Genomic DNA, 115343 nt, shown 5'->3' with positions numbered 1-115343 from the left:
AGACGAGCTGCGTTGGCGTAGCCCGCCGCAGGCATCGCTCATACCGCAACTCAACGCAGATTTCACTGGCATTTGCATACTTAAATGCATTGGTTAACGCTTCTTGTCCAATGCGAAACAGATTCGTTTCCACCTCTTTCGCTAAAGGATACGGTTCACCGATCGCTTGGCAGATAACCTGCACTGAGGTATGAGAAAACATCTGAGCTGCGAGGCGATTGAGTGCGCTATACAAATCGCCTTCTTCTAATATTTGCGGGCGGAGTGCTTCCACCGAGCGACGGGCATCTGCCAGCCCGGAACGCGCCAAGATACGCCCCGTTTTTAGGTGTGACTGGGCAGCATCTGGATCGAGCGTGATTCGCTGAGAGGCGGCATCTAAGTGAACGATGATACTAGTAAAAGCTTGCGCTAGTGTATCATGTATTTCTCGTGCCATACGGTTGCGTTCTTCTAAAATTGATGCTTCTTCAGCGCGTTTGCGTTCAAGCAGTGCAGCGTTTCGCTGTTCGCTAATATCTGTAATCAGACCATAATATCCTCTCACCTGAGCATTGAGATCGAAATCGGGGATGGAGGTGACAGCAATATACTTTTTGCCCAACGGAAAAGAGACTTCTGCCTCATAGGTTATAATCTCCCCTGCTAGCGCTCGATTCATGTACGGTTCAATAATTTGATAACTTGCCTCGCTCATGACTTCACGAACCTGCTTACCCACAATTTCATCTCGACTACGCCTAAACCATTCCTCATAAGTTCGGTTGGCAAATCGATAGCGCCGATCTGTATCTATATAACAGATACAAGCGGGGAGAGCGTCGGTAATCAATCTTAATTCCTGTTCTCGCTCGCGCAGTTCTGCTTCGCTTTTCTGTAAAGCTGCTGTTCGTTCTGCTACTTGTTGCTCTAAGGTACGATTATAATTTGCTAGCAATTGCTCTGCTTGTTTGCGTTCGGTGATGTCTTGAAAAGCTGCGATCGCATAAATCACATTGCCCTGTTCGTCAAATACTGGAGTTCCCCACCCTTCAACTGGAACGATCGCATTGTTTTGGCGAATTTCTAAATCGTCAATTCTGGTGCGATCGCCTTTCAACGCCCGCATCACTGGCAAGTTCTCAATGGGATATGGTTGCTCTGTTCCCGCTAGATAAAGTTGATAAATTTCTGCAAGTTGTTCTGGTGTCGCACCAGGAGTAATCCCTTTGCCTAATAGTTGAATTGCCTGTTGATTGGCGTAGCAAGGGCGACCCAGTGTATCTACGACTCCAATTCCTATCGGCACCGCTTCCAGGAATTGATCCATCTGACTTTCGCTCTTCCGTAATTTAGAGTAGAGTTTGGCATTTTCAATGGCGATCGCTGCTTGGGTAGATAACAAGTTCAATACTTGCGATCGCGCCGAGTCAAATCCGTACCACCCAAGTTCAAATTCCCAAACCCAATGCAGATTAGTCCCGTCGTACTTCTCGAAGGCAATACAGCGCCCGGATGGGTAGTTTTTACTACCAGGAATTTTGGGATACGCTAGCTGAATACGAGGCATAATGTTGATCTTGAATATGGATGAAGAACTATTTTCTCTGGCTGGCTTGGGCTAAACGACAACCAAGATAGTGATTAATATCTGCGATCGCATCTTCAATCCGCCACCGCCATTCGGTTTGAGTTCGTAGTTCCCGCAGTATTACTGGTTTAACTAAGTGCTTTTTTAGCTTACCTTGGGTACGCGCCACGTAGGCAAGCCCCAAACAAGCCTTAGCACAAATGCGATCGTCAGCACGATCGGATAACAATTATTTAGAAATAGTTTTAGCGTTAGTATAAACTAATATATCAGAAATTGAATTTAAATCTTTAGCGAAAATCTCACTTTTTTCTAGATAAACATACTTTTAGGACTTACGCACTTTACACATTGACCATTATGTGAATAGTCAGCTTGTTAAACTAAAAGTCTTACCCTGCCTCGTTCCCAGGCACAGCCGGGGAATGCGATCGAGGTGGGCTGCTGCCTACTTGTTTGGCGGGAGGCAGAGCCTCCCATAAGAGCATTACAAAGCAGAGCCTTGTAACGAGAGGTAATCCACAGTTGGCTGTCTTTGTCAATGCGTAAGTTCTAACTTTTATAAACTCTAATCTTAAGTTGTTTCAGTATCAATAAATAATCATTCAGTCTCAGATAACCCAATTCATGTTTTTCGGAAAAACTCTATTTATATGATTTATCATTCCATCAATTTTTACAATTATCTATGTCATTTTTAAATCTCTCTTAGTTTTTATTAGTAAAGAAGACGTGTTTTCCCTGTATTTACCCCCAGCTATCCCGTCTCCCCTACTTGAATGAAGCGGAGCATCATATATTTATTAGTTGCATCGACCTGCACCTTTGTTGCATTGACCTTTTCCCGGATGAATGATAGCTTGTTTGCTAAAGGTCGCATTTATACAAGAATGTCGCTCGATTTTGTGCCATTTCTAGACTTTACCTTCTTGTTTTTAACCCTGATTTGTGGTAGGTCTTTTTTGTCTTTGTAAAAGTAACAGATTTCGACTAGAGTTGGCCATATTTCTAGAGAACCGTGAAATTGGCTAATGACATCATCGATAATTCTGGAAACGTTTTGCTGAAAAAAGTCTGGTTCAAATCCATAAAATACTCTCGATAAATTTTCAGCAAATAATTGAAGAGACACTTTACGTTCTTCATTCTGGGCAGATATTGAGGCTTTGATTACCTGTCTGTGGATAGCAGCGATTTTTTCCAGGATTTCCTCAGAGTCTTGTAAAGTGACTTCGCCAGAGTAATCAAATTTGATTCCCAAATCATCAAGATGATAAACACTACTTTTAATCTTCTTTTTCAGCAAGCTACATATTTCTTCATTAAATAGTTCGCTAGCTAAAGGATTACGCATATAGTTATTTCTAATATGGTTCTGGACAGCATCAACGTGTGCAGCCACAATTCCTTCTTGCTGTATCCAAATTCTATAGATATAATCCTCAAACCTGAGTCGAGTGGGAAAAAAGGGTGGTAAACCTAGCTGATTATCATATCCAGCGACTCCACAATCCATTCTCCAATTTTTGTTAGTAATAACAGGTCGAAAATTGGTAAGAATATAAAAATCATTTAAGTCATTGGGACTAATTTGGTTTTCATCATTGAGATACATATGAATAAAATCAAGTGTATCGATATCATTAGTTCCTGTGCGGAAAGTTTGGGCAATCTTGACGATCGCATTATTCAAGACTCTCCCCTGTTGTAATAAGAGGCTGTTCTCTCGAAAGTAACCTTTGGTTGTGTTGGTTTCTAAATCCATTGCTGTATCAACAATCAATTCTCCAGCCTCGAAGTTTTCTGGTACATGGCTGGCTTTTTGACCTAGAACATCACCAAAAGCTGTGAGTAAGTCAAAAGATTTATGGATGTAGCCACCTTGTTGGCTAGACTTGATTAATTTTCCTCGACATATTTCATCACCTGATAAAGATTCTGGGCTAGTTTCAATTAATGCATCTGGTCGCATATCGTCATCTGCACTAACCATTAAATGTCCAAGAGTATACATGAGTGTGAAGTTGCGATTTCCTCCATAACTAGGTCGGAATAAGTTTTTGACTAGTGATTCTAGCTTGCGATCGCGCAGTCTTTCGTTTAAAAATGTAATAAATTGGTCTTTCTGTTGTGGCCCAACATAAAACACATCATTGACTGTCTTAGTTTGCTCTAAAAGCGGGTAATATTTTTCATGGTTGGGAATGCTAGAATCATCAAAAACGATAATTTTTAAAGCATGACCATTTGCCCAGAAATTCTCATCATATTTTTCGATTGTCTGTGCTACATCTCTAAGTCGATGAGTCGGAATAACAAATACTGTTTCTTTGGGTTTCATAAAATTTGTTCAGGTTTATCAAATGAAATTTCCAAGCTTTAAACTTTTTTTAAACTTTCTCTGCATCACTCTTGTTACAGTTGTATCAGGATTATTCAAATAAATTAAACTGATAGATCGCTACCAATTCCCAGTTTATTTTTACTATCCTCTAACTGTTGCCATAGTGCTTCTATTTGACCAAAAGCGATTTATGGAGATAGTTTACCAGCAGTTTCTAAATTAGTAATGCAACTAATTTTTTGAGCAAATTATTGGAGGTTAGCATTAAATAGTAGGTTGCTTGGCTGAAATTTACCGTGGTAGCGATCGCGAGGATAGAGAAAGCGATTTTTATCTTCATAATTAGGCTGCATCATTAATTTAATCCTGATAAAAAATCTGATTGGCTATTAGTTGGTTTATTGCAGCAATCTGAAATAATCCCATTTTGTAATACTGTTTTACAGATAATGATAGAATTACTGGGATATAGTGATAAACTCACCTATTTCGGGCTGTAGTCAGAACAATTAAGTGCTTGTTTCGTTAGAGCAGTAGTAGGATGTACTGCACACTTTAGGAAATAGTTATTGTTAAAAAATTGGCATTTTTTACAGGTATGTTGCTCTAAATATTTGATGCTTACTATTTCGTCTTTATCTTGTGCCGCATTTTCTGGGGGATCTTCTAGTGCCTTGCAGACAGATGAAACGAGAAAAACAACAATTGCCCAAACAAACATGAAGTAAATGTGAGCTAAAAACACTGCTAAAAAGGGAATGTCTCCGTCATGTGGTTTGGTGTCATTATGTGTTGCCCTAGACAGGTTAGCTTCAATCAGGGTAGACTGATGAACACTTTTTTGGGCGGATACATAAAGTCGGAAAAACTCCGAAGTATGCATATTAAAAACCTTTAGTTAGTCGAACTAAGATTCAGTAAAGTTAGGGAGGCAGGAGGTAGTGTTTCGACTACGCTCAACAACCAGGTAGGAGGTAAGAGGCAGAAGGTAAAAACATATTTTCTTTTTACTGCCGCAAGCTCAAATTTTCCTCTACTTTTCTTCGGTAAATGTTCATCTTTCTAATAAGATGTGGAATTGAAAGTACTTGATAGGTCTGAGTAATCTGAATTAGCAGATTGACTATCTGCTAACCGTGCTTCTAATAAGCAACTGTTGAGCGAATAGTAAACAGAATGGATTTTTTTAAGAGTAACTTTGAGAGCGGGAATCATCATAGGATGGGTTGCTATTGCTAAAATGTAATCTCCGGCGAAAATACTAGGATTATCTGTTGCGGAAATGACTTGAGTTTCTCTTAAAACCCCTAGAAAAAGGCATTTATCCGGTAACTTAATATCACTTAAATGAATGCCACAGTAAACGCTATTATCTGCGATAAAAACACCAAACAGGCTTGGCTCTAAAGCTTTTTTGTTTCTCAACACAAAATGTTTTTTTAACTCTAATAGTATTGTGCAACACTTTGCATAAAAAATATGCTTTTCTTAGTATATATTTTGAAGATATATAGGATGTATTAATTAAATAAAGTATGTATTTATTAATTAGATGTATAGGTATATATTTAGAGGTATAGATTTTATTTGTCTCTAGAAAAAAGATTCTCGTTTTATTAAATAAATCGAGAATCTAAGGTTTTAAATTCTAAGTAATCATTAAATATTACTATAGATAACTATTCCGAAGAGGAGGCATATTCACTATTTCCCAAGTCCTTATCCCTTAATCTTATCCAAAGCTAAATTCAGCTTCAACACATTAACTCCAGGTTCGCCAAAAATGCCAAGAAAGCGACCATCGGTATTTTGGGAAATTAAAGTTTCGAGTTGGTTCGGTTGAACTCCTCGCGCCTTGGCTACTCGTGCAACTTGCGCGATCGCAGCTTCCGGGGTAATATGCGGGTCAAGGCTGGAACCAGAACTGTAGACTAAATCGCCAGTCGGCTGCACACCTGCTTTTTTCAGACGATTGAAGTCACCTTCAACTTTTTTACTGGGGTCTGGGTCATCTTTACCTTTAATCCGTTCCAGCAATGCGGGATTACTAGGAGCCAAGTTACTAGCACCGGAAACTCCGGTTTTCAAAACTCCCGCATCGTCCTTTTTGGGATCGGCTGTGCTGTAACTAGTGGTACTCGGACGACTGTTAAAATAGCGATCGCTACTAAAAGGTTGACCAATCAAAGCAGAACCGACAACTTGACCTGTGCTATTTTTCAAAAGACTACCGTTAGCTTGAAACGGAAACACAATCTGCCCAATGGCAATCATCGCAAAAGGATAAATAATCGCTCCAATAACCCAGAGTACTAAGGTAGAACGAACGGCTCTACCAGCTTCGCGTGCAAAACTCATTAGAATTTCTCCGGTACAAACATTACAAAAAATAAATAGATGGAAAGCCCTAGTGTCACCAGTCCTAACAGTCCCAATCCCCAAGATTGACTGCGAGAAAGTTCTTCACCAGTAGCTGCATAGACCACAGGTGCAACCACTAGGTTGAAACACATCGCTAAGAATAAATACAGTGGTAGCTTTTGTCTACGCCATTGACACCAGATTTCAGTTATTTCTTCTAATACTTGGGATGCAGCGAGCGCGCGGCGGATCTGAATAGGTTTCATAGTAAATTAAGACAAAGGTAGGATAATATCTATCAGTTTGATGGCAATGAAGGGAGCAACGATACCGCCAAGACCAAAGATGAAAATGTTGCGACGTAGCAGTTGATCTGCGGTTAAAGGTAAAAACTTCACCCCTTTGAGTGCTAGCGGAATTAATGCCGGAATAATTAAGGCATTATAAATCAGCGCCGAGACGATCGCAGATTGGGCACTCTTTAACCCCATAATATTCAGTGCGCCGATTCCAGCAGCAGCAAAGATAGTAGGAATGATCGCAAAATACTTGGCAATATCGTTAGCGATGGAGAATGTTGTCAAGGCTCCACGAGTAATTAGCAACTGTTTACCTATGGTTACTAAGTCAATTAGCTTCGTGGGGTCTGAGTCTAAGTCCACCATGTTAGCAGCTTCTTTAGCAGCTTGCGTCCCCGAATTCATCGCCACACCCACGTTTGCTTGAGCGAGAGCAGGTGCATCGTTCGTACCATCTCCGGTCATTGCCACCAGTTTACCCTGAGATTGTTCCGAGCGAATCACCTCAATTTTGTCTTCTGGAGTCGCTTCAGCAATGAAATCATCCACCCCAGCTTCTTCAGCAATCACCGAAGCGGTAATGCGATTGTCACCTGTGAGCATGATGGTGCGAACACCCATGCGCCGGAGTTGGTCAAATCGCTCCCGCAAACCGGGTTTGACAATATCTTTGAGGTAGATGACACCATAAATTTTGTCATCTTGGCAAACAGCTAAGGGTGTACCGCCTAACCGGGAAACTCGCTCATAAGCTGCATCTATATCATCAGGAACATTACCGCCACGGGAACGGACAAATCCTTTAATCGCATCCACTGCACCTTTGCGAATTTGTTTGCCATCGGGTAGATTTGTACCACTCATCCGGGTTTTCGCGGAAAATTCTACACCTTCGGCTTTATCAATGTTAAAGTCTACCCCAGCCTGGGACTTTTCTGCTAAAATCACAATCGATTTGCCCTCTGGCGTTTCGTCAAACAAGCTAGCAGCTAAGGAAACTCGCGCCACATCTATTAGTGAGTGATTATCCAGGGGAATAAACTCGTCAGCCATCCGGTTCCCCAAGGTGATTGTGCCTGTCTTATCCAGCACCAAGGTGTTGATGTCGCCGCAAGCTTCTACTGCTCGACCAGAGGTCGCAATGACGTTAAACTGGGCAACCCGATCCATCCCGGCAATACCGATCGCACTGAGTAAACCACCGATAGTTGTGGGAATTAAAGCTACTAGTAGCGAGATGAGAATAGCAACGCTAGCACCCGCCCGCAAACTGTTCCCCGCCTCAACTCCAAAGGCTGTGCTGATAAAGCTGGCGATGTAGCCGACGAATGGGGGCATTGTCGCCACCACAATCAAGAACACTTGCGTTAATACTGCCAACAATACCGTCAAAGCAATCTCGTTGGGAGTTTTGCTGCGTTCTGCTCCTTCTACCAGGGCAATCATGCGATCGATAAAGCCTTGACCAGGATCGGCACTAATGCGAATTGTCAACTCATCGGAGAGTAAGCGTGTACCGCCTGTCACCGAACTAGCAATATCTGTACCTGGTTGCTTCAGTACCGGGGCAGATTCTCCAGTGATTGCCGACTCATCCACCGAGCCGATGCCTTTAATTACATCCCCATCGGCGGGAATCATATTATTTGCAACCACTTTTACCAAATCGCCCCGTCGCAGTTCCGTAGAATTGACTTGTTGTACAGAACCATCTGGGAAGATTTTATTAGCGATCGTATCAGATCGCGTCGATCGCAGTGAATCAGCTTGTGCTTTACCGCGTCCTTCAGCCACGGCTTCGGCAAAGTTGGCAAAAACGAGGGTGAAAAAGAGAATAAAGGTAATCAACCCGTTTAAGAGGCGTTGTTGATTGACATCTGCCTGGATTGTGCCGAATAGATTTGGGTTAAGGGTAACAAGCAAGGTGATAATTGTCCCTACCCAAACAACAAACATCACTGGGTTTCTAACAGTAATTCGCGGATCGAGCTTGACAAATGACTCACGAATTGCTCTTTGATAAAGTCCCCGCATATCTGTTTTGGGGGTATGTTTGCGCGAGTCACGAGTTCCAGATGGAATACGGGGGGAGGGAGAATCAGTAGTCATTGGCATACATTAAATTTTGAGCATGAGTCTTTGAGGTGGATTCATCCAGTTCCAAGGTGGATGAACGAAGTTCTGAGGTGGATTCATCCAGTTCCAAGGTGGATGAACGGAGTTCTAAGGTGGATTCATCCAGTTCCGAGGTGGATGAACGGAGTTCTGAGGTGGATTCATCCAGTTCCGAGGTGGATGAACGGAGTTCTGAGGTGGATTCATCCAGTTCCGAGGTGGATGAACGGAGTTCTGAGGTGGATTCATCCAGTTCCAAGGTGGATGAACGGAGTTCTGAGGTGGATTCATCCAGTTCCAAGGTGGATGAATCAGTTTTTAATTCTCCTTGTCCCCCTTGTCCCCAATCCCTACCCGATACCTTTAGCGATAAAGAAAGCTTCACCGATGGGGCCTAATGCTAAAACTGGGAAGAATGTAAGTGCGCCCAGGATTAAAATCACCCCTGCGGTAACCCCTGTAAATAGTCCGGTATCGGTTCGCAATGTACCAGTGGTGTAGGGAACAGCTTGCTTACGAGACATACTATCTGCTAAAAACAGCAAACCGATGATGGGAATATAGCGTCCAGCAATTAAACTAAAGCATGTACTCAAGTTCCACCACAAAGCAGTTGCAGTGGTTTTTGTACCTGTAGCGATCGCAAAAGGTGAAGGTTGTGAATCTCCCAAGCCTTCAAAGCCAGAACCGTTGTTAGCAGCAGCGGAGGCATATTCATAAATAACTTGAGCAAAACCGTGGAATCCGGGATTACTAATTCCTGATAGTTGATCGGGAAACGCCAAGGCGATACCTGCGGGAATCATAATTGCGATCGGGTGAACTAGCAAAATCAGGAAACTAGCAAGTACAACCTCGCGCTTTTCAATCTTGCGTCCGAGAAATTCTGGTGTACGTCCCACCATCAACCCTGTAGCGAACACAGCCAGAATTAGGTAAGCAAACAAATAAGCGGTTCCCGTACCCTGTCCACCCCAAATAATTTGCAGGAACATATTAGAAAGGGTAATAAAACCACCGTTAGGCATAAATGAGTCGTGTAAACTGTTGACTGCGCCGCACATAGTACCAGTTGTACTAGTTGCAAATAGTGCAGATTGTGCCCAACTAAACCGGACTTCTTTTCCCTCTAAGTTCGGTTGCTGACTACCCAGCAGTGCATTCACAGCCGGATTACCGTTATATTCACCAATGGCAGTGACGATGATAAATACTAGATAAAGAATGCCTACCATACCGTAGACTAACCAAGCTTGCTTAGTGTTATTCGCAAACAACCCATAAGTGTAGATTAGGGAAGTAGGAATCGAAAGCATGGCAACAATCTGAATCAAGTTAGAAAATCCGTTGGGATTTTCAAAGGGGTGTGCCGAGTTGATGGCAAAAAAACCGCCGCCGTTTTCTCCTAATTGTTTGATAATTTCAAAATGGGCAACAGGGCCACGAGCGATCGCTTGACTAATAGTCGCATCTTCCAAGGTAGGGAATACAACCGCACCCCCCAGTGTTTCGGGAACGCCAGATGCCATTAAGACAATGCCACCGACAAGACAAATAGGCAGCAAAATTCGGGTAATCGAGCGAATTAAATCTACATAAAAGTTGCCCAACGATCTACCCGTCAATCCGCGAATAAAGGCAATCCCTACCGCTAAACCAGTGGCAGCAGAAGTAAACATATGATAACCAAGTCCCCACACTTGGCTGCCATAGCTCATGTAGGTTTCACCAGAATAGTGCTGCTGGTTAGTATTAGTAATAAAAGAAATAGTCGTATGCAGCACTGTATCCCAGGTTGGGGCATCTATCTTAGTTGGGTTTAATGGCAGCCATCCTTGATTCATAATAATCAAGAAAATCAGCAACCCCATTGCGACATTGCTGTATAGGATTGCCCGCCCATACTGCCAGCCAGTCATATTTTCTTTGCTTTTAACGCCAACCAAAGCATAAAGCACTCGCTCAACCGGATTCAAAATCGGATCGAGAAAAGTACTTTGCTCTAGGTAGACACGCGCCATATAGCGCCCAAAAACAGGAGTAATTACTACTACAATTAGTAGCGTTAATATAATTTGAATCCATCCTTCTAGCATGAGTTAATCAAACTCCAACCTAAGTAAACTTGAGATAAATATCAGATATTTTCTTGTTAGAAATCGGAAATATTTATGAATTATATTGGCATACTTATTAACTAACCAACCTATAGCTATGGGCTTTCTAAATCAATCATGGAGCTTTTTTTGAAAGAACACAAGGTATAAATTGATATTTAAACTAGGCTATATAAGAAATATATGTTTATATGTAGAACAGTGTTTATCTCGATATATATCTGCAAATATAGAAGCACGGCTAGATACTAAACAAATAGCTATTTGAGTCTAAAAATAACTGATTATTTGATGATTACAACAATTTTCAAGTTTAGTAACTACGTAGATAATGAGTAATAAACTTAAAAGAGTGGTTCTAAACCAATACAGTTCAGTTAAGAAAAATTGTAGGTTGGGTGAAGCAAAGCGCAACCCAACAAAGCTATGAAAATGTTAGGTTACTCTTCTCCTGCCGGAGAAGCTACGCCAACGAGAGAGCATCTGAACTCAACTCGCTCCCAAATTAGAAAAATAAGATTACCTAGTGCTACTCAGATGTATTAGATTTAGCCGATCTTTTTACCCACCAAACTCATTAACTGCTCATCCAGTTCGATGAGGTAATCTCTACCGTAAGCTCCATTCTCTAACCCTGTGACAAGATGATTGGGAATGTCTTGAGTAATTTCTTCGCTACAAGAACCAGCAGCCAGTGCGTAGGCGTAGCCCGTCGTAGACATCGCAGCGACTGTATCTACATCCCCAGTAAAAGCGATACAATCTTGTAAAAGTTCGCTCATGCTGTCATTTCGCATCACCGCAGTAATCGCTGCTCTGACACTCATCCAGCCTTTGGACTTGACTTTACCTTCCCACGGTTTACTCCATCCAGATACATAACCTTCCAGAAACTGTCCTAATTTGCGTTTTGCTCCCAGTCGATAGATAAAATAATGCGACATTAAGGCAGCCGCAACAGCAGCATTGATCCCATCGGTTGTATTGTGGGTAATTGCCGCTTGAATTGTTGCCGCCTCAATGACTTTTTCTGGTGTGGGATAGATGCCAATGGGTGCTGCACGCATTGCTCCCCCGCTTTTGTCACTATCAGGGTTAATTTTCGTTAAAAACTCTTCCCCATCCTGAATTTCTAGTAGAAAATGGTAGAAGTTTCGAGCATAACCTTCTCTTCAATCGCGTTTAAAAGCTCTAACAAAACTATCGGCTAAAACTTCTGGCGTCCATGCTGATTGAGCGACAATCACTTCCGCAATGCCAATACTCATCTGGGTGTCGTCGGTGTAGCTGCCAGGATTGAGTCGAAAACGCGGATGTTCAACGTATCGACTCAAATCGTTGTTAGCGATCGTTTCGTCTGCATATTCAAAACCTGCACCGTAGGCATCTGCAATCGCTAACTCTAGCAGCATAAGGGTATTAAACTAAAAACGGACGCGCCAGAAAAAAGCTAGAAACTGATTTAGCATCTACCGGCTCTCCCCCCAGAATAGCTTTTTCTAACTCTTCAGGAGTCATAAACACAGTTTCGATATCTTCGTCTCCATCTTGTGGTGGTGGTGTCTCCAGCTTTTCTAAATCTCGCGCCAGAAAAGCATAGATAATTTCATCAGAATAGCCAGGAGCTAAGAAAAATTCGCCTAATTTGTCCCATTTTTGGGCACTATAGCCAGTTTCTTCAGCAATTTCACGTTGTATTGTTTCTAAAGGCTGTTCATTTACTTCTAATGTCCCCGCCGGAAATTCTAATATCCGTCCCTGAATTGCAAAACGATACTGGCGCACCAGTATAAGTTTACCTTCCGCTGTCACTGGCACAGCTAGCGCACCGCCAGGGTGACGAATACATTCCCATTCTCCTTCCGATTTATTCGGCAAACGCAAGCGATTCACTTCAAAATCAAACTTGCGTCCTTTATGAAACAGGCGTTGTCTCAGCAGTTGTGGTAATTCTCTACCTAATGGCATAGTAAAATCTGATTATCTGTGAATACAGAGGCAAAATCAGTGTTCTTCTGCTTTTAAGGATGGTAATTTTAATTGTCCATCCATAAATGTACATCAGAACAGTCTACCTCTTTCAGCAGCTCTTTAATAACACACCCGGAAACTGGTTCTATCCAATCTGGGGCAATTTCTGCCAAGGGGACTAATACAAAGGCCCGATCCCGCATTCGTGGATGGGGAATCTGGAGATTTGGTGTATCCAAAGTAATGTCATCATATAATAACAAATCCAAATCTAGGGTTCGTGGCCCCCAGCGCTCCTGACGCACGCGCCCAAATTGTTGTTCAATTCCTAACAAAATTTCTAATAACTGCTGGGGAAATATTTCTACTTGCAATGTGACGCAGCCGTTGAGGTAATCTGGCTGTGGTGGCCCGACAGCTTTGGTTTGATACCAATGGGATCTGGCTTGTAAAACAATACCTGGCGTTTGGGCTAAAGTCTCTAGAGCTGTTTCTAAAATTGTCTGGGAATCGCCAATATTACTACCAAGAGCAACGGCGCTTCGTCTTAGCTCTGCTTTGTCGTAGCCCGGTGTAGACATTATACTTTCCTGAAATAAGCCGTTTTCGGGCTATTTTTGCGGATGCTTGTCAATAGCTTTTATATTCGCAGTAGTGATTCAAATTACCGCATTTTTTACAAAACTAAATTAACCAAATTTAAAAAACATTATTTTATAGTGAATTCAGTTAATTATTTATAGGATATTATACTAACACAATGGTAGTGCTATAACCCCAAAGTTGATTGATGGTGGTTATATAATTGCTTACTACTTTGAGCGAGGAACTGACGTGGGGAAGCTTACCTCCTGGTTCAAGCGAAGACCAACTAATTTGAGTGACTCTGGACAAGGAGGAACGAATGAGAGCTTACCACCAGCATATCTGGCGCAAACGAGGCAGTTACTAAGCAAAATGAAAATTTTACCTAAGATGAGGGTCAATCGGGCAACTGGCGCTAGACCACTCTATCGCCGCTTCTGGTTTTGGGCAGGTTTAGGTGTTGGTGGTGGGATAGTTGCCTCGATCTACGGCATCAGTTTAATAGATCGGACTTTGCCAGATCAGTCCGAGTTGAATGCTGTGTTGCGAGAGCAAACACTGACCATTAAAGCTGCTGATGGCAGCATATTACAACAACAAGGTGAAGCGACCAGAGAACAGCTACAGCTAGAACAAATACCAGATAATTTAAAAAAAGCTTTCATCGCCTCAGAAGATAGAAGATTTAGGCAACACAATGGAGTCGATCCGCAAGGGATTGTCAGAGCGGGTTTGAATAATTTGCGATCGCAAGGTGTGGTAGAAGGTGGTAGCACCATCACCCAACAGCTAACGCGGATTCTCTTTTTGAAACAAGAGCAGACAATCTGGCGCAAACTCAAGGAAGTCCGCCTTGCCCAAAAAATGGAGCAAGAATTAACCAAAGATCAGATTTTAGAGCGTTACCTAAATCTGGTTTATTTGGGATCTGGAGCTTATGGTGTGGCAGATGCCGCCTGGGTATACTTTAGTAAAACGCCAGACCAACTTTCCCTCGCGGAAATGGCAACGATTGCTGGATTAGCTCCTGCTCCTAGCTTATACGCCCCAGACAAAAATCCCGAAGCGGCAAAACGGCGGCGTGACTTAGTATTGCTACGGATGCAGGAAGATAAAGTAATTACACCAGAGCAAAGGCAGGCAGCAGTTCAAGAGCCATTAACCCTCAAAAGCAGTTTACCCAAGCGAGTCCAAGTAGAATCACCCTACTTTACCAGCTACATCCAAAAAGAATTGCCCAAGTATGTTTCTCCTAATGTGCTCAAAAGTGGAGGTTTAGTAGTAGAAACCACGCTGAATCCAAGTTGGCAGAAGGTGGCAGAAGAGGCAGTTGCAAAAACATTGCGAAATCAAGGACGCTGGGAAAACTTTAAGCAAGCTGCAATGGTGGCCATAGACCCCCGCAACGGTGAAATTAAGGCAATGGTTGGGGGAAAAGACTTTGGTAAAAATCAGTTTAATCGAGTTACCCAGGCACAACGGCAGCCAGGATCGACATTTAAAGGGTTTGTATATGCGACTGCGATCGCTACTGGCAAAAGCCCCTACGATAGCTACGAGGATGCGCCCTTTGTCGTAGACGGCTATGAACCGAAAAACTATAGTGAAAACTTCCACGGTTCAATGAACATCCGAGATGCTCTCACCCGCTCTGTTAATATTGTTGCGGTGAAGACGTTGATTGATGTGGGATTTACACCCACGATTAAACTTGCCCATGATATGGGGATAAAATCTGAACTCAAGCCCACCTACTCCTTGGCTCTTGGTTCAAATGAAGTCAATCTGTTAGAGTTGACCAGCGCTTATGGCAGTTTTGCCACTCAGGGATTGCACGCAGAACCTCATGGTATTACCCGCATCCTCAACCGCCAAGGCAAAGTCATCTGGTCAGCTAATTTCAAGTCAAAGCGCGCCCTTGACGCTGACAGTGCCGCCATCATGACTTGGATGCTACGCAACGTCGTCGAAGCGGGAACTGGCGGTGCTGCCCAATTAGATAATAGAGCAGTTGCAGGCAAAACCGGCACCTCCGATGAAGCCCGCGATTTATGGTTTATTGGCTACATTCCTCAAATGGTGACAGGGGTATGGCTAGGTAACGATGACAACCGCCCCACTTATGGCAGTAGTAGCAGTGCCGCTTACACTTGGCACGAATTTATGGAAAAAGCGGTAGAGGGGATGCCTGTAGAAAAGTTTCCTAAACGACCCAAGTTAGACGGTCGCAAAGGCACTATCAAAGCCCAGTCCATCAAGCCCAAACAAGTGCTGAATCGTTCTATTGCCTCTAAAGATGATGACTCAGAAGGGGAAAGTGCGAGAAATTCTAATTCTGAGGAGAGTGGTTCATCTAGGAGACGTAGAAGCAGAAGAAGATATTCTCAAGAAGAACAGCAATCGAGCGATTATACCCCAAGACGGAGAAGACGCGGGAGCAGCGAATCAAGTTCTAGTAACTCCTCCTCAGAATCATCTACTCCACGGCGACGCTCTAGAAGAGTAGAATCTGATTCACCCCCACCTCAAAGAAGTCGGCGAGAGTCGTCTCCCGAAAATAGTTCTGGTTCTTCAGGTTCTTCATCGTCACAACCATCTTGGCGGGATAGACTTAGACCTTCTAACCAGTAATCAGAAGTGGGCATTGTTGATACTATGCACGACCACTATTTGAGGTACTCATTTTTCAGCATTCGAGTTACCTATCCCACTTACTTCTATGCTTTATTTTCCAATCGCTGTGCAACAAACCTACACGTTAGGGCAGTGGAGACAAGGGGACGGGACAAGGAAACATGAGTGATATCATGTCCGCATAATTAGTTATGATTCCCACAGTCATTGCACCCCACCCCTTAATCCCCTCCCCGCAAGCGGGGAGGGGAGACAAAGCGTAGCTTTGGCGGGGTGGGGTTCTTCGGGTTTGATAAGTAATCAAGCGGACATGATATAAGAACTTGCAATAAGTCTTTCCCCTTGTTCTCTTCCCCTTGCCCTTCTACCTTTTTAGTCAATCAGACTCAATCTCAGAAGTCAAAAGATAAAAACGCCCAGTTAAAAGCACTGCACCCATAAGTAGCCCTAGTACTAAACCCAACCATAAACCTATAGCACCCCAGCCGAAAGTGAATGCCATCACATAGCCCCCACCTAGACCGACTCCCCAGTAAGCGAACATAGTAATTAAGACTGGCACTTTGGTGTCTTTCAACCCGATTAAAGCACCAGCAGCAATAGTCTGAATAGAATAAAATATTTGGACTATTGCCCCCGCAGCCAGGAAAGAAGTTGCCGTTTTAACTATCTCGATATTATCTAGATTACTGGTGTTCAAATACATTGCCACAATATAGTTGGGAAACAGCCAAAAAATTAGTGCCACAATACTTACAAAAGGAGTAACAAGCGCAATGCAAACTAATCCTGCTCTGCTTGCACCCTTGAGATCGTTTTGTCCCCTCAACTGTCCTACTCTCATCGTGACAGCATAGGAAATACCTATAGACACTGTTTCGACAAAACTTTCTGTCTCGACGGTAATTTCATGTGCTGCTAACGTCTCTGTTCCAAACCACCCCATCAGTAAAGCAGTGGCAGTGAATACTCCAATTTCTGCTCCATACTGCAACCCCAAAAACCACCCAGTTTGGAAGATATCTATAAACATATCTTTATCGAACTGATGCAAAGCACAATCAAGCTGATAGTCTTTAAAGTAGTTATCAAAGCAAATCCAACTGGCGGCAGCGATAAAATTTAGCCAAAAAATGAGTGTGCTTCCCCAACCAATACCAGCTAAACCAAGGGCTGGTAAACCAAATTTGCCGAACATTAACACGTAATTAGCAACCGCATTTAATAATAGTCCAGCTACCGTAATTACTGTTAAGAATTGGGGGCGATTGAGGGCAGAGCTAACTTCTTTTAAGATACAAAAACCGAGGGCAGCCGGAAAAGCCCAAACAATAGCTCGCAAATATGTTTGAGCTAATAATACATTGCTTTCTTCTTGACCAGTTAACAGCAGGATATAGTCAAAGTGCCAAATGATAAACATCACAGGTAAGCACATCGTCACGGCTAACCAAATTCCTTGACCGGTAGCACGGCTCACTTGGTCTATCTTTCCTGCACCAAAAGCATTGGCGACACTCACACCCGCGGCTGAAAGAACAGAACGACAAACGGAAGCTAGGGTAGAAAAGGTAACAGCACCTAAAGCACCCGCAGCTAAAGCTTGGCTGTTAAGTAAGCCCATCATCACCCCATCCAATAAAGGAATGCCCGCTTCTAATATTTGAGTAATTACCAAAGGAACTGCTAATTGCAGGCAGGCTTGAACTTCTAATATCAGTTCTGACTTAAATTCTTTTGAAGTTAACTCCATTGGGGCGCTAAAAAAGCAATACCGAATACATTAAGATATATTAACTCAAACTATTAGCGATCGCCTCTCCAAAAATTGTGTTTAATAACACTCTTACCAGCACATGACAAAACAGATATAACTATGATACGAGTTGTGAACTTTGAATTAAAAAATTGCTTGAACTCAACACTCACAACTCATAACTTTCTCAGATTATCGCGCTGGTAGCTGTGGGTGTGTGGTAGAGTACTTTGTCACTATGCCAGAAATCTCAGGGTTGTAAAGCCTTAGATAATTCCAGTAGTTGCCAAATACTTGCCGCACATAGTTTTTAGTTTCATCAAAAGGAATTTGTTCAACAAACTCATCTGGATCTTTTGTAGTTAAAGTTTGCAACCATTTGGAGACATTGCCGGGGCCAGCATTGTAACTAGCGATCGCCAGCAAGGAGTTATTGTTATATTGATCGTGGGTATGACCCAAATACCATGTACCCAGCATGATGTTATCATTGGGATTTTCTAAGTTTATTGTTTTGAAATCCACCTTGATTTGTGGCGCGATCCATTTAGCAGTACTCGGCAACAGCTGCATTAAACCAGTAGCATCAGCGGTAGATTTGATTTTTGGTTCAAACCGTGACTCTTGACGCATTAGAGCAGTTACTAGCAGAGGATTAAGTTTACGGTCAATAGACCACTTTTCAATCTCCCGGACATAGGGAAATGGATAACGGGCTTGCCAGTAGGTAATCTGTTTACTCAAAGTCTGATATTGGGCAAGTTCGGCTGGGATTTCTCGGTCTTCCAATTTAGAAATTTCATCAATTCCGATGAGATTTTCTCCTTTAGCCTGCCGCATCAACCCTTCAGTAAATTGCTCTGCTACTGTTGGCTGAATTTTGTTCTGAAATTCTGTTTGCCATTGTAACCAGGCATCGCGGTCTTGACCCAACAGATACAATTCTTTGAAAGTTTCAGAACCAGCAGGCGGTAATGAACGCTGGGGTGCGATGACTTCCGGGTTCATGACGCGCACGTTGTCAAAGTTGCCGACATTTAGCCCCAACATTGTCGCGGCTCGCCATGCATAGTAAGAGTAAGGAAACTGGCTAATCACATATTCATAAGCAGTTTTAGATTCTTGTTGTTTCCCCAAAGAAGCTGCCCATTTACCTACCCAAAAGCCTGCTCTTGGAGCCAAAATACTATTGGGGTTATTAGTGACAATTGGTTCTGCCCATTGCCAAGCACCGACGTAATCTTTGGCATTGGCTTTATCTTGGGCAATTTTCCAACGGTACTCTGCGGCTTCGTCAGAGTTACCGTATTTAGCTATGAGTAATTGCCACGCTGCGCTAGCTGACTTTTGATCCTTGAGAGTTTGGATTTTGGCTTTTTGTGCCAGTGCAGTACCAGCTTGTTTGGGAAATTTACTAATTACCTGGTCAAGATAGGGTAAGCCGTCTTTAGGTGTTTTTGCGGTTTCTGCTAACCGCAGTAGTGCCGTCCCAGCTTCCTCACTATTGGGAAATTGCTGCACTAATTGTTTATAGGTAGCGATCGCTTTTTCTTTATCTTTGCCTCCCACCTGTAACCCTCGTGCAGTACGGTAGAGGTTGCGCGATGTTTTGGGCGCTTTGGCATAAGCATTCGCCGCTTTCGGAAATTGACTATTTTCCCAATAGCTAGTACCAATGAGTTCCCAATCTTCGGGTTTGAGGGTAGTCTGTTTTACTAGCTGATCCAAAACGCCCACTATACCTGGTTGATCGTAGGCATACTTAGCCAAAATTAACTGTAATTCTGGCTGATTGGGATTTTCTTGCAAGCGTTTGCGGATAATTTCCCAAGTTAGAGGATTGGAAGGAAATTGAGCGATCGCAGTTTCTTGTTGCTTTGGTTGAGCAATCAGATATAACGCTTTCACACTGGCCGCTTCTTTGGGATACTGTTTCAGCACCCTTTGCCTGAGATCCGAGGCTTTGCCATCCTCGCCCAGCATATCCTCTGCCTGGGCTTGTTTGAGCAAAATGTAAGGCGCGAGGATGGGATAGTCTTTCTCTAGTCCTTGGAGTAAAACCAGAGCTTTTTGCCCTTGGGTTCTTTCAATGTAATCACTCGCCAAAAGATAACGAGCGCGATTTCGGTCTGGCGATCGCGATTCTTGAGCGATCGTTGCTAGTTTTGCCGCCCGTTCTGGCAGTGATTGCGATATCAGCCCAAAGACGGCTGATTGGGCAACACTACCGTCCGATCTTTGCTCTGCTTGGTTCTGACTCAGTTTGAGCCATTTCCCCAGAGACTTGCCAATCTCAGGTGCTGATACCATTGCCCCAGTCAAAAAGGCAAAGAGTGCTGCACCCGCAATTATCGAAATTTGCTTTTTCTGTAGTTTCTTCAGCATGAATACCCGCTGAAAAGTTTCGGTGAATTTCTTGAAACTTTAACACTCCTAACCATCAGTGTTACCAATTTTTAATTTTAGATTTTTAATTTTATGTAGAAAAATACTAATTTTCAATCTTTCAGTTGGTATTATTGAGTTATTAGCACATATTAGATACTATTACATGTATCTTGGGTATATCTTAAAATACGGCAGGAGGTATCTCTTCTGTTGGAAATTCGACTTCTACTGATTGGATACCACTCGAACTCCCGTACCCTGTGTAAGCTCACACAACATTGCAAATCTTAAACTTTTCTCTCGATAGATTAAATTCTTCGCCACCACTTGGGCGTTTTTTCCAGATCATTTAGTTTTGTAGGGTGCGTTACGCTCACGCGATAACACACCGTCAGAGATTTTCGGTACGTTAGGACTAAAGCCTATAACGCACCCTACAAAATTAAAGCAAAGCTAATGTAGAGCAGATTTTTCAATTTGTGTGTACACCGTAGCCCAAACAGGGAGAGTAATGGAAGCGGGGTTTATTAGTATACTTTAAGAATTGACAAACATCCTCTAAATCCCGCATTGATTGTATTCTGACTTTTGACTTCTCATTTAAGTTTTTCGTGAGCAGCCAAAATAATTTTTTCAGTTTCTTCCCAGCTAATACATTTGTCGGTTACAGAAACACCATATTTTAATTCTTCTTGTTTACCAGTAATTGGTTGACTACCTTCATACAAATGCGATTCCAGCATCATGCCAACAATTGATGTATTACCATCCACTATTTGCTGAATAACATTTTCTAAAACAGCACCTTGTAATTTGTAATCTTTATTGGTATTGCCGTGGCTACAGTCGATCACAATTCTTGGTGGTAAATTTGCCTGTTTTAATTTCTCTTCTACCAGTTTGACATTTGCTGGATCGAAGTTGGGTTGACTACCACCCCTTAAAATTACGTGACCGTAGCCATTACCTTTAGTTTGAAAGACGCTGACCTGTCCGTTTTGATTAATTCCCAGAAAATTATGCGGGTTCCTAGCAGATTGTAGGGCATTCAAAGCTACTTGAATATTGCCGTCAGTACCGTTTTTAAAACCTACAGGCATCGAAAGCCCACTTGCCATTTCGCGGTGAGTTTGTGATTCGGTTGTGCGTGCGCCGATGGCAGACCATGTAATCAGTTCACTGATGTATTGAGGGATGATTGGGTCTAGTGCTTCTGTGCCAGCAGGTAATCCCAACTCTGTAATTTTTAATAGTAGCTCTCGCGCAATTAATAGACCTTTCTCTACATGGAAAGAATCATCCATATCTGGATCGTTAATTAACCCTTTCCAGCCTACGGTTGTTCTGGGTTTTTCAAAATACACTCGCATAATTACTAGCAAGTTATCCTCGACTCGCTCGGACAATATTTTCAATCTCTCAGAATATTCGAGGGCTGCTTTTGGGTCGTGGATTGAGCATGGGCCAACTACTATAAATTTTCTGCGATCCTTAAAATCAAGTATATCTTCTATTTCCTGTCTATATGCTAAAACTCTTTGTTCGGCTAATTGTGTTAAAGGTAACTTTGACTTTACTTCATTGGGGGTTAATAAAATGCGATCGTTCTCAATGTTAGCGTTGTCGATATTACTATTAAATAATTTGTTGTGCATGGGGATGCTTTGGCAATTCTATAGACGCACTTCAACTCAAAAGTGTAACACAAACCTATGAAATTTTAAAATAGCTTATTTTCTGCTTGACAAATTTCTAATTAAACTGTACCTAAACTAAGATAATAACTGAAAAGGGGAAAAGATGTTTCCCCTTTTCTTTGCTATTAGACTACTGATTGAGTGGTAGTGTATATAATTACTGCCATACAAACACTTTCGCTTCATATGGTCCCAAGTCTGTGATGATCCCATCATCACCAGATTCGACATCATAATTACCTGTCCACTCGTGCCATGTACCAGCGCTAGGAAAGTTAGGAACATGATAGCCAGCTAGAAAATCTCCTGAGAAATTTGCTATTACAACTACACGAGAACCTTCATCATTCCAACGAGTATAAGCTAATACTTTTGCTTCAGGATTTTCGTGGATAAAATCGATATTTTCTGTGTAGAGAGCATGATTGCTTTTACGCAGGTTGGTTAAGCCTTTGTATGAATCAAATAAACTACGATTTAGATCGTTACCTAAGAGCATCCAATCGATTTTGGATGATTCAGGTTGTTTAGGTTTATACTCGCCAAATTCTTCTCCCATCCAAATCAAAGGCACACCTACAGCAGTCATTAGGATGGCTACTCCTAATTTGACCCGCCGAAATGCTTCTTCGTCAAAAATCTCACGGTTCCCCAGTTCAACCATCACATGATTATGGTCGTGGTTGGTGAGATAATTTACTACATTGGTAGCACCCAAAAAGCCTTGGCGCTTGCAGTCAATCACATCTTTAAGACGCTCCAAATCAAATGTATCACCGCAAATATGTTCGAGAATGCAGTGATAAAAACTATCATGCCAGCAACCATCCATTGGCCCATCTACATTGGTAATGCTGGTAGTTTCAGGAATGTGTTCGGCAACGTTGTAAAAAGGCTTCATGCTAGCAGTTTTTTTGGCTTCCTGAACAATCCAGTGCATGAAATCGTAGTTAGCAATTTGCCGCGCCGCATCATAGCGAATACCATCAAGATGATATTCTGATATCCAAAAACGGATTGCCTCACCAGTAAATTTCCAGGCTGGCTTAATATCTAATTTTTCGTCATAATGTTCGTAATTAAACTCAGGCCCCCAGTTATTATCAGGGTCACGAGGATCGTGATGATACCAGTAATCGTGGTCAATTTGTGTTAATGGAGCAGATGCTTCTGAGTGGTTATAAATACCGTCAAGAATTACACGAATACCTTTAGCGTGACACTCATCAATCAAATTTTTTAACTCAGCAGTCGAACCATAACTTGATTCTGTTGCAAAGAAGTGGCGCGGATTATAGCCCCAACTATAATCACCAGGATATTCTTTAAGTGGCATCAACTCAATAGCGTTGATTCCCAGTTCACACAAATAGTCTAACTTTTCAATGACGTGTTTGTACTTACCTCGTGCATAAGGATCGTCCTCGCCACCAGAAAAGTCACCGACGTGCAATTCATAAATTACTAATTCGTGGTCAGCAGGTAAAGGTTTATCATCATGTTGCCAAACATAAGTATCGGTAATCTTTTGACCATCTTTGACTCGGATAACACCATCGTCTTTTCCACTTTGTTCATCTATGTCAGTTGCACAAGGATCTGTAACATCAACCCATTGTTCTGGCTCAAAAAACCATGAATTTGATTGAACGCGGAATTTATATTTATAAACGCCGTCTTCTAGTTCAACACTTGTACGAAAATAACCATCATCACCTTTTTCCATTGGAATCTCTTGCCAATCAGAAAAAGAACCAATTAATGCGGCTCCTTTGTTGTAAGGTGCAAATAAATTAAATTCAATTGGCTTTGCCATAGAAGTATTTGTAATATCAAGGTTCGATAGAAATATTCTCTTATGCTGAATTGAATTTGCAAATAGCTCTAGAGAAATAATTAGAACGTGAGTGCTTCTATCTTCAGGAATAATTTATATATTGTTGATAAAACTTAACTGAATTTTTTTGATTTTTGGCTGTTTATAGTATTTATTTGTTGACTAACATACGGATTTACTATCTTGTAAACATTGTCTAGAAAACTAATGTTTTTTAACCTATTGCATACAAATGCATAAAAATATTAAACAAAGTAAAAATTTTAATCATGTTCAAATACAGTATTTATCTGGTAAAAATAGGATGCTTTTTACCAAATATATGCTACAAAGTTAATCTTTTTTGCTATTAGCTTGTTGTAGATAACTTAATAACCAATTCGCCGCTGTCGCTCTGCGAGTTTGTCGAGGCCCAAACTCCCCAATTTTGTAACCTTTGAAACCCAGTTTTTCTTTTAGCATTTGTTTATTTTCAGCCGGAATGGAACGAGTCAGCTTGACAGTTGCGGGACGAGATTCAATGAAATCTGGTGGTTGTGGGTAATCATTATGCCATTCTGATGCAACTTGGCTAACGTCCCATTGCGCAATTGAGGAGTCATAGCGATAGCCTAAATAATGCCATAGCAACTGGTTGACTGTGGCATCATCAAGTTTATCGTCAAGAATCGCCCAAATTGTTTCTGTATTAAGTGGTGGCAGGTTAGACATAAACAATTCAAAATTCCAAGTGGAAAAACTGACTACTGATTAAATTACAGCAGTTTTCAGGTATTTAGACTAGGACTTCAATGAAGAGTAGGGTAGTTCAATTACTTGAAAAGTTCGGGAAATATACAAAAACTAGTAGGTATTAAGAAAGGCTGGGATTAATTTGGCGAGTTGCAGTTAAAAACAGATTGTGTATACACAAACTAGGTAGACTGGAATCGTAAAGATTAGACCAGTCTATGCAGAATTCTACAGCACTGCCAAAGATTATCCGCGCCCATGTATTCATTTCTGGCCGAGTCCAAGGAGTGGGCTATCGCTATTCCACTGTCGATACAGCTAGGCAATTGGGATTAACCGGTTGGGTGCGGAATCTCCCCGATAATCGAGTAGAGGCAGTTTTTGAAGGGGCACGAGAGGTTGTAGATAACATGGTTCGTTGGTGTCACTCTGGGCCACCTGCTGCTGTAGTTAAAAATGTTGTGGTTGAGTATGAAGTACCAGAAGGGTTGCGGGGATTTGAAGTTAAGCGGGTTGAGTAGGGAGTTAACAAAGGCATAGGAAAGAGAAACTATCCCTTGTACCCTATAAACTATGCTGAAGTGACTTGTATACTCGTGGGTTTTTCCTGTTCATCTTTTGAAGCAGTTTACCGCCTGTGAAAAATTTTGATTACAATGCAGATGTCAACTAGGCGGCGTGCTGTCTATCCACGTAAATCCAGAAGATACTCAATGAGTAATCAATTAAAAGACTACAATCCCAGCGGCGTAGGTGAAATAAATGGCAACCTCTTAGGTTTGCCCTGCGATTATCAGTCTGCAAACTTGATTGTCTTTGGTGTACCGTGGGAAGTCACTGTTTCCTATGGTGCTGGCACTGCTAATGGCCCACAGCGAATTCTAGATGCTTCGACTCAATTAGATTTGTTCGATTTTGATAACCCTGATGGTTGGAAGCAGGGAATTTTTATGGAAGAAATTCCCCAAGATATTTTAGAGAAGAACACATACTACCGCGCCTTGGCAGCAAAAATTATCGAACGATTAGCCCAAGGTAAACAACTCTCCGATACACCAGATTTAACATCTGTGCTGACAGAAATTAATCAGGCTGGTCAGCAGGTTAATCAATGGCTGTTTGAAAATTGTCAGGCAGCAATTAATAATGGTAAGCGAGTTGCAGTCATTGGTGGAGATCACAGTTCGCCTTTAGGTTATTTCCAAGCATTAGCAGCTAAATACCCAAACTATGGCATTTTGCACATTGATGCCCACGCAGATTTACGCGATGCTTATGAGGGATTTGAGTTTTCCCATGCGTCGATTATGTTTAATGCGATGAAAATACCGCAAATTTCTAAATTAGTGCAGGTAGGTTTGCGTGATATTAGTCATGATGAAGTGCAAATGATTGACCAATCTGATAGTCGCATTATTGCTTATTACGATCCGGCTATTAAGCAAAAGCTTTACTCTGGGATAACTTGGATTGATTTATGCCGAGAAATGATCGGTCATTTACCTGAGTATGTTTATATTAGCTTTGATGTCGATGGTTTAGATCCAAAACTCTGTCCGAGTACGGGTACTCCTGTTCCAGGTGGGTTGGAATTAGAGCAAACTTTTTGTCTGTTCCGAGAATTGGTCAATAGTGGAAGAAAAATTATTGGCTTTGATATCTGCGAAGTCGGTGATGCAGAGTGGGATGGTAATGTTGGAGCGCGGGTAGTTTACAAGTTGGCAAATTTGATGGATTTATCAAACAGAATTCAGGAGTCAGGAGTCATATCATGTCCGCATAATTAGTTATGCTAACCACAGTCATTACACCCCACCCCCAACCCCTCCCCGCAAGCGGGGAGGGGAGACAAAGCGTAGCTTTGGCGGGGTGGGGTTCTTTCTTCTTTTTGATTTATGCAAGAGGTCTATTCACGTAACGTCTATGAAAGACAAGATTTAGTGGTTTTCAACCAGTGGCGGGTCTGTAGCAAGATCCCCCAGGGTATCCACCACTGATTGTTCTGACCCCTGAATTCTTCTTCAACCAGAATTTCTATAAGGAACAAACAATCAGTACATCAGCGTCTGTCTCTATATCTGTTTCAGAATATAGAGACTCAACTAATTCCAGATAGTGAAGTTCTGGAATTATATACTTTACTGTCTATTAGTAGCTGAATACTATTTATTTGTTCTATTTTACTATGAAAATCATGCGAAAGAACTACTTTAACACCAATCAAGGGCGAATTTTCACTGCTTTGATTTTGACTGGAATTTTATCTGTTGCTAGCGGCTTAACACTTGTCAAAGGTGCGACGGGTGCTTCTGCGAACTTCTCTCTAGAAGCAAGCAATGAAGTTCTCAAGGACAATATTAAACCAAATCGCTTGCCACGTCCAGTAGTTAATGCGGTACTGCGAGATTTAGCCCGCAGGCAGGGAATTTTTACTAAACAACTGCAAATTATTGACTACAATCAGCAGACTTGGCGCAATGGTTGCTTGGAACTACCTCAAGCTGATGAAATCTGCACCCAAGCGTTAATTCCTGGTTGGCGGGTTGTGGTATCTAATGGCAAAGAAAACTGGGTTTATCATACCAATAACAATGGGCGATCGCTACGTTTAGCTTTGACAAATACTCCCTCAGAAAATCTGCCAGATAAATTACCTGGATCTGTAAAAAATGCTGTTCTACAAGCCGCATCCAGACGTTTGCAACAGCCAATTTATCAGTTAACCATTATTGAGGCTCAATGGCAAACTTGGAGTAATGGCTGTTTGAATTTACCACGTCCTGATGAAAACTGTACCGAGGCTATGGAAGGCGGCTGGCGGGTGCGGGTGGTTGTCGGTGGAGTTGGCCAAACCTTGGTTTATCATACTAATCAAACAGGTTCTGCACTCAGGCTGAATGAAAAGGCTAACGAAACTACGCTGGGCCCTGTACAAATTCCAGCTAGCGAGTTACCACCACCGTTAGATCGAGATATAGTATTTCGCCAAATCTCCAGCGGGGGTTTTGCTGGCAGAACCTATGAGACTGTTTTACTCAAAGATGGGCGACTGATTCGCGTGCGGATTGGTGATGCTAATGATTCTGAACGTAGTGTTCGCCGTGTTTCTGTACAACAGGTGCAAGAATTTGTGCGATCGCTAAAACGTTCTCAGTTTAGTCAATTTCGGAATTTGAGTTACCCAGCCCCCAGTGGTGCTGCTGATTATATCACCTACACTCTCACCAGCCAAGAAGGTACGGTTCAGTACAACGATATTTCTCAAAATAATCTGCCAAAGAATTTACAGACAGCAGTCAAAGCCTGGAATCAAATTGTAGCCAGCGCGCAATCATAAACTTCATTGATGGAATAGAAGAATAAGAGAGTGGTGGGAACCTAGCTACAGACTCGCTACTCTCTTATAAAGTGATGGGTTTTAAATTTCCCAGAAGCTGGCGATCGCGAAACTAATGAAAGGTGTTTACGGCAATATTTGGTTGAAATACCTATCTAATTCGCCGTTTTGTAAATACCACATAGGATTAAAATTAAACATGAAGGCAACTGCTAAGTAGAAGCTGCTCAAACAGCAATATTATATTAAATTGTCAATCATCCAAAAGAAGTACATTAAAAATATTAATCAAGCTTATTTAGTTTAAATTGATGAGTAAGCAAGTTTGTAGTAAAAACTAAAGTGCTTATTACAAAACCTCTTGTACTAGCTTAGACATTGTACTAGTACAGCACGACGTAAATCTAGCTACTATCTCAATTAACTAGATAAGTTGGTCTGAACAACTTGTTAAAGGTAGGCAAACTTCCGCCACAGCGAACTAATTGTTTTTGCTCAACTATACTCGATTGATGTGAAAAAATAGCACACTTAATCAAGTAATATAGATTTGGTAAAAAATTGAGTAGTAATAACTTCTATAAACTTTTAAAAAATAGGACTGTATATTAATCAAAAATTTGAAAAAATTGTTAAAAAATTACTATTTATGCTGAATTATAATTATGATTACTGAGTTATTAGCTATCAGTATAATTATAGCGTCATCTAGCAAAAACTAGAGGTTTTATCTTCCTATAGCTTGAAATATTCTCTTTTCTCAATCTCATACATAAATTACATGGAAAAAGTCATTACTTCAATGGCAGATGCTTTGTTAGTAACCAGTAATTCAGGAAAAATAAAAAAAGTAAATCGTGCTGCTCAAAAATTATTTGGTTTTGAGGAAAAAGAATTAATAAATCAACCAATCTCACTAATCATTGACGAGGATCAAATCGTACTTAAAGCAATTTATCAACATTCTTCTTTAAAGCGTAATTCCCAGAGTCTAGAAGTAGTTTGTCGAACAAAAACTAGAGAAAAACTGTTGATTGCTTTTTCTTGTTCAGTGATTCCCAAAAGAACAGAAGGACTAGAAGATATTGTCTATATTGGTCGGGATATTACTGCTTGGCAACGCCGGGAGCAGCGTACAAGTGCCCAGTATTCTATTACTCGCATATTATCAGAATCACAGAGTATAAAGCAGGGTATTCCCCAAATTTTGCAGTCGATTTGTCAAAACTTGGGATGGGATTTAGGCGAACTTTGGACAGCAAGTCAATATATTGGCACTTCTGTACAAGGAGATAGTCTCAATGTAATACTAAGGTGTGTAGAAATTTGGTCAAGTCGATTAGTTTCTGTTCGAGAGTTTAAAGCAATCACCTGGCAAACTACTTATACACCTAGTGTTGGTTTACCTGGTCAAATTTGGATCAGACGTTTGCCTTTGTGGATTAAAGATATCACAGTAGATGGAGATAAAAGGCGATCGCAACCTGCTGCTGAGGCTGGATTATATGCAGCTTTTGGCTTCCCCATTTTAGACGATAGTGAAATCTTAGGAGTGATGGTTTTCTTTAGTCGGGACGTACAACCAAAAGATAAAGACCTATTACAAATGATGGGTTCTATTGGTAGCCAAATATCTCAGTTTATCAAACGTAAACAAGCAGAAAATGCTCTTGTAGAAAGTGAAGAACGATATCGAGATTTATTTGAAAATGCTAATGACTTGATTCAATCCGTCAATCCATTTGGTCGTTTTTTATATGTCAATCGTGCATGGCGAGAAACTTTGGGATATAGCGAAGCCGAAATCGCAAATATGAGTGTTTTCGATATTATACATCCAGAGTTTAAGCAACACTGTTTGCAAAGGTTTTATCGTGTTTTATCAGGAGAAAATCTTGGTCAAGTAACAGCCATATTCGTTACTAAAGATGGTCAAACAATTTTTTTAGAAGGTAATATTAATTGTAAATTTGTCGAAGGTCATCCAGTTGCGATTCGCGGCATTTTTCGCAATGTAAGCCAGCGAGTAGCAGCAGAAGAAGCACTTCGTTATCAGCAGAAAGAAACCGAACGTTTATTGCTGAATATTTTGCCAGTCGCAATTTCTAGAGAAGTGAAAGAACAACCAGCTAGTATTGCCGAAGACTTTGCTGATGTCACAGTTTTATTTGCAGATATCGTTGGCTTGAGCGAAATTGCTACTTCTATGAGTGCAATTCAACTGCTGAACCTACTCAACCCAATTTTCTCAGTTTTCGATCGCCTCACCGAACGATATAGTTTAGAAAGAATCAGAACCATTAACGATGCTTATATGGTGCTTGGTAGCTTACATATACGCTGCCAAGATCGTGCTCAAGCGATCGCTCTGATGGCACTGGATATGCAAACTGCGATCGCTCTATTTAATACTGAGAATAACCAAAATTTCAGCATCCGTATCGGCATCCATAGTGGTTCGGTAGTGGGGGGAGTAATTGATCCGAATAAGTTTAATTATGAACTCTGTAAAGACACAGTAAACATCGCTAGCTATATAGAATCCCAAGGTATTGCTGGTAAAATCCAGGTTACAGAAAATACTTATAAGTGCTTGTGTGATGAATTTGTATTTGAAAAACGAGGCGAAATCGAAGTTAAAGGCAAAGGGAAGATGACAACTTATTTGTTGATTGGACGGAAGGGATGAAAGGGGAGTGGGAATGGGGAGCAGTGTATATTAAAACTCCCTATTCCCTATTCCCTATTCCCTATTCCCTATTCCCTATTCCCTATTCCCTTAGTGAGTATTCGGAATCAACCGCCCACAGGGATAAGTCGCTGTTGGCTGTGAAGGACTTTCAGCAACTGCTGCCGGAACCCGATCCGATGGTTGGGTTTTGGCTGCTAGATAGTCTTTTTGCAGTTTGTCGAAAATAGCTTCTCGCCTGTCGTATATACGCTTCAGGGGACGAGGCTGGCATTTGTTTAACACATACGCTGTTACTAGTGGTAGAGCGATCGTGCTATCGGTATAACAAACGATTGTATTAGGTAACTCATCCGGGTCAATCTTACCCCAACTGACAGCTTCCGATGGGGTTGCTCCAGATAAACCGCCTGTATCTGGACGCGCATCGGTAAATTGCACAAAGTAATCGTGTCCTCGTTCTTCTAACCCTAAAACCTCGTGGAGTTGCGGTTGGGTTTGTAGCAAAAAGTTTTTAGGACTACCGCCACCAAGAATTACAGCCGCACTTTTACCTCCTGATTCACGGGCATTATATGCGATCGCTGCTGTCTCATTCACGTCAATTGATGGATCTATTACCAGCTGCGAACCTTCCAATGCTAAAGCCGCCACGTTCATCCCAATTGAGCTATCTCCTGGAGAAGACGTATAAATCGGTACGCCATATTCATAAGCTGTAGCGAGTAAACAGGAATGTTGCACACCCAATTGCTTTTCTACTTCTCGGACATATTTACCTAGTAAATGGTGAAACTCAGCCGTTCCCATCCGCTTTTGAAACGCTTCTCCTTGGAGAATCTTGCGGATGAACGCATCAGTTTCTAGCAGCACATCGTAACCAAAAATAATGTCATAAATGCGGATCGTGCCTTCTTGGCGAAGTTTCACATCATCCAAAAATGGATTACCAGCAAAGAGTTCAAAACCTAAACCGTAGTGCATATCGTGGTAAAGATTTGCACCAGTACTAATCATCCAGTCAATAAAGCCGTTGCGAATTAAGGGTGCAAGCGCTGAAACCCCAAATCCTGCTGGCGTCATCGCACCGGAAAGGCTAACTCCCACCGTGACACCTTCCGTTAGGACATCGCGACTCAGTAGTTGGCAGATTTCCCGCAACCGCGCTGAGTTGTAAGCGGTGAAGTATTGATCGATCAAATCCACCACATTGATATCATTTGATATAGGTGTAGGTGCAATTTTTTGACCCAGCTGTTTAGACATTTTGGCACTCCCGAACAGTAAACACGCCGAATCTAATGGTATCTAGCTTTCAGCCAAACTGACAGCAATACTTTTTTACTACTAACTTGAATCCCCAGTAAATTTGTCTCTCTTGCGTGGTGCTTCTGTATCTGGAAGTACCCCCTACCTAATTAAGTATGATTTAATCTCTAAAATCTCCTTAATTAAATTTGCAATCATCTCCTCAATTTCATCACATCCATGAGCGATGCCAGATGAGATTTGCTTTTGATTCTCCTTTAAGTGATTAAAGTCACGCTCCTCATTCATTCAAAGCTTTTTCTGCTAGCCTAACTGCCTCTTGAGTAGCCTGTTGCCTCTCAAAACAAAAGCTTCAAGAACTGCTGCGCCAATCTCCTGAACTGTTGCAGGAGTAAAGCCTTTGCGGCATCGCTGACAAAACCACCTTTGCACTACTGTGTCATCAGACAATTTATAACTACTGTTTTTGAAAATTAGTGTTCTGTGGTGGCATCTTGGGCATGGTGGGCGATTTGTCGTCATTCTTCCAGCCTCGGATCAAGTCCTTTATCTCAAATGGTAATTTACCATTTGCGATCGCCATAAAGGGCGGGTACGCCATCGCGCCATAAACGGTAAGCCAGTGATTGAGTATGAAGTGCGGGAGGTAAAGAAAACTCAGCGCGAACGTTTTGATGGAAAAACCACAGTCTGGCGATTAGCTGGTGATACCAATACAAAGAAAGAAAAAACTTTGTGCAGTTGATTGGAGAGGGCGCGTTGTGCTTGAGGAATAGTTCGGAAACGAAGTTGGGGAATGATTAAGATTTTCTTCACTTTAGGTTTGCACCTTCTTTTTCAAGCTCAAAAGGTAAGCATTGCTCACCCAAATAACCGTCTTCAGAGCAACTCAATACGCCGCTACAATAGTACCACTACAAGGATTATGCCCAAATTATTGATATTATGACCACTGCTACAACTGTAAAAACTGAGTATGAAGCGATTATTGGTCTAGAAACCCATTGTCAGCTGAGTACGAATACCAAGATTTTCTCTAATAGCTCTACAGCATTCGGTGCTGACCCAAATACTAACATTGACCCGGTTTGTATGGGTTTACCTGGGGTCTTACCTGTACTCAATGAAAAAGTATTAGAATACGCCGTCAAGGCTGGTTTAGCACTAAATTGTCAAATTGCTAAATATAGTAAATTTGACCGTAAACAGTATTTTTATCCAGATTTACCCAAAAATTACCAAATTTCTCAATACGATCTACCGATCGCAGAACATGGTTGGTTAGAAATTGAGTTGGTAGATGCTGAGGGTAATCCGATTCGCAAACGTATTGGGATTACGCGTCTGCACATGGAAGAAGATGCTGGAAAATTGGTACACGCAGGTAGCGATCGCCTTTCTGGTTCTTCCTATTCTCTGGTAGACTACAATCGCGCAGGTATCCCGTTAGTAGAAATTGTCTCGGAACCCGATTTGCGTTCTGGACTAGAAGCAGCTGAATATGCCGAAGAATTGCGTCGGATTGTCCGGTATCTCGGCGTGAGTGACGGCAACATGGAACAAGGATCTCTGCGCTGCGATGTCAACATTTCTGTGCGTCCAGTAGGGCGAAAGGAATTTGGCACCAAGGTAGAAATCAAAAACATGAACTCCTTCAGCGCCATCCAACGGGCGATTGACTACGAAATTGAACGCCAAATCGCCGCCATCGAAGCAGGCGATCGCATTATCCAAGAAACTCGGCTGTGGCAAGAAGGCGCTCAATGCACAAGTAGTATGCGGGTGAAGGAAGGTTCCAGCGATTACCGCTACTTCCCCGAACCAGATTTAGCACCAATTGAGGTGTCAAATGAACAATTAGAGCAATGGCGTAGCGAACTACCAGAACTACCAGCCCAAAAACGCCATCATTATGAAAGCGAATTGGGGCTTTCTCCTTACGATGCGCGAGTGTTGACAGAAGATCGTTCAATCGCCGAATATTTTGAAACTGCGATCGCATCTGGAGCAAATCCCAAAGCTGCTGCCAACTGGATTACTCAAGATATTGCAGCACACCTCAATAAGCAAAAACTCACTATTACTCAAATCGGACTGACTCCGACCAATTTAGCAGATATCATCACTCGCATTGAAACGGGCAAAATTAGCAATGCTCAAGCTAAACAAAAGTTGCCAGATTTGCTTAGTGGTATTTCTCCTGAAAAAGCCTTTGCCGGACAAGAGTTAATCACCGATCCTAGTGTACTGGAACCCATCGTTGATGAAGTCATAGCTGCCAATCCCAAAGAACTAGAAAAGTATCGCAACGGTAACACCAACCTTAAAGGCTTCTTTGTTGGACAAGTTTTGAAAAAGACAGGCAAACGTGCCGATCCTAAGCTGACTAACGAATTGGTGGAGAAAAAGCTGAACGCCTAGCGAGTCGTTCAAGTCAACTTTGCTGGGTGAGGAAGTAGGGGAGCAGAGGAGCAGAGGAGACAACGAGACAAGGTGACAAGAGGTGAGAACTTGCAACAAGTCTTTCCCCTTGTCCCCAATCCTTCTTGTCCCCAAGTCCTCTTCCCAATTCCCAATGCCCCAACTAAGTATTTTCCCGGTCTTGCTTCACACAATCTTCATATAAAAGCTGGTGACAACCCTCATACGTAAAATGATATGCTGTGGTAAGTAGATGCACCCTGATGATCTGGAGAGCTGCCTAAGTAGCTCTCTTTTTTATTTTATTTTCGTGGTATATACAGATAAACCTCAAAAATTTTTAGAAATAATCTCAATAAATAAGTATTAACCCTTAAAAAGTAAATCAGAGAGATTAGTAAGTAGATGTATCCTGACGATCTAGAGAGTGACCCAAGTGGTTATCCTTTTTTGTTTTTGTTTTTCGTTATAAGAAAGGTAAAAACAATTATGCCAATCGCCAACTGGTGCATTATTATTGCCATCAGCAAATAAAAGGAACTGGGGAATGGGGAAGTAAAAAAAAACGAATAACTCTTAACTCTTGTACAGACGCGATTAATCGCGTCTCTCCTAACTCAGCGCTTTTGTAAAGTACATATTGACCTATCTAACCTGATAGTTGTAAGGAAGAATAATGGCAGATTGGCAAGAAATAACAGGTGGTATCACAGCACCAAGGGGGTATCAGGCGGCGGGAATTACCGCAGGATTGAAACCTTCGGGGTTGCCAGATTTAGCTTTGATATTCTCAGAAGTAGAAGCGATCGCAGCTGGTGTGTTCACCACTAGTCAAGTTAAAGCTGCCTGCGTAGAATATTGTCGCCAACGATTGCAAGCTAAACAGAGCGCTCGTGCCATCCTCTGCAACGCCGGACAAGCAAACGCCGCTACAGGGACTCAAGGCTACCTTGATACCTTAGAATCTGCTCTGGCAGTAGGTCAAGCACTAAACATTCCATCTGAATCTGTGTTAGTGGCTTCCACTGGTGTGATTGGTCAAAGAATTAAGATGGATGCTTTGCGAAGCGGGATTCCCAAGGTAGTAGCAGCACTATCAGAAACAGGCTCAGATGCCGCTGCTGGGGCGATTATCACTACAGACTTGGTAACAAAATCTATTGCCCTAGAGACAACTATAAGCGACCGCCCGGTACGAATTGGCGGCATTGCCAAGGGTTCCGGTATGATTCACCCCAACATGGCAACCATGCTGGCATTTGTGACTTGTGATGCTGTGGTTTCGCCTCACCTTTGGCAACAAATGTTAGCAAGGGCCGCTGATAGAAGCTTTAATTCCATCACTGTGGATGGTGACACCAGCACCAACGACAGCTTAATTGCCTTGGCAAACGGTCAATCTCGCACCCCAGCAATTATAGAATGGGGCGCAGAAGCAGAGAAATTAGAGGCGATGTTAACAGCAGTTTGCCAGCATTTAGCCAAAGCGATCGCTCGTGATGGTGAAGGTGCAACCTGTTTAATTGAAGTGGAAGTGACTGGCGCTCATGATGAACTCTCAGCCCGTCAAATAGCCAGAACCATAGCTGGTTCATCCTTAGTTAAATCTGCAATCTTTGGACGCGATCCAAATTGGGGACGCATCGCCGCCGCCGCCGGACGTGCAGGTGTGCCATTTGAGCAAGAAAACCTGCAAATTAAGCTAGGGGATTTCTTAATGTTAGAAAATGGGCAACCTCTACAATTTGACCGTGCAGCGGCGAGTGCTTATTTGAAAAAAGCAGCTGCGGGTGCTTATCTGCAACAGGATACGGTGTTAATCTCCGTTAATGTTGGCAATGGTTATGGTGTGGGTAAAGCCTGGGGTTGTGATTTGAGTTATGACTACGTGAAGATTAACGCCGAATACACTACGTAAACTACTCCCATTGTTTGCCTTGTAGAGACGCGATTCATCGCGTCTTTAGCCAAAGATGTGTTGCAATCATTAATTAAATTGGTATCAGAATAGTCTTACAGTTTCTCATGCTGTGGCTGGACGGGGGAAAATGCCTAAGAAGCATATAGAACTTAGAAGGAAGAGGTACTTCAAGCTCAGTTCACAAATCGCTCAGTTGGATAATGCACAATTGCGTTCTCTGTTTGGCAATAGTGAGTCGAATGACTCTAGTACGGGTTGGGGAATGAATCACACCATCGTCCTTGGGGAATCCAAGGTCTTTGTGAAACGTGTTCCGGTTACAAACATCGAATATGACAACCTGTTCTCCACTAGAAACCTCTATAACCTGCCGACTTACTGTAATTACGGCTTCGGTTCCACTGGTTTTGGGGTCTTTCGGGAACTTGTTACCCATATCAAGACAACCAATTGGGTATTGTCGGGTGTAATTGCGACTTTCCCACTGATGTACCATTATCGGATTATTCCTTTCTCTGGGCGGCGGACAGATGTCGATAAGTCGCGTCTCAAAAGTTATGTGGAGTACTGGGGCAATAGTACCAACGCCGGCAATTATATGTTAGATAGAGCGATCGCCAACTATGAGTTGGTTCTGTTTCTAGAGTATGTACCGTATGTTCTGGAAACATGGCTGCGGGAAAACCCCAACAAACTTCAAAAACCCCTAAATGACTTACGCACGACGATTACCTTTTTGAGGAAGAAGGGAATCATCCACTTTGACGCACATTTTCGCAATATCCTCACCGACGGGAAGCAGACATATTTGACCGATTTTGGTTTGGTACTTGATAAGAGTTTTACGTTGACGAAAGATGAAAAGTTTTTCTTTAAGCAGAACGAATTTTATGACTACGGAGAAGTCTTGCGGAATCTTGGTCATCTGATTCAATCGCCGTATGATTTATGTTCGGAGAAAGATAAACGCCGGATTATGGAAAAATATGGCATAAAAGAAGGCTTAAAACCTTATGAACTGCGCTCCATATTACTCGACAACATCGAGCAGATACATACTGATGGAATCATGAAGTTAGATAAGTTTTATGTTGCCAGCATCGTCAAGTACCGCAGCATAATTGCGCTGATGCAAGACTTCTTTTCTGATATGTGGGAAAATAACAACAAGGACACTAAACTTAGTCACAAAGAACTACGGCAGCTACTTAAAGAGACGGGGTTTCTTCATGGTATTGGAAACGGCAGATAGTTGCGATCGCTGGATAAAAAATACTCCAAATAGGTGTATTAGCCTTAAATCTCACTCTCATCGCAGTGCGCTCTAAATTATAGAGATAACATAATGGTTGTGATAAATAAAAACTTATATATGACAAATAATTACTAAAATTAAGTTACAAAAGAAGTGAAGATAGTCAATCATAAAGTAAACATAATAGTCTTCATAAATAAGAGTTGATATATTAAAAATTATTCCTATAGTTGAGGATAATAGATAAATTTTTACTTATACATCCAATCTAATATTTGTTTAATAATCCCGACTCCAAATTAACAATTTCGGCTTCAAACGCTGTAAACTGATTTCAACAAGGTGAATGACACCTCTGCATCACACTAGAAAAGCAGAGCCAATAAATTAGCCGAGTTTTTGTATAGGTAGCTATTTCATTGATGAAATGGCTGCGATCGCTTGGTCAAATATAGCTTGATTAATCATTAATAATGCAAGAAACACAGGTTTTTTTGCCTAAATTGTCATAGCTATAAAAAATAACATTCACGTTTTCAGGAGATATTTATGAAAGAATTTTTTAATCAAATTTCTCGCCGCAAATTCATCTTCACAGCCGGAGTATCTGCGAGTGCTATATTCCTCAAAGGCTGTTTGGGTAATCCTCCTGAAAACCTTACTGGGGGAAGCACTCAAGCACAGCCAACTGCTCAATCAGTTGTTAATATTAGTCCCGAACAAACACCAGAAACTACTACAGTTAAGCTGGGATACATTCCCATTGTCGAAGCGGCTCCATTAATTATTGCTAAGGAAAAAGGCTTTTTTGCAAAGTATGGGATGACTGATGTTGGTCTTTCCAAACAAGCTTCTTGGGGTGCAGCCAGAGACAACGTAGAAATTGGTTCTGCCGGTGGTGGTATAGATGGCGGTCAATGGCAGATGCCAATGCCACATTTGATTACAGAAGGTTTAATTACCAAGGGCAATCAAAAAATTCCCATGTATGTATTATGTCAATTAATTACGCATGGAAATGGAATTGCGATCGCAAACAAGCACCAAGGCAAAGGTATTAGTTTACAACTCGCTGGCGCTAAGTCCCTATTCAAGGAATTAAAATCTTCAACCCCCTTCACAGCTGCATTCACCTTTCCCCACGTCAACCAAGATTTATGGATTCGCTACTGGTTAGCAGCAGGCGGTTTAGACCCGGATGCAGATGTCAAATTGCTCACAGTACCGGCAGCGCAAACTGTAGCCAACATGAAAACCGGAACAATGGATGCCTTTAGTACAGGCGACCCCTGGCCTTATCGCCTGGTGCAAGACAAAATCGGCTACGTAGCAGCATTAACCGCAGAAATTTGGAAAAATCATCCTGAAGAATACCTTGCCATGAGAGGCGATTGGGTTGATAAAAATCCCAAGGCTACAAAAGCAATTTTAAAAGGAATTATGGAAGCCCAACAGTGGTTAGATAATTTTGATAATCGCAAAGAAGCGGCTGAAATTTTGGCTGGACGAAATTATTTCAACCTTTCTTCACCGGAAATATTAGCAGATCCATACCAAGGTAAATATGACATGGGTGATGGTCGCAAAATTGATGATAAATCAATGGCTGCTTACTACTGGAAAGATGAAAAAGGTAGTGTTTCTTATCCATATAAGAGTCATGATTTATGGTTCATCACTGAAAATATTCGTTGGGGATTCTTGCCAAAAGATTACCTAGATAATAATGCTGCTAAAGCTAAGGAACTTATCAACAAAGTCAACCGCGAAGATATTTGGAAAGAAGCTGCTAAAGAAGCTGGAATTGCTGCTGCTGATATTCCTACAAATACATCCCGTGGTGTAGAAGAGTTTTTTGATGGCATCAAATTTGACCCTGAAAAACCAGAAGAATATCTTAAGAATCTCAAAATCAAGAAGGTCAGTATTTAGAGACGCGATGAATCGCGTCTAGGACAAATAACAAATAAAATTTGAGGAGAATACAGCATCATGACAGTCGCCCAAAAACGCCCTGCAAGCCCTCGATTGAATAATAGCTTTATATCCGGTTTGCAAAAGCAATTTCCTGACCTGATACCACCAACGATCGCGATCGCAATTTTCCTGACTATTTGGCAACTCTTCGCTTGGACTCCAGGCGCTACATTACCAGGGCCAATACAGGTTGTTCAAGACACTTGGATTCTCATTTTCTGGCCCTTTTATGACCGGGGTGGCCTTGATAAAGGTTTATTTTGGCAGATTCTCGCTAGTCTGCAACGGGTTGCTATCAGTTATACCCTAGCTGCGATCGTTGGTATTGGTTTGGGCGTTTTGATTGGGGTGAATAAAACCATGTCCAAAGCATTAGACCCCATCTTTCAACTACTGCGGACAGTACCACCCCTAGCTTGGGTACCCATTTCTTTAGCAGCTTTACGACAAAACGAACCCGCAGCCTTATTCGTAATTTTCATTACTGCAATTTGGCCCATCTTAATTAACACTGCTGTCGGCGTTACCCAAATTCCCCAAGATTACAACAACGTCGCCAAAGTTCTGCAACTTAGCCGCAAAGAATATTTCATTAATATTTTGATTCCTGCGGCATTACCCTACATTTTCACCGGGTTAAGAATTGCGATCGGTTTAGCTTGGTTAGCGATTATCGCCGCCGAAATCGTCATGTCCGGTATTGTCGGTATTGGCTTCTTTATCTGGGACGCTTATCAAAATAACAACGTCAGCGAAGTCATTTTGGCTCTAGTTTATATCGGCATTGTTGGGTTGGTGCTAGATAAAGCAATGGGTTGGCTGCAAAACAAGATTTTACCAGCAGAACAAAAATAGTCATTGGTCATTGGTCATTGGTCATTGGTCATTTGTAAAAAGCTAAGGACTAGGGACTGTTTTCAAACTTGAAGATCCCCCCTAACCCCCGTTAAAAAGGGGGGAGAAGAAACTCTAAAAGCCCCCCTTTTCAAGGGGGGTTGGGGGGATCTTCAAAGACTAGGGTGCTTAAACAGAGGTTTGAAAACACGACCTAATGACCACATACCAAGGAAAAGTGATGAAAGACAAATGACAAAGGACAAATAACAAAGGACAAATGAGATGTTCGTAGCTGTCGATCAAATTGAAAAAGTTTTTGAATTAACTGGTGGTGGCAAATATATTGCCCTTAAAGGAATCGACCTCCAAATTAAAAAAGGAGAATTTGTCTCTCTCATTGGTCACTCCGGTTGCGGCAAATCCACACTATTAAATATGATTGCGGGTTTGGATTTGCCAACTGAAGGTATTGTCACTCTCGAAGGACAAAGAATCACCAAACCCGGCCCAGACAGGATGGTGGTGTTCCAAAATTATTCGTTATTACCTTGGCGGACGGTAAGAGAAAATATTGCCCTCGCCGTAGACTCGGTAATGAAAGGTTTACCCGCAGATGAACGCAATGCCATTATCGAAAAGCATATAAATATGGTGGGTTTGCGTCCCCATGCTGACAAACAACCAGGAATGTTATCAGGTGGACAAAAGCAGCGAGTTGCGATCGCCCGCGCTTTAGCAATTCGTCCCAAATTACTCTTGCTAGATGAACCTTTTGGTGCATTGGATGCACTCACACGCGGCAATTTGCAAGAACAACTAATGCAAATCTGCGAAGAAAATCAAGTTACCGCCGTGATGGTGACACATGATGTCGATGAAGCAGTGCTGTTATCTGACAGAATCGTGATGCTAACCAACGGCCCCGAATCTAAAATCGGTGACATTCTAGAAGTGGATATTCCCAGACCCCGCAAGCGGATGGAAGTAGTTGAACATCCCAGCTACTACAGCTTGCGAAGTGAGATGATTTACTTCCTCAATCAGCAAAAACGGATTAAGAAAATTCGGGCGCGGAAAACTGCTGACGTTGCCCGTCATGGATTAGAAAAAGTTAACCTAGAAATTGGCTTTTTACCTCTGACAGCTTGCGCTCCCTTAGCAGTTGCCAAAGAAAAAGGCTTTTTTGTCAAGCATGGTTTAGATGAAGTTAACCTGGTGCGGGAAAGTAGCTGGCGGGGTATAGAAGATGGCATAAGTGGCGGTTATTTAGATGCGGCGCAAATGCCTTCAGGGATGCCCATGTGGCTAACTTTGGGAGGACATAATAACCAGCCTTTGCCCGTTGTCACTGCCCTCACCATGACTCGCAACGGTAACGCCATTACCTTGGCAAAACACTTTTATGACCAAGGTGTGCAAACCTTATCAGATTTCAAAAGATACCTGCTTCGCACCCGCGAACAACGGCACACAATGGGGGTAGTACATGCCGCATCAATGCACAACTTGCTACTGCGTTACTGGCTAGCTGCTGGTGGAATTGACCCCGATAGCGATGTGGACATGAAGACCATTCCCCCAGCGCAGATGGTAGCCGACTTAAAAGCCGGAAGCATTGATGGTTACTGCGTCGGCGAACCTTGGAACTACCGCGCTGCTGTGGAAAATGTCGGTTTTACTATTGCTACCGATTTAGAAGTTTGGCTGGGACACCCAGGTAAAGTTCTTGGTGTGCGGGAAGATTGGGCAGAAAATTATCCAAATACGCATATTGCTTTGACTAAAGCTTTATTAGAAGCTTGTCAGTATTGTGCAAATCCCGAAAATACCCAAGAAATTCGTCAAATTTTAGCAGGGCGAGAGTATGTCAGCACTGATTTAGAATACATTCAACTCGAAGATCCAGATAATCTCACCTGTGACTTAGACCATCCGTTGCAAGACTATGCCCATCACCAGTTTTATTCTGAGTCTGCCATTAACCGCCCCAGCCGCACCGAACAAATTTGGATTATGAGTCAATTGGCGCGTTGGGGTGACACTCCCTTCCCCAGAAATTGGGTAGAAGTTGTGGAACGGGTGTGTCGAGTGCGAGTTTTCAGCACCGCCGCACGAGAATTAGGTTTGGATATTAGCTATATTCGCCAACCGATCCAACTGTTCGATGGTACTCCCTTTAACGCCGACGATCCGATCGCTTATCTCAACAGCTTGAAAATTAAACGTGATTTTTCAGTCGCGGAAGTTGTTCTTGATGCACCAAGAAGGAGACTCGCGTCATAAAAAAATCGTGAGAGAAAGAGGGAGTGGAAGGAGTAAGACATTTTACTTATTGTGGGGTGGGCGACACGAGTGCCCGTAATTAAAGGCGGGTAAGATACCCACCCCACAAGATTGAATAATTTTAGTTGTTGAAAATTTCTTGAACTCCGTCAACGAGTGTTTGAACTGGATGAATCCACCTTTTATCTCCGTTAACGAGTATTTGAACTTCATTAAGAAACCTCTAGGTTGCAGCAAGTAGTCCCCAGTCCCCAATACCCAAATACCAAATACCAAATACCATGCAAAACCGCAACTCAACAACTACAAACACACTAGAAAAATCATTCGCCACTGCAACCACCAGCCGCAGACCTTTCCTAGAAATTAAAGACGTTACCAAAGTCTATCCTACAAAGAAAGGCCCCTTCACCGTACTCGATGGCGTTAATCTCAACGTCGAACAAGGCGAGTTTATTTGCGTCATCGGCCACTCTGGCTGTGGCAAATCGACGCTGTTAAATATGGTATCCGGTTTTAACTTTCCCACCTCCGGGCAAGTGTTACTGGAAGGAGAACCCATTACCCAACCAGGCCCAGACAGGATGGTTGTCTTCCAAAACTATGCCCTGTTACCTTGGCGGACTGCTTTTGAAAATATTTACTTAGCTGTTAACGCCGTTTATCCCAACAAACCACAAGCTGAAAAAAGAGCGATCGTCCGCGATCATCTAGCAATGGTGGGACTGGCGGACGCGATGGAAAAGAAACCAATGCAAATGTCCGGCGGGATGAGACAACGGGTTTCTATCGCCCGTGCTTTGGCGATTCGTCCCAAAGTTTTAATTTTAGATGAACCTTTTGGGGCGCTGGATGCCATCACCAAAGAAGAATTACAGGAAGAATTGCTGAAAATTTGGGGCGATAACCGTTGTACAGTGCTGATGATTACCCACGACATCGACGAAGCACTATTTTTAGCAGATAAATTGGTAATGATGACCAATGGCCCTCATGCGAAAATTGGCGAAGTTATGGAAATTCCCTTTTCTCGTCCGCGCGATCGCAGCCGCATTATGGAAGATCCCCAATACTACCAACTGCGTAACTATGCCCTAGACTTCCTCTTTAACCGCTTTGCTCATGATGATGTAGGTTAAGTGCGATCGTCATTGATTTTTCCAGAATAATTCTTTGTTCCTCCCGCTACCATACCAGATGGTGGCGGGAGCAATTAGTAGGGGGAATTCATGATATTGCCCCTACAACTGCGTCCACAAGTTATAAAGTATGTGTAGAACGAGTATGTTGAGAAAAAATCTGTATGACAAGCTACCCAGAAACCCTAACTAGTAATGAATCCGTTAATGATTTGATCTCCCAGACGACAAGCATTAACCATGTTGAGGTAATTGAAAATGTCATCGATTCTTTGGAACAAGATAATAGTGCGATGGTTAGCCACACTCCAGAGGGTGGTTATCTCTGGAAGTTTAAGTATGGAAGTGTGGAAGTATTTGTCCAACTCAACGGCATAACAGATGAAGACACCATAACAGTTTGGTCTGCGGTGCTAAATTTACCTGCCAAAGATGAACCTAAGTTGATGCGGTATCTTTTGGAGTTAAACTGCTCCAGCACTTTTGAGGCGCGTTTCGGTATTATCGAAAACCGGGTGGTTGTAATATCGACACGCACCTTAGCAGAGTTATCTCCTGGCGAAGTGTCTCGGCTAATTACCGTTGTGGCAACGATCGCTGATAATAACGATGAAGCCTTACAAACTGAATTTGGTGCAACTTAAGGAATTTTAGATTTTAGATTGGACTATTGCTACATCCGATGCATAGCAATCCGGTTTGGGCGAATCTGCAAAGACTTTTTTCTGTGTACCAATTAAAAAACGCCTGGGAGTGTTGCCGTGTTTCCACCCCAGGCGTTTTTTATTTTTAACTTGCTCCTCACACAATTAGATAGTATCACTGCTTCAATCAAAAGGCGAGTCTAATAAGTGACACTTTTAAAACTGCACTGTCAAGTGAGTTTAAATTTATACTCCCTTGACTTGGCCGATCTGTATTTTGGGTGCGATCGCTCCAGAAAGGCGGTTTGGTTGGCATTGATAGCATCTAGCATACGTGTTAGGCTGCTGATTTCATTACACAGCCACTTTATTTATCATCACAAGTCTTAAAAAGGATCTAGCCTTTACAAGCCGTAACGTAACTAATTAAATAATTATTAAAGATATATACATCTTTGAATTAATGCCTGAAACTTTTTAGTAATTAATCAAACTCTCAAATAAATATTAGCACTCAATGCTTATCAGTGCTAATTCATAGCTGAGATTTAACGCCTATGATATAGACCAAAACTGCACTTTTTGCAGATGCTTTAGTTCCTTTCCAGATATTATTTTGGAAATAGAAAAAACTAAATATTTCCTGTAAGTAATATAAAATTGAGAGTACTGGCATGAAATACACTTTTGATATTGTAGGAATATCTCCACTTTTGCAGTTTTTTAATCAGCAACAGCAAAATGGGCAAAAACCACCCCACCAAGGTGTGGAATACTTGGGAATGCATACGTGTACGCTAGATACGTTTTTAGAATCGGTGGAATCAGTTCCAGCAAAGTGGGATTGGAATCTGGATCAAGTAGTAGATACGGTGATTAAGTTTTGGTTGAATAACTCAGACAGTATTCGTTATTGGAAAGTACGTTTAAATGATGCTGGTAAGGATAATTTACTAGTCACAAGATTGGCAGATATAAACGCCTTGCAAGCTGAATTTGAATCCCTACTAGATAAGGATTGGTGAAGAGATAGGTAAAATTTAAAAATAGTTCAGGAGGGGAGCAATCCCTGCTTCGCCTCCAGTCAAAATCAATAATTTACTCTGTTATTCTCATTTTCAAGTACTTTGAGAACTTGGAGATATAAATTTTCTACTCTTTTCGTCTGAACTTCACCAAATGATGCATAGTGAGTTAAGCTAGGAGCGCCATTTACTTCAATAATTGTATAATCTCCTATTGGTGACGTTATATCACTAGCAAGAATATCTACACCTGCTAATCTCAATTCCATATCTTTTGTAATATTTACTGCTAATTTTTTAAAATCAGCATGGATATTGTCAGTGAAGTCTATTGCCTCGCCTCCAGTTGATAAATTTGCATTATCTAAAAGATAGACTATATTATTATTAGGTATAACATTACCAAAATTTAGCTTCCCTCTTCGCAAGTTTTTTTTGATTCTGTAATCTTCAAAATCTATAATTTCTTTTCTACCATTTTTAATAAAAGTTTCTTGCTTCTGTTGCATAAGTTGCAAAACAGTAGATTTACCATCTCCGATGATAAATAAGGGAATTCTTTGATATGCCGAAATTACTTCATCATCAAGTACTACGATTCTATAATCATTGCCACTATAAAATCTCTCAACAATAAATCCTGAGATTTTTTGCAAGATTTTCTTAGCTACTTGATAATATTCTTGTTTATTGTGAACCTTAGTAACAAACATTCCTTGACTAAGATTAATCGGCTTGACAATTACAGGAAATCCCAACTCATTAGCATAATAAAATCCTGCATCTATATTTCTATGATTAGCTATTTCTTCGCATAATTCGTCACTAAAAAATGTTTTTCCTTCAGTAACTTTATAGCCAAATTTGTTTAAAAAAAAGTTTGAAACTCCTTTGTCTTTAGCGATTGCTACTGAACCAGAAGAATTAATACTAAACCTGGCACTACGAAAAAAGGTTTTATTGCCGTTTTTAAATGTAATCAATCCCATAAAGCTGCATTCTGGGTCTACTAAAACTACTGCTCCTATTTCCTTTGCTACTTTTTGAATTATTGATGTTACAAATGGTGTTTTCATTATCGATAACTATAATTTTATCGAGAAGATTTTAACTATTTTGTGACAATTAGTCAAGAATTTTTAATTTCAACAATTGCATCATGTTTTGTCTCTAAAACTCTAGTCCAAGGCTAAAAAAAATTCATCTTTGAATATTTCAATCAACTATGAAAATTTAATTATTCTCAACTATATTTAAAAAATGTAAATGCCTGCAATGTAGCTTTACTAATCACACTATAGAAAAATTAAGACTGTGTACGTGCTGATTAATTCTAGGTACCTTATTATTCATTTTCTCTTCCGTTTCTAAATAGTATGTTTTCAGACATTAATGTTTGTTTTACCACTGATGCGGACTTTACTTATGTGTATGCATATAAATCATGCAAACCCAATAATTGCCAAACTTTCTGCTTGAACATTGTTGTGTCCTGGAAACAATTGCAAGTTAAGGCTTTGAGATTCATTGTCACCTGAAAATTCCAACTTAATTGGTCTAAAATATAGCGCTCAGTGTTGACAATTTATTAATAATCGAATAACAAGGTGGCAGCAGCATTAAAAAAAGCGTTAGTGCATTCCTACCTAGAAACTAATTAACGCCCTTCATTAAACTTCATACGGTTAACATAATTATGCCAGAAAATACGGATAACAAAGCTTCTCAATTAGACAATCAGACTATTGCGTATAAAGAACGCCTCAATTCTTGGGCGATCGCTCGTCTACTTCCGAATACGCAACGGGAGATTGTTGCTCGCTTCCGCAGCCGTTCTGATGCCGATGGCTATATGCGGCACCTTCCTCAAGAAATACCAAATGCTTCCTACATGGTTGTTTTTGATTGTCAACGCCAAGAAGCTGTAATTTAAAGTACAAGCGAATGACATTAACCCTTGTTTTTCATCCAATACGCTTGGGTTAAAGGTTATTGGTGTAGATAATTGGTCTTCAAGACGCGATAAATCAAGACGCGATAAATCGCCTCTCTACAATCTGGTTTTGGGTTTATCTGGACTGTATTGGTTTTTAATCTCCATTACCCTTTTGTTGCGATCGCGGGCGTAGTCTACTTAAAATTTGCGTGAACCACTATATTTAATTTGCTCTCAAACGAGAGGCTTAGATCCCCAACTTACTTCAAACAGTTGGGGATCTTTTGATTTGTAGTAAGCTGTTCCATCTCAATGAACCAGATAAGTTGCTCAAAACAACTTGTTAGGCGATTAGTAAGGGGCTTAGTAAGATGATAGGCGGCACTCTTTGCAGATGTCGTCAGCAATGGGTTAGAAGCAGCTCGGAAAATCTCTCAAGAATGGGAGGTGGGTTTTCGTCCCCATATCATCGCCTAACTGCCAATGCCGGGGCTGTTATCTTACAGAGACAGCTAGACTAGTGTAACCAGCACAGCGATCGCAACTCAGGATATCCAGACTATATGGCAGATAGCACACAAACTCAAGTCGAGCAGTGCTTCTATTGGAGCGATCGCCTTGGCGCAGCTTTGCAAGGTGTTAGAAGCACAGGCACGCAGCAGTAACTTAGAAAACAATCTAGAATTACTTTCACTACTGTATCAATAATAAATATGAACAAGTTAAAACTGCCTTAGAAAAAGAACTTGCCAAGGAAGTACCATGAAAGCCACTGCTCAAGAAAGCCAATGTTTAGTTTTAATTGTTGATGATGAACCTTTTATTCGCCTGATATTGCGGCATTTCTTAGAGCGGGAAGGCTATCAAATAGCGGAAGCTCAAAATGGCATAGAGGCAATAAGTGTTTTTAAGCAACTGCACCCTCATATAGTACTCCTTGATGCCATAATGCCGGATATGGATGGATTCGAGTGTTGCACTCAGTTGGAGCTTCTGGATTGTAATAAGCACACTCCAATTTTAATGATTACAGGACTTGAAGATCAAGAGTCAGTTGACCGTGCATTTGCAGTGGGAGCAATGGATTTTGTTACCAAACCAATTCACTGGCCAGTTTTGCGACAACGGGTAAAACGCTTGATTCAGCAATCTCAGTTACAGCAAAAACTGGAAGCCATGAATCTGGAATTGCAGCGATTAGTTACTATCGATGGATTAACTCAAGTAGCTAATCGCCGACGGTTTGAAGAGTATTTTTACCAAGAGTGGCAGCGTTTAAAACGCGAGCAAAGTCCGCTTTCTCTAATTCTTTGCGATGTTGATTTCTTCAAATTATATAATGATACCTATGGTCATCGGGTAGGCGATCGCTGTCTTCAGAAAATTGCTCAAGCTATCAAAGATATGATTAAACGTCCCGGAGATTTAGTTGCCCGTTATGGTGGGGAAGAATTTGCTGTAATTTTACCTAACACAGACACCGAGGGGGCGATTCATGTTGCCGAAAAAATTTGTCATGCTATCCGAGCATTAGCAATTCCTCATCAAAATTCCCAAGTTAGTTCTCATGTAACTATTAGTGTTGGGTTTACAACAGAAATTCCTCAGCCAGATTCTGACTTAGAAGAAATGATTGCCGCAGCGGATCGGGCGTTGTATAAAGCAAAGGCAGCAGGACGCGATCGCTTTGTGCAAAATATTTTACTACCCGAAAGTACAAATTTACGCTAGTATGCCAAACTTCACATATTTCTATCCTATTTTCAATATATGGACTTTCGTTTGCTTATTCTATGCTTTGAAAATGCAAGCTCACTTTTAAACCATTCATCCAAGACCGATCAATTAGATGATCGTGTTGCAGCCGATCTACAACAATAGCAGGATGAATACTGATACATTCCGCAAGATCAATCACATCAGTTTCAGATTTAAGCTTGGCTAATTCCCCCTCATACTCAGGTGGGATCAAAAATTCGCGCGACCATTTATCTGCTTGGCGTTCCTGCTCAGATTTCAAACTTTCCCCACTATTCCATTCATCAAGAAAAATATTTTCTTTATCATGTAGCAAAATATGTGCTGCTTCATGGAAAAAATTAAACCAGAAGCGGTCATTGGTTTTACCATAAAGCGAAAGTTGAATCAGTGCCTTATGGGGGTTTAACCACCGTGCAACACCACTGACGTGCGCTTTCTTGATTGATGGTACTAAAACAAGCACAACCCCTGCTTCCCAGCACAACTTTTGCATCTGTGGTTCAAACTCTTCTGGCGGTAACACCGTCAAAGTACGAATTTCCCGCACTGCCTTTTCAAATTTTGGTTTACTGTACTTGGGAGAGTCTAGTTGTTCTGCTTTTATTTCCCCCAAACGTAACCAAGTGGAAATAGCACCAACATCACTTTGATTTTCGCGTGTACGACGAAAAGCAACTTGCATACCTGCATAATAATTCTGCCAATCTTCCGGCGAGGCAACACCGAAAAATTGCAGTAACTTTTTTACTAAACTAGGCTTATTCTTATCAATTAAACGGCACTTAGGAATTACACCTTGATTCATCAATTCTTTGACTGGTAACTGATCTAACCAAGATGTCCACCCCTTTAAACGGTTTTCTTCTTCTATTCTTGCTAAACCAGCGCGATATTGGGCTTCACGATTGAGCCAAAATGCTGTTGTACTCCCTAAAACTCGTTCTAGCTTCAGGGCTGTTTCTTCATTGATGGGTGCTTTGCCGTTGATCAGTAGGCTGATATGTTTGGTAGTGTAGCCTAATCGGTCTGCTAACTGTACTTGCGTCCAATCACGCTCTTCTAAGATATCAGCGATGGTATCACCGGGAGGAGATACCCAATCTGGTGTAAAGGCACGGGTTGTCTCAATCATGGTAATCTCCTATGAAAACAATACAAACAGCACTAACTTTTGACCAATCAATGCTTCCATCCTCGGTAAGGGGGATGGGGTCGTTATCTGGCTTAAATACAAGTCGTTTACCACCTTCTAGGTCTACTGCAAATTCACTTGCAGATCTCCTTTTAAGGAATGGGGATGACCTGCAAATAATTCCTTGACACAGCTAACAGCTGCAAGGTCAGCCAATCGGGCTGTCAATTTCTTGGCACAATTTGCACCCAATTTTCTTTGCGCTAAGTATTGTTGTTCGCATAGCTTTTGCAGTTTGCCGTCAGCGAAGGTGATTTCCATGCGTTACTAGACTAATATAAGTTTACCATTTTGGTAAACAAATTTGTTATATTTCTAGAAAATCTAACATATAAACTAACTCAGCAATTCCTAAAAATCTACACCTCGTTTAAGTTCTACACCTTGATTAGCATAGTGTTTGTGGCAATAAACCTCTGAGTGGACGCTAGCCAAGTCGAAGTATGCAGGTGGATTTTGGCAACGGCCAGTGATAATAATTTCGGTGTCGCGGGGTTTGCGGAGTAAAGCTTGAACAATGGGTTCAACGGGGAGTAGTTCTAAGTCAACAGTGGGATTGAGTTCATCGAGAATAATAGTTTTATACAATCCAGAGGCGATCGCAACTTTTGCAATTTCCCAACCTCGTTCGGCTTCTACATAATCTAATTCTTGCCGGGAATTTCGCCAGACGATCGCATCTCCACCGCAACGCTGATGATCCACTACTTCTGGATATGACTGCTGCAAAGCGGCGATCGCTGCGTCTTCTGTGTAGCCACTACCGCCTTTAAGCCACTGCATAATCAACACACGGGTTGATCCTGGATGATTAATTCCTCTACCGATTGCCTGTAAGGCTTTGCCCAAAGCACTAGTAGATTTACCTTTACCAGCACCAGTATAAATTTCAATCCCTTCCAGGAAGAGAGCTTTGGCTGTTGGGTGGTGATGAGGTTTCATTTCTGAGTGCAAATCTGCAATATCGAGCAACTTTTGCGGTGCGGCGCGTCCGGTAGCAATGATTTCCAACTCTTGGGGTTTGGATTTTAATGTCTTTACCACTTCATCCACTGGTAACAAACCTAAATCCAGAACTGGGTTAATTTCATCCAAGACGACAACTGAATATAAACCACTAGCGATCGCACCTTTGGCGACATCCCAACCCCGCATTGCTTCATCTCGGTCAAAAGTGGTAATTTCCTCCGGGCCAAAAAATTCGGCTCTCCCGGTGCGAACCTGGTCAATTAAATGGGGAAACCCGCGCTGTAAAGCTGCGATCGCGCCATCTTCGTCATAATCACGTTCTGGCCCTTTTAAAAATCGCAGCAGTAAAACACGATTAGAATTGCTAGGCGTATTTATTCCCAAGCCAATGGAGCGCAAAACCACCCCCAAAGCCGCTTGAGATTTACCTTTACCCAGACCATCGTAGACGTGAATTTGACCAATAAGCCGTTCTTGACGCACTTGCGCCGTCCGAATCCCAATACCGTTCCTTGTCATCTCTCGAAAAGCTATAACTATGGCAGTCTTTAATCTTACCTAACCTCTTGTACTCTCAGGTAGAGAAACTACGCCTCTAATGCGTCTGTACAAGGGTCAATTCGATCTATTAACAATATCAATAGAGGAATACTGGCACACTCGCATAGTAAAGGACAAGAACGATGGGATAATTTCCCCCATCACCCTTACTATCCCAGTTATACTCACTACAGTTAACCCTTACCCGTAACCATTTATGCCTGACAATTGGATGCTTCCCAGGATTTTTCCCATTGGTGGATTTCTGTTTGACTTTTTATTTGTATTGATTGCCATCCCCATCGAAGCTTATGTTTTGCATTCTCGACTAAAATTTGACAAAAAAACCAGTACTTTTTATGCAATTTCTATTAATCTGTTTTCCAGTGTAATTGGTTGGTTCATATTTTTTGTCTCAGAACCAATGTTGCCAATACAGGTTAAATCAGAATTAATTAACTATATGTTTTTTAATAATTTTCAATCGCCAAATACACAACCTTTAATTATTTTAACTGCGTGTATAATTTTTTTTGCTACGTTTTTGATGAAATTTTTCATTTTAAGGGTTTTGCTATTCTCCTTAAATGAATCATTTGCGAAAAAGGAAGAGGAACCTAAAACATCCCAGCGGCTGCAACGGCGTCGTTTTAGCACCCTTAATTTCCAAAATACTAATTTAGTTACTACTATACTAATAGCAAATTCTCTGAGCTATACTGCAATAACCATTATTTTATTATTTCGTTCAAAATAGCAAGAAATTACTTGTTTCTTTAATTTAGAGGAAAAATATTGATTAATCGGGTGTACGGAGGAATATGAATACGCTATTAAAAGATGTTTTTGGGGTTTTTAAATTTGCGGAAGGGCTTTATGCAGGAATTAGAAAAATATTAGTTCCACCCAAAGCTTATTCTTGGCAGACATTTATTTATATGAGTGTTTTTTCTTGGGTAGTCTCATATTTTGCCACAGGTTATATCAAAGATATAATTGCCTTTTTCGGTTGGTTATTTTTAATTGCTGGTACAGCTTGGTATACAACTGAAGATCCTTTGAGGGTTCCTGGGACTTTTATGCCAGTCGGGGCAGTAATCACTGGATTCTTAGTGAGTGTTTTTGCATTTGGAGATCAACGAGATGTAATTACACCAAGAACAATCGTTTTTTGGCCAACAATTTCAGCACTAATTACGGCAATACCAGAGTTTATTGAAGGAAATGACACCGACGCAAAAGCTCGCATTCCTAAGCCACAAGACCGCCAAAGAATCATAATTTTAGTTGCTAGTAGTATGCTGCTAAGTTGCTGGATTCAGTTTCACTTTGTGACGGATAATTGGTTACGACAATATCCGAGTTTGCAAGCAGATACTTTTAAACATAGTACCTTTATTGTCAGAACAGAAGCAGCAGTAAAAATTCCCCAAAACGGCGTTGTAATTCTTCAGAGACTTCAACCAATAGTAGTAGAGCAAATAGCTGAAAGACCTTGGTCAGAAGTAGAGAAATGGTTGCTAGATGCAAAACAGCGGGTAGGAAATCTGGGTAGGGAAATCATTAAAAAGAACCTGAGTAAATATGAAGAGAAGGAATTATGGCGCGTTGAACCACGTGTAACTAATACGAAGTCTGGATATATATTAGATTTATTAAGTATTTGGATAGGTCCGAGTTCTAACCCACGGGGCTATTACTTAAAAAAATCTTGTCGCATTGAACCAGTTGCAACAGCTACTAATCCAGAGAATAAGATTACAGTTGCAGAAATTGAATGCGATCGCGCCAGTAAATTAATTCCTGGTTCACCGCCTCCACAGCAGTGAGGAGTGGGGCAGCATTCTCTACGAGAGGCTGCGCCAACGGCTACGCTCAGTGACCGAGGAGCAGGGGGAAGAATAATAAAATTACCTTTTTACCCTCTGCCTCTTCCCAATGACAAATGACCAATGACAAATGACAAATGACCAATGACTATTAACAGAATTTTTGTATTAGCAAAGAATGTGTTTCAGGAAGTGATACGCGATCGCATCCTATATATTATTGGTTTTTATGCGCTAGTACTCGCTACTGCGTTCCGCGTCCTTCCTGAGTTTGCAGCTACGGCTGAAGATAAAATGTTTTTAGACTTTGGGATGGCAGCGATGAATGCCATCGGGTTAATTATTACGATATTTATTGGTACGGGACTAATTAATAAAGAAATTGAAAAACGCACTATTTTAGTATTAATTGCTAAACCTGTTAGTCGCAGCGAAATTATCGTCGGCAAATACTTGGGTTTATCCGCAGTTCTAGCTGTGCTTGTCGCTACAATGACAGCAATTTATCTCGTATTTTTGCAAATTGGCAATATTCCTCATCCTATAGCAAGCATTCTAATTGCTGCAATTTTCTTATTTTTACAGTTGTCATTAATTACTGCTGTGGCTATTACCTTCGGTGTTTTTACTGCTTCTCTGCTAGCGACTGTTTTAACCTTTGCGGTATATTTAATCGGAAATATTACTCAAGATTTAGTACAACTTGGTCGTCTTAGCCGTAACCCTGGTATGGAACGTCTAACTCAAGATTTGTTTCTTTTCTTGCCAGATTTATCTCGATTAGATTTGAAAAATGATGCCGTTTATGGTCTGCAAGCACTACCTGACACTACTGCACTGATTATGAATGCTAGTTATGGCTTAGTTTATAGTGCCATGTTATTAGCGATCGCTATTTTTATCTTTTCACAACGCGAATTTTAGACATTGGGTATGGGGGAGAATACAAGGGGAAGTTCAGAGCGATCGCATAGTAAGATAATCACAAGTGCGATCGCATTCTCTTGACGAACAGCAAGCGATTCATCAGAAACTTACCCCCCTTAATCCCCCCGATGTATTAGGGGAAACCGGAAATCCAGTTCCCTCCCCTTTATAAGGGGAGGGTTAGAGCGGGGTAAAACCCTGGTTAATCAACTATTTCAGACTTATGTATACACGGTAGTTATCTCTTTACAAGGCTAACTCTAGCTAATAAATAACTATCTGAGGTTGCTCAATTGTGCCATCAGGCATAATAGTATCTCGCAACTTTGCATAAATCAAATTTGTCTTCCAAAGGTTTGCCTTACTCAAGTTTGCTTTGGTTAAATTTGCCCATGTCAAGTCTGCACTAGTTAAGTTAGCCTCAGTCAAATTAGCTTCTAGTAATTTTGCTCCACATAGCTTGGCTCGTGTGAGATTTGCAAAACTTAAGTTAGCTTCAATCAGCGATGCCTCAATTAATTTGGCTTCACTTAAGTCTGCTTCTCTCAAATCCACATCACACAAAGAAGCACCCCAAAGATTACTACCTGTGAATTTCACCCGCCATAAGAAAGTTCCACACAAATTTGCTCTTGTTAAATCAGCATTAGTCAAATTGGCTTCACACAAAGATGCTTCATACAAATTAGCTTCACGTAAGCTAGCTTGCATCAAATTTGCGCCACTTAAATTAGCACGAGTTAGAACACAGCCAGACAAATTTGCACCACGCAAATCCGCTCCAATTAAATTAATACCACTTAAATCAATTCCTTTCAGATCGATTCCACTCAAGTCGCATCCACTGAAATCTCGGCGCTGAAAATATTTATTTGTGATTTGACTTAAAATAAATTCCTGTTGTTGAGCATAATTGTTCATGGTATTCACCTCTGGGTGTAATTGATCTCAAAGGTTGAGTGTGTTAGTTACCACAATACTTCTCGGTTAGGCATTTTTTATTCGGAATCGGGTTTTGGCAAAAGATTACTGGGTTTGGGTTAAAGGTTTTTTCTTTCCCCTTTCTTTTTTCCCCTTAAGCGAGAAGTATTAGTAGTTACCGTATATTGAGATTACACCGCAAACGGAGATTAGCTCAGTAAATAATCAAAAATAAATTAAAAGAAAATCGGCAATCACTTGAAAATGCGTTTTTTCAGTGGTTTTTAAAACAAAAAATGCTGACATAAGTCAGGAAATATTGATACGATCGAAGTCATTTGTCTTTGCTTATTGGTACTAATGACACATGACTTCGATTTTCTCACGGCTTTTCATGAAAAGCCTTGGGATAAGTTAAGATTCAAAATTTTTATTAGTACTGAGTACTTATCCTCACTCAAGATTGATAGCTACCACCACAATACGGTTCAGTTAAGCATTTCTTTCTTCTCTTTGCGTCCAACTCCTACTAGACGCTGCGCGTAGCTTGCTTCCCCGAAGGGGTATGCGGTTCGTTTTTCTTTCTTTTACTTACGGTTTAGCGCATCTTCATACAGAATTGGTATTAGGCATAACCCAACTTAGTCATGGCGTATCTTTTTGTTGTTTTCACTACTGCGCTTTTTGATTGACTTGTAACCAAATTTCTAAACTAGCAAGCAACCATAGCTTTACTCCATAACGACTCCAAGTATCGCCTTGATATTTCCGAAATCCTAACTGCACCGGTACCATCATGCCACTTTTGGGACGATGAATAATTGTGTCTGGTAAAATATCTGCAATTGCTTGCTTTAAAACTGCTTTTTCTTCCACTCCAGAAAGCTTATACTTTGGAGGTATTTCCATGCTTAACTCTACTATTCGTTGATCAAACAGAGGAGAACGACCTTGCAAAAGAGCAGCTTGAGTCAAGTTACTAACTTTGGTCAAAATTTGGTCAGCGCCTTTAAATTTGATGTTCATCGCCATCAAACGATTCAGATAGCTAGCTTGGGAATATAAATCTTCAGCAAAAACCCAAGGTGCTGTTTGCACTGCTGTCCAAACTTCTGGTTTTAAAAGTTGCGGTAAGTCAACAGCACACTTTTGAAAGGAAATTAAATAAGCTTGCAATGCATCCTGATTGGTGACAGAGCCATATAAACTATTAATTAGCATCGGCTGATTTTTTGGCCCACCAAAACAGGGGTCGCCACCTTCACCATTTAAAACTACTTCTACGCTTTCTCTTGCCAGTCGTCCCAGCAAAAGGTTGGGAACAGTCAGTGGGTCGCCAATGGGGTCATCTAAATATGCCATTGTTTCCGGCAGGCGTGACCACATATCCTTAAAAGTAATTTCTAAAATGTGGTGCTGCGTTTGACAATGGCATGCAACGAGACTGGAAAATTCTAACTCATTGGGACATTCCGAACCAAAATGAATCGAGAAGGTGTGGACTGGTGCTTTGTGGAATTTTGCTACTAAAGCGGTGATACTGCTAGAGTCCAAACCACCAGAAAGAAAAACGCCAACGGGTTCATCTGCTGGTGGTAAATATTCTTGAACAACTTGCTCTAGGAGTTCTCGCAAGCGATCGCCATGCCATGCTAAAGGTTGATCTATTGCTACAATCTGTTCTTGAAGCTGCCAATAAGCTGTAACTTTGTGGTCAGGAAATTCTAAAACGGTTCCAGGTCGCAGTTCCCGCACCTGTTCCCAAAGGGTTCGTTCTCCGGGAACAAAGGCACAACAAAGATAATCTCGCAACGCCAGCAAATCTAAATCGGATGAACGATGGGGTGCTAAAGTTCTCAGTTGAGGCGCAATCCAACGAACCGAACTAGTGGTAGTGTAATAGAGAGTACGAACACCGATGCGATCGCGAACCAACCTTAAGACCTGTTTCTCTCTATCCCAAACCACTAGCGCAAACATCCCCACAAGTTGGCTAAGACTTTCATTACCCCATCGTTCCCAAAGATTGGCTACCAGTTGCAGAGAACTTCCTTGAAAGCTATCTGGTTCAATTCCCAACTTTTGCAACAACTGCAATCGGTTAGTTAACCAAATATCACCAACAACAACAAATCGTCCTCCAAAACTGATTGCTAATTTCTCCGTCGGAAATTCCGAAGTTGTGCGTGGTAAAATTACAGAAATTTTTTCATCTCGCCAAGCTATATCTTCATAGTTTGCATCAACTGTTCCCCACGCTACGCGCCAGCTTGGGTTAGTTTTGATGAATTCGATTTTAGGAGATTTACGATTTTTAAACGCATCAAATAGCATGGGAAATTTTTATGGGAAATTTTTAACGCATAAACCGTAATAACCTTACCTCCAAGCCCCTCCCCGCAAGCAAAGCTATGGTGTACACACAAGTCCTAAAAACCTAGCTTGATGAGGCTTTCCTCATTCTCATACATAGGATGGGAACGAGAGAAATAGCATTGTCAGCCGATGCAATGCCATTGTTAGCCGATGCAATGCCATTGTTAGCCGATGCAATGCCATTGTCAGTCGATGCAATGCTATTGTTAGCCGATGCAATGCCATTGTAGGTCAAAAGACTTGTGTGTACACCGTAGGCAAGCAAAAAGAGGACGATGATATCACTTATACGATTAGGAAACGCGTATCATTTGTACTTCTTATAAAGATCCAGCAATCATCCCACAAAGTAAAATAAAACCAATCCACACATTTTGCCGGAACATTTTACCATAAGCAGAATTAGGTAAGTATTGGTCTCTTAATCGCAGAGACTGCCAAACCCATCCGATAGTAGCAACTGCAAGGCTAATCCAGAAGGCTAAGTGCAGATGTATAACTACGCCTAACCAAGACAATAACAAGATTGTGCCAGCAAAGAAAATTCCAATGGCTAGAGGGGCATAATTACCAAAAAATAGGGCGCTAGAATTAACACCAATGCGGCGATCGTCTTCCTTGTCGCTCATGGCGTAAACTGTATCAAATCCCAATGTCCACAATACAGTCGCGCCCCAAAGCAACCAGGTTGGTTGAGAAATGCTTTGCGTTACTGCACTCCAGCTAATCAATACCCCAAAACCCCAAGCTATGGAAAGCACCAGTTGCGGTACAGGAAACACCCGCTTTGCACCTGGATAAAGCAAAATTACAGGCACTGCTGCCACGCATAACCAGAAACTCAGGGGGTTAAGATAAAAGGCCAAGACTGCTGCACATGCTAAAGAGACGATCGCGACTACAATCCCAACTTTCACAGATAAGGCGCGAGAAGCGAGGGGGCGATCGCGCGTTCTCTCCACTTCTGGATCGATATCCCGATCCCACAAATCGTTGACAACACACCCAGCCGCACTCGTGGCCAGAGTACCCAATATAATCACACCAACTAGAGGCAAAGGCGGTTTCCCGGAAGCTGCCAAAAACACAGCCCAAAGCGCAGGAATCATTAAAATTAACCGCCCTTCTGGTTTATGCCAGCGTAAAAGCCGGATAATTACAAGCCAAATTGGCGACTGGGGGCGTTCTGGCGTCGTTAACATAGAAATCAACAAATAACTTTAGAGAGATGAATTCACACTTCTTTACATCTATAGAATAACGTTATTTGTTATTTGTAAAAACATAACCCAAAGTGGCAACCTTAAATACCTTTAAATAGCCACTAAGGTTATAAATAGTAGGGTGAATATACATAGCTCAGTTACCCTCGACCAAGCTGAGTTGCGAATGTTGAGTATTTTTTAATTTACTCAATATTCAACGCTGGCTCAAGGCCCTGCTACCGCTAACAGCACTCAGTTTGAGCAAGTGTGTTGTCATAAATATCAGTGCTAGCTACCCCGACGTATCACCGTTTGCCATCATTTCTTAATAAAGAGAGAAAACTAGATGCTGAATTTAGTTTCTAGCTGGGAGAGTATTCCTGCTCAACCATCTAAGCAACATCGGATTATTGCTGCCATTGACCTGGGAACAAATTCTCTACACATGGTAGTAGTCAAGATTGACCCCACACTACCAGCTTTCAGCATTATTGCTAGAGAAAAGGAAACCGTGAGGCTTGGCGATCGCAATCTTACCACTGGAGAACTCAAACCAGAGATAATTGAAAAGGCGATCGCTGCTTTAGGACGCTTCCAAGAAGTTGCCAAAACTATCAACGCTGAAACAATTATCGCTGTGGCAACTAGTGCTGTGCGAGAAGCGCCCAATGGTAAAGATTTTTTGCACACAATAGAAACGGAGTTGGGTTTAAGCGTTAACTTGATTTCTGGTCAAGAAGAAGCGCGGCGAATCTATCTTGGCGTGCTGTCGGGCATGGAATTTAATAACCAGCCCCACATGATTATTGATATTGGCGGTGGTTCCACAGAATTGATTTTAGGCGATAGTCAGCAAGCCCGCACTCTCACCAGTACCAAAGTTGGTGCAGTGCGACTCACTAGCGAGTTAATCACCACTGATCCCATCAGCAACAATGAGTTCCAGTATCTGCAAGCTTATGCACACGGGATGTTGGAACGTTCTGTAGAAGAAATCTTAGCCAACCTAGAGTTTGGGGAATCTCCCCGTTTGGTGGGTACATCTGGCACAATTGAAACCCTGGCAATGATTCATGCACGAGAAAAGTCGGGTGTTATTCCTTCCACTCTTAACGGCTACCAGTTTAGTTTTAAAGACTTGCAAGAGTTGGTAAATCGCTTGCGGAAACTAAGTAATTCCGAAAGGGCTGATATTCCCGGTATGCCAGAGAAGCGCTCTGAAGTTATCTTCGCTGGCGCAGTCATATTACAGGAAGCAATGACCCTTTTGGGTAGTGAATCGGTAACAGTTTGTGAGCGTTCTCTGAGAGAAGGCGTAATCGTAGACTGGATGCTAACCCACGGTTTAATTGAAGATAAGCTGCGCTATCAAAGTTCAGTTCGGGAACGGAATGTTCTCAAACTGGCGGATAAATACCACATCAATTTAGAATACAGCGATCGCGTGGCAAAATTTGCCGAGAGTTTATTTGACCAAACTCAAGGTACTCTACATCATTGGGGAAGTGACGAGCGACAAATGCTGTGGGCAGCGGCAATATTACACAATTGCGGTCATTATATTAGCCATTCGTCTCATCACAAGCACTCTTACTATCTAATTCGCAATGGTGAATTACTCGGTTATACAGAAACCGAGATTGAAATTATTGCCAATTTAGCGCGTTATCATCGCAAATCGCCGCCTAAGAAAAAACATGAAAACTACCAGAGTTTGCTGACTAAGGAACAGCGACAAATTGTTAGTCAATTAAGTGCGATTTTAAGATTGGCAGTGGCATTAGATAGACGACAAATTGGTGCGATCGTTCAAGTGCAATGTGAGTATTATCCACAACTTAATCAGGTCAATCTGCTAATTTTCCCAACTCAATTGGATGATGATTGTGATTTAGAACTTTGGAGCTTAAATTATAAAAAAGGAGTGTTTGAGGAAGAGTTTGGAGTGAAATTAGTAGCGAGTTTAGAAAGGTCTAGTATTCCTAACTTGTCTTAGAAATTAGGGTGCGTTACACTGCGTTAACGCACCTGCACATAGCTTATGTTTATGCTTGCGATCGCTAATCAGCTTGAGAAGTTAGTCTGAGTATAAAAGTTTAAGGTAAAACTCAGAAAATTTATTTAATAAATAACTTTTTAGGAAGGTATAATTAACCAGTAACATTCTATTGTATAACAAAAATCTTAATTAAATTTGTAACCTGCATTAGGTTAAAATATCCATCTAATTTTGACATCCAACTTAAGGATGAATTTATAACTGTCCCAAGAACCATTTAAAAACAAAAAATAGTAATTAGAATAGAGTTAACAATCTATTAAATGTAGGTTATGTTGCTAGTGGATATCTAAGCCGGGAAACTTAGATATCCTTATATAAAATTTCACTAGTTTAATAAGTAATCATGCAGACATAATATTGAGGGCTGCAAAAGAAACTTGCTCAGAAGCTTAGAAACAAGTAGGGGCTTTTGGCCTTGCGCCCCTACGACAGGTGTGGTTCAAATAGATGAAAACTGCTGTAGCTGTTGTTTGCGCTCTGAAGTTATTCAGGCACCTGATATCTTGCACTCTTGCACTGGAAGTCGCGGCTACACAGGCAAAACCTTGATTTTGCATTAGTCCGCGTAGGCGGATTTTGTTTGTATAGCCGCGATTTCTAATCGCCAGGGCTAGGTGCAAGATATGAGGCACTGCGATCGCCTAATACAGTTTTTTGAGGGTCAATAGCCTGATTTAGTATAAGTTTTAACTGTATCCATATCGAAAGCTAAAGGAACTGAAGCCGATCCAGGCTTATTATTTATGTGATTGCACTGAATAACTTTGCTAATTAGTGCTTTTTAGCTTGATTAGATAGATAATAAAACTAAGTATGAGCAAAAATAGAGAACTCACATTAAGGAGCTTTAATGACTAGACCTATTAGCAGTGCTGTAAATTCATTAGTAGCAAACTTCTCGCGACGAAATGCACTTTTGTGGCTTGGAGGTAGTGGAATAACTACCGCCTTGATGGTGGCAACACAAAAGGAAGTGAACGCTAAAGACAACAAAGAGTTGAAATTGGTGAACCCACCAACATTATATAATGCACCCCAAAATGGCTATAGCCATATAGCTGTGACACCATCAAGGGCGAGAACCGTCTATATTTCTGGTCAATTTGGTTCCGATTTACAAGGAAATCTTGTCTCCAATGAATTTGAAAAGCAGTTAATACAGGCTTTTAAAAACCTCCGTTATGCCTTAGCAGCGGTTGGGGCACAACCACAAGATGTTGCAAAAACTACTGTTCTTATAGTGGATCACAACGAAAATAAATTGATCCCGTTAGGACGTGAAATTATAAATTTATGGGGGAATAAACCACCAGCAAATACTCTTATTCCCGTTCCTAGACTTGCACTTGACGGTATGTTGTTTGAAATTGATGCTTATGCGGTAATTCCAGAAAACCGTAGTTGAGGGCTGGTTTCAATATAACCCTATCAATCACAGCCGGCGGAATAACAAACTTCCGCTACTGTCAATCAATAATAGTCTCTACTATTTGAATAGGTAATTGCCTTTAGTCAGACTACGAAACCTAACTAAAAATCCCAGCAGATAAGCTGTTGCGTATTTAATTTGTATATGCGACGCGGGCAAGATGCCCGCACTACAATAATTTTACGTTTTCGTATTATACAATTTAGCTGCACATCAGCTTACTAGTAGTTTGCTCTTGTTAACTTGGTTGTTTAAAGGGAAAAGGTGAAAGTTTTTAACCTCTTCCCTTTTCATCCTTCCCCAGCCCCTACAAGCATATTTTTGAGTTAAAAAATTCCTACTTTACGCTTTGTGTGAAATATTCTATCTCTGCATTGGATACCTTAAAGCTAAAGCAGCGTGTAATGTACTCTACAATTTAAAGCTTATCTTCATAAATGCTCTCGAAAGTAAAGCCATAGTAATCTTTACTAATTAACATTAAACTGCCGTTATGAATTTGGGAATAATCAAGTTATAAATTGCTTGGATTTAACAGTATGTTTAGCACTCATGTTAATATTTCTGGATACCAAATCATTGAAGAAATATACAATGGTTCGAGAACTATAGTTTATCGAGGGTATCGAGAAAGTGACTCATTACCTGTAGCGATCAAACTGCTGAAAAATGCATATCCCTCCTTTAATGAACTGGTGCAGTTTCGCAATCAGTACACCATTGCCAAAAATTTCAACTCATCTTTAATTGTCCAAACCTACAGCCTGGAGGTGTATCAAAATACCTATGCGTTGGTGATGGAAGATTTTGGGGGCATTTCTCTAAAAGATTATTTTGCTCGCGATCAAACGCGAGATAGTAGGTTTTTGGAAGAGTTTTTTCAAATAGCGATCGCACTGTGTAATACCTTAGAAATACTCTATAGTCAGCGCATCATTCATAAAGATATCAAACCGAGCAATATTTTAATTAATCCAGAAATCAAACAAGTTAAATTAATCGACTTTAGTATTGCCTCTCTATTACCAAGGGAAACGCAAACGCTAATCAGCCCCAATGTATTAGAAGGAACACTAGCTTATATTTCTCCAGAACAAACAGGGAGAATGAATCGGGGAATTGACTACCGGACTGATTTTTATTCCCTGGGTGTAACTTTCTACGAATTACTCACAGGTGAGTTACCTTTTCAATCAAGCGATCCAATGGAGTTGGTGCATTCCCATATTGCTAAGGTAGCCTCATCAATAGATGTAATTAACTTACAAATTCCGGCGGTAATTTCGGATATCGTCAGCAAATTAATGTCAAAAAATGCTGAAGACCGCTATCAGAGTGTATTAGGATTGAAGTATGATTTAGAAAATTGTTTAGATCAACTGAAAACAAGTGGCAAAATTGAGAGTTTCCCAATTGCCCAAAGGGATCTGTGCGACAGATTTATTATCCCTGATAAACTCTATGGACGAGAAGCAGAAGTAGAAACTCTGCTAGAAGCATTTCAAAATGTCAGCCTGGGAGCAACAGAAATAATCCTGGTAGCTGGGTTTTCGGGGATTGGTAAAACTGCCGTTGTTAACGAAGTCCATAAACCTATTGTTCGTCAACACGGTTATTTTATCAAAGGCAAATTTGACCAATTTAATCGGAATATTCCTTTTTCTGCATTTGTCCAAGCTTTCCGTAACTTCATGGAGCAATTACTGGCAGAAAGTGATGTCCAAATACAAAAATGGCAAAATCAAATTATTCAAGCATTAGGTGAAGACGGACAAGTAATTATTGAAGTCATTCCCGAATTAGAAAAAATTATTGGCAGACAACCAGCTGCGCCAGAATTATCAGGTAACGCGGCACAAAACCGATTTAATTTATTATTTCAGAAATTTCTCCAAGTATTTACAACTAAAGAACATCCTTTAGTTATATTCTTAGATGACTTGCAGTGGGTAGATTCGGCTTCATTGAAACTCATGCAATTATTAATGAATGAAGCTAATCAGGGATATTTATTGTTAATTGGTGCCTATAGAGACAATGAAGTATTCCCAGCACATCCATTGATGGTAATGTTGGATGAAATTTGCAAAACAGGTGTAAAGGTGAATAATCTTACCCTAAAGCCACTCAACCCATTACAATTGAATCAACTTGTAGCCGATACATTAAATTGTGCAGAGAATGTAGCATTATCTCTTTCACAATTGATTTACCGTAAAGCTCAAGGAAATCCATTTTTTGCAACTCAAATACTGAAATCATTACATCAAGACCAACTGATTCAATTCAATTTTGCCGAGGGATGTTGGCAATGTGATATTTCTCAAATAAATCAGCAAACTCTAGCAGACAATGTTGTTGATTTTATGGTTTTCCAACTACGAAGACTACCAGAATCAACTCAACAACAATTGAAGCTAGCCGCTTGTATTGGTAATCAGTTCGATTTAAAAACATTAGCGATTGTTTCTAAACAATCAGAGATAGAAACCGCAGATTGTTTGTGGAAGGCTTTGCAAGAAGGGTTGATTTTGCCGCAAAGTGAGGTTTATAAGTTTTTTGTTGGTTCCGAAAATCAAGCAGCTACTCAAGAACAGTCTGAGATGGTTGTATATAAATTTTTACACGATCGCGTCCAGCAAGCTGCCTATTCACTCATTCCAGAAGCACAAAAACAGTCAACACACTTGCAAATTGGGCAATTGTTGTTGCAGAATACACCTAAAGAGCAGCAAGAGTCAGGAATTTTTGCGATCGTTAATCAATTCAATTACGGACTAGAATTATTAGAGGAAGCTGACGAACGAGAACATTTATCCCGGTTAAATCTGATCGCTGGTTGTAAAGCCAAAAACTCGACTGCTTATGCAACAGCAGTTGAGTATTTAAAAGTGGCAATTCTTTTATTACCGATAAATGCTTGGCAAAGCAGCTACGATTTAGCCCTTGCTGTTTACGAATCTGCGGCTGAGGCAGAATATCTAAATACAAACTTTGATTCATCAAAATCATTAGTAGAGATTATCCTTAAAAACGCTAAATCTCCATTAGAAAAAGTTCGTACCTACGAGATTCAAATCCAATCTTATACGGCGCAAAATAAATTTATTGAAGCAATAGCCACAGGTAGAGAAGCACTGCAATTACTAGATTTGACATTACCTGAAGACAGTAATACTCAAATTATTTTTGAGGAACACGATCAATTACAACAAATGTTTGTTCATCAATCGATTGCAGCATTGGCAAATATGCCAGAAATAATTGATCCCCAAAAATTAGTTGCGCTCCGCATATTATCGGGTTTGTTTGCTCCAGTTTATATAGCCAAACCGATGTTATTGCCGCTCAAAATTTTTACAATGATCGAGATTTGTATCAAGTCCGGCAACTCACCACAGGCAGCTGTTGCTTACAGTCTCTATGGATTATTTTTGTGTAGTATTGGTGCAATTGAAGATGGGTATCAGTTTGGTAAACTGGCAGTACAACTTTTAGAAAAGTTTCAAATAAAAGAACTTAAAAGTAGGGTTTATTTAACATTTAGTCTGTTTATTAAACATTGGAAAGATTCAATTAAATCTACATTGAATCTATTTTTGGAGGGATTGCAAAGTGGATTAGAAACCGGAAATTTAGAATATGTCGGCTATTGTGCCAATTGCTATTGTCAATTTCTCTTTTGGACTGGAGAAAACCTAGAAAATGCTGTGCTGGAAGCAGATAAATATTGCGATCTAATGCAGCAAATTAAACAAGAGGTATCTCTGATTTGGGGAAATATCTGGCGGCAGACAGTGCTAAATTTACAAGGAGAAGCCGCTAATCCCTGTTGTTTAATTGGTAAGCATTTTCACGAAGTCGAAATGTTACCGACTTTAATTGAAACTAACAATATTAATGGTATTTGTTATGTCTATCTAGCAAAAACGCTACTGGCTTATCTTTTTGGTGAATACGAATCTGCTTGGGAATCTTCCCAAACATTTGAGCAGTATGAGCAGGGAGCAGCAGGTTTATTAATTGTTCCTTTGCGGAATTTCTATCAATCTTTGAGTTTGTTAGCTCTTTGTTCTCAGGTAAATGAAGCACAGCAACAGGTTTATCTCCAGAAAGTAGCCGAAAATCAGTCAAAAATGCAAGAATGGGCGGCTCATGCACCCGTAAATTATCAGCATAAGTACAATTTAATTTTAGCTGAACAAGCTCGTGTAACTGGCGATCGCTTACAAGCCGCAGATTATTATGAAATAGCTATCCAAGAAGCGATCGCCAATGACTATATTCAAGAAGCCGCGATCGCTAACGAACTTGCTGCCAAATTTTACCTAGAATGGGGTAAAGAAAAAGCCGCAGAAGGATATCTGCAACAAGCATATTACAGTTATGCCCGTTGGGGAGCAAAAGCCAAAACTGATGACTTGGAAAAATGCTATCCCAAATTACTCAAACCAATTTTGCAACAGCAAGAATTCAACTTAAATCCCTTAGAAACCATAGCTAGCATTGCTCGTACATCTAGTTACACTACCAGCAGCACTAATATTTCTGATGCTCTAGATTTAACCTGCATTCTCAAAGCAGCTCAAACTATCTCCAGTTGTATCGAATTAGACGTACTTATCAGCAGTCTCACTCGCATTATCTTAGAAAATTCTGGTGCGAAAACATCTGTATTAATTCTTCCTCAAAAAGATACTTGGCAAGTGCGGGCAATTACTTTTATAGATCAACAGTCAAATTCCCAGACTGATGTCAAAACCACTCTTGATTCACAACTAATAGATGCTTGTCAATATATTCCGAGAAAACTGATAAATTACGTTAAGAATACTCAAGAAACTGTCATCATAGACAATTGTGAAACGAGTATTCCTGGTGTAATTGGAGAATATATGCTCCTACATCAACCCCAAAGTGTATTATGTACGCCCATTATTAATCAAGGTCATTTGGTGGGGATTCTCTACCTAGAAAATCAATTGAATCAAGGAGTATTTACTACTAACCGATTACAGGTGATTAATCTACTATCTTCCCAAGCCGCAATTGCCTTAGAAAATGCTCGGCTTTATCAGCAAGCTGGGCAAGCTTTACAAGATTTGCAACAAGCTCAATTACAAATCGTCCAAAGTGAAAAGATGTCTGCGTTGGGTAACTTAGTTGCTGGCGTCGCTCATGAAATGAACAATCCTCTTGGTTTTATTGCTGCCAGTCTCAAACAAGCTAAACCAACATTTATTGATGTTATCGAACACTTGAAATTATATGAACAAAAGTTTCCTACTCCCGGAGATGAAATTTTTACCCATGCCGAAGAAATCGATTTGGAATATAGCTTAGAAGATTTGCTCAAGATGATTGATTCGATGACAATAGCGTGTGACAGGCTCAAAAACATTAGCACCAGTCTCCGTACTTTTTCCCGTGCTGATAGAGATTACAAAGTACCGTTTCACATTCATGAAGGCATTGATAGTACGATTTTAATCCTCAAACATCGCCTGAAAGCTAACGAAGAACGTCCAGCTATTGAAATAATCAATGAGTACGGAAATTTACCCCAAATTGAATGCTTCCCTGGTCAATTAAATCAAGTATTTATGAATATCCTAGCAAATGCCATTGATGCCTTAGATGAATCAAATACAGGTCGGAGTTTTGAAGAAATTCAAGCCAATCCCAATTGGATTAAAATTACCACCTCTTTAAAAAATAAACAAGTTGAAGTGAGCATTGCTGATAATGGTCAAGGCATGAGTGAATCAGTGAAACAAAAAGTATTTGACCACTTGTTTACTACAAAAGGTGTTGGTAAAGGAACGGGATTAGGATTAGCGATCGCTCAGTCTATTGTTGTAGAAAAACATGGCGGTTCACTGGTTGTGAATTCTACCCAAGGTGAAGGAACAGAATTTGTAATTACCTTACCGATTCTGGCTCATACTCAAAATTAATACCAATTTCAAAAAAGAAGGCGACAAATCGACCATTTGTAGAGACGCGATGAATCGCGTCTTGAAAAACAAATTATCTACACTAATAGCTGTTAACTGAACCTATCGAGACTTGAACTAAATTTTGAAATGGCAAATGTTTTTTAACTTCTCCATTTTTTTTAAAATTGGGATGCTCATTAGGAATCTGGATTAATACATTTAAGATGCTCACAGCCAAAACCTTGAGTCATCATTGCAGATAGCTGTTGAAAAACTTGTTCGTCAAAGTTAAGCTCTCGGATGATTTGGTCATGGGCTTGCCCCTGCGCTATCCGCTTTGCCATTGCCTGAAACTCTACCCAAGTTAAATTACTCTCAACAAATGCTTTAGCGAGGGTAATTACCAGTTCTTCATAATCATTGTCTTCCAATTTTGTCATCATTCGGTGTTCAATGTGAAGCGAATCATCGAAACAGTAATACCAGGATTTCGGTTGCTGCTTAAGTATTCTTCGGAAAAAATCTTGCTGTTTCGAGCGACTAACAGCACCATCTGCCTCACTACATACCATTAAGATTGGAGCAGAAACACAGCCTTGAGCCTTGTCTAAAACCTGATATCCCAATTCTAGAAATATCCGTAAGGCCTTGAGACGAAAACCTTTATAACCAAAATTCCCAGGTGCATCTTTGTTGAACCATTCAAAGTAAATTGGCAGAATTTTGATGAGTTGATCGAATAGTAAATAACGGCTACCTAAATAAGGGGTAAACAATAAAGTGCGGTCAATCTCTTGAGGATACTCTAAAGCTAACCAAGCAGCTAAAGTTCCACCTGTTGATAATCCACCAATCACAACTTGTTGACCTAGCGTTTTGGCAATCTGCAACCATTTGATGACAAATTGTTGATAAATATCAATATCTGTTGGCAGCGGTGGAGGATTTTGAGACTTCCAGTCACCTGAGCGTCCATGACCGGGTTGTAAAGGAATCAAAACGTTATATCCCTTGTTAAAGAAGGCTTTACCAAGCGGCTCGAATTGGTAAGGGCCTGCTGTAAAACCATGCAAAAACAAAAAAACTTTTGACGTGAAGTCAGGATGAATCAAAAATTTAGAACGGCAAGCTTCATTTTTAAGACCTATTGTGGACTCTAATTGGTCAACTTGTTCTAAAATTTCTACTGTATTTTGAATGCCAACTTTCATTTATGTAATTATTATGTTCCTATACATTTAGTAATCCTACTTGAATCCCGCTCAGGATACTGAAAAGGAAATCTTTGTCTGGCAAGCTTTTAAGCAGCTTAGTTATTCAAAAATTAAATAGGAATCCTAGATATATGTTACTTTATTAATTAAGTAGTTACTTCGAGTCTAGCAGAGGACATATTGTTGAGTTGCCCTGTCAGAAGTGAGAAACCTTTTTTAAGTCGGATGTGTATTCACTCCAAACTAATTTTCCACAACCCCTCTAGCGGATTAGACAGTTGGAATTGACTATCATTGCTACCGAGCCAATTATTGTCATACACCAACCCCACACTGAATGTTCTACTTAGAGGATATTGTCCTAGTTTTCCAAAACCTTCAATATTCTTTGAGTCAGCGATCGCTTGCTGGTTCAACTGTATAGTTGTTTGGTTGCCGTCGTCAAAGTAAATTGTGGCTCGTTTGTTGTGAAAGCGCACCTGAACTTTGTAGACCCCACCAGTTGCATAGTAATAAGCTCTAGCTGGCAGCTTTTGACCATCAATATTTTGTCCTTTAAGCTCAACTGCCATAGCAGGACTGCATAGCAGCAACAGGACTGGCAGAAATAACCCTAAAACTTTCATTGGTAGTAACAAACACTTTCAATCAACTATTTTCTACTTTAAAACATAAGTAGAGCGACTTACAGCAGATTTCAAGTTGGTGAAGTACACAAGTTAAGTCTGTTACCCAGATGTAAAACGTGTTTACTTCTGAATTCTGCTGTAAGTTTCACAGCCAACGCCAGAAAATCGTGTTTCCATACTCTTGTAGAGAGACGCGAGATGTCGCGTCTCCAACCTTACTCCCTACTCATTAAATAAATCCAAGTCTGTGACAGCACCAACACTACTAGAGGAAACTAACTTCGCATATTTTGCTAAGATGCCTTTTGTATAACGGGGTGGACGGGGTTGCCATTTGGCGCGGCGACTGGCTAATTCTGCATCAGAAATGTTGATTTGTAACAAGCGAGAATTAGCATCGATAGTGATGCTATCACCTTCTTCAACCAGAGCGATCGCACCACCAACGGCGGCTTCGGGAGCAACGTGTCCGACTACCATCCCGTAAGTACCGCCTGAAAAGCGTCCATCAGTAATTAACGCCACTGCATCGCCTAAACCCGCACCAATAATTGCTGAGGTGGGTGCTAACATTTCCCGCATCCCAGGGCCACCTTTCGGCCCTTCGTAGCGGATGATAATTACATCACCGGCTTTAATCTTACCTGCAAGGATGGCATCTAAGCATTCTTCCTCGGAATCAAATACCCGTGCAGAACCAGTAATGCCGGGATTTTTTATCCCGGTAATTTTTGCTACTGCTCCCTCTGTAGCAAGATTCCCTTTCAAGATGGCTAAGTGACCTTGGGCATACATCGGGTTATTCCAAGGACGAATCACATCTTGATTGCTTGGTGGTTCATTGGGGACATCTGCTAAAATTTCGGCGATGGTTTTACCTGTGATGGTGATACAGTCACCGTGAAGTAATCCATGTATTAATAGCATTTTCATCACTTGGGGAATACCACCAGCTTGATGTAAATCTGTGGCGACATATCTACCACTAGGTTTTAAATCGCATAAAACCGGGACACGATCGCGGATAGTTTCAAAATCATCTAGATTAAGTTCTACACCAGCCGCACGAGCGATCGCCAGAAAATGTAATACGGCGTTAGTTGAACCACCTACAGCCATAATTACAGAAATAGCATTTTCTATAGATTTGCGCGTGATAATGTGCCGAGGTAACAGTTGATTACGAATTGCTTCTACTAATACCTTGGCTGATTCTTCGGTGCTATCAGCTTTTTCGCCATCTTCCGCCGCCATTGTGGAAGAATAGGGTAAACTCATGCCCATCGCTTCAAAAGCCGAGGACATAGTATTGGCTGTGAACATCCCACCGCAAGCACCAGCACCAGGACAAGCGTGGCGTTCTACTTCCATCAGTTCGGTGTCGTCAATTTTTCCAGCACTATATTCACCCACAGCCTCAAAGGAACTCACAACAGTCAAGTCACGGCTGTTGTAGTGTCCGGGTTTAATTGTCCCACCGTAAACAAAGATAGCCGGGATATTCATCCGTGCCATTGCAATCATCGCCCCTGGCATATTTTTATCACAGCCACCGATGGCAATGACACCATCCATACTCTGACCATTACAGACGGTTTCAATGGAATCAGCAATTACTTCTCGTGACACTAGGGAATATTTCATTCCCTCAGTTCCCATCGAAATCCCATCACTAATAGTAATTGTGCCGAAGATTTGCGGCATTGCCCCGGCTAGTTTAATTCCAGCTTCAGCTATGAGTGCTAGTTGATTAATCCCCATGTTACAGGGAGTGATGGTGCTGTAGGCATTAGCCACACCGACAATTGCTTTTTTAAAGTCTTCATCCTGAAAACCTACTGCACGCAGCATAGCCCGATTTGGCGATCGCTGTACCCCTTGTGTAACAACTTTACTTCTGAAATTCTCTGACGTTGTTTTTTCACTCATTGCTCTGGCCTCAATCAAATCTCTGTATGAGTATGATATGTAGCCTTTTTTGAGATGTCCAATATATATTTTTTTAAGATTGAGACTTATAAAGTATCAAAAAGATGGGACTACCAAACCTGAGCTACTTTATTGCTGTAGCTGAGGAATTACATTTCAGCAGGAATTAGACAAACGAATAATTTTATTCAGCCATAAATCGAATGGCTCTCTGCGTTCATATTACTCACCCACAGAAATTATCAACCCTCAACTCGCGCCACACATCAGACGGTTGCCAGCCAGAGTTACCAACGGAGCGCAAAGGGCGATAGTGTTCACAGATGTAGTCCGATTCGGATGCTTCCATGTACACAGGTATATTTGGTTCAACCACCGATTCAGGAATATCTTGACTCTCAGGCATCTCAATCGGTTCAGTCGATGGTGGAGTTACTTCTGTTATCTTGCGAATTGGGTTAGAAGTTTTTTTGATGAGTCGTTGCATATTCATAGTCATTATTTGGCTTTCCACAAGGTAAGATATCCCAGAATACAGTAAGTTATCAGAAAATCCGAAATATTTTGCTGGAAAGTTTTTTCGGGTGTGGATTGCTTTTCGCTTTTCAAAGATGGGAGGGTAGCACGATTGCATGATTGCACTAATAGGCGTTGCATAAATGCGGGAGAATTAGCTAAATACGGGTATTTCTCTATACTCAAACCAGGAAGTAACAATCAAATTGAATATTTAAGCATATCTACTGATTTGGAATGGCACAATGTTTTTCGATAGCGACGTTAGGAGCGTCTGTAGGCGTGCAAGATAATCACGTAAATGTGTATTTTCACGTTCTAATCTGGTCATATATGTTTTACTGACGATATGATCTTCTGGGTTAATAAAACTGGGGTCAACTTTCCATCCATCACATAAAAATAGCACTGCCAAGAGCAAACAATGTCCTATAAAGCTTTAAATGTTTCAGCACTATGGTCTCCGAAGACCCAAGCTAAGATTCCAAAACTTTTCCCTCATCAAGAGGGATTTAACAACAAAATTAACTGACTATTTTATCAAGGAAATCATGAATAACACTAAATCATCTAACCAAGTCAAACGCAGATTTATCGGTAATCTTGCTGTTAAAGCACTGTTATTTACAATCACACTATTATTTACAATAGTTTTATTAAATCCTAGCACTACTGGAGTAAGTGTTGTACCTCAATCCCTGCGTCCTGATATCAAGGTTCGGAATATTATTAATACACTCTCAGTCTCTCCTTCTGTGCGGATTGTAAAAGATCCACGAAACAATACTCTCTATTACCTCAAACGAAATGGTGAGATTTATCAAGTCAATTTAGCCTCCTCTACTAGAACCCTTGTATACAACTCTAGTAATCATAATATAAGTGAAACTCAAGGTATGGCCATTGGCCCTAACGGCACAATTTATTTAGTTGGCAATGCAGACCTTGTGAATAACCAAACTCAAGCAATTATTGTTAAAGGTGTAATTAATGCGAGTACAAAACAGCGTATCTGGTCTATCTTAGCTAAAAGTGAAGACTATCCCAAAAGCAAAACAGCTTATGACCATCGCTTCAACGGCGTAGTTGTTAGCCTGGATGGTAAATTTATCTATGTAAATAGCGGTTCTCGTACCGATCATGGTGAGGTTCAGTCTGTTGATGGTCTATATCCCAATACTCGCGAAGTCGGATTAACCGCCTGTATACTGCGTCTTCCAAGTAATGGCAACAATCTCTTTCTCGCAAATAATCGAGCAACTTTAAAGACAGCTGGCTATATTTTTGCAGAAGGAACACGTAATACTTTCGATATGGCTTTTGCACCCAATGGCGATTTATTTGGCACAGAAAATGGCCCAGATCGCGATATGTCAGAAGAATTAAATTGGCTACGTTTAGGTGGTAATTACGGCTTTCCTTGGCGTATTGGTGGGACAGACAATCCACAACAATTTCCCAATTATAATCCTGCCACTGACCGATTGTTAAGCCCTCAATTTAACGCCATCCAAAAGGGCTACTATCGTAACGATCCAACCTTTCCTATTCGGCCTACTGGAAATTTGATTGAACCAATTCCTAATCTTGGCCCGGACGCAGATAATTACCGCGATCCTGTAGATGGAAAAATCAAAGATGCCAGTGTTCTTGGGCAAAGTTTTAGCACTTTTACAACACACCGTTCTCCTTTAGGCTTAGTTTTTGATACGCAAGGAGTAATGAGTCCAGAATTCAACAGAGATGGATTTATGCTAAGTTGGACAGCAGGCGATCCCACTGGCGAAACACTAGTAGGCCCTTTTAAAGATGCCAGCCAAGACCTACTGCATTTAAATTTAACTAAAGTAGGAAATACCAACTATAAACTTAACGCTACACGCCTTGTCAGAGGTTTTAGTAATCCCATTGATGCTGAGATTATTAGCAATAAGATTTATGTTCTAGAATACGGCGTAAATCAAGGAATCTGGGAAGTCTCTATGCCTACCAAGTAAAATAAATTCGACATTCGCCCAACAGGTGACAGCATCGACAACGCCAAACCAAAATAGATTGCGAGAATCTAACGAGTACTGTTATTTTTAAGCCATGCTAATGTAAGTAGCATGAATCTTGTGATGTCTTTTTCGATGTCTACAGACCTTAATTTGCCGTTGGTGTTCTTAGAGGATTGCATTACGCAAAAAAAGCGATAATGCTATAGTAGTATAGGGAATGCAGCAAAATTTCCCTAAATTTACAGCATTTGAATGTACAATAGATACTCAAATGTCTGAATAAATAGTTGGAGAGGTGTCCGAGCGGTTCATGGTGACGCACTCGAAATGCGTTTTGGGGAAACCCAACGGGGGTTCGAATCCCCCCCTCTCCGTTCAAAGATTACTGAAAATTTACTACAATGTGGCTGCAATTTGCCTACCCTTAGCAAGGCTCTTGAACAACTTGTCTGTTTATTTGCAAGTTAGATAGGATTATCGCTTAATATTTACGTAGTCAAATCTTTGCCAAAAAAACTAAAATATACACCGATAAAACAGATTTTACAGGTTTTTGGGATAAACTAATGCCATCGTGTGAGGAGTGAACGATGGTAGATCGCAGCTTGGGGCGAGTATTCTCATTTAGTCTGATCAGCATTTCTTTATATCTGGGTATTAGTATAGGAGTCATTATCCGGCTTGGTCAATCACAGCGATTAAACGCTGCTACTATGCCTACTAAGCCTGTGCAATTTCCATTAGTTATTCCTGAACTTACACCATCAAAAACACAACAACAAACCTTTCCAGATACTATTACCATCAAAGCTGTTGGAGATATTATTCCCGGCACTAATTTCCCTAACTATAGATTACCCCGTTTTCGAGATCAATTATTACCAAAGTCAGTGAGAACTCACTTGCAAGGATCTGATATCTTGTTTGGGAATTTTGAAAGTAGTCTAACTAATTATCCCTACACTGCCAAAGATATTAGTCGAGGGCAAGTCTTTGCCTTTCGCTCTCCACCTGGATACGCCCAGCTTTTTGCTGAGGCTGGTTTTAATGTGTTCAATATGGCAAATAACCATGCAATGGACTTTGGCCCGGTAGGGTTCAAAGATACAATGAAAAATCTTCAGGCTGTGGGCATTGCAACATTAGGTCATAAAAATCAAATTCTTTATTTGGAAGCTAACAATATCCCCGTGGCAATGATCGGATTTTCTCCTTATGAAATGTATAATTCTATTCATAATTTAGGAGCAGCTAAAGCACTCGTAGCAGAAGCCAAAAATAAAGCCAATATTGTAGTAGTATCGATGCACGCTGGAGCAGAAGGAACGGGGGCACTACACGTTAAGAATCAAACAGAGTTTTTTTATGGAGAAAACCGAGGTAATGCGATCGCGTTTGCTCGAAACATGATTGATGCAGGAGCAGACTTAGTACTAGGACATGGCCCTCACGTTCCCAGAGCGATGGAAATTTATCAGGGAAAAATCATTGCCTATTCTTTAGGAAACTTTTTGGGCTATCGGACTTTATCTACAAATGCCCAAACAGGTGACTCAATGATTTTAGAAGTCAAACTCAACTCAACAGGAGATTTGGTATCAAGTAAAATTATTCCCGTTCGGATGGATCGGCAGGGAATTCCTCATATCGATCGGAGTTTTCAAACTGTAAAACTTATGCGTTATTTGAATAATCAAGCTTTTCCCAAGAATCCAGTGAAGATTAATAAGAAGGGGGAAGTTGTTGTACAGAATAAACTTAATCCTTCCTAAAATAATTCGTAATTCATAATTAGCTAATAGGACTCGGCGCTGTGCTGGACTCACCGCGCTGCTTCACCAAAATCCCAAATTTAAAACCTAAAATTGACTAGTACAACATGGCGGAAATAAACCAATCATTCCAAATCAACGAAACCTTATGCTGTATTCACTTTTAATTTTTAATTTTTAATTCCGCCTTGCGGTACTAGTTATTGTCATCTTGTGGCTTTTCCTCGAACTTCTGAATATTCTGGGGTTGGCTATTAGTCGGTGAATTTTGTTTTTCCAATGTTGGTACTACCACAGCAGAAGGATCTGATTGTTTGGATTCTGTTGGTGGTGCTGGTGGTATAAGTAGAGGTTTTGATGGGCTTACGGGTTGAGGGGAAGCAGGATTTTGACTAGAAGCTGGTAAGTTCTTTTGTGGAAATGGCAATGGTGCGGGGGAAGCATTTCGAGATGAGCGGATTGCTCGTAATTTCTCCACTAACGAGGGTGTGGGGGAAACGCTAGGTGAAGGTGTGGATTGTTCGGAATCACCGCGTTGTGATTCTCTTGTAGGGCTGCTGGTAGATTCTTCTTGAGAAGAACGACGATTGCGGCGACGCTGCTTGGAATTAGAGACGGGTGCTGTTTCGCTTCTTGAAGTAGTGTTAGTCTCTTGACCTCCAGGTGAAGATCTACTATCAAAATTAGGTGCTTTCGCGCCTGATTCTTGAGTTGGCTTTTCAACAAGTGGCTTGGTAGTCGGCTGCTGAAATTTGTGTAATATACTGGCGATCCCAAAACCTGCTGTCGCAGCAACTAGGGCTACACCCATACCAATAAATACTTTAGATGATCCCAGATTTTTAGCCAGTACAGTTTCCTTAGCCATGCCTGGGTTGGGTTGCGCCAGCACAGATGGTCTATAAATAGAATTTTGGGCAGTTTTCCCAATTACAGTTGCTGCTTGCTGCGCAGATAAATTGACAGTTGGCACTGCGTAAGTGGGTAAAACTTGCGGTGTTCCATTCACCCCATTTCCAGGTAGCAATTGCAGCCACTCAGCAACTGTCGCTGGCCGAAAACGAGACTCTACTGCCATACCGCGCATTACCGCTTGGTTGACAGCAGCACTCAAATGTGGTTGCAGTTCGCGGGGGGAAGGCATTTGTTCGCGATCGCGCAATAATGCTGGCATGGGAACTTGGGCTGTCAACAGTGCATACAAGGTTGCCGCTAAACCATAAACATCCGTGGCGGGTGTGCGCGCCGCTTGCGTCATATACTGCTCAATCGGAGAATAACCCTCAGAAACCAAACCTGTGTGAGTCTGTCTGACACCGCCATTAAATTCCCTGGCAATGCCAAAATCAATTAGTATTACTTCCTGTGTTCCTTGACGAAGAATAATATTATCTGGTTTGACATCGCGATGTAACAAGCCGTTGTTGTGTACTACCTGCAACGCTGCCCCAATTTGCCGGATGTAATGAATTGCTGTGGCTTCAGGCAAAGTTATCCCTGATAATACAAATGCGTCTCCCAAGGTTTCACCAGGAATGTATTCCATCACCATATAAGGCAGTCCAGCTTCCACAAAAAAGTCACTAACTCGGACTATATTTGGGTGAATACACGTAGCTAATCGTCTGGCTTCATCTTGGAATTGGCGCTCGAATTTGGCAAAATCAGGATGTTGTCGCAGCCGTTCATTGATGGTTTTCATCACCACCTCCTGACCCAAGTAGTGATGCGTAGCTTTAAAGGTAATGCCAAAGCCACCCCGCCCTATTTCTTGAATTAGGGTATATTTTCCATCCTGCAAAATTGTGCCTGCTAACATAAAGAGTCCTGAGTCCTGAGTGAGCAGATAAGTAGCGAGTCCTGAGTTTTGAGGGATTTCCCAAAAATTTTCCCATATTTTTATCGGGCAGGATTCTTGCCTGTCTATTTTACGGGATGATTTAGTTGTTGGAATTCCTGAAGTGAGAAAGACCTCCTCATGAGCACAACAGTTTTATCTTTCTCAGATGATAACGCGGGAGTGCGGCAAGCCTAAACCGGAAGATCGGCTAAAGTGATTTTTGGGATTTTATAAAAGTCATTTTCCGAAAAGCTATTAAAACCCAAATTCATCAATTGAATATCTGGCAGGATCTCAACAAAAGTTGAGAAACCGCGTTTAGAGGCGAAAAATCTAGGTTTTTAGGATAACCAGCATAAAAACTGATGTTTGATACATCTGCTAGATGTGAATTGGGGAACCCAGTAAAATTACATACTTTTATTGCTTTACAAAAGCGGCAACTTACTAGATGATGGCAACGAAAGGGAAAATAATTACTAAAAATCTAGTTTTTTACTCTCAGTAGTTGTGTGAAAACCCTGTAATTACAAGGCTTAAGTCGGTTTGAGTTTCCCTCATTACCTTAGCTGGAAGTAACAAAATGGCAACGCTACATACCTCACACTTCTCAGAACATTCCGCAGTTTCCATCTCCTATACCCATAGTCTAGTCTTCATTGATATGGCGGTTGAAGACTATAGCGATTTAGTCAATGGCGTGCTTCCCAATAGCCAAGTGTTCGTGCTTGACTCGACACAGAACGGTGTTGAACAAATTACGAAAATTCTGACGAGTTGGGTAGACACGCAGCGGCTTGTCGTTAGACATCGCTCGAATTTGGCTAACATTCATATTGTGTGTCACGGTGTCCCAGGTTGCTTACAATTGGGCAATACCCATTTAGGAATTGATACCCTCGACGAATACAGTCAGCAACTCCAACAATGGCAGAAGATATTTTCTACCTCTGGCAAAGCCAATAACCCTAGTAACTTACTCATCTATGGTTGCAATGTAGCTTTAGGTGATGCGGGGGCAGAATTTGTAGGAAAACTGCACCAACTCACAGGGGCAAATGTTGCTGCTTCGCGTCAGCGAATTGGTAATGCAGCATTAGGCGGTAACTGGGAGTTAGAAGTTCGCACTGCTGATATGGAAATAAATCTTGCGTTTGCAGAAACGACGCGAGAAGCTTACGCAGGAATACTAGCAACGTTTACGGTGAATAATACCCAAGACGTAGATGATGGCGATGCGAATAACGGCATTACCACCCTGCGGGAGGCAATTAACTTAGCGAATGCTTCTACTGAGGATGATGCGATCGCTTTTGAAGGCGTGTTCACCGATGCCACCCCAGATGTAATCACTCTCACCTCTGGGCAACTAACTATTAGCGATGATGTCACCATCTTGGGGACTGGAGCATCTAAGCTTACTGTGAGTGGGAATAATGCTTCCAGGGTATTCGAGATATCGGGTATAGGAACAGATGTCAGTATTGATGGTTTGACCGTTGCTAATGGTAATAATACTAATGGTGGCGGTATTTTGGTCAATACAAATACCATTCTCAGCCTCACTAACAGCACTGTATCGGGCAATACAGGAAACGGCATTAATAACTCTGGCATCCTCAGCCTAACGGGAAGCAGTATCTCTGGCAATACAGAAAACGGCATCAATATTAGCTATAGCAGCTTTGGCTTCCTCAACCTAACTAATAGCAGTGTCTCTGGCAACACAGGAAGCGGCATCTCTAACGCAGGCGGTAGAGTTAGTCTAACTAATAGCAGTGTCTCTAGCAATACGCGAAGCGGCATTGTGAATAGCGCTGGTATTATCAAATACTCCTCTTTTTCTTTAAAGTCTGGTTTCCTGAGCCTTACCAATAGCAGTGTCTTTGGCAATACGGAAGGGGGCATCTCTAACGTAGGCAGCTTTCTTAGGCTTACCAATAGCAGTGTCTATGCTAATACGGGAAGTGGCATTTCTAACTCATACATCTCTGATATATACTCTAATGCCTCAAGTTCAGCGATCTTAATTAACAGTACTATATCTGGTAATAGGGAAACTTCTGACGGCGGCGGCATCTTTAACAACGATACTCTGAGCCTGATTAACACCACGGTTACCAATAACACAGCTGACTCAAACGGCGATGGGACTGGCGACGGTGGCGGCGTTTTCAATGATGGTGGAACTATCACTGTTGGGAACACTATCATTGCAGCCAACTTCGACAACTCCACTTCCGGCAACATCTACCCCGACGTGGCTGGAAACTTCAGCGATGGCAATAATCTGATTGCTAATAACACTGGTAGCACTGGATTCACCACCAGCACCTTCGTTGGCACCAGTACTAGCCCCATTGACCCCAAAATCGGGCCTCTACAAAATAATGGCGGTGCAACCTTTACTCATGCTTTACTTGTGGGTAGTCCCACCATTGACGCAGGCAATAATTCTCTAATTCCTGCTAGTGTCACCACAGACCAGCGAGGCACTGGATTTAACCGAATATCCGACGACAGAGTGGATATTGGTGCTTATGAAGTCCAGTCCACTAGTCTACCACCTGTTAATACTGACACAGTAGTAACTAATACCAACGATTCTGGGGCAGGGTCGTTGCGACAAGCTATTCTCAATGCTAATGCTACTGCCGGGGCGGATACGATTACTTTTGCGGGCATGTTCACCGATGCCACCCCAGATATCATCACCCTCACATCTGGGAAATTGACGATTACCGATGATGTAACCATCTTAGGGACTGGGGCATTAAACCTCACCATCAGTGGTAATAAATTATTAGGTGTCTTTGAAATATCAGGAACAGGGACAGATACCAGCATTGATAGCTTAAAAATTGCTAATGCTAATGATGGCTTTGGCAGTATTTTTCTTAATAACAATGCCAGCCTCAGCTTAACCAACAGCATTGTCTCTGATAATACTGGGTCAGTAGGCGGTATCTTTAACAGAGGTAGCCTTAGCCTAACTAACACCACTGTCTCTGGTAATAGTGGGTTGTCACTAGGAGGCGGCGTATTTAACACAGGCAATTTCAGCCTAATTAACAGCACTATCTCCGGTAATAGGGCAGATAGCTACGGTGGCGGCATCTTAAACACAGGCAGCCTTAGCCTAACGGGAAGCACAGTCTCTAGTAATTACCTGCCCAGCGAATTCAGTCCCGATCGGGGCGGGCCTAGCAGTTCTTTTATAGTAGATACTTATGGCGGCGGTATCTTTAACACAGGTGACCTGAGCATAACTAACAGTACAGTCTCTCACAGTAGGGCGACCTACGGCGGCGGCATCTTTAACAAAGGCACATTCATCCTTAACAACAGTACTGTCTCTAGCAATAGTGCATACAAAGAGGGCAACGGCATCTCTAACGAAGGCACTCTTACCCTGACAAACAGCACTATTACCAAGAATTACATCCAGTCATATAGTGGTTTTGGTAGTGATGGCTTTTTTGATGCTTATGCTGGCCAGGGTAGAAGCGTTTTCAATGACCCTGATGGCACTGTTATTGTTGGGAATACGATCATTGCAGGCAACTTCGGGTTCCAGGGTGACGTTTTCGGTACCTTCACTGACCTTGGCAATAACCTAATTGGCGATCGCACTGGTGGTACTGGCTTTACTATCAGCACACTCCTCGGCACTAGCGCCAACCCCATTGATCCCAAACTCAGTCCGCTGCAAAATAACGGTGGTGCAACCTTTACTAATGCCTTAATTGGAGATAGTCCTGCCATTAATGCAGGTAGTAATACCCTGATTCTGGCAGGTATTACTACCGATCAACGTGGCGCTGGATTTGACAGAATATCTGAGGGTACAGTTGATATTGGTGCTTTAGAGTTCAACGGGCTGAATGGAACCAATGGCGCTGATAATCTACTGGGCAACAATTATAATGACATAATTGACGCTAAAGCCGGGAATGACAGCATCACAGGTAATCAAGGCAACGACATCTTAACTGGTGGCGGTGGCAAAGATAAATTTGTTTACAATTTAGGTGACGGTGTTGATATCATCACCGATTTTGGTGGCGTAGGTAAAGGCTCTAATCCCTCGGCTGCGATCGCTGCCGAATTGGATACCCTAAAATTTCAAGGTGCTGGATTGACAGCCCGAAATCTTTTACTTACCCAGAATGGTAGCAATCTGGAAATTACTTTTGAAGGGGTGGCTGACGATCGAGTTATCCTGCAAAACTTTCCGCTAGAAAAGCTAGACAACTTATCAACGCTGGGTAATATCCTGTTTGATGGGCAAAGCAGCATTAGTGACAGCTTTGATGTCTTCGATGCCAACTCCACCCACAGCACCATCTTCAACAAAAACACAGTCACCTTTCTCAATGACCTAAATAACAATGTCAATGGTTGTGATAACTCAGCTGATGTGATTAATGGTCTAGGGGGTGATGACAGCATAGATGGCAAGAGTGGGAACGACCTACTACGCGGTGGTACGGGTAACGATACCCTACTTGGTGGTGCTGGTAATGATACCCTTATTGGTGGTGCTGGTAAGGATAGCGTCATTGGCGGTGCTGGTGATGACATCTTCTTTGTTGAAAGAAAAAATCCTTTTGAAGATAACGATATCTTGACTGGCGGTAGCGGTCATGACCAGTTCGTCTACAAAACCTTAACTTATTATGGTGAAGCTATCACTGACTTTAATCAGAGCGAGGATAAGTTAGTCTTCACTGACCTATTTAAGAGTTTAGGCTACAGTGGCAGCAATCCCATCTTAGATGGCTACCTAAAATTTGTGCAATCGGATACTTCTACGCTAGTTCAAGTCTTTAGTAATAATTCGCCTTATACCTTAGCAAATTTGAGTAATTTCACGGCTACAAATCTGGTAGTCGGTACTAATGTCATTGTCTAGCACTCAGTTCTAGCCTGTAGTGAAAAAGTTTGGATTTTAGATGTCTCTAAAATCTAAAATCCAAAATCTAAAATTATTACAGTTGCCGCACTAATGGCTGACCATCTTTGACTTCACCAATTAAAACTAAATCGACACAGTTAACGAAGATACCATTTTCCAGAACGCCGGGAATGTTATTCAAGGTCTTTTCTAGTCCCGCTGGATCTTCAATGGAGTCAAATCTGACATCTAAGACAAAGTTGCCTTGATCGGTGATTACTGGCCCAGCTTTTTTTACACCCATACGGAGTTCTGGTTTGCCACCAAGTTTTTTGATGGCATTGGTGACAGGGGTAATTGCCATTGGGATCACTTCCACGGGCACAGCAAAACTGGAACCTAAGCGTTCTACTAACTTGCCACTGTCTACCACGACGATGAACTGTTCTGCTAGGTAGTCTACAACTTTTTCGCGGGTATGTGCTGCACCACCGCCTTTAATCAAATTCTTCTGCGGATCGACTTCATCTGCGCCATCAATGGCAATATCGATGTGGTCAATAGCATCCAAGGTGGCGAGAGGAACACCGTACTGCTTTGCCAGCACTTCTGACTGAAACGAGGTAGGTATACCAATGATATCTTTGAGTTCACCAGACTTGAGGCGATCGCCCAAAAACTGAATCGTATATGCTGTAGTTGACCCCGTACCCAACCCGACAATGGAACCCGATTTGACTAGGGCGGCGGCGGCTTTGCCAACTTCTTGCTTCATCAACTTTACGGGATCTGCTGCTGCTGTCATTCCCAAAACTCCTGAAAAACTGACTATAGTCCATAGTAGTGGGCGGATAACGCCAAAACATCAAAGGGAAAAAACAAGTTTTTGCTGATTTCTACTCCCTTGACGATCAAAACCAGCTAACGCACTACGTAACGGGAGCAACATTGTCTAGCCGAAATTCGTCATTAACTGAGACTAAATTTTGCGTTAACCTCAGTAACGTAGTTTTTTTAAATTCACGTTAGCAGCTAAAAGTAGTTATTATGATGCGTCAGCTTTCAATTACTCTCTCTTTAATGGCACTCCTACAAAGCTTGCCAGCAATTGCTCAAGTACCAGAATCTACTTCTGGAATACCATCTGATTCTATTCAACAGGTAACTGCTACCAAATGGATGACAAACTTTCCCGATGGCAAATTTTATCCAGAAAGGTTACTGAGTCGGGCAGAATTAGCCTCGATTATGGTAAAAGCATTTCGCCTAGATAAAAGAGAAGCTGTTACCAAAGAAAATTTAACTATTCCAGATGTTCCTCGTTCTTATTGGGCATTTAATGATATACAGACAGTTCTAAAAACTGACATCATGAAAGGCTATCGAGGCAATGAATTCTTCCCTAACCAAAAGGTGACAAGGGCAGAAGCTCTGGCTATTTTCGCCCAAGCTTATGGTGTATTTCAATTTCCTGATGCCGCTGTGAATGAGATTCTGGCTTCACATCCAGATGAAAAGTCTATCCCAACTTGGGCTAGAAAAGCGATCGCTACAGTAGCTACCGAGGGATTTCTGAATACAGATGCTCAAGGCAATATTTCTCCATTAAAACCCGTAACCCGTGGGGATATGGCTTATGTATTGAGTAAATATTTGCAACGACAACAGCAACAACCCGAAACACCAGAAGTTCCGATGATTCCAAATAGCCCACAATCACCTTAACTAGACTTTATCGAGCCAACGTGCTTAAAATCAGTTTTGACCAGGATTTCTATACCTGTCTCGAAGTTGACGAAGATATACGGAATTAGACTGTGTTGGTTGCTGCAACACATTATTCCCATAGGTAGATTGTGGTAGTTGCGTCGGTTGCTGCAAACCATAATTCCCATAATTAGATTGTGGTAGTTGCGTCGGTTGCTGCAACACATTATTCCCATAATTAGTTTGTGGTGGTTGCATCGGTTGCTGCAAGCCATAATTCCCATAACCTACAGGGTTTGTGGGTGTGACAACACTTTGACTCGGACTCTGGCTAGAGTAAGGTACAATATTACTCGGTGCTACGTTAGGCACTACTTGACCGTTATTCAAATAAGTGTAAGGATTTTGCGGTAAGTTTGTACCCGTAGTTAACCCATTATTAGGCACTACTTGACCGTTATTTAAATTACTGTAGGGATTTTGTGGGAAGTTCGTACCCGTTGACGTGTTGCCTGTCCCAGCAGTTACCCCAGTGTTTGGTAGAGAATTCTGACTGGTTAAGCTGTTGATGGGTGGCATTAGGGTTGTTCCTGGAGCGGGGACTTGCCCCAAGGCATTTGTCTGAGTTGCAGTGGTATCATTGAAGCTAGACAATTTCTGGTTTGTCGATTGATTAAGCGCTGCTTGCAAAGGGTTGATAGAGACAGAATTTTGATTCTTATTGGTTTGATTAGTGAATCCAACACCCAGGCTAGAAGATGTTTGGTCTCCCCCTGTTGGTTCAGACCCCGTATTAAAGGTTTTAAGACCTAGAAACGGGTTACTACTATCAACTGTTCCAGTACGCAATAAATTGTCTGTTTGTTGGACAAAGGGATTTTTCGTGGCTGGGGAGGTGTCGCCGTTAACACCTAAACCAGGATTTAATTTGGTATTATTAGCAGACTTTTGTTTGTTAATTACATCATCTAATAAGCCTTTGCTCTTTTTTGCCTCAGTCTTTTCTTCAGGCGCATTTGCGTTTAATGAGAGAGTTGCTTGGTCAAAGTCATTAAATAAAACTGGCAGGTTATCAATATCTGCTGCAATAGCTTTGTTTTCTTCTGACAGGGAGGAATCAGCAGACTTTTGTAAAACGACTGGTTTTTTTTGCTTATAAACGAAAATATCTGGGTTTGACCAGTATTCCCAGGTTGCTAGCCCAACTACAGATAAAAAAATTGCAGTTCCCCAAAAACCAGGTCGCCCTAGATTCCATAACCTGGCTTTGAGATAGCGTAAGTAGGCGGGAGGATAATGACGATGTGGCATGGGATTTGCTAAGTGATATTTACTATAAATTGGTAGAATTCGACGGAAGAGGCATTGCTGTTTGATGCTTTTATTGCCTGGGAAGAAAACGTCTCAACTAAAGTTAGATTGTGATTTCATCGTAACTTCTCAAGAAATGATTAGTTATAAGTAAGTCAAAAATTTACTAATCACTATTTTAGACTAAACGGTTTAGTCTAAAAATTATTTTGAGTATCTTAGCTGCGATCGCCCCAGTTTCCATTTTCGCTCTCTTGATTTTCTACAGGACTAGGACTAACGACCTATCGATGGTGCTTACCGAAGAATGAATAGCTACTGCGATATATACAATATTCACCTTGGGTAGCAGAGGTGGCATCTCTGCGGTGGAAATATTTAAAATAGTTAATTAACAATAATTACCAACTGTAGTTTTTTGTAATGATTTAGGGGCAAGGCAAATGCATCTAAATTTTGACAAAGTGGTAAGTGGTAAGTAAATGTGTGTTTAAAGTAGTATAAGTAAACTATATGACTAGTTAAGTGAGCGATCGCTAGTTCTACCTCCTTCAATAAATCCTAAATATGTCAGAGATTGCTGATTTCTCAGCTTCTAAGCTTTTGTCGTTAGATTGTAATCGGGGTTTGCAGTGCAGTTTCCGAAATAAGCAGGCGCAGAGATGCGCTGATATTCAACATAAGACTATTTCTCAATTTTCAATTAATACCTTTGCCACTTTTTGTAGCAAGGATGATTGACTATTATCACTGATCTTTAAAACATTTTGAGTTAGTGTACTAAAATGTAAAGCCGTGATGGGATGCTCGATAAGTTCAGGTGTCTGAATTTGCGTTTTTGAATATGTATTCCCAATCAAATGATAAACTTTAAACCCTCTCTTTATAATCCTATCAATACTTTTTGCAAGTGGAACATAATACTGAATAAATGTTGCTTCATCCAAATCAAAACATATCATATTTTGGATTCGCTTTATAGGTTTAACCTCACTGTTATAATATGACACCAAGGGTAATAATCTACTACTATTCTCATCTTTAATTTGTCGGTTAATTTCTAGTTCTCCATTTTCCATATCTTCAATAATACCATTCCGTCCAATTAAACTTGGTGTATACAAATCATCTGCATAACAACTAATATATAACTGCTCAGATTCATCTACAAAATATTGTTGATCGTCAATTAATTTTTCTGATTTGTTCTTTTTCCTTCTTAAAAATGGAAATTTATCTTCAATCTGCTTCATGTCGCGCATTACATTATTCATATATATGGAACCGTTTTTATATAAGAATTCTACTGCTACCGCTTTAGCTTCCTTTTTTCGCGGGCTACGCACATATATAGTAAAGAATTGTTTTTCAGGAAATGATTGAAGAGTAATAGGCAAGCCAAAGTTGGGATTTACAAGACTTTGCCTGATCCAGTTTTTAATTCCCAGTTCAATCAATACCTTCTGAAATTTAGGTGAAATTTTTATCTTGTGTTTCTCGCGGAAATCTTCCCATTGTTTACTATCTTCTTGTCCTCTTAGATAGCAGGAAATAGAACCTTCGACATCCAAGAATTTCCCATCTGTAAAAGTCTGCGTATCCAGGCGCAGAATATCTCGATCAATTTTTTTATCTGTATAATTGAGAACCGACCAAGAAGAAGGTTTTCCATCTCCAACAGCCCTAAATTCTGATACATTTATCCCCTGCGTGCTAAAAAACTCTCCTGTCTCCAAATAGTTAAATCTTTTCTTTAACTGTGAATAAAAATCAACTTTCTCTCTATTATCTATTTTTGTTGATGGATACCAGAGTTTATCATTTCTCTGGTATGCCATTGAACCAGCTTCTTCCTCCAAATCTTTATTGAGAACTAAATAGTTTTTTCCCTTATCCAGTTCAATATCTAACCAGGGAACAACTTCAGTAATTCTCCAGTAAGCATCGTCCTCACCCTCAACTTCTTCTTTTTCATAGGTACTAACAGTTTTTCCAGAATTATAAAATGTGAGAGGAGATACACCTTGATGTTTCAGAAAATTTTTCAGAAATTGTTGGTCATCTTCAATCAGATCAACTCCAGTGTTGTTAATAATCTCTAATGATTCTACAGATTCTATATTTTTTATAAAAGGGTTTTCTAAGTAGTGGTCAGCCTGAAAATGAAGGGGTCTAAAGCTAATACCACACTCACTTAAAAACTCCTCAAGTTTTGTCATGAGATTTTGGTAATGATAAAGCTGAGTCTTTTTAAAGTTGTCAAAATTCTCGTTATCTTTACCAAATTGCATAAAATAAATATCATTTTTGCGACGAGCATCGAGGTCACGTTCAAAGTAGTAGCTCTTCTTGTTGTAGACCAACAACTCTGCTACATCGTCACTATCTATGGTACTGTACTGATCTGCTGGTAATAATAGTCGCTTTTTTCGAGAGAAGGTTAATGTTAGTACATTATGGTGATTGTATTTGATTAACAAATTCTGTCCCCACACCACAAGAGCGTCTTTCGATTTGGTTAGATTTTTGGAATGAACTAAGAGTAATTCTTCAAAACCATTCATTGTCTCAACAGATAAGCCTTGAGAAAGAATATAAAATTTAAAAACCAAATTTAAGATTCTTTCTCGATTATTAGGAAAGAATTTTTTCCATCCCGAATGGCTTTTATTAGGGGATAAAAAGAATACATACTTTTTTTTTCAGTGTATGAGAGAAAGTACTGAATTCTGAATCTTGCCGTGTTTCGCCATATTCAGAAAGCCGTTCTTGGATCTGATTTTTAATGAATCTATGCTGTTTCTTATAGAAAGTAGCTAGTGAATCCTCATCTTCGGAATACTTATCTTCAGTAGGCTGATATTCAAGAACAAAATGGTCAATCCCTTTACCCCTTTTCAAGAGATATTGGACAAGTTTTTCAGCAACATCTTCTAGTTTATCTAATATCTTTATCTGGTTTGTTCGTGATTTATCTGATAAGGCTTTAGTCATTTTATCTTTCATTTTATTTCTCCTTGGGGAACAAAAAGTCTTTGAGTATATTGGATTCAACGGGGAAACGTTGGCTATCAAAGTAAATCAAATTTCCAGAAAATAATGTTGGTGAGTATTGGTGACTTTTTTCTTGGGTTGCGTGCAAATTTAGAAGTAACCCTCTCACGGCGCTAAATTTTGGATAATCTGAAAGAATGGTATTTAGCTTGTTTTGGCTTTTTTCCAGCGTTTTGTTTGAAAGGCGATTTCCCGAAGCTATACTCCATGCCTTAACATCAATACAAAATAGCGTATTGTCCTTGATATAGTACAAATCAAACCGCTCATACAGCTTGTTATATTTTTTGAAATCTAGCAATTGCTCAAACCCATAAATAACTTTTATGGCTTTCCACTCTTTGCCTTTGAAAACTACATCTTTAATCCAGCGTTCGGTAAAATTTTCAGTTAGTGATGGATACAACACATCGTAAAAGAAATGTGGACGAGGAATATAAGTATTAAAAACTTCTGGTTGTGGAATCAATTTGTTGTATATCTTGTAGATTAAATCAGTGGAAGGATCTAGCGAGCCAATTTCATTGCCTTCCAAGTCATACCCTTGGGTATTTGTTTTTAGATATTCAGGATATAACCGCTTCTGGTAAGGATATATTTTTTCACCATTGATGCTATCGCTGATAAACTGGAACTTTTTGCCGTCTTCCTCCTCTGAAGCTAAATATGGGGTAAACTCAGGTTGTTCCGGGTTGTGATAAAATAATGACTCAATAAAATCATCAGGAAATAGTTTTAACTCTCGTAACTTTTTCAGATACCTGTCTGGCTCTTTAAAAACAACTGGATCGCGTAAAGCATCCCACATTTTTGTGATGGCAAAGGCGTTTTTATCTTGGTGAAAATTATCAATCTCATCTAACATTTTTTCTCTAAAAGTTTGGAAATGCAGAGAAGCATTAATCTCATGATAGACATGCTCATCATAATCATTAATTGCTCGTTTCTTCTCTTCCTCTTGAACACTTAAGTAAACTTTGTGGTTGTTAACGGAAAATTTACGAATTTCATTGGACTCTTCCCGCTCCAGGTATCTGTAAAAATTCACTAAATTTTTTCGAGTTTCTTCATTAACGAAAATCTTTACCACTTGGTTTGAAAAATCACGTCTCTCTGATCTACCGATAGCTTGCAAAACTTCTTTGCCTAATAAGATTTGGTGTTGCTGCTCTCGAAATGCTCCAGCTTCCGGTTGGCTCAGGTATTTGTTGAAGTCTTTGATTTCAATATTAGATTCACCCAAATTTACAATACTTTTCATCAATGCAAAATGGTAAAGTGTAGTAGATTTTTCAGCATCTATTGACTTCTTAAGTGACGGTTTCATTACTGTATAATAACTGTCCATTAACAAAACCAAAGAGTCGAAATCTTTTTCATCACCATTTTGGTTCCTTATGATAGGGTTTAATCCTTTTGAAGCTGACTGATAAGCCGATATAAAGAAAATTTTCTGACCTTCTTCTTCAACAAGCTCATCTAAATATGTTTTTTGAGTTGTTTTATCGGAGTAAAGACTATTGAAAGATGCCTCATATAAAATGATTTTAATCCGAATATTACTCTGATTTTTTTGAGGCTTCAAATTAACATAATATATGTTTGGATGCTTTGGTGATTTCTCAAATACAAAATTAGTATTATGAACTTTATCCCAAAAGTTCATAAACTTTTTAATCCAACGTAGGGTTTGAGTAAAAGCAATGGTTTCTTGAACTGAATCATCTTCAAAAAGGTAAAACAAGAAACGAATAAAATTGTTTAGTTCTTGTATTTTGTAACTACTCAACCAAGTATTATCATTCTTACAATCATCGATAAAGTCTTTTAAAATATTTTTTTCAAATCGTTCTGCAACTTCTTGAGTTTTGTTGTTTGGGAAAGATGATAAATTCTCGTTGAAAAAATTTACTGTAATCTGTCGCTTTGCCTCACGCTGATCTCTGATTTCTTCACAAAGCAAGACTTCTTCTTCAACCATTGCCTTAAAGGAACTTTGACCAGATTCATTACGCAAATTATCTTCTAAATAACGCATATCATAACTTGTGCTTAAATCCCCAATAATTCCCCCTGTTGCTGAAATAATAAAAATCACATTGCCGTTATTAGCTAGCATGGAATTTATCTTCTGTTCAGGCGAACTAAATATAGCAGTACTACCAATAGAAACTTCTCTAAGTTGGTCAGCAATCAGATTATTTTTGGAATTTTGATAACGAGAAATTTCTTTAATATTTATGATAGACTTATAGCTTTCATAGACATAAGCACGGTTTAAGTATTTGAGCAGTTGATTTTGCGATATGCTTTCCTCACTCGCTTTTTGAATCCTGACCCTGTACCATAATTGATGAGTTTGAGTTGGGAACGGTTTTCTCGAAAACTATCTTCAATTGTTGTAAGGTAGGAATTAATAATTTTGGAACGAGCTGATTCTAACTGCTGGCTAGGAGAGTCTTTTTGCTTGTGCATTACATGCCATCACTTTATCTAGGGTAAGTACATAAAACCCCTGAGCTTAGTTGACTGACAAATCTTTAGCCAAGGGCAGTTGAAATTGATGTTATCAGGACAAAGTCGGTGCAGACCGACTATATATGTAGAACTTTTCTTAAATTTTGAAAATATACCAAAAATTGTCCGTTTATTTACCCAATCCGTCATAAGTATATAAAAAACTTTTCCATAAAATCTCTTTTTGGGCTAAATACAAACTTCTTCCGTATACAGTCCTCGTTCAAGGAAACAGCATAGAAAATTTCCGTATAATTCACCCTGATGTCCAGAATTTTTGCGAATATCATTTACTAGCGCTACTTGACTCATTCGATACATCTCTATTTATGAATATAGCTGTATAGATGTGCAATGACGTTGCTAACTCCTAACTCCTTCTTTGCGTATGCTATACAAGCACCGTCAACAAAAGCTGTTGAGATGGATTGCATTGTTCCTAATTGGAACATTTCTGCAATTGTTGTTTTACATCCCGACACCAGTCTTATCTCAAAATTCTAATAGCTGTAGCAATATTACAACTCCGCTTACATCTGAAGAACAAACTTATGCTCGTGCGGCTTGGCAGTATTTTGTCAAAAATTATCAGCCAGCAACGGGATTTACCAATTCTACTGGGGGTTATCCTTCAGGTACACTCTGGGATATGGGTAACTACCTGATGGCATTGAATACTGCACGATGGTTGAATCTTACCGATCAAGCAGACTTTGATTCCCGCCTCAATAAGTTTTTGACGACTCTTAGCAGTCTGAAGTTATTTGAAGATGCCTTACCAAATAAAGTCTATAACGCAGCCACTGCACAGATGGTTGATTATGGTAACAATCCCCTAGAGCGTGGTCTTGGCTGGTCTGCTTTGGATGTTGGGCGAATAATGGCTGCGTTTGATGTCATCCGTACCTGTCATCCTCAATATAATGACTGGCTCAAAGGAATTATAGCGAAGTGGCAGGTGGCGCGATCGCTCAAAGATGGACAACTTTTTGGCGCTACTGTTCTCCCTGATAACAAAACCTTACTAGTACAAGAAGGACGACTCGGCTACGAAGAATACGGCGCTAGGGGTTATCAACTTTGGGGTTTCTCAGCACCCAAGGCTATTGCCTTAGAACCGTTTAAGTTAGTCGAAATTAATGGTGTGCAAATCCCTGTTGATAGCCGTGACTTTCAAAGCACCAATGCTAATAATTACGTTGTGAGTGAGTCTTATATCCTTGATGGGATTGAATTTGGCTTGCAGGGTGAGTTAGCTGATTTTGCTGCCAGGGTTTTAGATGTGCAAAAACGGCGTTTTGATACCACAGGTCAGTTAACTGCGGTGACAGAAGATAATATCGACCAAGCACCTTATTTTCTTTACAACACCGTTTACGCCAACGGTACAAATTGGGCAACTATTACCGATACCAATCAACCTTATCCACAGTTTCGCAGCCTCAGTACAAAAGCTGCTTTTGGCTGGCACTATCTGTTTCCAGATAATGCTTATGCCCAAAAAGTTTTTGATGCAGTCAAGGATCTCCGCAGTCCTGAAGATAGCGGTTACTATGCTGGGATCTATGAAGAATCAAAACAACCCAATAAAGCTTTGACAGGTAATACTAATGGGTTAATTTTGGAGATTTTATACTACAAAGCTAGGGGAAATCACCCCTTAATTGCTTCCACTTCTGCGAGTGTGTCTACTAGCAAGCCTAGTGAGAATACTTCTTCAGCAATCCCTGCAAATCAATCGAATTCTACTGTTACGACTCCGATCGCAACACCTGCAAATCAACCGAATTCTACTGTTACAACTCCGATCACAACTTCTAAACCTACAGAAGTAGCTGTTGCACCTATTGCACCAGTGGATAGTCCCCAGCCATCATCTAACCTGAAACTAGATCGATCGCTAACGCCTATTGAACGGCGCTATGCAGAAGCGGCTTGGCGATACTTTCAAGCGAATTATCACGCTAAGAGTGGGCTGATAGACGATCGCAGTGATTTCAAAGGTGCAACCCTCTGGGGATTGGGAGATTATCTTGCAGCACTCCATGCGGCGCGATCGCTCGATACAATTACCCCTAAAGAATTTGACCAGCGCACCCGCCATCTCTTAGGAGCCTTGACAAAGTTACCGTTACTTGCGGGTGAATTGCCAAGTCGGAGTTATGATACGCGATCGCTCCAACCGGTCGATTATGGTGGCAATCCAGTTCCCGAAGGAAATGGTTGGTCAGCTTTAGATTTAGGTAGAATGCTGGCAGCGCTTTACAACTTAAAAAGCTGTCATCCAGAATACACGACAGCCGTAGATAAAATTGTTCTGGATTGGTCATACTTGCGTGTGGTGCGCGAAGGTATTCTTTCTAGTGCCACCGTTACTAAAGAGGAAGATGGGCGATATCTCACCCGCGTTAACCCAGAAATCCGCTTGGGTTATGAGGAATATGCGGCTCGTGCTTTTCAATTATGGGGGTTTAATCTCGATCGTTCTGCTGTTGGGGGTGAATATCAAACTGCCTCAGTGGAGGGATTGAAAGTCCCAATTCAACGCCATCGCACAGATACTAATTCCAAAAACCAATACACCGTTAGCAATCCTTTTGTACTCTATGCATTGGAGTTTGGACTAGATCCAAAAATGCGATCGCTCTTTGAACCAATTTTCCAAGCACAAGCTGAACGTTACCGTCGCACCGGCACTCTCACAGCCTCAGCCACCACCTTAATCGATCGTAAACCTTACACTGTCCACAGTACAATTACTGGACAAGGAGAGTCTTGGGTAGCTTTAGGAGATGATGGTCAAGCAGTACCAAAAGGGCGACTGGTCAGTACAGCGATCGCTTTTGCCTATCATGCCCTGCTTCCAGACAATAAGTATAGTCAACAGTTACAGGAAGGAACGACTGACTTATATAATCCACTAATTGGATTTTATGAGGGCTTCTACGAAACCACCGGTAAAACAGCAGTTGGTTTCACCAGCAGCACCAACAGCATGATTTTGCAATCCTTGTTATACAATGTGACAAATCGACAACCCTTAATTCGTCCGACCACTATAAACTCCCTTTGGTGGCAGACAGTTACCAAGGGAAATTCTGGGCGAGGTCTACCAAATACTGCCACACAACAAACCAAGTTAACTTCTGATAGTTCTGGAAGTTACTGGGTTTCAGATAGTGAAAAGACTCACCTAGTAACTGGCACAAAATAACATAACCAAAATCCTGATTTTCAGATAGGGGCAATTCATAAAACATTGGTGTCAACTTAAGCCGAAAACTATATCGGACAGGCATTTTGCAAATCCCTCACGCCCTCATTCCCTAACCCCTTCTCCCTTGGGAGAAGGGGAATTGAATATCTAGCTCCCCTCTCACGGATGGGAGAGGGGCTGGGGGTGAGGGCAAAAAGTTATCACCAATGTTCATAAAATTGCCCCTACAGTATGTAGTTTTGTATAAGTCCTAGTAATCCAAAATCCTTGTAGAGACGTAGCAGTGCTATGTCTCTACATCCAGATTCATAACTCAATTCAGCAACGCCAATTTTGGGTTGCTTGAGCAAAGGTTGTTAGTCGCAAATTTAACTAGGGAATACTTATTTTGATGGGGATGCAGATACATTAACTATCGGTACTAAGATGACTTCAGTTTCTCTGACAAACTTTTCTGGGAACAGCCGCTCATTACTCAAAAAAAGAACGCTGTTATTTCGTTATCTGGCAGAAATCAATTTAATTTTTGGTATCTGGTATTTGCAATGGCGCGTCACTCATTCGATCAATTTTGATGCCCTCTGGATATCTATTCCTTTGCTGATAGCTGAGATTTACAGCTATTTCGGTGGCGTAATGTTTGTAATTGGGTTATGGCGACCTTTAGTTAGACAAGTTAAATCTCTCGACCAGATGACCCCACCCATACCCAGAGCCGACTGGCCAACAGTAGATGTGTTTGTAACCTGCTACAATGAGCCGGCGGAAATTGTCGAAGAAACTGCTAAAGCTGCTCTGGCAATGGATTATCCACCAATCAAGTTACGCGTTTATGTGCTGGATGATGGTAACTCGGCTGATATGCGAGCGATGACAGAAAGATTGTGTATTGAAGATTTGCAGTCAGCACAATTACAGCTAGAAGCGGAACGGATTGATGCAGAACATTCTGGTTTGTTGGAGCGTTTGAAGCAACTGGAAAATCTGACACCTAATACTCAAGCTGCCGAACAATGGCTGCAAACATCAGAATCAGTGGTGAATCAGCCTGCGGCTGGATTTGTGCAAAGTTTGCGATCGCTGATTCTTTGGCTACCTCCGACTCATCAAAGTATTCGCGATTCTCCTGCGGAGACGCTACGCGAACGCCTAATTACCGAACGGAAAACTTTAGAAGAAGCTATTTACAAAAAAGAATTAGAACTAGTTGAACTCACTCGTTTTCGCTACATTGCTCGTCCTAAGACGCCTGGTGTAGCACATCATGCCAAAGCAGGCAACATCAATTACGCAATTTTTTCTGGAGAAACTTCAGGAAATTTTATTGTTACTCTAGATGCTGACCACATTCCCAAGCGAAATTTTCTCAAGCGAGTTCTGCCTTATTTCTACGCCTATAATCTTTCAACCGGAAAATACGACCAGAATCAAATTGCTTTTGTACAGACCCGCCAAGATTTTTACAATATTCCTCCAGGCGATCCTTTTGGACATCGAGCAAATTTATTCTATGGGCCACTTCAACAAGGTAAAGATGGCATGAATGCCGCGTTTTATACGGGCACAAATGCGATCCTCAGACGTGAGGCATTAGTTAGTGTAGGATTGCAAAATTTTGCTGATGAATTTGCCAAAGATGAAAAACGTTTAGATGAATTTGATTTAGTTGGTGGTGTATCCAGTAATAGCATTACGGAAGATATGAATACAGCCATGCGTCTGCACAGTGCTGGCTGGAAATCTATTTATCACAATGAACTTTTGGCAGAAGGTTTAGCCCCAGACGATCTAAGTTCTACTCTTAAACAGCGGCTACGCTGGGCACAAGGAACTATCCAAGTGCTAGTGAGAGAAAATCCACTGACAAAATCAGGGCTAACGTTTTGGCAAAGGTTGCAATATTTCAAGACAATGTATAGTTATTTCTCTGGTTTTGCAACTCTGGTTTTTATTTCTTGTCCAATTATCTATTTTTTTACGGACATTGTTCCAGTTAAAACCTACGGGTCTGACTTTGCCATACACTTTTTCCCAGCTTTTATTATTAACCGTCTGACTTTCCTTACAGCCACCTGGGGTATTCCAGCTAGAGAAGTATGGCGTTCAGAACAATATGCGATCGCTTTATTCCCCTTATTAATCCAAGCTGTATGGAGTGTGTTAACAGGACAAAAGCTCAATTTCCAAGTCACACCTAAGCAACGCCAATCCGGGATTTATCTCCGGCTTGTTTGGCCACAGTTGGTTGTTTTTATCCTTACCATCTTGGGGATGTTATGGAGCCTTTACCAATTCGCAATTGGCCATTTAAATAATCCTGATGTTCACCTACTCAATGGTGCATGGGCTATCTATAATTTATTACTTTTGTGGGCGATCATCCGCGCATCTGTTTGGTAGCCTCCAAAAGAGGTTTAAAAGGTAAGTAAGAAGAGTGAGCAGAGGGAAGAAGGAGAATAACTACTGACTACCGACTTGTAAATCCAGTCTAGAAAGAAAACAGCTATGAACACTCATTCAGACTCAAAAAACTTTGGTCAGCGAACTGTCTTAACAATTTATGCTCATGCTGATGATGAAGTTCTACCTGCTGCTGGTACTCTCAGTCTGATGTCTCAAGCAGGATGGAATGTTCGTTGCTTAATTTTGACTGATGGTGGTCTTTCTAGTTCGCCTGTTAAGGGTACACGTCATCAAGAAGCGGATGCAGCTGGTAAAATCATCGGTGCAACTTATGAGTTTCATGCACTTGAGGAGTGCAATTTCTCAACACAAGCAGTGATTAAAGTTACTGAAGAAGCTCTTGGACGCTGGCAACCGGATCTGATTATTACTCACGCACCACAACCGGAAAAATATGGGCATAGAGATCATGAAGTGTGTGCGATCGCAGTTTCTAATGTTGCTACCCGCAAAAATATACCTTTATGGTATTCAGCACCACCTGTTTTTTTGCGGGGTTTTGAACCCAACTTTTTTGTGGATATTACCTCTGTAATTGAGGAAAAAGTCGCAGCCATCGGTTGTTATGAATCCGAGTTAAATAAAGCATTTATGCAACTTGATGCCATACTTGTTCTATCTCGCTTTTGGGCACGAGAGTTAGGTCAAAAAGATGGCTATTTTGAAGCTTTTGAAATTTCTCGGCAATGGGTTGACGCTAGCTTTTTTACTGCTATAGCAAATAATAGTAATCAGCAAGTAGTAAAACAAAAATAATTGTAGATACCTCTTGCAGTTTGCATGAAGTCAATGCCAAAATATAACTATAGAATAGGGAAATAAAACCATGAATTTGAGTGTAAAAGTACTAGAAATATCTGGAATTTTAGATGGTATTAGAGGTAACGAACTACGTCGTGAAGTTAGAGGTATGCTAGCAAACGGAGCCGATATTTTGTTGATCGACATGAAAGAAGTCAAGTTTATTGATAGCTCTGGTTTAGGTGCTTTAGTATCAGCGATGCAAATGGTACGAACTGCTAATGCTAAACTGTTTGTTTGTTCGATAAGCGATCAAGTCAGGATGTTGTTTGAACTGACTAAAATGGATAGGATTTTTCAAACCTTTGCTGACAAAGATGAATTTCACCGCCAAATATTGGCAACACAATAAGCTATTATCCAATCCAAACTTAACTATAACTATGCATATTTGACTATTCTAACCAAAATTAACTTTTACTAAAGATAGGTCATCATCAAGATTGTCTTGAGCATTTAAGGTGAGAATCTTTGCTAATACTTGATTGAGGTTGCAAGTATGTTTTTGACTATATTTGGTTAGTAATTCAATGAAAGCATCGATCCCCCAGATTTTATCATCTGACTGATTAATTTCATAAGCACCATCACTAAAAATGTATAAAGTGCTGTTTTCTTCGACTTCCAAAACTGCATCCTCAAATTGAACTTCAGGCAAAAAGCCAATTGGTAAATCTAAAGAAGTTAGCTGTTTAACTTCGATGTTCTTAGTGGAGGTATTAGATAACAGTAAAGCTGGTGGATGTCCGGCATTGGCATAAATGAGTTGACGTTTAAGGCGGTGATAAACTCCATACCAGATTGTAAAGTATTTATCACCGTGCTTACTCATTTGGAAGGCATAATTGAGAGCTTTTAGGACTTCACTTGGTTGACAAAAGTTAGTGTTAGGTAGAGATTGCGATCGCAAAACATTCTGTACGGATACCGATAGGAGGGCTGAACCCACCCCATGACCAGATACATCTAACAAATAAATTGCCAAATGATCCTCGTCAATCCAATAATGGTCGAAGCAATCACCCCCTAGCTGTGCTGAGGGAATAAACAGATTTTCTGTAGTTACTGCTCCTACAAGGGGTGAGGGTAAAAGCGATCGCACATAATCAGCGGCCTCAGCCAATTCTGCTTCCAAAATTTGCTTTTGAGTTTGCAAATCCTGATTTAGTGTCTCCAAAGCTTGCTTTTGACTTTGTAAATCCTGATTTAGCTGGTGTAATCTTAGTCCTGCTCTTACTCGTGCTTTCAATTCATTCATCTCTATTGGTTTGGAGATAAACTCATCCGCTCCCGCATCAAGTCCCTTAACTCTATCTTCCTCTTCTCCTCGAGCTGCTCCCTTAGCCGTCAATAGAATAAAAAAAGTAGTTGCCAATTCTGGATCTGTTCTAATTCGACGACACACTTCTAACCCATCTACTTGTGACATCATCCAGTCACAGATAATCAGAGCCGGATGTAGCAGTTGTGCTTGTCTAATTCCTTCTTCGCCATTGCTGGCTACAGTAGTCTCATAACCCTGCCTTTGGAGTGTAGCTTTCAGTACAGCTCGCACCGTCGGGTCATCATCAATAACCAAAATTTTAAACATAAATTACAATTTACTAAGTAAAATGTTCGGTAAATAGTTGCTTTAATTTAAGTTATATGCAATTTAGTTTTTAATGTATAGTAAAAATACTCAAATTAAATAAACTAATTAACGAATATGATTATTTCAAAAAATTTTCTTAGTTAAGAAGTGAATCAAAAAATTTATCTCAAAGTCAATACAGACCTGACAGCTTCACCTCAAGTTTTGTCTTGGTTCGAGCAAATGAATCAACCACCTATTACCGATAAAGAAATTTGGTGGCAATGTCAAACGCTGATGATAGAAGGCTTTACTAACATTGTTGAACACGCCCACAAAAATTTACCTATTGAAACTCCGATTGAGATGGAAGCTGTGCGGTTAGATGAATACATCGAAATTCGCATTTGGTCTCAAGGCAAAGCATTTAACTTAGAACAGCAATTGTGCCAAACATCTGAATTTGAGGATAACGATCGAGAGCGCGGGCGGGGTTTAAAAATCATGTTTGCCATTGCTGACAAGTTGAGTTATGAGCCGACAGGAGATAATCGTTACTGTTTATTTATTAGTAAATCTTACAAAAAAGGATCGGAGTAGAAAGTGGGGAAATACCAGGGCAAACGCATCTAAATATACGATGAGTTAGTCTGCATCACAATAGCTCCGGTTGGATAACGGCTAGTTTCAGACGATTCCAAGGTCACGAATAACCCAGAGATACCTGTGTCATAAAAGTCGGCAGGCATCCAAAATTTATCTAGTACCTTTCCCTGGCGATTGATTTTCACAGTGCCACAGGGAATTTTTTCGCCATCAGCGATCGCCCAAAGTCGATAGACCTTACCTGTGGGTGGAGCCACCAGATTTTGCACGACTAGAATTCCCTGCCGTTGTCCTAGATTCACAACAAAGCTACCCGCAGCAGTATTTGACGCATTCACAGCCTTGAGAGAGAAAAGTTGCGTCTGGGACTGTTCCAGTAAGGTATTGATGTTTTGAGCCATGCCCAAATTTTGTCGCAAGCGATAGTTATCTACTCCTAAACACAGAATCAGGAGTGCCGCGACACTACCCATGACGGTATACCAGAAGAGTCGAGGCTGTTTGTGTCGGGAGGTCAGTTGAGTGGTAGTAGCCGTTGCCAGGATGACAGACCGGAGATGGGGAGGGGGTTCAACGCTGTTTAAGTCACGAGCCACCTGGTCTAAGACCTCTCGCAACTGATTCACTTGTGCCACCAATGCCGGATTTTCTATCAGCAGTTGCTCGAAAGCTGCGACTTCAGTGCGATCGAGGTCGCCCACTACATAGCCTGCTGCTAAGGTTTCGATTGCTTGAGGGGTGAGAGGTTCAGTCATAACCTTAGTCAATTGAGTCCCGTAAAAGTTGCTTCAGTTTCAGGAGTCCCTGGCGAGTCCAGCTTTTCACAGTTCCCAGGGGTTTATTCAGTTGTTGGGCGATTTCCGATTGGCTCAGTCCGGCATCATACGCTAGTTCGATCGCCTGCCGTTGTTGAGCGGAAAGTTGAGCTAATGCCTGCCGCACTTGCTGCGATCGCTCATTGAAAACAGCCTGCTCAACCGGAGTAGGCGTGGAGGGTGCAGCAGTGACGTTCTGCCCCCAACGTTGCACCAAATTAAGGGTGCGACTGTGCGATCGCAGTTTGTCAATCGCCCGCGATCGAGTCATGACAATCAGGTAGCCCATCAAATGACCGTGTTTAGCAGAGTCAACCGGGCGCTGCCATAGCGATAGAAAAATTTCCTGAGTCAGGTCTTCTGCTTCCGGCTGGCTTTGCAACACTTTCAGCGCCACTCCATACACCACGCTGCCATAGCGATCGTAGAGACACCCTAAGGCCGCTGGAAGATGTGCCTTCAAGTCATCCAAGAGTGCGGCATCACTCTTGGATGACGGTTCTGATGAACGGCGATCGGGAGAACTTAGATCCATAGATTCAGGTGAATAGACCGAGGCTAATTTCTCTGCAAAAATGCCCAATGCATCTTGCAACGTGAGTTCCAATCCTGATTTCACAACTTCTTTTGAGTATAGAGCAAACTTACTTTCATCTTTAAAACGATTGGTGAAGCTAATTGGATGAGTGTAGCCTCAAAATTTTGTAGAAGTGGGTTATTTTGTTTTGATTTCTTAAGATTAGCTTGCACCCCAAACTGAATGAACCGTGAACATCAGCCAGCAAGGGCATTTGAAGAATTTAAATCCAAAATTGATTCCCAGTCGTCTTAAAGGTAGAGACAAGTAAGTAACCCAATTAGCATTCTTTTCAGGCATAAGTTGCAACTAAATTTCTGAAATTACGCTAATTGCTTACCTGCCCACTCCTACAGCTTTTAAAACTGGGCATTGCACTGCAATGTCTCGACGAAATTTATATCGTCAACCCGCAAAGTTCTTCTTTAGCTTGTCATAATTTTGCACCTTTAGCAGTTTGGATTCAACCAATTTACCTGAAAGTTTATGCTGCATCCAAGCATTGAAGGTCAGTAAAACCGCTGTAGCCAAATAACCGATCCCAGAGGTAATTCTATGCGACGCTCTATTTCTACGATGTTAACAACACTGCTTCTGTGCGCTGCCATTTTGCCTGCTGCGGCGCAGTCCCAAACCGCACTAACCAGCCTCAATCCCTATGCGGCAAATCAACATAGGGCAAACCAGATCAGACCTTTTAATCTGGCTTATCTGGCCTATCAAGGCTACTTAAAAGACCAAGGCATTCCCAGCAATGGTGCATTGATGTCAGCGATCGCTTCTGGAACAGTTACGGCTCAAGATATTATTCAAGCTGCTGTCAAAACGAATCGACTACCTGAGCAAACACTAAACGATCAAGGCTATCGCCATAACCTTGAAGACCAACTACAAGAATTGACAGCAGACTAAAAAACTGGAGTTGCTGGATTAACCCTGTTTTGTCACTTTCGGAAAACAATAATTGAAGCGAAATTTTCAACCTTTGATTGAATCAAGCTTTGAGCCTTTATTTTCTAACAGAAACTAAAATTTATAGCCAAAAGTTATAAATTAAAGCTCCGAAAGGCTTTCAGCGATTGGTTCTGCCAAAGTGATAAAAGAGGATTAATCATCACCCAAGTGTGAAACAACACCGCGATTCAACGTGCATTTTGAAGCATTCGGACATTCATCTTAGAAACCTTTCCAGCACTTGATTAACCAATGCTTTGCTTTTACCAATCAAATTTTGATGCCTTCTAATAACACCCTTGCAAGAATACTCAAACGATGAAAAACACACTTCGCAAGTACCATCGGCTAATTGCCACACTCTTTTGTTTGCCGTTACTGTTTACTGCTCTGACTGGCTGCTTCGTTGCCATCGCCGACACATGGTTGCATCAAGAAGAGCTGGCTGGATTTTTAATCACTGTTCACACCTTGCAAATCTTCAAACTCGATGCCATTGTGCCAGTTTTAAATGGGCTAGGTCTAATTGGCTTAGTGGCTACCGGAGTGAGCATGACTGGACTGTTTGCTAAACGCCGTCAACCAAAGCGGATGGAAGAACGCCCATGAAATACATTTCTTATTTTTTCATAGCGATCGCCAGTGCCTTCTTGGTCATCCTGTTGTCGTTGTCATCCTGTAGTCCGAACCACAAGGCAACGACTAGCCAACCAATGGTGATGAAACAACCCAAGTCCCAACCCCAAACTAGCCAACAAACTGCCGATACTACGGTCAAAATTCGTAATTTCAAATTTGAGCCAGCGAATTTGGCGATCGCTGTTGGTAAAACTGTTCAATTTATCAATGTCGATGAAGAACCCCACACGGCTACGTCTACGGATGGTACTTTCAACTCTAAAGCACTAGATACCAATCAAACCTGGAACTACACCGCTACTAAACCGGGTATCTATCCCTATATTTGCTCAGTTCATCCCTTTATGAAAGGGACGTTGACCGTAACACAAAAGAAAAATTAACCAGAGGAATACCAATGCAACGCAGAAAATTTATTGAACACGTAGGCTGGACAGGACTCGGTATTGTGTGGACTGTTGGCGGAAATGGCTTATTGACTGCCTGTCAGGTAGGAGAACCAAATGCTCAAAAATCATCCACGGCTTTACCGTTTTCCTTCGTTCAAATTAGCGATACGCACATCGGTTTCAAAAAACCTGCAAATGAACATGTAACCGATACGCTCCAGAAAACGATCGATGCAATCAATGCTTTACCCACTCCACCCGCCTTTGTCATTCACACCGGAGACATCTCCCATTTGTCTAAACCAGAAGAATTCGATCAAGCCAAACAACTGCTTTCTCAATTGAAAGTCCCACTGTTTACTCTACCAGGGGAACACGATACAATTGGCGATCGCGGCAAAGCCTACGAAGAAGCCTTTAACCGAAAGGATGTCAAAGAAGGCTTACAGGTTTGGGATCAGGCGGGAATACACTTTGTCTCCTTAACTAATGTATTAGACTTTGGGGCAACCGGTACGGGTAAACTGGGTCAGGCGCAATTGGACTACCTGGCAAAAGATTTAGCAGCGCAGAAACAGGATACGCCTATAGTTGTTTTTAGCCATATTCCCCTGTATGACCTTTATCCCAAATGGGGATGGGCAACTGCTGATTCGGCTAAGTTGGTTTCACTGCTATCTCGCTTTGCATCGGTAACAGTGTTAACTGGACACATCCATCAGGTGATTGAACACAGCGAAGGCAATATTCGCTTCCACACTGCTGCGGCGACTGCTTATCCCCTCCCCGCTCCAGGTCACGGCGATCAACCTGCTCCCGTCAAATTGCCCGAAAATAATCTCTTAGCGGTACTCGGATTCCGCACAGTTGAAATAATTTCCCTTAAAGATACTAGAGTTAACCAACATAATCTCTTGTAGAAATATAGTTTAAAAATTCTTGGATGCGTTTAATAAAGTCTTCTAACTCTACGATTAAGTTACTAGTACCTCGACGCTCTTGCTTATAAGCTAATTGTTCTAGCTTTTCTGCTGCTAGATGCATCGTTGTAACTCCCATATTGGCACTAGAACCTTTAATTTGATGACCTTGGAGTACTATTTGCTCAAAGTCATGATCTGCGATCGCTATTTTAATTAACTCTAGACGAGGTTGAATATCCTCAACAAATATTTGCAGTAGTTCCAATTCAAATTCTGGGTTATTTTCTGAGAGTTGGTGCAAACGTTCCCAATCAATTGGGAGGTTAACTGAACCTACCTCTGTTGTACAAACTGTTTGCTCTGTGGCAGCTGTTTCTTTTGCCTCGAATATCACATTTCCCCAACGCTCTAGCGTCGCCGCCAATTTTTCTTTTATTACTGGCTTGCTCAAATAGTCATCCATTCCGGCATCTAGACACATTTGTTGGTCTTCTCTCATGGCGTTAGCTGTCATTGCAATTACCACCGGACGATAACCACCAGCAAAGCTGCTTTCTTGCCAACGGTGAATTTCTTTTGTGGTTTCTAAACCATCGAGAACTGGCATTTGGCAATCCATCAGAATTAAATCGTAGGGAATTTTTTCTAATAGCTGCAAAACTTCTTTCCCATTCCCAGCAACATCAGCACTATAACCCAGACTTTTGAGTTGCTTCAAAGCAACTTTCTGATTCACCAAATTATCTTCGGCTAAGAGAATTCTTAATTTGTGGGAGTTAGGAGAATAATAGTTGCGGTTGTTTTCAGAATTCTTCAGTTTTAAATCCTGACTTCTGTTAGCGTTCGCGCAGCGTCTCGTAGAGAAGCGGGGCGTAGCCCATTCTAACTCCTGAATTTTGACTTCTGTCTCCTCTTCTGGCTGTGTTCCTAAAATAGTCATGATGGTATCGAGGAGCCGCGATGGCTTAATAGGTTTGACCAAATAAGCCGCAAATCCTATTTTTAGCGATCGCTGAATTTCATCGCGTTGATTAGTAGAGGTAAGCATAATTAAAGGTAGCCCAGCGATCGCTGAATTTGCTTTAATTTGTTCTCCTAAAGTCATGCCATCTATTTTTGGTATCTGCATATCAATCACAGCAACGTCATAGAATTTGTTTTGCTTGGCAGCTTCCTGAATAGCTTTGATGGCAGTAGTAGCCGAAGCAAAATTATCTACCAGCATCCCCCAACGGGTAGCTTGATGGTAGATAATTTTGCGATTAGTAGCATTATCATCCACCACTAACAAGCGGCGATTGACCAAAAGTTCGCGTTCGCCTTCTAAGGAAATAGAGTCAAGTTGCTTGGCAAAAGTTACTTCAAACCAAAATTTAGATCCTTTCCCCAAGCGACTTTCTACGCCCATTTCTCCTCCCATCAAGTTTACCAGTTGCTTGCAGATAGCTAATCCCAAACCTGTGCCGCCATATTTACGGGTGGTGGAAGCATCTACTTGGGTAAATGGCTTAAAGAGTTTGGATTGATCTTCAGGGGTAATGCCAAGACCGGTATCTACGATCGCAAAATAGATGGTGGCTGTAGTTAGGGAAAGCGATCGCAATTCTGCTCGTAATACTACCTCACCCTTGCTGCTGAACTTAATTGCATTGCTAATCAGGTTCATAAGAATTTGCCGCAGACGGCCAGCATCGCCTTGGAGGTGGGTAGGGACGTTGCTATAGATTAATCCTGCAATTTCTAATCCCTTATGATGGGCTGAGGGAGCCAATAATTCCAATACTTCTTCTACACAGGTAGATAAGTTAAAATCTAGAGTTTCTAGTGCCATTTCCCCAGCTTCTAGTTTGGAAAGATCCAATATTTCGTTGATCAGGCTTAAGAGAGCATCGCCACTAATGCGAATCGTTTCCATAAAATCCCGCTGCTCGGAGTTTAGGGGAGTTTCTAGCATTAAGCTTGTCATCCCCAACACAGCATTCATGGGAGTCCGAATTTCATGGCTCATGTTGGCCAAAAAAGCACTTTTGGTTTGGGAGGCTAATTCAGCTTGGTGACGGGCAATTTCGAGTTCTCGTCGTTGTTGAGTTTCTGCATCTAACATTTGGGCTTGGGCTAAGGCAATACCTACTTGGTCAGCTATTTGCCGTAAAAGATGAGTTTCAAAGCTAGACCATTGGCGGGAACTGCCGCACTGATGGACAATAAGTAAACCGCAGAGTTCTTCTTTGACAAGAATGGGTATGACTAAATTACACTGGACTCCAAATTGTTGCAGTAATTCGAGATGGTTGTTTTGGACTTCAGCTATATCCAAGTCAGCAAGCTCTAGATTCGGTTTTTGACGGTACTGCTGTAAATAGTACTGCTGGATATATTCGGCTTGAAAGTAAGCATCGACTAGCTCTTTATCTTTAATTGCCAGCCAGCCAGAAATGACTGCCTCAACTACCGTGGCTCCAGAGCCATCTGCCAAAGGCTGATAAATCAAAACTCGATGGCTATGGAGAATTTTTTGTACCTCGGTGACAGTGATTTGGAGAATTTCTTTAATTTGCAAAGACTGACGAATTTTGAGGGTGATTTCAGTAAATAGTTGCGATCGCAAGTTTTGGCGTTGGAGTTGTTCTTCTGCCTGCTTGCGCTCAATAAACTGTCCTACTTGCTCACCAATCGAATTCATGACTTTTGCCAAATTCGGGTCAGCTTGCTGGATTTCATGGCTCAAGCAGGTAATCACACCGATGATTGTTTTACCACTACGGATCGGAAAACCAAAAGCTCCGTGTAGTTCTGCTTCGGCAGCGATTTGAGAGCGAATGAAACTCCGATCTTTAACGACATCAGCGATCCAAACAGGTTCAAGACTAGCCCAGACACGGCCAGGCAGCCCAATTCCTGGTGCAAATCTGGTCTGGTGACTGAGAATGTCAAATTCTTGCATCTCGAAGGAGATTTTATACCATGAATTTAGCAAATACAGTAGATTTGCTCGCCGATCTACCATCCAAAATTCACTTAAATCCCATCCCAAACTTTCGCAGATTCCTTGCAAGATTTGGGGCATGGCTTCATTGATTGTGCTTGACTCTGCCAAGACACGGGTTGTAACATACTCTGCTTTCAAATGCTGTTCAGTTCGTTTGCGTAAGCGAAGTTCCTCAAAGACATCGCTGATGTCAATACCTGTAGCAACAATGTATTCAACGTGCCCCTCATAGTCTTTCAAGGTAGTGTTAGTCCAAGAAATGAGCCGTCGGCTGCCATCCTTAGTTACCCAATAGTTTTCGTATTCTTTGGGCGCTTCACCAGATCGCAACTGCTCAAAAACTGCTTTAACCGGCTCTACCTGTTCAGGAAGTAGAAACAGGTTCCAGAAATGCCTTCCTTTCACCTCATCAAATGAGTAACCAGTAATTTGTTCGCAAGCTTGATTGAAGCGAACGATTTGCCCTTTCGGGTCAATAACTATTACCAAAGCGCTGGTTGTATTAAGGACTGCTGCAATAAAATTGCGTTCTTGATTCAGTATTTCTTCTGTTAATTTCCGCTCTTTTCCTTCACGGTAAATAAAGTAGTAGACTATGGCCAGAATCAGAAAACTTAAACAAATAGCGATCGCCAGTGTCAAAACTGTGTTGTTAGCAGTGGCTTTTGCAGCTTGTGACTGCTGTTGAAGTAACTCTCTATCCTGATTTTCTATTTCATGGACGATCTTGCGGATATCATCCATGAGATGTTTTCCTTGATTTGTCTGGATTATCTGCAATGCCGCCTCAAATCCCTGATTTTGACGCAGGTATATAGTCTGCTTGAGTATGGCAAGTTTTGCAGCTATCAGAGATTCAAGGGTTGCGAACTGCTTTTGTTGGTTAGGTTGATCTGCGATTAAATCTTTCAGTTCTACAATTTTACGATCGATGTTTCCAACTACTGCTTGATAGGGTTCTAGATAACTTTCTTGTCCAGTGAGGATGTAACCGCGTTGTCCAGTCTCAGCATCTTTCATCTCGGACAGTAATTCTTCTAGTTTATTGATTTTCTCTTGGGTTTGTTGTACCTGATTATTCGTATCAATCAACCTGTGTGTGTTTTGAAAAGAAATCACACCAATCAAAACTAAAATTGCCGATGCTAACCCAAACCCTCCGGCTATCCTTAGAAAAAATTGTTTGCGTGTCTGCTGGGTCTGTTTGCGTGTATCACTTGCCAATACCAAACTTGCTAAATTGCGGCGCATTTCTAGTTGCTTAATTACCTGGCGACCAATAATTCGTAATGCTTCAAGTTGTTCTGGAGAGAGGTTTCTTGGTACGCGATCGATTACACAAAGTGTTCCTAGTGCATATCCTTCAGGATTAGTCAGCGGGATACCAGCATAAAACTGAATATTTGGGTCAGAGGTGACTAGCGGGTTTGTCGCAAACCTTTCGTCAACTGTTGCATTAGGCACAACAAAAATTTCAGGTTGCAGAATAGCATGGGCGCAGAATGCCAAGTCGCGGGGTGTTTGTTGGGCATCCAAACCAACTTTTGACTTGAACCACTGACGATTAGTATCAATTAAACTGATTAAGGCAATGGGAGTTCCACAAATATACGAGGCTAAATAGGTGAGGTCGTCAAAGGCTGCTTCTGAAGGAGTGTCGAGTATTTTATACTGCAAAAGAGATTCGATTCGCTGTGTTTCGTTATCAGGTAATGGTGCTTTCATTCTCCGGCTTCATACCATTTTGGATTTTAAAAACAGAATTCATAATTATGAATTCAGAATCCAGGAGTTAGAAGTTAGAAGTTAGAAGTTAAAATCAAAAATATATAGTGCTTGATTCTATATTCATTCTGAATTCTGACTTCTGAATTCTGACTCCTGAATTCTTTTGTGTTAAAACTTGACCCGCAACTGTCCTGTGAAGGAATTACCACCGTAGGCGCTTGTGCCGGCTTCTTGATTGCGGATATTACTAAAGCTATAGCCCAAGTCTGCTTCTATACTGGGCGACAGTTTTACCGTACAGCGCGTTTGATAGGTATTGGCATTGTCAAATTCTCCTTTAAGTCGCTGTCGTCCTAAGTTGGCAGCAAGGCGACAGCGTAAGAATTGAGCAATATCTCCCTCCCAAGCTACCTCACCGTTGTAAACTAGAAAATCTGGTGGAGAAAAATAACCGCTTGTGCGTTCTAAATCGCGATCGTAACTCCAAGTGAATAAGTTAGCTGCCAAAGAAAATTGTCCGAACTTGCGCTCTAACCTACTAAAAGACTGCACCTCAGAATTACCATCGTTGTAACTACCCAAACGCAATGACGAAAACAAGCTGGTATTACGGTCAATCTGCCAGTATAAATCAGGACCAAATCGCCAAGCAGTAATTTGATTGTCTAAAGTTCGAGCATTAGATTTATAAGGCCCTTGTTCTAAATTACCTGATATTATTACTGCCGATAGCAATCGACCTGATGACGAAACTCGCGGCGGCGAAATGGGAGCATCTACCTTAACATTGAGATTGATAGCTGTAGGTAAACGATTGAACACATCGACTCCGGCTGCTGTTTGTAGAGTCACTTGTCCAATTTTTCCTTGCCATCCAACTTGCAAGGGAAAATTGGTAATTGATTCAACACCGCGTTGCTCAAAGAAGTTAAAACCTGTCTTGAAAAATATTTTATTGCCATTTCTCAATCGAAACTGAACTGTTGGTTCTAAGAAAAAATTAGTTTGACCAAAGTTGTCTGTCTCATAGTGATAATCTGTATGAATACTTTCCAAAACTGCATCCGGCGTTTTTGCTTCGGTGGCAGTTGTTGGTGGACTAGAATTCTGCTGCGGTGGTTCGGGTTGCGATGGTGGGCTAGAATTCTGCGGTGGTTCGGGTTGCGATGGTGGTAATCGCAAATCAGGATTGAAGTTTTCGGGTGCCGCCAGCAAAATAGGTGTTGATTTTAATCGATAGGGGAGTGGTTTTGAGTATTGTGCTGACTCAGGATTTATTGTGGTGACTTGCTTGGTCAATTCTGAAGGTGATTTCCAGGTCTGATGTGCTTGGGCTGCTTGTAATTTAGCTTCTGATAATATCCAAATACCTACGCTACAGATTACTCCCAATTGAATCTGTAGGCATCCCAAAAGAAATACAGCGTACAAACTATATGGAGAAACAAAGAGATAGGGTCTAAAACTATATACCATCGGTTGATACTATATTTGAAATGAAAAACTTACTGCCAAATAGTTTTCTGGCTGCTAGCTGATGTATTCGGACTGGGATTATGATGCCCATAATCGATGCTTGTTAAGACATAGGAAAGGCAAAAGGCGTAAAAGTGTTAATTTATAAAAGTTTCCAGGTGCATGAAGTACATATTAAAACCTCACCTCCAACCCCTGTTGTTATCAAGGGGTTGGGGGTGAGGTTAAGTTGTACCTCATTCTGATTAGTAAATGCTATATTCGAGTCGATATTTACTGTGATTTTGACCCACTGCCAATAGTTATTGTTGAGTCTGCTTTTCCCATCTCAGAGTTTTCAGTATTCTCAACCTCAAGACTTCGGAGCAATTCTCGAATTACGTCTGTTGCTGGTCTGCCTGTGAGAGTACAGTATTGTTCAAGTTTCTTCATTTCCTCGGTTGTGAGATTTACTGTCAGTCGTTTAACAGCCCATTTTTTCTTCATAATTCTCTTTTATCTTTAATATGTAGCTTTTTCTTGAAATCACCAAGTCATTACGATTACTCCCGTAGTGCATAGCCTACACCACGGACTGTATGAATCAAACGTTTTTCATTATTTTCTTCTAACTTAAGTCGTAAATAACGAATATATACTTCAATAATATTAGAATCACCCATGAAATCGTAACCCCAAACTTTCTCTAAAATTTGATCTCTAGTAAATACTTGACGGGGATGTGAAAGGAGATATTCTAATAAGTCAAATTCTTTTGCTGTTAACTGAATGCTTCGTTTTTCCCGAAATACTTCACGAGTGCGCCTATTTAAGCTTAAATCTTCAAATTGCAACAAATCCTCGTCTGTTTCTTGGGTGCGCCGGAGATGAGCGCGAATTCTAGCTAATAGTTCTTCAATGCTGAAGGGCTTAACTACATAATCATCGGCTCCTGCATCTAATCCGGCGACGCGATCGCTCACTTCATCTTTTGCTGTCAACAAAATCACTGGTACTGTACTACCTGTTGTTCGCAAACGCCGACAAATTTCCAAACCTGTCAACCCTGGAAGCATCCAATCCAGAATCGCTAAATCTGGTGAGGAGTCTCGCGCCAGAGTCAAGCCCGCGATGCCATCATGGGCGACACTTACCCGGTATCCTTCGCTATTAAGTTCTAATTCGACAAATCGCGCCAGTTTGACTTCATCTTCCACTAAAAGGATATGTGCTGTCATATTTTTGCTCCTAAAGCAGGTAATGTGAGAATAAAAGTGCTACCATAGCCTAGCTTTGAAAGGATGGCAATTTTGCCTCCCAGACCTCCGGTTAGGTGTTTCACAATCGATAAACCCAAATCTGCTTTGCCAGTTAAACGAGGGCTGCCTTTATTCTCACAGGAAACGGGGTGACTTCCAAATAGATTACCCGATGCTTAAATTTCTGGCATTGCTGATTAGATGTATGAATCTTGGTGTATAAATGTTGCATTGCAAGTTATCTACAAAGGTTTTGAAATCACGCAAAATCATTTTCATCCTGGAATTCAGCAACACCAAATTTCTCTGTCATCTTTACTATGTCTGCAATCAAATCAAGAAACTGGGAATCTAAGTCTTGCAATTTTTACAAATCAGATAGAGCTACTATATAGCAGTCCTAAATTATTTGTGAAAATTATATATCTCTTTCTTGTTTCTTCCCTTTGCGCCCTTCTCTAACGAGTATTTTGCGGTTCGTTTTCTTATTTATAATTTTTCACGAATCAAATAGGATTGCTATATATAGGTAAACTGATTGTAAACATACTCCCTTCTCGCAACTTTGATTCCACACTGACACTACCATCCATACCTTCTACAAGTGTCTTAACAATCGATAAACCCAAACCACAACCCCCAGTGGTATGAGAGCGAGATTCATCTACACGGTAAAATCTCTCAAATATCCGTGCTTGCTGTTGCAAAGGAATGCCATAACCTTTGTCACAAACTTGAATAATAACCCGATCTTGAAGCCGATCTAACTTAAAAGTTATGGGTGTATCAGCGTCAGAATACTTAATCGCATTATCAATTAAATTTAATAACACTTGTTTAAAGCGACTATAATCTGCTTTGATCTCAATTGGATAAATTTCTGACTCGATTGTAATTGTGCGATCGCTATATTTTTTTGCCATCATGACAACTTCTTCAACCAAGTCATTCAGCACATAAGATTTAATTTGAAAATATAGGTATCCGCTATCTGCACGTGCTAAATCAAGTAAATCTTGTAGCAGACGGATAGTGCGTTCTGCTTCTGATGCCGCAGTTTCTAAAGCTTCTTGTTGAGTTTGGGTTAAGTTATTCTGCCTTCGCAAAACGCTTTGTAAATATCCATGTACAATTGTTAATGGTGTGCGTAATTCATGAGAAACATTACTCACAAATTCTCGCTCTTGCTCCCATGATTGGGAAAGGCGTGATAACAGCATGGTTAAAGTTTGGGCTAATTCTTTAACTTCACTGGGTGCATTATCAAGATATAGCTGCGCTTGTCCTAAATCTTCAGCGGAAATCACAGAAGCCATTTGATTTAGCTGACGCAGAGGTTGCAGAGAACGCTTAATATAAAATGCGATCGCAGCAGTTAAAACAATAATTGCCAAAATACTAGTAATACCTAAACTCTGCACCATTACCACAAACATTCTCTGTTCGTGGGTAATATCCTTGACTACAAATAACTCACCCAGTAATTTACCCTGCACTTGCACAGTACTACCACATAAAACAAAATAGCTTTGGTTCACTTTGTAAACTTGTGGTTTAATTGGCATCTTAGTCAGGGTCATTAACTCACCTACCGTAGTATCAGATAATAAATTTAAAGTGGTAGATTTTGCTATAATTTTATTATCAGGACTTTTTAGCCATAATAATGTATTGGTATTTGCCAAATTATTAATAGCCTTTTGCAACCCAGTTACAGGTTGCATCATTTCACTATAAATTTGCACATCTTGCGGCAAGCGCTTGGCAATTTGTTCTATATTATATTTATGACTATCAACTAAAATTTGCTGCATTTTCCAACTAGTCCATGTAGCAAGGCTACCTAATACCAAAGCTGAAAATGATGCAATACCAACCGTGAGGCGTGATTGTAAGGAAAATGGATCTATATTTATCCCAATTTTTATGATTTGCTTCACGATTCAGATTGCGTTTTAGGTGTTTAATAAGGTTGGAAAAATAAAATCAGACTGGTAAATGTCAAGTTACTGTTAACCGCTATATCTATATCTTTATTTATATCTGTTGCATACCTACAGCGAAAAGTGCAGCCCCTTCCAAAAATATCGCTAAATATTTTTATTTCATCGCTCTTTCAACTCCGCGAATCATTCTCTAATAATTTAAATGCATTTACTAGTAATTAAATTAATTTCCGCTGAGAATTACCTTAAAATTTTTAATCCTATTTTTTTAAATTTATAGCTTGATTGAACGCAGACATTAAAAGTAAATCTTGCTATTTAACCAGAAAGAATAAAGGCAAATAACAAGTCTTTTTAATGAGAATGAGGTAGGAGTTGGCTTATATCATGTCCGTTTGATTACTTATTAAAACCCAAGAACCCCACCCCCCCAAAGCTACGCTTTGTCTCCCTGCCCCTAAACCCCAGAGGGGGTACCGAGTTCCCCGCTTTTCGGGAGGGGCTGGGGGTGGGGTGCAATGACTGTGGGAATCATTGTCTAGATAAAAATAATATTTTTTAACATCTTCCCCATGATTTCCTTCGCTACCAGTTAGACCAAAAATTCTTTCTTTGAGAATAGAATCTTCGCCATTCCAAAGTGCGATCGCAAGTTGAAAATAAGCAGACAAGAGCTACACTATTAATTAACCACAAACACCGAAGGGGGCTAATGCTAACTTCAACCTATTGGTTGATAGTCTCTAGATATGGCTGCGGTTGGTGAAAACCCTGGAGTGAAGCATCGACGATGAGGCAAACTTCGATATGCATACCATCAGGATCGGAAAATGATAAGTTAAGTACTGGACCAAGGTCAGCGATCGCGATCGTGCCGTTGGTCAAAATCAACAATCGGCCCCTTCGGCACAATTCGATTTGGATTAATATCAGTCATACTCATGTAATAGCCGCGCTTGGTATAGTCTAGATTGCAAGTCGTTTTGAACTCAGGACGCTGATATAGGTCTAGTAGATAATTCCAGAGATTTGGATAGTCGATAATTCGCCGCAAATTGATAAATCTCTTGCAAATATTGAGTGTGATTTACCCAATCAGGAATAGCTCCCGGTGCTTCAGAAAACATCCATCCCTGGTCGCTAATAATCGGATCGACGATAGAGACTGAGATGGCATCATTCAAACCTTTAATTTCTCGCATAATTAAAGTGCGATGCGCATTAAGGGATGATTCTTGTGGGTGGGCATCCTGCCATTGGTGTCAAGTTAAGAAAATTAGAGTTTTGTCAAGTGGGTAAAACTCAATGGTTAAACTGAACACAATGGTGTTGAG

The 115343-nt window shown here is 41.0% G+C and carries 85 protein-coding genes, 1 tRNA gene and 3 pseudogenes (1 of these 89 running past the window's edge); 38 read left to right on the top strand and 51 right to left on the bottom strand.

The window, feature by feature from the left end; all coding sequences use genetic code 11:
- The 14 genes and pseudogenes from V7K44_RS28280 to folK all read right to left on the bottom strand — a co-directional run.
- On the bottom strand, positions 1–1549 hold the 5' portion of the coding sequence (locus V7K44_RS28280) for a PAS domain-containing sensor histidine kinase (protein ID WP_334936604.1). The gene continues 170 nt to the left of window position 1, outside the view; only the first 1549 of its 1719 coding nucleotides appear in the window; the start codon lies at positions 1547–1549; its stop codon lies off the left edge, out of view.
- A 28-nt stretch (positions 1550–1577) separates the two neighbouring features.
- Positions 1578–1799: a hypothetical protein gene (locus V7K44_RS28275; protein ID WP_334936602.1), complete on the bottom strand. Its 222-nt coding sequence runs from the start codon at positions 1797–1799 to the stop codon at positions 1578–1580.
- Between the two features lie 651 nt (positions 1800–2450).
- Entirely contained in the window at positions 2451–3911 is a 1461-nt protein-coding gene (locus tag V7K44_RS28270; RefSeq protein WP_334936600.1) for a hypothetical protein, read from the bottom strand.
- A gap of 104 nt (positions 3912–4015) precedes the next feature.
- Positions 4016–4270: pseudogene (locus tag V7K44_RS28265) on the bottom strand (DUF7219 family protein).
- 128 nt (positions 4271–4398) lie between these two features.
- The gene (locus V7K44_RS28260) at positions 4399–4797 is read right to left on the bottom strand and encodes a hypothetical protein (protein ID WP_334936598.1); all 399 of its coding nucleotides are present in this window, start codon (positions 4795–4797) and stop codon (positions 4399–4401) included.
- 179 nt (positions 4798–4976) lie between these two features.
- The gene (locus V7K44_RS28255) at positions 4977–5342 is read right to left on the bottom strand and encodes a TrkA C-terminal domain-containing protein (RefSeq protein ID WP_334936596.1); all 366 of its coding nucleotides are present in this window, start codon (positions 5340–5342) and stop codon (positions 4977–4979) included.
- A gap of 291 nt (positions 5343–5633) precedes the next feature.
- Entirely contained in the window at positions 5634–6272 is a 639-nt protein-coding gene (gene kdpC, locus V7K44_RS28250; protein ID WP_334936594.1) for a K(+)-transporting ATPase subunit C, read from the bottom strand.
- Positions 6272–6541, bottom strand: coding sequence for a potassium-transporting ATPase subunit F (locus V7K44_RS28245; RefSeq protein WP_334936592.1), 270 nt, complete (start codon positions 6539–6541; stop codon positions 6272–6274). Before V7K44_RS28245 ends, kdpC begins: the two co-directional genes overlap by 1 nt.
- A 6-nt stretch (positions 6542–6547) precedes the next feature.
- Positions 6548–8689, bottom strand: a complete 2142-nt coding sequence (gene kdpB / locus V7K44_RS28240; protein WP_442940724.1) for a potassium-transporting ATPase subunit KdpB — start codon at positions 8687–8689, stop codon at positions 6548–6550.
- A complete protein-coding gene (locus V7K44_RS28235; RefSeq protein WP_334936588.1) occupies positions 8673–9074 on the bottom strand; it encodes a hypothetical protein in 402 nt (133 codons plus the stop codon). The genes kdpB and V7K44_RS28235 overlap by 17 nt, the downstream gene beginning before the upstream one ends.
- Positions 9040–10785 (bottom strand): potassium-transporting ATPase subunit KdpA, encoded by a 1746-nt coding sequence (kdpA, locus tag V7K44_RS28230; RefSeq protein WP_334936586.1) that lies wholly within the window; start codon positions 10783–10785, stop codon positions 9040–9042. The genes V7K44_RS28235 and kdpA overlap by 35 nt, the downstream gene beginning before the upstream one ends.
- Positions 10786–11354: 569 nt before the next feature.
- Positions 11355–12218, bottom strand: a pseudogene (locus V7K44_RS28225) (ADP-ribosylglycohydrolase family protein).
- 7 nt (positions 12219–12225) lie between these two features.
- Complete coding sequence (locus V7K44_RS28220; RefSeq protein ID WP_334936584.1) at positions 12226–12774, bottom strand: NUDIX hydrolase; 549 nt, start codon at positions 12772–12774, stop codon at positions 12226–12228.
- A gap of 68 nt (positions 12775–12842) precedes the next feature.
- Positions 12843–13358, bottom strand: coding sequence for a 2-amino-4-hydroxy-6-hydroxymethyldihydropteridine diphosphokinase (gene folK / locus V7K44_RS28215; RefSeq protein ID WP_334936582.1), 516 nt, complete (start codon positions 13356–13358; stop codon positions 12843–12845).
- A gap of 253 nt (positions 13359–13611) precedes the next feature.
- Here folK and V7K44_RS28210 point away from each other — a divergent pair, with 253 nt between their 5' ends.
- Complete coding sequence (locus V7K44_RS28210; RefSeq protein ID WP_334936580.1) at positions 13612–15993, top strand: transglycosylase domain-containing protein; 2382 nt, start codon at positions 13612–13614, stop codon at positions 15991–15993.
- A gap of 379 nt (positions 15994–16372) precedes the next feature.
- Here the strand turns inward: V7K44_RS28210 and V7K44_RS28205 are convergent, their stop codons facing one another.
- The 5 genes from V7K44_RS28205 to V7K44_RS28185 all read right to left on the bottom strand — a co-directional run bounded on the left by V7K44_RS28205 (position 16373) and on the right by V7K44_RS28185 (position 24385).
- Positions 16373–17749, bottom strand: a complete 1377-nt coding sequence (locus tag V7K44_RS28205) for an MATE family efflux transporter (RefSeq protein WP_334936578.1) — start codon at positions 17747–17749, stop codon at positions 16373–16375.
- A gap of 195 nt (positions 17750–17944) precedes the next feature.
- Positions 17945–20137: a lytic transglycosylase domain-containing protein gene (locus V7K44_RS28200; RefSeq protein ID WP_334936576.1), complete on the bottom strand. Its 2193-nt coding sequence runs from the start codon at positions 20135–20137 to the stop codon at positions 17945–17947.
- A 599-nt stretch (positions 20138–20736) separates the two neighbouring features.
- Complete coding sequence (locus V7K44_RS28195; RefSeq protein ID WP_334936574.1) at positions 20737–21795, bottom strand: 3-deoxy-7-phosphoheptulonate synthase; 1059 nt, start codon at positions 21793–21795, stop codon at positions 20737–20739.
- Positions 21796–21994: 199 nt separating this feature from the next.
- On the bottom strand, positions 21995–23653 hold the full coding sequence (locus V7K44_RS28190) for an alpha-amylase family glycosyl hydrolase (RefSeq protein WP_334936572.1): 1659 nt from the start codon (positions 23651–23653) through the stop codon (positions 21995–21997).
- A gap of 354 nt (positions 23654–24007) precedes the next feature.
- Positions 24008–24385 (bottom strand): DUF1823 family protein, encoded by a 378-nt coding sequence (locus V7K44_RS28185; RefSeq protein ID WP_334936570.1) that lies wholly within the window; start codon positions 24383–24385, stop codon positions 24008–24010.
- A gap of 239 nt (positions 24386–24624) precedes the next feature.
- On the opposite strand from V7K44_RS28185, the gene V7K44_RS28180 reads away from it, so the two are divergent.
- From V7K44_RS28180 to V7K44_RS28165, 4 genes are all read left to right on the top strand, one after another.
- Positions 24625–24927: an acylphosphatase gene (locus V7K44_RS28180; RefSeq protein WP_334936568.1), complete on the top strand. Its 303-nt coding sequence runs from the start codon at positions 24625–24627 to the stop codon at positions 24925–24927.
- 192 nt (positions 24928–25119) lie between these two features.
- Positions 25120–26193 (top strand): agmatinase SpeB, encoded by a 1074-nt coding sequence (gene speB, locus V7K44_RS28175; protein WP_334936566.1) that lies wholly within the window; start codon positions 25120–25122, stop codon positions 26191–26193.
- A 398-nt stretch (positions 26194–26591) separates the two neighbouring features.
- Positions 26592–27743: a hypothetical protein gene (locus V7K44_RS28170; protein WP_334936564.1), complete on the top strand. Its 1152-nt coding sequence runs from the start codon at positions 26592–26594 to the stop codon at positions 27741–27743.
- A 781-nt stretch (positions 27744–28524) separates the two neighbouring features.
- The gene (locus V7K44_RS28165; RefSeq protein WP_334936562.1) at positions 28525–30432 is read left to right on the top strand and encodes an adenylate/guanylate cyclase domain-containing protein; all 1908 of its coding nucleotides are present in this window, start codon (positions 28525–28527) and stop codon (positions 30430–30432) included.
- Between the two features lie 90 nt (positions 30433–30522).
- Here V7K44_RS28165 and V7K44_RS28160 read toward each other — a convergent pair whose 3' ends face one another.
- Both V7K44_RS28160 and V7K44_RS28155 read right to left on the bottom strand, forming a co-directional pair.
- Positions 30523–31698, bottom strand: coding sequence for a homospermidine biosynthesis protein (locus V7K44_RS28160; protein ID WP_334936560.1), 1176 nt, complete (start codon positions 31696–31698; stop codon positions 30523–30525).
- Between the two features lie 566 nt (positions 31699–32264).
- Complete coding sequence (locus tag V7K44_RS28155; protein ID WP_334936558.1) at positions 32265–32420, bottom strand: hypothetical protein; 156 nt, start codon at positions 32418–32420, stop codon at positions 32265–32267.
- Positions 32421–32646: 226 nt separating this feature from the next.
- Between V7K44_RS28155 and gatB the strand changes: the two genes are divergently transcribed.
- The 9 genes from gatB to V7K44_RS28110 all read left to right on the top strand — a co-directional run bounded on the left by gatB (position 32647) and on the right by V7K44_RS28110 (position 45203).
- Positions 32647–34122, top strand: a complete 1476-nt coding sequence (gene gatB, locus V7K44_RS28150) for an Asp-tRNA(Asn)/Glu-tRNA(Gln) amidotransferase subunit GatB (RefSeq protein WP_334936556.1) — start codon at positions 32647–32649, stop codon at positions 34120–34122.
- A gap of 676 nt (positions 34123–34798) precedes the next feature.
- Entirely contained in the window at positions 34799–36040 is a 1242-nt protein-coding gene (gene argJ / locus V7K44_RS28145) for a bifunctional ornithine acetyltransferase/N-acetylglutamate synthase (protein ID WP_334936554.1), read from the top strand.
- A 196-nt stretch (positions 36041–36236) separates the two neighbouring features.
- Positions 36237–37295, top strand: coding sequence for a hypothetical protein (locus tag V7K44_RS28140; RefSeq protein ID WP_334936552.1), 1059 nt, complete (start codon positions 36237–36239; stop codon positions 37293–37295).
- A gap of 552 nt (positions 37296–37847) precedes the next feature.
- A complete protein-coding gene (locus V7K44_RS28135) occupies positions 37848–39230 on the top strand; it encodes a CmpA/NrtA family ABC transporter substrate-binding protein (protein WP_334936550.1) in 1383 nt (460 codons plus the stop codon).
- A gap of 60 nt (positions 39231–39290) precedes the next feature.
- Positions 39291–40130, top strand: a complete 840-nt coding sequence (ntrB, locus tag V7K44_RS28130) for a nitrate ABC transporter permease (RefSeq protein WP_334936548.1) — start codon at positions 39291–39293, stop codon at positions 40128–40130.
- 264 nt (positions 40131–40394) lie between these two features.
- Positions 40395–42395, top strand: a complete 2001-nt coding sequence (locus V7K44_RS28125) for an ABC transporter ATP-binding/substrate-binding protein (RefSeq protein WP_334936546.1) — start codon at positions 40395–40397, stop codon at positions 42393–42395.
- Between the two features lie 281 nt (positions 42396–42676).
- The gene (locus V7K44_RS28120) at positions 42677–43534 is read left to right on the top strand and encodes a nitrate ABC transporter ATP-binding protein (protein ID WP_334936544.1); all 858 of its coding nucleotides are present in this window, start codon (positions 42677–42679) and stop codon (positions 43532–43534) included.
- 164 nt (positions 43535–43698) lie between these two features.
- On the top strand, positions 43699–44178 hold the full coding sequence (locus tag V7K44_RS28115; protein WP_334936542.1) for a YbjN domain-containing protein: 480 nt from the start codon (positions 43699–43701) through the stop codon (positions 44176–44178).
- Positions 44179–44852: 674 nt separating this feature from the next.
- Positions 44853–45203: a hypothetical protein gene (locus V7K44_RS28110; RefSeq protein WP_292817580.1), complete on the top strand. Its 351-nt coding sequence runs from the start codon at positions 44853–44855 to the stop codon at positions 45201–45203.
- Between the two features lie 65 nt (positions 45204–45268).
- Here the strand turns inward: V7K44_RS28110 and V7K44_RS28105 are convergent, their stop codons facing one another.
- Positions 45269–46279: a cyanophycin synthetase gene (locus V7K44_RS28105; RefSeq protein ID WP_334936540.1), complete on the bottom strand. Its 1011-nt coding sequence runs from the start codon at positions 46277–46279 to the stop codon at positions 45269–45271.
- 620 nt (positions 46280–46899) lie between these two features.
- Between V7K44_RS28105 and V7K44_RS28100 the strand changes: the two genes are divergently transcribed.
- From V7K44_RS28100 to V7K44_RS28090, 3 genes are all read left to right on the top strand, one after another.
- A complete protein-coding gene (locus V7K44_RS28100; protein ID WP_334936538.1) occupies positions 46900–47136 on the top strand; it encodes a hypothetical protein in 237 nt (78 codons plus the stop codon).
- Positions 47137–47676: 540 nt separating this feature from the next.
- The gene (locus V7K44_RS28095; protein ID WP_334936856.1) at positions 47677–47847 is read left to right on the top strand and encodes an Hpt domain-containing protein; all 171 of its coding nucleotides are present in this window, start codon (positions 47677–47679) and stop codon (positions 47845–47847) included.
- 54 nt (positions 47848–47901) lie between these two features.
- Positions 47902–48870 carry a PleD family two-component system response regulator gene (locus tag V7K44_RS28090; protein ID WP_334936536.1) on the top strand — a complete coding sequence of 323 codons (969 nt, stop codon included), beginning with the start codon at positions 47902–47904 and terminating at the stop codon, positions 48868–48870.
- Between the two features lie 55 nt (positions 48871–48925).
- Here V7K44_RS28090 and V7K44_RS28085 read toward each other — a convergent pair whose 3' ends face one another.
- The 3 genes from V7K44_RS28085 to V7K44_RS28075 form a co-directional block, all read right to left on the bottom strand.
- Positions 48926–50032, bottom strand: coding sequence for a helix-turn-helix domain-containing protein (locus V7K44_RS28085; RefSeq protein WP_334936534.1), 1107 nt, complete (start codon positions 50030–50032; stop codon positions 48926–48928).
- Between the two features lie 123 nt (positions 50033–50155).
- A complete protein-coding gene (locus V7K44_RS28080) occupies positions 50156–50353 on the bottom strand; it encodes a hypothetical protein (RefSeq protein ID WP_334936532.1) in 198 nt (65 codons plus the stop codon).
- 90 nt (positions 50354–50443) lie between these two features.
- Positions 50444–51580: a cob(I)yrinic acid a,c-diamide adenosyltransferase gene (locus tag V7K44_RS28075; RefSeq protein ID WP_069068662.1), complete on the bottom strand. Its 1137-nt coding sequence runs from the start codon at positions 51578–51580 to the stop codon at positions 50444–50446.
- Positions 51581–51818: 238 nt separating this feature from the next.
- On the opposite strand from V7K44_RS28075, the gene fraC reads away from it, so the two are divergent.
- The 3 genes from fraC to V7K44_RS28060 all read left to right on the top strand — a co-directional run bounded on the left by fraC (position 51819) and on the right by V7K44_RS28060 (position 54354).
- Positions 51819–52358: a filament integrity protein FraC gene (fraC, locus tag V7K44_RS28070; protein WP_334936530.1), complete on the top strand. Its 540-nt coding sequence runs from the start codon at positions 51819–51821 to the stop codon at positions 52356–52358.
- 64 nt (positions 52359–52422) lie between these two features.
- Positions 52423–53430: a septal junction protein FraD gene (gene fraD / locus V7K44_RS28065; RefSeq protein WP_334936528.1), complete on the top strand. Its 1008-nt coding sequence runs from the start codon at positions 52423–52425 to the stop codon at positions 53428–53430.
- 144 nt (positions 53431–53574) lie between these two features.
- Positions 53575–54354 (top strand): ABC transporter permease, encoded by a 780-nt coding sequence (locus V7K44_RS28060; protein ID WP_334936526.1) that lies wholly within the window; start codon positions 53575–53577, stop codon positions 54352–54354.
- A 267-nt stretch (positions 54355–54621) separates the two neighbouring features.
- Here V7K44_RS28060 and V7K44_RS28055 read toward each other — a convergent pair whose 3' ends face one another.
- Positions 54622–55278 (bottom strand): pentapeptide repeat-containing protein, encoded by a 657-nt coding sequence (locus V7K44_RS28055; RefSeq protein ID WP_094351427.1) that lies wholly within the window; start codon positions 55276–55278, stop codon positions 54622–54624.
- Positions 55279–55950: 672 nt separating this feature from the next.
- On the bottom strand, positions 55951–57612 hold the full coding sequence (locus V7K44_RS28050; protein WP_334936523.1) for an asparagine synthetase B family protein: 1662 nt from the start codon (positions 57610–57612) through the stop codon (positions 55951–55953).
- A 140-nt stretch (positions 57613–57752) separates the two neighbouring features.
- On the opposite strand from V7K44_RS28050, the gene V7K44_RS28045 reads away from it, so the two are divergent.
- The gene (locus V7K44_RS28045) at positions 57753–57884 is read left to right on the top strand and encodes a hypothetical protein (protein WP_334936520.1); all 132 of its coding nucleotides are present in this window, start codon (positions 57753–57755) and stop codon (positions 57882–57884) included.
- Between the two features lie 90 nt (positions 57885–57974).
- Here V7K44_RS28045 and V7K44_RS28040 read toward each other — a convergent pair whose 3' ends face one another.
- Positions 57975–58856 (bottom strand): 4-hydroxybenzoate solanesyltransferase, encoded by an 882-nt coding sequence (locus V7K44_RS28040; protein ID WP_334936518.1) that lies wholly within the window; start codon positions 58854–58856, stop codon positions 57975–57977.
- Positions 58857–59205: 349 nt separating this feature from the next.
- Between V7K44_RS28040 and V7K44_RS28035 the strand changes: the two genes are divergently transcribed.
- The 3 genes from V7K44_RS28035 (at position 59206) to V7K44_RS28025 (ending at position 68307) form a co-directional block, all read left to right on the top strand.
- Entirely contained in the window at positions 59206–60855 is a 1650-nt protein-coding gene (locus tag V7K44_RS28035) for a Ppx/GppA phosphatase family protein (protein ID WP_334936516.1), read from the top strand.
- A gap of 916 nt (positions 60856–61771) precedes the next feature.
- On the top strand, positions 61772–62326 hold the full coding sequence (locus tag V7K44_RS28030) for a RidA family protein (RefSeq protein ID WP_334936514.1): 555 nt from the start codon (positions 61772–61774) through the stop codon (positions 62324–62326).
- A 563-nt stretch (positions 62327–62889) separates the two neighbouring features.
- Complete coding sequence (locus V7K44_RS28025; RefSeq protein ID WP_334936512.1) at positions 62890–68307, top strand: ATP-binding sensor histidine kinase; 5418 nt, start codon at positions 62890–62892, stop codon at positions 68305–68307.
- A 179-nt stretch (positions 68308–68486) separates the two neighbouring features.
- On the opposite strand, the gene V7K44_RS28020 is transcribed toward V7K44_RS28025, so the two are convergent.
- From V7K44_RS28020 to V7K44_RS28000, 5 genes and pseudogenes are all read right to left on the bottom strand, one after another.
- A complete protein-coding gene (locus tag V7K44_RS28020; protein WP_334936510.1) occupies positions 68487–69500 on the bottom strand; it encodes an alpha/beta hydrolase in 1014 nt (337 codons plus the stop codon).
- Between the two features lie 236 nt (positions 69501–69736).
- Positions 69737–70129 (bottom strand): hypothetical protein, encoded by a 393-nt coding sequence (locus tag V7K44_RS28015; protein ID WP_334936508.1) that lies wholly within the window; start codon positions 70127–70129, stop codon positions 69737–69739.
- Positions 70130–70354: 225 nt separating this feature from the next.
- Positions 70355–72061 (bottom strand): dihydroxy-acid dehydratase, encoded by a 1707-nt coding sequence (ilvD, locus tag V7K44_RS28010; RefSeq protein ID WP_334936506.1) that lies wholly within the window; start codon positions 72059–72061, stop codon positions 70355–70357.
- A gap of 226 nt (positions 72062–72287) precedes the next feature.
- Positions 72288–72548 (bottom strand): hypothetical protein, encoded by a 261-nt coding sequence (locus tag V7K44_RS28005; protein WP_334936504.1) that lies wholly within the window; start codon positions 72546–72548, stop codon positions 72288–72290.
- A 183-nt stretch (positions 72549–72731) separates the two neighbouring features.
- Positions 72732–73063, bottom strand: a pseudogene (locus tag V7K44_RS28000) (IS1 family transposase); the annotation flags it as partial.
- Between the two features lie 65 nt (positions 73064–73128).
- Between V7K44_RS28000 and V7K44_RS27995 the strand changes: the two are divergent.
- The 3 genes from V7K44_RS27995 to V7K44_RS27985 all read left to right on the top strand — a co-directional run bounded on the left by V7K44_RS27995 (position 73129) and on the right by V7K44_RS27985 (position 76349).
- Positions 73129–74574, top strand: a complete 1446-nt coding sequence (locus tag V7K44_RS27995) for a PQQ-dependent sugar dehydrogenase (protein WP_334936502.1) — start codon at positions 73129–73131, stop codon at positions 74572–74574.
- A 292-nt stretch (positions 74575–74866) separates the two neighbouring features.
- Positions 74867–74951 (top strand) — tRNA-Ser (locus tag V7K44_RS27990).
- Between the two features lie 216 nt (positions 74952–75167).
- A complete protein-coding gene (locus V7K44_RS27985) occupies positions 75168–76349 on the top strand; it encodes a CapA family protein (protein ID WP_334936500.1) in 1182 nt (393 codons plus the stop codon).
- 196 nt (positions 76350–76545) lie between these two features.
- On the opposite strand, the gene V7K44_RS27980 is transcribed toward V7K44_RS27985, so the two are convergent.
- The gene (locus V7K44_RS27980) at positions 76546–78168 is read right to left on the bottom strand and encodes a serine/threonine protein kinase (RefSeq protein ID WP_334936498.1); all 1623 of its coding nucleotides are present in this window, start codon (positions 78166–78168) and stop codon (positions 76546–76548) included.
- Between the two features lie 604 nt (positions 78169–78772).
- Between V7K44_RS27980 and V7K44_RS27975 the strand changes: the two genes are divergently transcribed.
- Positions 78773–83104, top strand: a complete 4332-nt coding sequence (locus V7K44_RS27975; protein ID WP_334936496.1) for a DUF4347 domain-containing protein — start codon at positions 78773–78775, stop codon at positions 83102–83104.
- A gap of 76 nt (positions 83105–83180) precedes the next feature.
- Here the strand turns inward: V7K44_RS27975 and rpiA are convergent, their stop codons facing one another.
- A complete protein-coding gene (gene rpiA, locus V7K44_RS27970) occupies positions 83181–83891 on the bottom strand; it encodes a ribose-5-phosphate isomerase RpiA (protein ID WP_099099407.1) in 711 nt (236 codons plus the stop codon).
- Positions 83892–84136: 245 nt separating this feature from the next.
- On the opposite strand from rpiA, the gene V7K44_RS27965 reads away from it, so the two are divergent.
- Positions 84137–84811: an S-layer homology domain-containing protein gene (locus V7K44_RS27965; protein ID WP_334936854.1), complete on the top strand. Its 675-nt coding sequence runs from the start codon at positions 84137–84139 to the stop codon at positions 84809–84811.
- 30 nt (positions 84812–84841) lie between these two features.
- On the opposite strand, the gene V7K44_RS27960 is transcribed toward V7K44_RS27965, so the two are convergent.
- The 5 genes from V7K44_RS27960 to V7K44_RS27940 all read right to left on the bottom strand — a co-directional run bounded on the left by V7K44_RS27960 (position 84842) and on the right by V7K44_RS27940 (position 91633).
- Positions 84842–86104 (bottom strand): hypothetical protein, encoded by a 1263-nt coding sequence (locus tag V7K44_RS27960; RefSeq protein ID WP_334936495.1) that lies wholly within the window; start codon positions 86102–86104, stop codon positions 84842–84844.
- A gap of 692 nt (positions 86105–86796) precedes the next feature.
- Complete coding sequence (locus V7K44_RS27955) at positions 86797–88716, bottom strand: hypothetical protein (RefSeq protein ID WP_334936493.1); 1920 nt, start codon at positions 88714–88716, stop codon at positions 86797–86799.
- Positions 88717–88774: 58 nt separating this feature from the next.
- Positions 88775–89110 (bottom strand): hypothetical protein, encoded by a 336-nt coding sequence (locus tag V7K44_RS27950; protein WP_334936491.1) that lies wholly within the window; start codon positions 89108–89110, stop codon positions 88775–88777.
- Between the two features lies 1 nt (position 89111).
- Entirely contained in the window at positions 89112–91277 is a 2166-nt protein-coding gene (locus tag V7K44_RS27945) for a hypothetical protein (protein ID WP_334936489.1), read from the bottom strand.
- A gap of 158 nt (positions 91278–91435) precedes the next feature.
- Positions 91436–91633, bottom strand: a complete 198-nt coding sequence (locus tag V7K44_RS27940) for a hypothetical protein (protein WP_334936487.1) — start codon at positions 91631–91633, stop codon at positions 91436–91438.
- Between the two features lie 430 nt (positions 91634–92063).
- Between V7K44_RS27940 and V7K44_RS27935 the strand changes: the two genes are divergently transcribed.
- The 4 genes from V7K44_RS27935 (at position 92064) to V7K44_RS27920 (ending at position 98508) form a co-directional block, all read left to right on the top strand.
- Entirely contained in the window at positions 92064–94889 is a 2826-nt protein-coding gene (locus tag V7K44_RS27935; RefSeq protein ID WP_334936485.1) for a DUF3131 domain-containing protein, read from the top strand.
- A 429-nt stretch (positions 94890–95318) separates the two neighbouring features.
- Entirely contained in the window at positions 95319–97292 is a 1974-nt protein-coding gene (locus tag V7K44_RS27930) for a glycosyltransferase (RefSeq protein ID WP_334936483.1), read from the top strand.
- A 105-nt stretch (positions 97293–97397) separates the two neighbouring features.
- Positions 97398–98111 carry a PIG-L deacetylase family protein gene (locus tag V7K44_RS27925; RefSeq protein WP_334936481.1) on the top strand — a complete coding sequence of 238 codons (714 nt, stop codon included), beginning with the start codon at positions 97398–97400 and terminating at the stop codon, positions 98109–98111.
- A gap of 70 nt (positions 98112–98181) precedes the next feature.
- A complete protein-coding gene (locus V7K44_RS27920; RefSeq protein ID WP_099099412.1) occupies positions 98182–98508 on the top strand; it encodes an STAS domain-containing protein in 327 nt (108 codons plus the stop codon).
- A gap of 48 nt (positions 98509–98556) precedes the next feature.
- Here the strand turns inward: V7K44_RS27920 and V7K44_RS27915 are convergent, their stop codons facing one another.
- A complete protein-coding gene (locus tag V7K44_RS27915) occupies positions 98557–99747 on the bottom strand; it encodes a SpoIIE family protein phosphatase (RefSeq protein ID WP_334936479.1) in 1191 nt (396 codons plus the stop codon).
- Positions 99748–99897: 150 nt separating this feature from the next.
- On the opposite strand from V7K44_RS27915, the gene V7K44_RS27910 reads away from it, so the two are divergent.
- On the top strand, positions 99898–100329 hold the full coding sequence (locus tag V7K44_RS27910; RefSeq protein WP_334936477.1) for an ATP-binding protein: 432 nt from the start codon (positions 99898–99900) through the stop codon (positions 100327–100329).
- 29 nt (positions 100330–100358) lie between these two features.
- Here V7K44_RS27910 and V7K44_RS27905 read toward each other — a convergent pair whose 3' ends face one another.
- Both V7K44_RS27905 and V7K44_RS27900 read right to left on the bottom strand, forming a co-directional pair.
- Entirely contained in the window at positions 100359–101090 is a 732-nt protein-coding gene (locus V7K44_RS27905; RefSeq protein WP_334936475.1) for an anti-sigma factor, read from the bottom strand.
- A gap of 4 nt (positions 101091–101094) precedes the next feature.
- Positions 101095–101769 (bottom strand): sigma-70 family RNA polymerase sigma factor, encoded by a 675-nt coding sequence (locus V7K44_RS27900; RefSeq protein WP_334936473.1) that lies wholly within the window; start codon positions 101767–101769, stop codon positions 101095–101097.
- A 513-nt stretch (positions 101770–102282) separates the two neighbouring features.
- Between V7K44_RS27900 and V7K44_RS27895 the strand changes: the two genes are divergently transcribed.
- The 4 genes from V7K44_RS27895 to V7K44_RS27880 all read left to right on the top strand — a co-directional run bounded on the left by V7K44_RS27895 (position 102283) and on the right by V7K44_RS27880 (position 104629).
- Positions 102283–102639, top strand: coding sequence for a hypothetical protein (locus V7K44_RS27895; protein ID WP_334936471.1), 357 nt, complete (start codon positions 102283–102285; stop codon positions 102637–102639).
- 360 nt (positions 102640–102999) lie between these two features.
- Positions 103000–103290, top strand: coding sequence for a peptidase (locus V7K44_RS27890; RefSeq protein WP_334936469.1), 291 nt, complete (start codon positions 103000–103002; stop codon positions 103288–103290).
- The gene (locus V7K44_RS27885; protein WP_334936467.1) at positions 103287–103703 is read left to right on the top strand and encodes a cupredoxin domain-containing protein; all 417 of its coding nucleotides are present in this window, start codon (positions 103287–103289) and stop codon (positions 103701–103703) included. Before V7K44_RS27890 ends, V7K44_RS27885 begins: the two co-directional genes overlap by 4 nt.
- 14 nt (positions 103704–103717) lie before the next feature.
- Positions 103718–104629, top strand: a complete 912-nt coding sequence (locus V7K44_RS27880) for a metallophosphoesterase family protein (RefSeq protein ID WP_334936465.1) — start codon at positions 103718–103720, stop codon at positions 104627–104629.
- Here the strand turns inward: V7K44_RS27880 and V7K44_RS27875 are convergent.
- The 8 genes from V7K44_RS27875 to V7K44_RS27840 form a co-directional block, all read right to left on the bottom strand.
- Positions 104607–109346 (bottom strand): response regulator, encoded by a 4740-nt coding sequence (locus V7K44_RS27875; protein WP_334936463.1) that lies wholly within the window; start codon positions 109344–109346, stop codon positions 104607–104609. The two genes, V7K44_RS27880 and V7K44_RS27875, sit on opposite strands and share 23 nt — an antisense overlap.
- Positions 109347–109517: 171 nt before the next feature.
- A complete protein-coding gene (locus V7K44_RS27870; protein ID WP_334936461.1) occupies positions 109518–110825 on the bottom strand; it encodes a hypothetical protein in 1308 nt (435 codons plus the stop codon).
- Positions 110826–111098: 273 nt separating this feature from the next.
- Positions 111099–111311, bottom strand: a complete 213-nt coding sequence (locus tag V7K44_RS27865; protein WP_334936459.1) for a CopG family transcriptional regulator — start codon at positions 111309–111311, stop codon at positions 111099–111101.
- A 56-nt stretch (positions 111312–111367) separates the two neighbouring features.
- The gene (locus V7K44_RS27860) at positions 111368–112042 is read right to left on the bottom strand and encodes a response regulator transcription factor (protein ID WP_094351405.1); all 675 of its coding nucleotides are present in this window, start codon (positions 112040–112042) and stop codon (positions 111368–111370) included.
- 527 nt (positions 112043–112569) lie between these two features.
- A complete protein-coding gene (locus V7K44_RS27855; protein WP_334936457.1) occupies positions 112570–114003 on the bottom strand; it encodes a sensor histidine kinase in 1434 nt (477 codons plus the stop codon).
- Between the two features lie 386 nt (positions 114004–114389).
- The gene (locus tag V7K44_RS27850; protein ID WP_334936455.1) at positions 114390–114680 is read right to left on the bottom strand and encodes a hypothetical protein; all 291 of its coding nucleotides are present in this window, start codon (positions 114678–114680) and stop codon (positions 114390–114392) included.
- 55 nt (positions 114681–114735) lie between these two features.
- The gene (locus tag V7K44_RS27845) at positions 114736–114903 is read right to left on the bottom strand and encodes a hypothetical protein (RefSeq protein ID WP_334936453.1); all 168 of its coding nucleotides are present in this window, start codon (positions 114901–114903) and stop codon (positions 114736–114738) included.
- Positions 114904–114998: 95 nt separating this feature from the next.
- Positions 114999–115211: a hypothetical protein gene (locus tag V7K44_RS27840; RefSeq protein WP_334936451.1), complete on the bottom strand. Its 213-nt coding sequence runs from the start codon at positions 115209–115211 to the stop codon at positions 114999–115001.
- Positions 115212–115343: the final 132 nt, after the last annotated feature.

Origin of the sequence: Nostoc sp., from assembly GCF_036917235.1 — a bacterium.
Classification (GTDB): Bacteria; Cyanobacteriota; Cyanobacteriia; order Cyanobacteriales; family Nostocaceae; genus Nostoc.
This window is presented reverse-complemented; position numbering and strand designations above follow the sequence as displayed.

Excerpts from the sequence above, each read along its gene's own strand:
- V7K44_RS28085 (WP_334936534.1), bottom strand. The coding sequence starts at position 50,032 with ATGATTGAGACAACCCGTGCCTTTACACCAGATTGGGTATCTCCTCCC.
- V7K44_RS28020 (WP_334936510.1), bottom strand. The coding sequence starts at position 69,500 with ATGAAAGTTGGCATTCAAAATACAGTAGAAATTTTAGAACAAGTTGAC.
- speB (WP_334936566.1), top strand. The coding sequence starts at position 25,120 with ATGAGTAATCAATTAAAAGACTACAATCCCAGCGGCGTAGGTGAAATA.
- fraD (WP_334936528.1), top strand. The coding sequence starts at position 52,423 with ATGAATACGCTATTAAAAGATGTTTTTGGGGTTTTTAAATTTGCGGAA.
- V7K44_RS27865 (WP_334936459.1), bottom strand. The coding sequence starts at position 111,311 with ATGAAGAAAAAATGGGCTGTTAAACGACTGACAGTAAATCTCACAACC.
- V7K44_RS27870 (WP_334936461.1), bottom strand. The coding sequence starts at position 110,825 with ATGGTATATAGTTTTAGACCCTATCTCTTTGTTTCTCCATATAGTTTG.
- V7K44_RS28120 (WP_334936544.1), top strand. The coding sequence starts at position 42,677 with ATGCAAAACCGCAACTCAACAACTACAAACACACTAGAAAAATCATTC.
- V7K44_RS28045 (WP_334936520.1), top strand. The coding sequence starts at position 57,753 with ATGGGAACGAGAGAAATAGCATTGTCAGCCGATGCAATGCCATTGTTA.
- V7K44_RS27915 (WP_334936479.1), bottom strand. The coding sequence starts at position 99,747 with ATGTTTAAAATTTTGGTTATTGATGATGACCCGACGGTGCGAGCTGTA.
- V7K44_RS28030 (WP_334936514.1), top strand. The coding sequence starts at position 61,772 with ATGACTAGACCTATTAGCAGTGCTGTAAATTCATTAGTAGCAAACTTC.
- V7K44_RS28165 (WP_334936562.1), top strand. The coding sequence starts at position 28,525 with ATGGAAAAAGTCATTACTTCAATGGCAGATGCTTTGTTAGTAACCAGT.
- V7K44_RS27995 (WP_334936502.1), top strand. The coding sequence starts at position 73,129 with ATGAATAACACTAAATCATCTAACCAAGTCAAACGCAGATTTATCGGT.
- V7K44_RS27975 (WP_334936496.1), top strand. The coding sequence starts at position 78,773 with ATGGCAACGCTACATACCTCACACTTCTCAGAACATTCCGCAGTTTCC.
- rpiA (WP_099099407.1), bottom strand. The coding sequence starts at position 83,891 with ATGACAGCAGCAGCAGATCCCGTAAAGTTGATGAAGCAAGAAGTTGGC.
- V7K44_RS28185 (WP_334936570.1), bottom strand. The coding sequence starts at position 24,385 with ATGTCTAACCTGCCACCACTTAATACAGAAACAATTTGGGCGATTCTT.
- V7K44_RS27985 (WP_334936500.1), top strand. The coding sequence starts at position 75,168 with ATGGTAGATCGCAGCTTGGGGCGAGTATTCTCATTTAGTCTGATCAGC.
- V7K44_RS28260 (WP_334936598.1), bottom strand. The coding sequence starts at position 4,797 with ATGCATACTTCGGAGTTTTTCCGACTTTATGTATCCGCCCAAAAAAGT.
- kdpA (WP_334936586.1), bottom strand. The coding sequence starts at position 10,785 with ATGCTAGAAGGATGGATTCAAATTATATTAACGCTACTAATTGTAGTA.
- ilvD (WP_334936506.1), bottom strand. The coding sequence starts at position 72,061 with ATGAGTGAAAAAACAACGTCAGAGAATTTCAGAAGTAAAGTTGTTACA.
- V7K44_RS27875 (WP_334936463.1), bottom strand. The coding sequence starts at position 109,346 with ATGAAAGCACCATTACCTGATAACGAAACACAGCGAATCGAATCTCTT.
- V7K44_RS27980 (WP_334936498.1), bottom strand. The coding sequence starts at position 78,168 with ATGTTAGCAGGCACAATTTTGCAGGATGGAAAATATACCCTAATTCAA.
- V7K44_RS27940 (WP_334936487.1), bottom strand. The coding sequence starts at position 91,633 with ATGCACAAGCAAAAAGACTCTCCTAGCCAGCAGTTAGAATCAGCTCGT.
- V7K44_RS28005 (WP_334936504.1), bottom strand. The coding sequence starts at position 72,548 with ATGCAACGACTCATCAAAAAAACTTCTAACCCAATTCGCAAGATAACA.
- V7K44_RS28190 (WP_334936572.1), bottom strand. The coding sequence starts at position 23,653 with ATGGCAAAGCCAATTGAATTTAATTTATTTGCACCTTACAACAAAGGA.
- V7K44_RS27885 (WP_334936467.1), top strand. The coding sequence starts at position 103,287 with ATGAAATACATTTCTTATTTTTTCATAGCGATCGCCAGTGCCTTCTTG.
- kdpB (WP_442940724.1), bottom strand. The coding sequence starts at position 8,689 with ATGCCAATGACTACTGATTCTCCCTCCCCCCGTATTCCATCTGGAACT.
- folK (WP_334936582.1), bottom strand. The coding sequence starts at position 13,358 with ATGTCTACACCGGGCTACGACAAAGCAGAGCTAAGACGAAGCGCCGTT.
- V7K44_RS27960 (WP_334936495.1), bottom strand. The coding sequence starts at position 86,104 with ATGCCACATCGTCATTATCCTCCCGCCTACTTACGCTATCTCAAAGCC.
- ntrB (WP_334936548.1), top strand. The coding sequence starts at position 39,291 with ATGACAGTCGCCCAAAAACGCCCTGCAAGCCCTCGATTGAATAATAGC.
- V7K44_RS27920 (WP_099099412.1), top strand. The coding sequence starts at position 98,182 with ATGAATTTGAGTGTAAAAGTACTAGAAATATCTGGAATTTTAGATGGT.
- V7K44_RS28100 (WP_334936538.1), top strand. The coding sequence starts at position 46,900 with ATGCCAGAAAATACGGATAACAAAGCTTCTCAATTAGACAATCAGACT.
- V7K44_RS28025 (WP_334936512.1), top strand. The coding sequence starts at position 62,890 with ATGTTTAGCACTCATGTTAATATTTCTGGATACCAAATCATTGAAGAA.
- V7K44_RS28245 (WP_334936592.1), bottom strand. The coding sequence starts at position 6,541 with ATGAAACCTATTCAGATCCGCCGCGCGCTCGCTGCATCCCAAGTATTA.
- fraC (WP_334936530.1), top strand. The coding sequence starts at position 51,819 with ATGCCTGACAATTGGATGCTTCCCAGGATTTTTCCCATTGGTGGATTT.
- V7K44_RS28180 (WP_334936568.1), top strand. The coding sequence starts at position 24,625 with ATGCAGAATTCTACAGCACTGCCAAAGATTATCCGCGCCCATGTATTC.
- V7K44_RS28080 (WP_334936532.1), bottom strand. The coding sequence starts at position 50,353 with ATGGAAATCACCTTCGCTGACGGCAAACTGCAAAAGCTATGCGAACAA.
- V7K44_RS28160 (WP_334936560.1), bottom strand. The coding sequence starts at position 31,698 with ATGTCTAAACAGCTGGGTCAAAAAATTGCACCTACACCTATATCAAAT.
- V7K44_RS28270 (WP_334936600.1), bottom strand. The coding sequence starts at position 3,911 with ATGAAACCCAAAGAAACAGTATTTGTTATTCCGACTCATCGACTTAGA.
- V7K44_RS28075 (WP_069068662.1), bottom strand. The coding sequence starts at position 51,580 with ATGACAAGGAACGGTATTGGGATTCGGACGGCGCAAGTGCGTCAAGAA.
- kdpC (WP_334936594.1), bottom strand. The coding sequence starts at position 6,272 with ATGAGTTTTGCACGCGAAGCTGGTAGAGCCGTTCGTTCTACCTTAGTA.
- V7K44_RS28050 (WP_334936523.1), bottom strand. The coding sequence starts at position 57,612 with ATGCTATTTGATGCGTTTAAAAATCGTAAATCTCCTAAAATCGAATTC.
- V7K44_RS27840 (WP_334936451.1), bottom strand. The coding sequence starts at position 115,211 with ATGCGAGAAATTAAAGGTTTGAATGATGCCATCTCAGTCTCTATCGTC.
- gatB (WP_334936556.1), top strand. The coding sequence starts at position 32,647 with ATGACCACTGCTACAACTGTAAAAACTGAGTATGAAGCGATTATTGGT.
- V7K44_RS28105 (WP_334936540.1), bottom strand. The coding sequence starts at position 46,279 with ATGAAAACACCATTTGTAACATCAATAATTCAAAAAGTAGCAAAGGAA.
- V7K44_RS27945 (WP_334936489.1), bottom strand. The coding sequence starts at position 91,277 with ATGCTAGCTAATAACGGCAATGTGATTTTTATTATTTCAGCAACAGGG.
- V7K44_RS28040 (WP_334936518.1), bottom strand. The coding sequence starts at position 58,856 with ATGTTAACGACGCCAGAACGCCCCCAGTCGCCAATTTGGCTTGTAATT.
- V7K44_RS27930 (WP_334936483.1), top strand. The coding sequence starts at position 95,319 with ATGACTTCAGTTTCTCTGACAAACTTTTCTGGGAACAGCCGCTCATTA.
- V7K44_RS27890 (WP_334936469.1), top strand. The coding sequence starts at position 103,000 with ATGAAAAACACACTTCGCAAGTACCATCGGCTAATTGCCACACTCTTT.
- V7K44_RS27905 (WP_334936475.1), bottom strand. The coding sequence starts at position 101,090 with ATGACTGAACCTCTCACCCCTCAAGCAATCGAAACCTTAGCAGCAGGC.
- V7K44_RS28115 (WP_334936542.1), top strand. The coding sequence starts at position 43,699 with ATGACAAGCTACCCAGAAACCCTAACTAGTAATGAATCCGTTAATGAT.
- V7K44_RS28135 (WP_334936550.1), top strand. The coding sequence starts at position 37,848 with ATGAAAGAATTTTTTAATCAAATTTCTCGCCGCAAATTCATCTTCACA.
- V7K44_RS27860 (WP_094351405.1), bottom strand. The coding sequence starts at position 112,042 with ATGACAGCACATATCCTTTTAGTGGAAGATGAAGTCAAACTGGCGCGA.
- V7K44_RS27880 (WP_334936465.1), top strand. The coding sequence starts at position 103,718 with ATGCAACGCAGAAAATTTATTGAACACGTAGGCTGGACAGGACTCGGT.
- V7K44_RS28060 (WP_334936526.1), top strand. The coding sequence starts at position 53,575 with ATGACTATTAACAGAATTTTTGTATTAGCAAAGAATGTGTTTCAGGAA.
- V7K44_RS28035 (WP_334936516.1), top strand. The coding sequence starts at position 59,206 with ATGCTGAATTTAGTTTCTAGCTGGGAGAGTATTCCTGCTCAACCATCT.
- V7K44_RS28125 (WP_334936546.1), top strand. The coding sequence starts at position 40,395 with ATGTTCGTAGCTGTCGATCAAATTGAAAAAGTTTTTGAATTAACTGGT.
- V7K44_RS28205 (WP_334936578.1), bottom strand. The coding sequence starts at position 17,749 with ATGGAGTTAACTTCAAAAGAATTTAAGTCAGAACTGATATTAGAAGTT.
- V7K44_RS27935 (WP_334936485.1), top strand. The coding sequence starts at position 92,064 with ATGCTATACAAGCACCGTCAACAAAAGCTGTTGAGATGGATTGCATTG.
- argJ (WP_334936554.1), top strand. The coding sequence starts at position 34,799 with ATGGCAGATTGGCAAGAAATAACAGGTGGTATCACAGCACCAAGGGGG.
- V7K44_RS28015 (WP_334936508.1), bottom strand. The coding sequence starts at position 70,129 with ATGAAAGTTTTAGGGTTATTTCTGCCAGTCCTGTTGCTGCTATGCAGT.
- V7K44_RS28170 (WP_334936564.1), top strand. The coding sequence starts at position 26,592 with ATGAAAATCATGCGAAAGAACTACTTTAACACCAATCAAGGGCGAATT.
- V7K44_RS27895 (WP_334936471.1), top strand. The coding sequence starts at position 102,283 with ATGCGACGCTCTATTTCTACGATGTTAACAACACTGCTTCTGTGCGCT.
- V7K44_RS28055 (WP_094351427.1), bottom strand. The coding sequence starts at position 55,278 with ATGAACAATTATGCTCAACAACAGGAATTTATTTTAAGTCAAATCACA.
- V7K44_RS28200 (WP_334936576.1), bottom strand. The coding sequence starts at position 20,137 with ATGCTGAAGAAACTACAGAAAAAGCAAATTTCGATAATTGCGGGTGCA.
- V7K44_RS28090 (WP_334936536.1), top strand. The coding sequence starts at position 47,902 with ATGAAAGCCACTGCTCAAGAAAGCCAATGTTTAGTTTTAATTGTTGAT.
- V7K44_RS28195 (WP_334936574.1), bottom strand. The coding sequence starts at position 21,795 with ATGCACAACAAATTATTTAATAGTAATATCGACAACGCTAACATTGAG.
- V7K44_RS27925 (WP_334936481.1), top strand. The coding sequence starts at position 97,398 with ATGAACACTCATTCAGACTCAAAAAACTTTGGTCAGCGAACTGTCTTA.
- V7K44_RS28220 (WP_334936584.1), bottom strand. The coding sequence starts at position 12,774 with ATGCCATTAGGTAGAGAATTACCACAACTGCTGAGACAACGCCTGTTT.
- V7K44_RS28110 (WP_292817580.1), top strand. The coding sequence starts at position 44,853 with ATGAAATACACTTTTGATATTGTAGGAATATCTCCACTTTTGCAGTTT.
- V7K44_RS27950 (WP_334936491.1), bottom strand. The coding sequence starts at position 89,110 with ATGAAAGATAAAATGACTAAAGCCTTATCAGATAAATCACGAACAAAC.
- V7K44_RS27965 (WP_334936854.1), top strand. The coding sequence starts at position 84,137 with ATGCGTCAGCTTTCAATTACTCTCTCTTTAATGGCACTCCTACAAAGC.